The sequence below is a fragment of the Paenibacillus xerothermodurans genome (assembly GCF_002220865.2).
Classification (GTDB): domain Bacteria; phylum Bacillota; class Bacilli; order Paenibacillales; family NBRC-103111; genus Paenibacillus_S; species Paenibacillus_S xerothermodurans.
The window spans coordinates 1-114,560 of record NZ_NHRJ02000003.1; the positions used below are offsets into that span (position 1 = coordinate 1).

Sequence of the window (114,560 nt, forward strand, 5' to 3'; positions counted from 1 at the left end):
AAAGCATCTAAGCGCGAAGCCCCCCTCAAGATGAGATTTCCCAGTATGTAAGACCCCTTGTAGACGACGAGGTTGATAGGTTCGGGGTGGAAGCACGGTAACGTGTGCAGCTGACGAATACTAATCGGTCGAGGGCTTATCCAACTAATATACTGTCATGCCACACGCATCGACAGAGCAAGCGTTGCTCACGCTGTTGTTTCGGTTCTAGTTTTCAGGGGGCAAGCCTGGAGTACTAGAATATTCCCTGATAGCTCAGTTGGTAGAGCACTCGACTGTTAATCGAGTTGTCACAGGTTCGAGTCCTGTTCGGGGAGCCATATGGAGAGGTGTCCGAGTTGGCCGAAGGAGCACGATTGGAAATCGTGTAGGCGTCACAAGCGTCTCGAGGGTTCGAATCCCTCTCTCTCCGTAGCGTTCTTTTACACAGTGTGGCCCGTTGGTCAAGGGGTTAAGACACCTCCCTTTCACGGAGGTAACAGGGGTTCGAATCCCCTACGGGTCACCAAATATGTTATAATGGATTATGGGCGCTTAGCTCAGCTGGGAGAGCATCTGCCTTACAAGCAGAGGGTCGGCGGTTCGATCCCGTCAGCGCCCACCATAATCTTTTGATTGACGCGGGGTGGAGCAGCCCGGTAGCTCGTCGGGCTCATAACCCGAAGGCCGCAGGTTCAAATCCTGCCCCCGCAACCAATCAGCATCGAAGTAATTATACTTCGAAATTAGTGTGGAGCCGTGGTGTAGAGGCCTAACATGCCTGCCTGTCACGCAGGAGACCGCGGGTTCGAATCCCGTCGGCTCCGCCATTATTCTCAATTGCTTTGAAAGGCTCGGTAGCTCAGTCGGTAGAGCAGAGGACTGAAAATCCTCGTGTCGGCGGTTCGATTCCGTCCCGAGCCACCATTTTTATCCTAAGCCGTTGTAGCTCAATTGGTAGAGCAACTGACTTGTAATCAGTAGGTTGGGGGTTCAAGTCCTCTCGACGGCACCATGCTTTTGTTTGAACTAAATATGGAGGCTTAGTGAAGTGGCTAAACACGGCAGACTGTAAATCTGCTCTCTACGAGTTCGGTGGTTCGAATCCATCAGCCTCCACCATTATAGGGGCATAGTTTAAAGGTAGAACAAAGGTCTCCAAAACCTTTGGTGTGGGTTCGATTCCTGCTGCCCCTGCCAGCTTTAATTCTAACTGYGGCGGTCGTGGCGAAGGGGTTAACGCACTGGATTGTGGCTCCAGCAYTCGTGGGTTCAAGTCCCATCGATCGCCCCATACTCTTAATATTGGGGATTAGCCAAGCGGTAAGGCAACGGACTTTGACTCCGTCATGCCAAGGTTCGAATCCTTGATCCCCAGTGTAATCATGCGGAAGTGGCTCAGCGGTAGAGCATCGCCTTGCCAAGGCGAGGGTCGCGGGTTCGATTCCCGTCTTCCGCTCCATCATTTGTGGCGCCATAGCCAAGTGGTAAGGCAGAGCTCTGCAAAAGCTTTACCCCCAGTTCGAGTCTGGGTGGCGCCTCCAAATCTTTTACGTGCCGGAGTGGCGGAATCGGCAGACGCACAGGACTTAAAATCCTGCGGTGGGTGACCACCGTACCAGTTCAAGTCTGGTCTTCGGCACCATAATAATACGACCTGTTCCCTTAGCTCAGCTGGATAGAGCGTTTGACTACGAATCAAAAGGTCGGGAGTTCGAATCTCTCAGGGAACGCCATTCATCTTTTCATCTGATAATAATTCTGAGCGATGCATTATAACTGTTGACTCGGAACACAACAAGCCGGTGTGGCGGAATTGGCAGACGCGCGCGACTCAAAATCGTGAGGGAAACCGTGGGGGTTCGAGTCCCTTCACCGGCATTAGGAAAAACCTTGGAAAGCTTATTTTCCAAGGTTTTTTTGTATTTAATTCGACGATAAAGGCGTAGTATATGTGCCGGATGGGGTAACTTCGCGGTAATGACGACGCAAGCTTGGCCAATGGCCGGGCTTTTTTTATATGCTTGGGGCGGTTGGATTAGGGGGAGGGCGTGCCGTGTTTGTTGCCTGTCGGCTGGCACCGTCGAGTACGGCCTGCGGACAACGATTGATCGCTGAGGCTATCCGGCTGCAGTACCATGCCGGCACTCACCCACCAGCAACGCCCGCTGTGGGTCGTGGTCCTACTGAAACGGACGAGAGCCAGTTACCGACCGGATGAGGACGTATTTGAGACCAGTGTCTGTGTCGATTTGGGCTTGTCGAACCACGTGCGCGGTAGCCCCGCTCTGGAGGGTGTCCATCCTAGCTGTGACTGAGCGTGTAGGGTATGTGGAGCGACAGGCGGACTTCACACTAAATAATGCTGAGGCCACGGGCGGAGATTTGTTGTGTTCGATGGGGATAGCAGGCTAACTACCCTTCATTGTCCATTCACACAGGTGCGTGTACCATGCGGTGCATTGCGACAATCCACTTTATCTGCCAGTATGGGGTACTGTTTTCTCGTCAATCCTAAGCATCAAGGCAGACTGTCGAAGCCGAGTGTTTAAGTATCAACACTGACATATGGTCAGTGTTTGCGATATGTTTACAAAAACTAACTGATATGTGCAGAACCTATCGATTTATCACCATCATGTGAATTTATTCGACCGGCGGCGGCAAATGGAGAAGGTATAAAAACCAAAGTGATTGACACAAATGTTCGCCTATAGTGTTTCTACCGTAAGCCATATACATTCATTCTCGCGTAGAATAGATCGAGCAGGTTGATCACGTGCCAAATTAAACCTAGAAACTACCCCCACACAGTGTGCCGCTAGATGGCGAGATGCCGACGAGCGACACACAGACCGCTAGCTTCTTGGGTGGCAACGAACGGAAGCTGGAAGGAGACCCTCTCATGGTGAGACGCAGGAACAAAAATAGACTGTTAGTCCCTGAGGCGGCAGTGAGTTTGGAGTTTTTCAAAGGCAACGTAATGCGTGAACGTGGATATCAGGTCAATATGAGCCAGCCACAAAATGTGAAATATGAAGTTGCCCGCACGCTTGGCATTCCTCTCGAGCCGGGGTACAATGGCAAAATACAGGCGGAGCAAGCCGGCAAAGTCGGAGGCCACATCGGTGGCAATATGGTAAGGGAAATGATTCGGATGGCGGAGCAGAGGCTAACAGAGACACAGAAATGAAGTGGGGCCGGTTATCGCTGGTACGGAGTATGACTGACAGATAACGGACCCAGGTGAAGGCACGCCGATGGAGGTTCTGCGGGTCGAGCAGAGGCGCCGTTGGCGTCATGTGAGCGCGCAAGTAGCAGGCAAGCCTAGAGGGCGTGCTACTGAGTGAGGAAAAGGCGTTATCGGTCGTATGTGAGCGGGCAAGTGGACGGCAAGGCGAAGAGGCGGGCGAGGTGAGGAGACGGCAGCCTATTGGACGTAGACCGCGGAGTCTCCTTCTCGCACCACATGACGGCTGACAATCTTGCCCACGTTTCACACCGCTCCACACCGCTGTGTGCCGAACCCGAATGTGCTCTTGCTGCTATGCCGCGCGAATGCCTTCCCAGATCATTTTCGCGGCAACCAGCAAGAAAGTGATACGCAGCACCCACATAAGTTTTTTTGTGCTTAATGCACTGGCTATCTTGGCTCCCAGCCAGCCACCGAGCAGTGCACTCGGCGCGAGGCAGATGACCATCCACAGGTCGACTTCACCGAGGCTTAAATGTGTTATTGTGCCCATAATTGAGGCGAGAAAGATGACGAACATGGAGGTCGCCGTTGCGATATGGGGCGGGTATCGAAATAGCAGAACCATAGCCGGCACGAATAAAGAGCCACCGCCGACACCGAATAAACCGGAAATAAATCCAACAGCTAAACCAATGAACAACGCAGGCACGAAACTGTAGCCATAGTTATGGACCAGCCCTTCCGGATCTGTGTATTGTTTTTTTACACGCCACTGCACGTTCAGAGGTTTGATGTAATCGCGTAAAACGAGAAGAAGCGCCATTACCAGCATAAAAAGTCCAAAATAAAGCTGAAAAGATGCGGCGTCCACAAATTGTGTAGTGTAGGAGCCCAGCATGGCGCCAGGACCGCACGTGATGAAAAACAACCATCCACTTTTGAAGTCCACCCTGCCCTGCTTAACAAAGGTCATCGTGGATGAGAGAGCTGTAAAAATAAGAACAGCTAGGGAGGTTCCCACCGCTGTGGCTACGGAAATCTCAGCTCCAACAAACACAGGACCTAAATAAACGAGGGCAGGCACAATGATAACACCGCCCCCGAGACCCACCAGACTGCCCAAGGTCGCAGCCACCAGGCCGACCGCGGCGTAAAATAATAAACTCATGCGTTACCCTTCTTCCGACAGTAATGAACTCATGTAGTCATACTATCACATTGAGAAGGAAGGTCAATCATCCGGAGCAACACTGGGCTGCCACCGGACTACGCCACATTTGCGGAGCAGGCGCACGCCGGTGATACGAGACATGAGTGATAGTGGTCCGGGGGGAACGTCAATCCCAGCAATTCTGGTATGTACCGCCGGTCGAGAAAGATGATCAGCGAGAGGCATAAGGTCACCCGGAACACTAGGTGTGGCGGTCGGGACGAAGATGATCAGCGAGAGGCTGCGCCGTCGATGAGACCAATGTAGTTTATAGATCACATAAAGAACTACGGTCACCGGGAGCAGCGCGGATGCGTTTGGCGGAGAGACGCAGATGATCAGAGAGAGTCGCACGCCGTCGATGAGACCACTGTAGTGTATAGATCACAGTAAGGAAATACAGGTCACCCGGAGAAGTGACGATGTGTGTGACGATTGAGACAAAGATGACCAGAGAGAGTCAACCGCCCTCGATGAGACGAATGCAGCTATAGATCACACGAAAGAAGGGCAACCCGGTACAGCTTTGGTGGTTCTGTCTGCCGAGCCGCCAATGGTGTGTGTGTCGTCGCCCATGGAGAGAGCACCATCCGCGGCTACTCCGGTGGCGCATGGAGCAGCACACTCCACGGCTAAGTTCGGTCGCCCATGGAGAGAGGACTGCCGCGGCTAGTCCGGTGTGCCATAAGAGAGCACAATCCGGGGCTGGTCCGGTCGCCCGTTAAGAGAGGACACTCCACGGCTAGTCCGGTGGCCCATGGAGAGAGCACCATCCACGGCTAAGTCCGATGTGCCAATGGAGAGAGCACACTCCACGGCTAAGTCCGGTGCGCCCATGGAAGAGCGCAATCCGCCGCACTCCCGGTGCACCCTGGGAAGTAAATGCGATCCGCTGCAAACTAGATCAACAATACCGTACCGGATCAAATGGTTACACCAGATCAATGAACAAGGCGGTATGTCGGGCCTATGTGTCTGCGCTGTGTTGTTCCATAGTTACCATCTTGCCCGGTGCTGATGCAGTTTTGGCACGCGCCGCTAGGGCCTCCAAGTGGTTAAAACTTGCTGACTAAGTCATTCAGGTCGGAGGCTGACCGGCGATCCGCCGCGCCAGGTTGGACAACATTGATCAACGGTTTGTTGGGCAGGTAGTGGATGGACCGGATAAAACGGACGGTTTTGGTTTTTGCGCGCATCACGATGGAATGCGTTTCAGCGCGCTGATTGCCCAAGTACTGCACACCTGCCAGAAATTCTCCAGGCGTAATGCCGGTTGCTGCAAAAAAGACGTCCTCGGTTCCTACCATGTCCTCCATCGTAAGCAGTTTCAGGGGATCGTGAATGCCCATTTTGCGGCAGCGTATCAACTCCTCATCGCTAGAGGGCATGAGGCGGCCGAGCAGTTCACCGCCAAGGCAGCGCAGTGCCGCCGCCGCAAGCACACCTTCCGGCGCACCGCCTGAGCCGACGTACAGGTCGATACCCGACTCGGACAAGGCCGGCGCCATTGCGCCGGCCACATCGCCGTCGCTGAGCAGTTTGATGCGCACGCCGACACGGCGCAGCGTTTGAATCATACCTTGGTGCCGTTCCCGGTCTAGAATCATAACAGTCAGATTACTGAGCGGCTTATTGAGATGATGCGCGGCTTTTTTTAATGTGGCCTCTAACGGGTCGTCCAAATGAAGTTTGCCGGCCAGAGCTGGACCAACGGCTAACTTCTCCATATACATATCAGGAGCATGCAGCAGAGAGCCCTTGTTTGCCATGGCTATAACGGCCAACGCATTGTTAAGCCCCTTGGCCACTAGTTCCGTACCTTCCAGCGGGTCTACCGCGATGTCTACGTCCGGGCCTTGTCCATTGCCTACTTGTTCTCCGATATAGAGCATTGGGGCTTCATCCATCTCCCCTTCGCCTATAACCACGGTTCCTTGCACAGAAACGGAATCAAACATGGTACGCATTGCGGTAGTGGCTGCCCCGTCTGCCTGAATTTTGTCTCCACGTCCCATCCATTCCGCTGCAGATAAGGCGGCAAGCTCGGTTACTCTGACGATTTCAAGTGCTAGTTCCCTCTCCATAAGACAGTCCTCCGTTTCTTTTTTGCAGGAATTACAAAATGATTGTATCAATGAATATAGTATAATTAATACGTCATAATTATGCAATAATCAATCGAATAGGAAGTCATAATTCAAGCATATTAGGTGTTATATCACACAATAAATCGTGGGTATGCGTTTTTTCTACTAAACAACAGCCGTTTTTGATACAATATAATTGATAGTTGAGATGAAGACAGGGGGTTCCGGCCATCGAACTGACAGCCCGTCAATTACATATTGTTGAACTTGTCAAGGAACACGCACCTATCACAGGCGAGCAAATCGCAGAGATGTTGGGATTAAGCCGTCCTACGCTGCGGTCAGATCTTGCTTTGCTGGTTATGCTGGGCTATGTGGACGCCAAGCCAAAAGTAGGTTATACGCCGGGCTCGGCAATATCGCCAGGACACGAAGCGTCCCGGAAGCTGCAATCTATGAAGGTGAAAGATGTGCAATCGATGCCTGTGGTTGTGAAAGAAACAGCCTCGGTGCATGATGCTGTGGTGTCGCTTTTTATGGAAAATGTGGGAAGTTTGATTGTGGTAGATGAGGAGGGTTGTCTGTCCGGCGTAATATCAAGGAAGGATCTGCTAAAATTTACGATCGGCAATAATGCAGCGGCAGGAATGCCTGTCAGCATGGTTATGACTAGGGAGCCGAATGTCATTCATGTGCAGCAGGAGGATTTGGTGTTGGAGGCGGCCCGTAAAATGATACATCACCAGGTGGACAGCCTGCCTGTGGTGGTACCGTCGCACATCGAATCCAGCCAAGGACGGCAGCGGTGGGAGGTCGTGGGACGGGTTAGTAAGACAATGATGACTCAAATATTGCTTGATCTGGCGACAGAGCCTTAGACCGGCATGGCAGCATTAGGCCAATTGGCATTATACGCATTCCTGACGTAAGACACGGTGCCGGATGGGGTAACTTCGCCGGTGCATAATCACGGCGATCTGCGTGAACATGTCCAGCTTGCATTGCGAAGATTTAGACAAATGCGGCGTTCAGAGCTAGGCTCGGGAGAAGCTGCACCGGTTGCGTAAGTTAATAGCCTAGCAGTATCATCAGTTTTTTGGGGACCGATTTTTATCAAAGCATTCGTTATCAACCACCGTGGGAGCAAAAGGAGAAGAACCGGATGAAGGATGATCAGCGTTATGAGATTACCATCTGCTCGGATTCCGTCGGGGAGACGGCGGAAGCGGTGGTAAAAGCAACGATACGGCAGTTTGAAGCCCATCAGGTAACCACCAAACGTATTGGCCATATCAAACATGAAGAAGAAGTTCGTGCGATTATGGAGGCGGCCGCAAAGCGGGGCGGTTTTGTGGCGTATACGCTTGTGCAGCCCGAGTTGCGGGAGATGATGCGCGAGGAAGCGATTCGGCTGGGCGTGCGGGCGGTAGACATTATGGGCCCGATGATGCAGGCATTTATCGATACGTTCAATGATTCCCCCAAAAGAAAGCCCGGATTGCAGCATGAAATGGACGACGATTATTTCCGGCGGGTGGATGCCGTTGAATTTACGGTGCGGTGTGACGACGGACGTGACACGAGCGCTATGGTAAAGGCGGATATTGTGTTGATTGGCGTATCACGCACGTCTAAGACACCGCTCAGTATCTTTTTGGCACACAAAGGGTTTAAGGTCGCGAATCTGCCGCTCGTACCCGAGGCAAAGCCTCCTAAAGAGCTGTTCTTGGTCGACGCCGGCAAGATTATCGGTTTGACTATGGATCCGGAAAAGCTGCTCAAAATCAGAACGGAGCGTCTAAAGTCGGTGGGTTTGCCGAACGGGGCAAAATATGCGGCCATCGACCGGATCGTGGAAGAGTTGAATTACGCGCAAAACCTGATGCACGAGGTAGGCTGTCCGATCATTAATGTGACAGATAGGGCGATAGAAGAGACGGCAGGCATTATTATGGGTTACTTATAGATGTTGGAGATAAACTGCATGTGCTGACTCACGCGGGTGAGAGGTGCATGCTTTTTTGGCTGGCGCAGGGCAGTGCGTAGGCTGGCACTCGCTGCTTTTTCGTTTGAAGGAAGGCGGGCTGGCGATCCGTCAATGTTATTTGGTGCGGAGGCCACCGGCTGTCGAGACCCGCTTGAGGTGCGCGAGCGGACAAGCTTTTCATTTGATATGAAAAGGTTTAGTATAAATTGTGTAATTTGATGAGTCGCACATTGGTCCGAAGATAGATAAAGGAAGGTTCATGCCCTATGCAGCTTCTTTCAATTAACGTGAGCAAGCCGCTGCCGGTAAATTATCAGGGGAGAACGCTGAACACCGGAATTTTTAAGCTCCCGGTGGCCGGGAAGGTATGGCTGTCCGAGCTGAATTTAGCAGACGACGGTCAGGCGGATCTAATCCATCACGGTGGAGCAGACAAAGCTGTTTGTGTCTATTCGGTGGAGCATTATCCTTTTTGGGAGGAGAAGCTGCAGCGAAAGCTGGTTTACGGGGCGTTCGGTGAAAATTTCACGGTATCGGGGCTGGCTGAAGCGGAGATACATGTCGGAGATGTGTATGCCGTGGGCGAAGCGGTGGTGCAAGTCAGCCAACCGCGACAGCCTTGCTTTAAGCTCGGCTATAAGCACCAGGCGCCGGCTCTGCCCGAGCAGATACAGTCGACCGGATACACAGGCTTTTATTTTCGCGTGCTGAAACCAGGGTATGCCACTGCAGGTGAAATCATTCGTCTGGTCGAGCGTCATCCCGGCGGAGTCACAATTGCTGACGCGCATCGGCTTAGGAATACAGACGTGAGAGATATAAAGGCAATACGTGAGCTGCTGAGTGTCGACGCCTTGTCCGATAGCTGGCGTAAGTCTTTTGAAAGAAAGCTAAATGCTGAGTTGAATTCATAGTTTTGGATTGCGCCGGAGATAGTAGCGTTGACAACGGAGATGGAATTTTGACGGAAGATGGAGGAAATAACGTTGACTAGCGTAAGCCGGCAGCAGATAACAGGCGTTGTGTTGGCTGGGGGTTTGAATCGGCGCATGGGGGGAAGGCTGAAGGCCCTGTTGGAGCTCAATGGACAAGCATTCATCCATCGGCAGCTGGACGAGATGAGTAAACTGTGCGGGGAAGTTGTTATTGTGACAAATCAGCCTGAGTTATTCGCGCTGGAGTGCCGTCAGCTGAAAGAGCGACGGTTGGACGCGCGTTTTGTGCGTGATCTGCACCCTGGCAAAGGGCCTTTGGCCGGGCTGCAGGCAGCAATGGCGGCAGCTGACCACGATAACCTGTGGGTGGTGGCATGCGACATGCCCTACATTTCGGCTGCGGCTGCGGCTTTGCTGCACGAGGTGCGGAGTGCTCACGACCATGATGCGGCAGTGCCTGTGCTGCGCGGCCGGCTGCAGCCGCTGCATGCCATGTACCATCGCCGAAGCCGCGGTATCATTGATAAGCTGCTTGATCAGGGACAGTACAAGATGACTGGGCTGCTTGAGCAGTTGGATTATGCTAGGGTGGAGGATCGTGTATTGGAACAGCGCGGCATCCGCACGGGATTCGCAGAAAACGTGAATACGCCTGAGGATTTGGAATTGTTACAAAATCACAAGGGGTGCGGTGGATCGCTGTGAGGCGGCGCGCTGTCAATGAAATGCCGGCGCAATAAAACCGTACACCGGATGTACTGGTCTGTCCAATGTTGAAAATGACGTTGACTGACGTTCATGATCTGTCCAGCATGAGAAATATATGAAAAACTACGCAGAATGTCACAGATCGGAGGATAACATCATGTCGGGTTTCAGATTTCAGCGCAAGCTGGTGCAGGTGGAGGAGGCGCAGCAGGCGGTGCTGCGATACGCCCGTCTGCAGGCGGCGGAGCGGGTACCGCTCGCCGAAAGCTTCGGGCGAAGGCTGGCGGAGCCGGTTGCGGCAAGCCATCCGGTGCCGCATTTTCGCCGGTCTGGCGTGGATGGGTACGCAGTGTACGCCGCAGATAGCGTCGACGCGTCGCCGGATCGTTCGGTTAGCCTGCAGGTGACCGAAATGATCCCGGCGGGATCGATGCCCTCGCAGCGCGTCGAGAGGGGGCAGGCGGCGCGCATTATGACGGGCGCTGCGGTGCCGGACGGCGCCGATGCCGTCATTATGCTGGAAATGACCGAGAGCTCGGACGATGAGGTGCGAATCCGCAAGCGCATGTCGGCGGGGGAGAATATCACACCGATCGGACAAGAGGTGCTTGAAGGTGAACCCCTTCTGCAGCCCGGCAGGACGTTAGGAGCCGGTGAAGCAGCTGTTCTGGCCACCTTCGGGTATGAGCACGTCAATGTGTATCGTAAGCCTCGCGTGGCCATCTTTTCGACCGGCTCGGAGTTATTGGAGGTTGGCAGTCAGCTGCAGCCGAGCAAAATCCGCAACAGCAACAGCTATATGATCGCTAGTCTTGTGCATAACGCTGGAGCAGTTCCGCTTATTATGCCTATATTGCCTGATGAACCGGAACAGGTGGAGCAAGCGCTGTTGGATGTGTTGGAAGAAGTGGATTGCATCGTCACAACCGGCGGCGTCTCGGTTGGTGATAAGGATGTGCTGGTCGATTTGTTTGAACGTTGGGACGGTTTGTTGTTGTTTAACAAAGTGGCAATGAGACCTGGCAGCCCGACCTCGGTGGGTGTATGGCGAGATAAGCTGATTTTCGCCTTATCAGGCAATCCTGGAGCGAGTTTTGTTGGTTTTCAGCTATTTGTTCGTCCATTTCTGCGCAGCGCAATGGGGCATCCGCGGGCGATTGCCTCGCCTATCAGCGGCTTTATAGGAACGGACTATTCGAAGGGCTCAGCGTATCCGCGTTACGTGAGAGGTGTGATGAAGTTCGATAATGGGCAGGTGAACGTGAAGCCGGCAGGAGAAGACAAGTCGAGCATAATGGTTTCGATCAAGGATGCCGACTGTTTGATTTACATTCCCGCAGGCGGCCGAGGAGCCGCAGCGGGAGACCAGGTTCGTATTTTTCCGATCAACGATTAGCTGTGCGGACAATGATCGGGTTTGTGGACACCATCCGGTGTGCGGATGATGATCGGGCATGCATGTTACATGAGATGTGCAGAGAACATCACACGTATACAAGATGGTCGAAAATGGATAAGTAAACAGAAATCCCCGGATCAGCGCATTTGAGCTCGACCGGGGATTTTGCGCTGGCTGGCCTCACACAAAACCACGGGAAACAATAACCAGTAGGATAAACAATACCAGAATCACACCTATAGATGTGTAAAATCCGCCGACGTGGCTCATTAGAAATCCCCCTTTCACACGACATACTACAGCATATGACGGAGGGGGATCTGCGGATTGTGTGTTGGCCCGGCCAGCAGCGGCGGGCAGTGGTGGCACATGCCGGGAAGCATAATGCAGCCAAACAAAATTATCGTTCCTGGGAGCCGGTAACAACCGTAGAAATTCCTATAGACTTGGGTTACAATGACGACATAGCTTGCATGGAGCGGATGTATATCTGCTGCATGAGCATTCGACAGCAGTGATATACCGTGAATGACCACATTCTATGAGAAGATATACAATGTCGTCGCGGTGGTTTTTCTCTCTGGGAGTTGGACGAAAGGGGATTGGTGAGTGAACAAAGCTAAAACAAAACAATTTCCTACGAACCCCACCGCGGGTAGAAACCCGGCGGCATTGGAAAGGCTCTACGCCCGATTTGAGCGCCCTCTGTGTAATTTTGTGTTTCGCATAACGCAGGACGCAATCTTCACGGAGGAGGTTATGCTGGAGCTATTCGGACGGATTTGGCACCGAAAGGTGCGTTTCAGCGGACCCGAGGGCCAACTGCAAAGCTGGATGTTTGCCAACGCGCGAAACATAGCAGTGGATTTGCTTCGGCGAAAAAGAAATCGTACTCCTGCAGATGTGACGGAGCGAGAAGCAGTTGTTTCACCGCACAGAAGCGGCACGGGCAGAGAGGTTGAAGTTATCGGTGCTGCGGGTGATCAGAGCAAAGAAGTTTTCGCAGGACTCACGCAAGAGCAAAAGCAGGTCGTTGAATGGATTTATTATCAGGGATACACGTGGCAAGAGGTGGCTGCAACGCACAATGTGCCGGCGCGCGTGGTGAACGCTCTCGTTCGCTCCGCTATGAAGAGAATGGCCAGGAGCTTGGCCGACGCGGAAAGGGGGCATCCCTCGCATGTCTAGCAGATACTCTGATAAGCTGTGTGAGCTGGTTGAACTGTATGCCTTGGATGGTCTGGAGGTGCATCAGAAAGTTACGTTCGAGCACCATTTGACCGAATGTGCATTATGTCGCAATCAGCTGATCCAACTTCAACATGTGGTGGATTTGCTGCCGCTAGCGGCAGAGCCGACATATATACCTGCATCTATGCGGGAGCGTGTGCTCAGAGGTGCGCGAAATGAAGCAGCCGCCGCTGCAGCCGAGCGGGCTGGTGGGGCGGCTTGGCAGCCACAGGGCCAGGCCGTGCAGCTAATTTCAGGCGAATGCCCCAATCGAAGCGCTCTGCCGGCAGCGCTCACATCTGAGGAGCAGGAAACCCCGGAACTGAGCCGACGTGCCACATACGCAGAGCGAAATGAACGAAAGGCCGGACGATGGCGATGGATCAGTGTGGGACTTGCTGCTGCGGTCTTCGGGCTGTGTCTGTGGAGCTACCAACTGCAGCGCAATGGAACACTGTTAACGGCCAACCTGGCAGAGGCTAACAATATGCTGCAAGAGTCGGAGACGAAGCTCGCTGGCGTGCAAGCGGAGTTAACCGCGGCGAAACAGCCGGCAGAGGCGCTCAAGGCCACCCAAACCGTTATTTTAACCCCAACTATTGCAGCACTTGGCTGTAAAGCCAATGCCAGTATCGCGTCGGATAAGAGGGGCACGCATCTCATACTGCAAGCGGAGGATCTCCCTCCGATCCAGCAGCAGGAGGTTTTTCAGGTGTGGTTGATCAAGGGGAATCAGCCCGTAAACGCAGGAACATTCTATCCATACAACGGCCGGGGGGCCCTGTATTACACCTTTGAACCCGCAGATTATGACATGGTATCCATCACGATAGAACCGGATGCGCTTGGCGTTCAGCCCCGGGGTACGACAATTTTGGCAGCGGGGCTGAAAGGGTAGTGTTGCAGGCCTGTGCTTCCGAGCTTAGCCAAGATGTACTTGTGTACTGCTCTCACGCTTGTGCTCTTCTGCTGATGGTACCATGCGCACCGCTGGAATTTGTATCCGCGAACACGCTGTTGAGTTGAAGAAGTGGGATGCCCCCACCGTACTTCGTTAACGTGATGTCACATATAAATCGTGGGAGGTAGTCAAATGAATGAGCCGGAGATCCGTCTGATTCCGAAAGAGCAATACCTGGAAAGCTTGTCCTTGTCAGAGTTTGCGTTCCAGATGGAGTTGGCCCCGCAGGCCCGAGAAGAAAAGATTGCCCAATGGAAGGAAGAAGAGCACTGGGGGGCTTACGTAGACGGCAGACTCGCCGCGCGCATGATGGTGCTCGGGTTACATACTTGGCTGCACGGGAAGCGTTGGGCGATGGGCGGTATCGCATCGGTCGCCACGTGGCCCGAGTACCGGCGCGGCGGCTTGGTCGCAGGTTTGCTGCGCAACGCACTGCGAGTGATGCGGGAGAACGGCCAAACACTGTCCTATCTTCATCCTTTTCAATTCGCGTTTTACAGAAAGTTTGGTTGGGAGACCTACACCGAGACCAAAAAATACGAGATTCCCACTGCCCTTTTACCGAAGCTGCCTGCTCAAGCCGGCCGTGTAATTCGGCCGGGCGAAGATGTCGAACTGTTAAACAGCATTTACCGCAGTTTTGCGGTGCGCTATAACGGCACTCTGGATCGGGATGACGTGTGGTGGAAGCAGCGTATTTTTGCCAATAAGAAAGGGCAAGCGGCGGTCTACTACGATGCAGCCAATGCGCCGTGCGGTTATGTGTATTACCAAGTAAAGGAGCGGGTATGCCAGATTCATGAGCTGGTAGCGCTGAACCGGGAGGCGCAGAAGGGATTGTGGCGGTTTATTGCGGACCACGACTCCATGATTGATAAAGTGACGCTGAGCGCGCCAAGCGATGACCGGCTCCCCTTTCTGCTGGAAAATCCACGGATTAAGCAGGAGATTATGCCCTACTTCATGGCACGCATCGTGGATCTTGAGCGATTTTTACAGCTGTTTCCGTTTGCAGCGCCGGAAGGTCAGAAGCAGCGGCAGTCCGAGATCCAACTGCATGTCACCGACGAGCACGCCGAGTGGAACAACGCCTGGTTCGCCGTGCGGATAGAATCGGATGGCAGCGTACGCACGGAAAAAATGCCGGATAGTGAAGGCGCAAACATAGCCAGCACACCGTCGATCGCTTGCGACATCGCTACATTGACCACCATGATGATGAGCTATCAAAGGCCGGCCTTTCTGTGGGAAATTGAGCGACTGCGCGGGGATGAAGCGGCGCTGGATCTGCTGGAGGCGATCATTCCCCACCGCCAAACGTATCTTCCCGATTTTTTCTGAGTTGTGTACGATTCTCCCTCGATAATATAAATTTTCAGATGTGAAAAAAGTGTCCTGATTGCCAAGAGCAGCCAGCCTGTACCCACAGAGCTAGCTGCTTTTTTGCATGCGTTAGATGGTGTAGCCTCGTACAACTGCCGGGCACAGGGAGCTCATGATTTTGCTTGCTGGCCGTTGTCGCTGCATAGCCACCGAAATGTTTTGTGATTTGTATGTCCCAGCTTCCGGCCCCTCCAGACCTTTGCAAAGGTCGACCAGGCACTGCCCGCCGTCGTCCTGCAAGCGGGATGGAGGCAGCTTGTACGAAAGTAAGATTATCAGGCTTCCTGAGCCAACAGGTAATTATCCACGTCGGTAGATTCTGCGTAGGTTCCCCTTCCCGTAGTCGCCGGTCTTGTGAAGACTTGGCCCCCAGTTTGGTATTCCGTTACCTCAGCTCCAACCTCGGTCATGGCTCCCGCCGTTTTTTTCGTGCTTGCCGTTGCGTTGGCAGTTCCACGCAGCGCATGGAGCAGAGCCGCATATAACGTCGCCTTAAGACGCGGCTGGTCCCCGTCTTTAGTCTAGGTCTAAAAACCGCCGCAGGTCCGTTTTGGAAAGCTGTGTAAAACCCTACAATAAAGACATAAAGAAACGACAACACACAACGGAAGGCGGTGATACATAAATGAGACTGAATCGACAAAGCGGATTTGCTCTGCTGCTGATCATGCTCGGAGCGCTGATCTTGCTGAATAAATTTGGCGTCCACACCGGTTACATTATGAACTATCTGTTTCCAGTCGCGTTGATTGGTTTGGGCTGGGTGGGAGTAAAAAATGGCAAATCTTTTTTCGGACTGATTTTCATGGCCATCGGCGGTTTGATTTTGTTGGCGAAGCTGTCCGGATTGATCGCGATTGCCTTTGCTATTGGGCTGATCATCTACGGATGCTGCATGCTAACAAAGAAATCCAGCGTTTACTAATCTAATCGTACGGGAGTTCGGGAAAGGATGGTTAGAGTATGAGTTTGAGCAAGCGGTTCAGAGATATTACGGTAGCAACCTTCAATGAAATGTTAGAGCAATCGGAAGATCCGGTACGTTTAATTGACAAATATTTGAGCTCTCAAGCGGAGCATATCCGCGAGTCGGAGAGGCTATTGCAACAGTGTTTATCTCATGCGGCAACGCTGCGGCAGACATACCTGACAGCCGCACAGCTGAAGGAACGCCGCGAAGAACAAGCGTTCATCGCCATGAAGGCAGGCGAAGAGGGCATGGCCCGCATTGCGCTGCAAGACAAACTGCAGCAAGAGGAGCGCAGCGAGCAGTATAGAGCGCTCTACGAGCAGAGCAAGCTCGGCATCGTTGAGTTGGAGTCGCAGCTGCAGCAAATCAAAGCGGATTTCGACGAGATTGCTGCGAAGCGCAGCTATTACATTGCCCGGCTCGAGAGCATCCGCCTGCAGCAGCGCATGAATGAACGTTTGCGCAGCATGGGGCTGGGCACGGGGGGCACTTCTCCCCGGATGTTCGACAGACTGGAAGAGCGCGTAAGCGATATGGAGTTGTCGGCTCGGACCTTGCGCGAAGTGAGAATGTATGGGCGCGGAGCGGAAGCCGCCGGCAGCGCAGCGTCTCACGAGCTTGACCAGGAGATGGCTAAGCTGAAATCGAAACTCGAGCAGGAGGGTTGGATGCGTCATGAGTAAATTATATCGTTCACGTACCGACCGTTATATATCAGGGTTGTGCGGAGGCATATCGGAAAAGCTGGGCATTGACTCCATTTGGATTCGTTTGCTGGTAGTTATAACGACATTCTTTTCCGGAGGAATAGTGATCCCGCTGTACTTCTTGGCAGTGATCGTGGTGCCGAAGGAACCGTTCATAGCAGGACCCTTTGGTCCGGCGCAGGGATTCGGTAGTCCGGGCCCAGGCGCCTGGCAGGACAATGCATCACAGTATGCGCAGCAATGGGGTCAAAACTGGGGCAAACATTGGGGCTCAAAGCAAGGTCACTCCGGCTGGAGCAGTAAACACAATACGTATGACGCGCAATACAGCCAGTCCGGCTACGGGTTTCAGGGACAGCCGGGAGCGAGCGCGCCTCAATCTGATTTCGACGAGAAAATGCAGGATATAGAAAAAAAGGCCATGTGGAAAGAAATACAAGAACTGCGGGCTAAACTCGCGGCGTATGAGAAAAACCAACAAACCAATAAAGGGGATGTGTGATCAATGGGAATCTTTTCGAGAATTAAGGATATGACGAAGGCATCAATTCATGAGGCATTGGATAAGGTGGAAGACCCGATTGTGATGCTCAATCAATATCTGCGCGATATGGAAGAGGAGATTGCCAAAGCCGAGGTGACGGTTGCACGCCAAATTGCGAACGAGCGCAAGCTAAAAACTCAGTTGGATGAGGCGGTACGTTTGACCGCGGAGCAGGAGGAGCAGGCGAAGGACGCGTTGAGAAACGGGCAGGAAGCGGCAGCCCGCCAGGCGTTGGAGCAAAAATTGTACTACGAGGGAAAAACTGCCGAGTATGCGGAAACGCATGAGCAGGCGAAAAGCCAGGCTGCGGAGCTCGTTCAGCAGCTGCACGAAATGAAGGATGCATTCTATCAGATGCGCAATAAGCGGAGCGAGTTGGTGGCCCGCACGCAGCTGGCGAAAGCGAAGCGGCAAATGGCGGAAGTTACGGCTAACAACGTAATTGAGGGTGGTCATGCCGTGAAAGGGTTCCGTCGCATGGAAGAGAAAATTATGGCATTGGAAGTAGAAGCGGAGCTTGTCACCAAGCCGCACGTCAGCGATTCATATGTGCCTGGTGCGGGTTATACAGTCGGTGGCTACCAGGAGGCAGATGCGGCCAAGCAGCAAAAAGTAGATGATCAACTACAGCTGTTAAAGGAGAAATTAGGCTCCGAGCAATCCCAATAAAAACCTATACGAGCCGCCCAACGGGAGCAAAAATCTCTTTTGTGCGCCACGTAAATTGTGATATGCTATGTAAGGTCAAAGCCATGGGGCAGTTCTCACGCCACTATGGCTTTTAGCCTATAGCGCACACGAGACATAAGAAGGGAGGCAGCACGGATGAGAGACTGGCAAAGCCGCATGAACCGAAACCGGAACCACAATCGCAATGTCGCATTAATCTTGATCGGTGTCGGCGTTCTTTTGCTGGCGAACAATCACTGGAGCATTTTCACCGTGCTGGCTCTCATATTTGTTTTTTTCGGAATCAAAAAAATCCGTTCGGCGGAGCCTCGCAAAGGCTATATATTGATTGGCCTCGGAGCGGTGATTCTGCTTGGCCGCAACGTATTGCTGTTGATTGCCGTCATACTCATATCATTAGGATTATTCTACATTCGGTCCAAGCAGCTTCACAGTCAAGCAAGCTATGTGAAAAAGAGCTTGATTGAAAGCATCCGGTGGGGCAAAGAACCGTGGATTTTGCGTAACAGTTCCATATGGAACGTGATCGCGGAGATGCAGATTGATTTGACTTACGCCATTCCTGAGCAAAGGGAGACCACACTGGTGCTGCAAGGAGTTGTCGCGGATGTGGACATCATTGTACCGGAGGATATGGGCGTGTCCGTTGTGTTATCCGTGCTGTTCGGGCAATCGGACGTAGGTCCGCATAAGGAATCTGGCATTTTAAACAAAACGGTATGGCAGTCAGCCAACTATGAAACGGCGGACCACCAAGTGAAACTGATAATCTCATATATCGCAGCAGATATAGACATTAAGATAGTATGACCGCCATGCAACGGTGATGCGCGGTTTGGAGGTACGGTAGCATATGGAGCGGCACGAAAAACGTCTGACCAGTATGATTTGGCGCAGCATGGGTGAGTCAATGGGGCTCAGCCTTGTTTTGTTTGGCGTGATTCTGTACTTTCTCAGCTCCAACGGGTACATAAAGGCGTTCACAACCTGGCAGGAGGGTGTCCGGGTGAGTCTGACGCTGATCGTCATCGTAGCCTTCATCGGCGGCGTCTACGGTCTGTGGCACAGCAGCAAAATGAAGCGCCGGCTGGAGCTGCTGCGCGAGGTGATGCTCACTCTGGAAAAAGGGAATTTGAGCCGCACGGTACCTCCGATCGGTGAGGACGAAATTGGCCAACTGGGAGAACAGTTGAATTTTATCACAAAAAAGTGGGAGGACCAGGTAACCTCCCTGCAACGACTGTCGAGCAACAACGCGCAGCTCGCGCAAAAAGCAAAATATTCCGCCATCGTGGAGGAACGGCAGAGGCTGGCTAGGGAACTGCACGACGCGGTCAGCCAGCAGCTGTTCGCCATCTCAATGACCGCCACCGCAGTTGGACGGACGCTTGACAAAGATTTTGACAAAGCGCAGAGGCAGATACAACTAATTGAGGAGATGGCCTCGGTGGCACAATCGGAAATGAGGGCTTTGCTGCTCCATTTGCGTCCGGTGCATCTGGAGGGTAAACGGCTGTCCGAGGGCTTGGTCGAGCTCTTGCAGGAGCTGACCGCGAAGGTCCCTATGGCAATCGATTGGGAACTCATTGAGGATGTGCAACTGCCAAAGGGGATTGAAGATCACCTGTTCCGCATCGTGCAAGAAGCGATGTCGAATGCGCTGCGCCACTCCAAAGCAACGAAGCTCGAGGTGAGATTAACTCAGCCGTCGGAGGATGCTGTCAGGCTGCTCATTCGCGACAACGGGGTGGGCTTTGATTTAGATGACAAAAAGCACGCTTCGTACGGCATAGTCACCATGCGGGAGCGTGTAAACGAAATCGGAGGTTCCATCAACCTGATCACCGCGCCAGGCAAAGGAACCCGGATCGATATTCGAGTGCCGATCATGGCGAAAGGAGGAGACGGTGATGGAGAGCGTAACCCCGATCAAGGTGCTGCTTGTGGATGACCATGAGATGGTGAGAATCGGTTTAGCTGCAGTACTGAGCACTGAGGAGGATATCGAAGTGGTGGGTGAGGCCAGCAACGGTGCGGATGGCATCCGGCTGGCCCAGGAATATAAGCCGCAAGTCGTGTTGATGGATCTGGTGATGGAAGGCATGGATGGGATTGAGACGACGCTCCGGCTGCTGCAGCTATATCCGGAATGCAAGGTAATTGTGCTCACGAGTTTTTTGGATGATGAGAAAATGTATCCTGTCATCGAAGCGGGGGCGTTCAGCTACTTGCTGAAGACCTCCAGAGCTGCGGAAATAGCTCAGGCCATCCGGGCGGCGGCCAATGGACAGTCCATCCTTGAATCGCAGGTGGCTTCGAAGATCATGAACCGGTTTCGGCAGCCGAAAACGGTGGCAGCTGCGCATGAGCAGCTAACTGAGCGCGAAATGGAAGTGCTGCGGCTCATTGCTTCCGGCAAATCAAATCAGGATGTCGCCGACGAGCTGTTTATCGGTGTGAAAACGGTCAAGTATCACGTCACCAACATCTTGGCAAAGCTGGGCGTGGAGGATCGCACACAGGCGGCAATTTACGCTTTTAAAAACGGTCTGGTGGATTGATAACGGCAGATTACGAAGTCAAGACCCTGCGCCACTGATGGTGCAACAAGACCGAAAGAGAGGTATATGGATGACCGTTAGCGTCGCAGAGGTGAGAGACGAGGTTGTTTCTCCATGGGGGCATCGCGAGAAGGTGGCTTTGCTCCGGCAATATGAAAGCAGCTGTTATCAAAGCACATTATATATGCTAAAAGACGGCAGGTACGCGATGGAGGCGGCAAAACAGGCGTTTATCTGCCTGTATCGAACGGATGAATGGTTTGAACTAGGTGAAAAAGAACGAATGAATCAGTTGAAGCGGCAAGCAATCAAGCAAGCGTTAGAATACAGCAAGCAATTGCATTCACAGGGGAGCAAATGCGCAGTTGGAACGGACTGAGGGACTGCATCCGCTGGCAAGCAGCAGACGGACGATAAGACGCCGCCGACTAGGGTACGGCCGATGGGGCGTCTTTTTTGTTCGTTGGCGTCGGTAGGTGGGACATGTACGGAACCGAGCGACGCATAATGTGCTTGACACGAAGCAGACCGGTTTGTATCATAATCAATTAACGCAATCACAAGGAGAACGAAACATGAATGGGGCTCATATGACCGTTATCGTGATAGTGGTCGTTATTTCTATAATGTTTATGGGTTTTGTCGGCAAAAAATATTTGAAATAAATAGCAGAGCTTGCTAGCCCTTCATAAGATAAAGAACATCTTTCTCTTTGGAGGCGATTGACGTTGATCCGCAAGCGCATTCCCCAGCACGACGATAAGGTGATTTGGGGGCTCGTGGTTAAGCTGCTGCTCCCGTATGCGCGTAAAAGCCAGCCTGATGTGCGCGTACGGCTTACGGATATTCGGAAGCGGCTGCGCCCCTGTCTTACGCTTGTCTCCGTGGGCGGCGGGCAAAGGTCCACGGGCTTTATCTCCTTAAGGCAGAACCGGCAAAGCATGCACATCGACATGCTGGCGGTGGATCCGAAATATCAGGGAAAGGGAGTGGGATCGCAGTTGATGGAGGCTGCGGAACGGTCCGCGGTGCGCGCTGGATGCAACAAGATCTATGTCTGGGTCGATGAAGCCAATGTGCCGGCACAACGGTTTTATCAACAAAAACAATTTGAGCCCATTCAGTATCACGCAGTGATCCGTTGTTACTTGTTGATGAAACGGATGTAATACCTGCCTACCGGGGCCTCCGTGTCAACACTGAAGAGCTTAACCGACCGCTGCACACAATTTCGGAAACACAGTAACTATCGGGACAGCGAGATGCACTCGGAGTCTCGTTTTTGCTTTCAAGATATTGCTCATAAGAAGTTAACCCGTGCCACATATTGCGTGTGGGCAGACTGGTGGGGGCGGGATGGCCGCCTCCCACTGCTGCTGCACAAGACAGAGGCGCATTAACTTAGCACGAATAACCGGGCTATCATGGACGATTCTAGACTTAATTTGCGTGAGAACGGAGTGACAGGCGCAAACAAAGAGGGCGTCTCATAGGCACTAAGAGACACGTGCGCTTTCTTTTTCTTGGGAGTTTTTTTTCTTGTAGATGAAATACTGCTGTCAGCTGCGCCGCTCTCGCCATTGATTATAATTTTACCTTTGTCGTATCCGGTTAAAGTGCCTGCCAATTCTGTACCGTCCGATAGAATGACAAGCGCCGGCTTGCCGTAATGCGGACTGCATGTTCGTGCGGAAATCGGATGAATGGGCGTCATCCTGCTCACCTCCAATGGGTATTTATTAATTCAGACTATGCGTGTGCGTTTGTCGCGACTGGTTATTCGCCCACTCCACTGGCGCCTATTTTTTAGGTGAATTTTTGTCGTCAAATGTTGAATCTGTCCAGGGATTTCGTTATGCTTAATAAAGTTTGCTGAGTGCACTAATGTAGGTTTATACAAAAATACATAATGAAAGATGATGATACGATGACTAATACCGTATTTCTCCTGTTCGGCGCGACCGGGGATTTAGCCCGCCGCAAATTGTATCCGGCTATTTACAGTTTGTATCGCGAGCGCAAGCTCGGAGACCGTTTTGCCGTCATTGGCTTGGCGAGAAGGCCACGTACCAACGACCAGTTTCGTGAAGATGTGCTTGAGTCCATCAAAGAGTTTGCCCGCTATAACGTAACCAGAGACGAACAATGGGAATCGTTCGCAGAGCATTTCGAGTATATGTCGCTGGACATCAACGATGTGGAGGGGTTCAAGGAGCTCAGCCGGGCCACGCAAAGACTCGACAAGAAGTTCGATGTCGGGGGGAACAGGTTGTTTTATCTTGCGCTCGCTCCTGAGCTGTTCGGAAATGTATCGCATAATCTGAAGGCCGGAGGCCTGCTTGAAACATCGGGCTGGACGCGCCTGGTGATCGAGAAGCCTTTCGGCTATGATCTGCCGTCCGCTGAGAAGCTGAATGCCGAGATTCGTGAGGTGTTTGAGGAGCAAGATGTGTACCGCATCGACCATTACCTTGGTAAAGAAATGGTGCAGAACATCAATGTGCTTCGATTTGCAAATGCGATTTTCGAGCCGTTATGGAATAACAAGTACATTTCCAATATCCAAATTACCCTCAGCGAAACTGTCGGCGTAGAGGAACGCGGAGGGTACTACGACCATTCCGGGGCACTGCGGGACATGGGGCAGAACCATATGCTGCAAATGCTGGCCATGATGGCGATGGAACCGCCGAGCCGGCTGTCTCCGGAAGATATCCGCGATGAGAAGGTCAAGGTGTTCCGCTCGCTGCGCTGGTTCCAGGATTCCGCTGAGGTACGAGCGAATACGGTGCGGGGACAGTATACCGCCGGCAATATGAAGGGGAAGCAGGTACCGGGTTACCGCCAGGAAGAATCTGTTGATCAGCAATCAACGACCGAGACGTATTTCGCAGCCCGTGTGTTCGTCGATAACTTCCGTTGGGCAGGGGTACCTTTTTATATTCGCACAGGCAAACGTCTGCCGGTAAAAACAACGGAAGTAGTTGTCGAGTTCAAGAATGTTCCGAATAACGTGTATCTGTCGAAAAAACATAAGCTGGAGCCTAACCTGCTCGTGTTCCGCGTGAATCCGATGGAGGGCATCTACTTCAAAATGAACGCGAAGCAGCCCGGCTCCGATGGCGCGATCGTGCCGGTAGCGATGGATTTCTGCCAGAGCTGCCAGGTCGGGTTGAATACGCCTGAGGCATACGAACGCCTGCTGCATGATGCAGCACGCGGCGATTCAACCTACTTCACCCGTTGGGATGAAGTTGCCCTCGCTTGGCAGTATGTCGATAAGATCGCTGCCGCTTGGCGAGAAGATTCGGACAACCTGCATTCTTATCCGGCGGGCACATGGGGACCGGAGGCGGCGCAGCAGCTGCTGGCCGAGGACGGATTCCGTTGGTGGCCGGTGAATGGACAGGATGAAGGGGAAGTGACGTGGGAGTTCACCCAACGGTGACAATTAACCGCGCCGGCGGCAGCCAGCTGAACAAGGGCCCGTACTATCAAGGTACGTGCCCTTTTTTTATTGTTACAGACCCGGCGGGGGCGTTGATAGGTTGCAGTGGCGGCTGCGCTACGTTTGCCAGCCGCCGCCGGGTCTATTTGACTGGAGCCAGAGCCGGGCCCACCAGAATTTTTTCCCCGGGGCGCCAGAAAGTACATAGGAATATATACACAGAACGGTGCTACCTTGCAGGCTTTAATTACGTATTGTTGTATGCAACAAGTGTACAGAAGCAGGTGTAACAAGATATAATGTAAGGACACGTGTGTGTCCGATATATAATTATGTGAGTTTGCCCGATGTGGACGTCCTGCCGGAGCGGTCTGACAGCGCGCAGTCCGCGGTGACGAAAGCGCTACGTACAATGGGGTATGAACTCAAAAAAGCAGGAGGTACCTTGTCATGTCAAGACGGGCTTTCGTCCGATGGATTCTGGGTTTGCTCATTTTAATTGGCGCCGCCGCGACCGGCTTATATAAACTGCTGCTGCGCGCGGTGGATGCACAGAATGTGTCGCAGCCGAATGCGGACTCCGACCTGTCGCAGCCCAAGCAGGAGCAGGCGAAGACTGAGCGCGCGGCAGTAGACGAAAACGCTGCGTTATTTTCCTTCATGATACTAAGTGACCTCCACATCTCAGGCTATGATCCGAACACGACTAAACATTTAAAAGAAGCGTTAGACGATATTACCAAGTTCGAGCCGCCCGTCGATGCGCTTATTCTGACTGGGGATTTGACTGATTTTGGCGGCGAGGACGGCTATCGCGAGCTGAAAAAGCTGCTGTCCGGTTTCAAGCTGCCTCCGATTTACGCGAATATGGGGAACCATGACTACTATGATATTTGGGTTGATAAGAACGGCGCTTTTAACAAAGACACGATGCCTAATGGCAAGACCGACGCCATGGCACGTGAGCGGTTTATGAAGTTTTTTAATCAGGAAAAGATTTATAGCTCTGCCGTGGTGAACGGCTACCCAGTGATCATGCTCTCGCAAGAGACTTATGTGCAAGAAAAGCCTGAATATGGAGAAGGCGCATGGTACTCGGATGAGCAAATGAACTGGTTCAAAGAAGAGCTCAACAAACATTATACAGGTAAACCGATGTTCGTGATGACACATCAGCCGCTGCCTCCCATCGGCTCGGATGGACGCACGCATCAACTAATACGGGCCAAGCAGTTCCGTGAAATACTGAAGCCCTTCAAAAATGTGTTCGTTTTTTGCGGACATCGCCATCAAGACTTTCAGAACGGCGCTGAGCATTATGTTAAGGAATCATTTCATTATTTCCACAATTCGTCTGTAGGGAGGGTGCTTAACCGCAGCTTCCAGAATGCTGGAAAGGATAAATCGCAAGGGCTGTATGTGCAGGTGTTTAAAGACCGGGTGACTGTACGCGGACGTGAATTCAGCAAACGCAGCTGGCTGCCCGAAGCGGATTGGGACATCAAGATCACTTAAAAGAAAGGAACAATCAATCAAATGAGTATCGACACGGCACAAAAAAAGATGCAGGAAGAGGTAGAAAAACGCCGTACCTTCGCCATTATTTCTCACCCGGATGCCGGGAAAACAACATTGACGGAGAAGCTGCTCCTATTCGGAGGGGCGATACGTCTGGCAGGTACGGTCAAGGGCCGCAAGGCGAGCAAACATGCGACATCGGACTGGATGGAAATCGAGAAGCAGAGAGGTATTTCGGTTACTTCCAGCGTGATGCAGTTTGATTATGAAGGACACCGCGTGAACATTTTGGATACGCCGGGCCACCAAGACTTTTCCGAGGACACCTATCGCACATTGACTGCCGCGGACAGCGCGGTCATGTTGATCGACTCCGCAAAAGGGGTCGAAGAGCAAACAAAGAAGCTTTTTCAAGTATGCCGTAAACGGGGTATTCCGATTTTTACGTTTATCAATAAACTGGATCGCGAAGGTCGAAACCCGTTCGATCTGCTGGAAGAGTTGGAACAGGTGCTCGGCATTCGTTCGTATCCGATGAACTGGCCGATCGGCTCAGGCAAACAGTTCCGGGGCGTGTATGATCGCGCGCAGACGCAAGTCGAGCTGTTCCAGGGCGATGATCACAAGGAAATTCAAGTGCAAAAGGTAAGCGGCTATCAGGATGATCTGGTGAAAGAAATTGCGGGCGAATATTATTATGATCAGCTGATCCAGGATTTGGAGCTGCTCGATGTTGCCGGAGATGCATTCGATTTTGACAAAGTGCGCGGCGGTGAGCTGACGCCGGTATTCTTCGGCAGTGCGGTCAATAGTTTCGGCGTACAGACGTTTCTCGAAAACTTTCTCAAGCTGGCTCCGGCCCCGACTCCACGGCGCAGCAGTGAAGGTGAGATCGATCCGTCCAATCAGAAGTTTTCAGGTTATATTTTTAAAATCCAGGCGAATATGAACCCGGCGCACCGCGACAGGATCGCGTTCCTGCGTATTTGCTCCGGCAAGTTCGAGCGCGGGATGTCAGTCAAGCATGTGCGTGTGGGCAAGGATATCAAGCTGGCGCAGCCGCAGCAGTTTCTTGCTCAGGACCGGGACATTGTCGAAGAGGCTTATCCGGGCGATATCATCGGACTGTTCGATCCAGGTATCTTCCGGATTGGCGACTCCTTAAGCCAAGGCGGTAAAGTGGAATTCGATGAACTGCCTACCTTCTCGCCGGAGTTATTTTCCAAGGTTACGGTCAAAAATGCGCTGAAGCATAAGCAGTTTCAAAAAGGCGTCGACCAGCTCACGGAGGAAGGCACGATTCAGGTGTTTAAAACGGTCGGCTTCGAAGATATGATACTCGGTGTTGTCGGTCAGCTTCAATTCGAAGTATTTGAACACCGCATGAGAGCGGAATATGGCGTGGAAGTCCAACTGCAGCGGATGAACTATCAATTTGCACGCTGGCTGGTGGAAGACAAGGAAAAAATAGATCCCGGCAAGTTCCGCATTAACTCGCAGTTGGTGAAGGATAAGAAAGACAATTATGTCGTGTTATTCGAAAGTGAATATGCGATGCGCTCCGCCATAGAGAAGAATCCAACTGCGAAGTTTTTGGAGACGGCACCCTAATGCTTTGAACTGTATGTTCTTGCACCGCCAAAAGCCCGAGGCCTTGAAAGGTCTCCGGGCTTTTTTTCTGTCGCGAGGTTAGACGAACGTCTCTGACGGGCTGTCGCATAGAGAGCATATAATGTGAGGGCAAGGTTGAATGAAGGCGGACGCAGGCGTGCTGCGAATCTGGTTTGCAGCGGCCGGCACAGGAAGCAAACGGTGGCACAGCGGTTTTGCTTTATTTTCCTCCGTGGATTCTAAGTCATCATAGCCAGTGCCGGTTATGCCGGTATTTTAGTTGAGTGATAGATAACCAGAACTGTAGATCAATGTAATGCCGGAACGGACGGCGAGAGCTGATGTGCGGTATGTCTGATTAAGCAGATCCGGAAAGGTGGTTACCATGAAAGGCAGATTGAGTAGGCATATTCTTAGCAAATGGAAAAAAACAGAAGTGCTGCTAAAGGAGGCTGGGCTGCGCGATCATATTCCCGACACGAAGCCCATGGATCGTGAAACACTAAAAGAGATGTTGAAGCGGTATGGCATGGTCTATATTAAACCGGACTGTGGGAGATTTGGCAATGGGGTGATGCGGGTTGAAATGGACACCAATTCTAACGAACGCCCGTACAGCTACCAGTTCGGATTCGACATTAGCAGATTCGCCCGCTTCGAGCAAATGTTTCGTTCCATTCTGAAGATTACGGGACGACGACGTTATTTGGTGCAAAAAGGGATACAACTAAGAACCTACCAGAACCGGCATTTCGATATCAGGGTGATGGTCCAACAACTGCCATGCAGCAAATGGGTCACCACTGGAGTGATTGGGCGGGTAGCGCATCCGAAAAAGGTCGTCACGAACTTCCACAATGGCGGGGCAATCAAACCGGTCGAAACGTTGTTAGCGGCGTATGTGCCGACAGAAAAGACGCGGAAATACATCAGGAAGCTGCGTCGACTTGGTGTGAAGACCGCGCGCCAGCTGCAATCCAGGTATCAGGGGCTGAGGGAGATCGGATTGGACGTTGCGTTGGACGATAAGCTTCACCCTTGGCTGCTTGAAGTAAATACGTCCCCGGATCCATTCATATTCAAACGGCTGAAGGATAAAAGTATTTTTAAAAGAATTTACAGCAATTCATGGGCCCGCGCCCGAAAATGACAGTTCTCCGCCGCCTGTCTAAGCCAACCCGCCTGTATCTGATTGCATAAAACACCGGCGGGCCGCCCGGTTTGCGCAAGAAGCGGGGCATAATGGTGAAAGCTTGGCAGCAGGCGGAGCAGGTGGTATTTTGACACCCCAGGCTGAATCCCCATTGACAACCAGATACTGCCATGAGAAAATGTACGCGTGTACATAGTGTGATTTCCGAAAGGCGGGGAGGGATGGACTTATCGTAACAAGAAAGGAAGTGGCCCAGTTAGCCGGAGTATCCGAGGCCACCGTTTCCCGCGTGTTTAACGGCATCGGGCCGATGAAAGAAGACACAAGGCAGCGGGTGCTGGCGGCAGCCAATGCTTTGAACTATCATCCGAATGCGATTGCACAAAGCTTTGCCCGGCGCAGGAGCGGAAATCTGGGAGTAGTTCTGCCTTATGTTCCGAAAGTACACCTGTTCTCGACTTATTACTTTTCGGAGGTGTTAAGCGGAATCGGGTCGGCCGTGAGAGAAAAAGGGTATGATCTGCTGTTAATCTTTCGTGAGCAGAATGATTCCGGCGATTACAATGATATTTTTCGTTCGCAGAAGGTGGATGGCTGCGTTATATTAGGTGCCACGGATACGCCGCGCGACAGGCGGCAGTTAAAACAGTTGGAGGAAGCGGGCCACCCTTTTTGTCTGGTCAATCAGCATTTTGCCGGGGAACGCTTCAATGAAGTTGATGCAGATCACGCAGGCGGCAGCTATCAGGCGGTGAAGCATTTGCTGAAAAAGGGGTACACCAGGATTGCTTTTCTGAACGGCTCGCCGGAGTTTTCGAACAGTGCCGACCGCAAGCGTGGTTACACGCAGGCCATGAGTGAAGTAGGCATCGATCCACAGCGGCTGCAGCAGCTTTACTATGAAGGCAACTACAGCAGAACCAGCGGACAACGCGCCGCGGCGGCAATGCATCGGCAGCTGAGCGAGATTGACGCTGTGTTTGCCGCTAACGACCGTATGGCAATCGGGCTGATGCAGGGTCTGCGCGAGCTCGGGTTCATCGCAGGGAGGGATCTGGCCATCGTAGGTTATGACGACTCCGACGCGGCCCGCGTCACCGACCCGCCGCTTACTACTGTGGCGGTGCCGTTTTACGAGATGGGCCGTCTCGCGGCGGAACATCTGCTGAACCAAATCATCGACGACGCGGAGCCGGGAGGTTTTCGAATCAAGCTGGATACGCAGCTTGTCATCCGCGACTCTTGCCGCACGGCGGGATGATGCGTGCGTAAGTGGAGCTGCGGCGATCGGTGGGACGTTGCGCACGACAAGCACAGGTGCGGCGACTCTGCGCCGCTTGGTTTGAAGGAATCCGGTATAGGTTGTACCGTCCTATCATAGTTGCGCTAATGCAGCGTGAAGGTGCCGACGTGTGTATTTTGAAAGCGCTTATCTTCTGTATTCTGATATAAGCTGCATAAAATATTTTTGTGGGAGGTTCATTTGGATGAAGCAGCATGTTGGTGTGGGTATGGTCGGCTATAAATTTATGGGTAAAGCGCACAGCCACGCTTACCGAGATCTGCCGATGTTTTTCCCCAAGTCGCTGCGGCCGGCGATGAAGCTGATCTGCGGCCGCGACGCGGCTGGTGTGGCCCAAGCCGCAGACCAATTCGGATGGGAAGGCTATGTCACGGATTGGCGAGAGCTGCTGGCACGGGATGATATCGATGTGCTCGATATTAATGCACCCAGCGATGTGCACAAGGAGATCGCCCTGGCCGGCGCAAGTGCGGGGAAGCACCTGTTTTGCGAGAAGCCGCTTGCGCTCACGCTTGACGATGCACGTGAAATGCTGCAAGCGGCCGAGGCGGCAGGTGTGAAGCACATGGTTGGCTTCAATTACCGCTTCGCGCCTGCGGTGCGGTTGGCGAAGAAGCTGGTGGAAGAAGGCCGGTTGGGCCAGATCTACCACTTCCGTGCCTTTTTTTTGCAGGATTGGATCGTTGATCCGGAATTCCCGCTTGTGTGGCGGCTGCAGAAAGAGATAGCAGGCTCCGGTGCACATGGTGACCTGGGGGCGCACCTGGTCGACTTAGCGCATTACTTGATAGGCGGCATGACGGAAGTGATCGGTATGAGCGAAACGTTCATCAAGGAGCGGCCGCTGCCGAGCGAAATGGCTGGACTAAGTGCCAAGGGCAGCAAAGACGCGCCCAAGGGATCCGTCACGGTCGACGATGCGACGCTGTTTATGAGCAGGTTTGCAAACGGAGCGTTGGGCAGTTTTGAGGCCACACGGTATGCATCCGGACACCGCTGCACCAATTCATTCGAAATCAACGGAAGTAAGGGCAGCGTCAAATTCGATTTTGAGCGCATGAATGAGCTCCAGGTATTTTTCACTGAGGATGCGGATGACGTGCAAGGATTCCGGCGCGTGTTGGCTACAGATCCTGCACACGCTTACATGGATGCCTGGTGGCCTGCGGGGCACACCATCGGCTATGAGCATACCATTATCCATGAAGTCGTAGAGCTCATGCAGGCATTGGAAGAAAACCGTCAGCCGGTTCCGAATTTCGAGGACGGCGTAAGATGCCAAGAAGTGTTGGAAGCAGTTGAGCGTTCGGTTGCGGAGCGGCGTTGGGTCCGGGTAGATGAAGTGTAAAGGGGTGAGGGAAATGAAAAAAGCTTTAATCGTACAAGGGGGTTGGCAAGGCCATCAACCACAAGAGGTAGCAAGCATTTTTGAACGCTTGTTGGAGGAGGACGGCTTTGAAGTGGAAGTTTCGGGCACCTTGGAATCTTTCGCGGACGCGGATAAGCTGCTGTCCCTTGATTTAATCGTTCCGGCGTGGACGATGGGCGAAATCGATAAGCAATGGGTGAACAACGTGTCATCGGCAGTGCAGAGCGGCGTCGGCTTGGCGGGCTGCCATGGAGGGATGTGTGATGCGTTCCGTCAGAATGTAGACTGGCAATTCATGACAGGCGGGCAATGGGTGGCACACCCGGGTAATGACGGAGTCGAGTACGTGGTTCAGATTAAGCAATCATCCAGCCCACTTTTGGAGGGGATACAGGATTTTACAGTAAAAAGCGAGCAGTACTATTTACATATTGACCCGGCGGTGGAGGTGCTGGCCACGACTCGGTTTCCCGTGATCGAAGGACCGCATTCCACGAACGGCGCCGTAGATATGCCTGTCGTGTGGACTAAGCGTTGGGGCGCAGGGCGAGTGTATTACTGTTCCCTCGGCCATCTGGCCAATATCGTGGAGATGCCTGAGGTCACACTGATGATGCGTCGGGGATTTCTATGGGCGGCCGAAGGCAAGAAAGCCGCTGCAGCGCGGCATGGTGTTACCAGCGATGCCAGGTACAGCGGCATGGGCGACAGTAATTAACCAGCCGAACATTCGCGGGGAGGAGCGACCTAATGTTGGATAAGCTGAGAGTAGGAATTATAGGGTGCGGCAAGATCAGCGGGATTTACTTCACCAATTGTAAAACATTTTCCGTGCTCGAAGTGGTGGCTTGCGCCGATTTAAATGTGTCTCGTGCAAAAGCGAGCGCGGAGGAGCACGGTATTCCGAGGGCCTGCTCTGTAGCCGAACTGCTGGCTGATCCCGGGATCGATGTGGTCATCAACTTGACTATTCCCGCGGCGCACGCGCAAATATGCGTTCAGGCGCTGGAAGCGGGGAAGCATGTCTACGTGGAGAAACCGCTGGCGGTCACTCGCGAGGAGGGTCAGCACATTCTGGCCGTAGCAGAGCGGAACGGACTGCTGGTGGGCAGCGCCCCAGACACGTTTCTAGGAGGCGGCATTCAAACCTGCGTCAAGCTGATCCAAGATGGATGGATCGGCACGCCGGTGGCTGCTTCCGCCTTTATGATCGGCCGCGGGCATGAGCATTGGCATCCCGATCCGGAATTTTATTATGCGCCGGGCGGCGGACCGATGTTTGATATGGGCCCGTACTACTTGACCGCGTTGGTAGCCTTACTGGGGCCGATTCAGCGTGTCACGGGTTCAGCGAAAATTTCTTATCCCGAGCGCACGATCACGAGCACTCCGAAGTTCGGAAATAAGATCACGGTGGAGACGCCGACTCACATCGCGGGGGTTATGGACTTCCATAGTGGAGCGATCGGGACCATCATTACAAGCTTCGACGCGTTCGGCGGCACACTGCTCCCGCGCATTGAGATCTATGGCAGCGAAGGTACTTTAATTGTTCCCGATCCGAACACATTTGGCGGGCCTGTGCTGGTTCGACGGCATGATGCAAAAGAATTCAGTGAGATTCCGTTGACGCATGGCTATACGGAAAACAGCCGGGGGTTGGGCGTGCTGGATATGGCCTTCGCCATCCACAGCGGGCGCCGCAACAGGGCGAGCGGTGAGCTGGCATATCATGTTTTGGAAGCGATGCACGGGTTTCATGACGCATCGCAGGAGGGCAAGCACTACATTATGCAAAGCACTTGCGAGACGCCGCAGCCGATGCCGGGTGGCTTGGTCAAGGGCATGCTGGATTAGCAGAAGTAGCACCTGCCGGCCTTGGCGTACCTTGGCGGACTGTGACAGAGGTGCTGTGCACGGTAATGCATCGCCCGCCACAGACATGTGGTGAAGATCTGGCCAGTTACTTGAAGCCAGCGTCAAAAAAGCCGCGGCCTTGTCCACGCTTTCTTACGAGTGAGCGTGGGCCCGATCACGGCTTTGTTTTGATTCAGCCTGCTGTGTGCTGCGCCAGATGTTCCTGCAAAGATGAAACCATCTGGTTCTGTAATTCCGATGCGCTATGCTGCCAGATGATTTCGAACAACACGCCCAGTCCGGGCAGTACTTGCTCCTGTCCGCCGATGGAACCCTGGATCACGTCGAACAGTTCCTCGTTGTTTTTGTCCGCAACACGCTGCACCACTGCTTGTCTGAGGTCTAGGTTCATATGGATTCCTCACTTTTCATAACTTGGTGTACTTTGATTAATATGCGCCAGTTCTTGTCAATTCATGCCCGTGCCATCCCTCGCCGCTTTTATGGTATAATAGTGAAACTATTTGCAGCACAGTCATGAATTGCGGCGGTAAAAGGGGCTGATTTGATGAAAAAACAATTCGCGGTTATCGGCATGGGCAGATTCGGAACCAGCGTTGCGAAAACCTTGTCAGGTCTTGGATTTGAAGTGTTGGCGATAGATAGCAGCGAGCAGCGCACCCAAGAGGTGGCGAGCATAGTCACCCATGTAGTACAGGCCGATTCCACCGATGAGGATGCTCTGCGGGCGCTAGGTCTGCGAAATTTTGACGTGGTCGTGGTTGCAATTGGGGAAGATATTCAAGCTAGCATATTAACTACCATTATATTAAAAGAGATCGGCGCGCCCAAAGTCGTCGTAAAAGCCCAAGATGAGCTGCACGGCAAAGTTGTGAGAAAAGTTGGCGCGGATAAAGTGATTTATCCGGAACGGGACATGGGGCAGCGTGTGGCGCACCATTTGATTTCATCCAATATTATTGATTATATTGAACTGTCCGACGACCACAGCATTGTGGAGATCAAAGCCACCCGGTCAATGGTCGGCAAAAGTTTACGGCAGCTGGACATCCGTGCGAAATACGGCTGCAACGTGATGGGAATTAAATCGGGGGCCCACATAGATATCGCTCCGCACGCGGAGGATCTAATCCAAGCAAACGATGTGCTGATTGTGGTGGGCAAGAATGATGATTTGACTAATTTTGAGAAAACATTCGCGGAGTAGTGGGGTCAATGATGAATAAGCAGCACACGGAAGTCATCAGCTCGGTGCAAAACCCGCGCGTGAAAGCATGGACACAGCTGCTTGACAAAAAAGGCCGGGATAAACAAGGCCAGTTTATCATAGAAGGCGTGCATCTGGTGCAGGAGGCCTTATCGTCAGGTGCAAATCTGCATACCATAGTATACGCTCACGACCGCCGTGAGGAACTGCCGGGCGGCCTGCTGCGGCAGGCGGTCGATCTTGGTATCGATTGTGTAGCGGTGAGTCAGGCCGTACTCGGTAAGTGCACGGATACATTGGCGCCGCAGGCGGTGTTCGCCGTTCTGCCCAAGCTGGGCTGGGGGCCGGAGGAGCTGCTGGCCCCGACGGGACCGGCGCTTGTAGTCGCGATTGACGGGATCCAGGATCCGGGCAATCTCGGCACCATCATCCGCAGTGCAGACGCTGTTGGCGCGACGGGCGTGCTGCTTGGCAAGGGTACTGTAGATCTGTACAACCCAAAGACAGTGCGATCCACGATGGGCTCGATGTTCCATCTGCCGATTACCCAAGGTGACCTGCTCCAGCTGCTGCCCCGCGCAGCGGAGGCGGGCATTGCAGTGGTCACCACCAGTCTTCAAGGTACTACGGATTGCTATTCGTTTGATTTCCGCCGCCCTGTCTGGTTCGTCATAGGCAACGAAGGACAAGGCGTGTCTGCGGGTGTGTCTGATCTGACAACGGAACATATCCGCATCCCGATGCGGGGACTGGCGGAATCTCTGAACGCGGCTATGGCTGCCACGGTAGTGTTATTTGAGGCGATGCGGCAGCGGATGTCGTGAGATATGCAAGGCGGCCGGGATTTACACCCACATTGAGACGGCTGCAGCCAGCGTGCTAGTCGCCCAGCTGTTGTCCGATGCGCGAGTCGCTGTAATAATGATACGTCGGTTCCGACTGGAGCGATACGCCATGGCGTAGGGGCACGAGTTCTGCAAAAATGTTCAACTATATGAAAACATAATCTCGATCACTTCAACCGCAAAAAAGCCTTAATAACCGGGCTTTTTTTTGTTTGCCCATTTTTTTGTCGCTTGCCGAGCTTCACAGACCATACGCGCGAGCCACGTGGCGCTGTTTGCATATGCCCGAATAAATCATGGAGCTCCGTCAGTACTGACGGTCTCCAGATTCTTGAGGTTTTTCTGTAGTCGCAGTCCAAAGGAGATTTCGTGTCATTTCAACAAAATGAATAGACTACGCTGCTTAAATCCACGCGGATCACTTGTGTTCATTGACATCCGGTGAAGAAATACGTACGATAACTTATAAACAATGTTGTACTACAAGATTGTATAAACAAAAATAAACCCTAGGAGAACAAACGATGAGCAGTCAAACTGAGTATGCCTATCAGTATATTCGTGAACGGATATTGGATGGTACCTTCAAACCCATGCAAAAATTGATCGAAAGTCAGCTGTCGGAGTTGATTAGTGTAAGCCGAAACACTGTGAAGAAAGCTCTGTTGAAGCTGGAACAGGAGAATTTGGTCCAAATTGAAAACAATAAAGGGGCGACCATTAAGTCGTTTACCTTGGAAGAAGTTAAAAATTATCTAGCAATAAGAGAAGCTTTGGAGGGGTTAATCGCAAGATCGGCAGCAGAGCATATTACGGATGGAGAAATTGGCGAGCTGGAACAGCTGTTATTGAGAATGGAAGGTTTCCTGAAGCAAAACCAATTTGACGAATACTCTAAACTGAATAAGGAATTTCACGGTATCATTTACAACGCATCGAGAAATATCCACGCCACCGGGATGGTGAATATGATAAAAACGCAATTAATGCGGTTCCATTTCAGAACATTGCTCATTCCGGGCAGAAATGAAAATTCATTTAATGAACATAAAATGATTTTAACATCCTTGAAAAGCCATAATGCAGCTGAGGCAGAGGCAGCTATTAAACTCCACATTGCGAACGTCCGAAAAACAATAGAAGACAATTATCAGTATCTGTTGTAACCAGTGTCTTACTGTCCTAATTTTCGACAGCAGTTATTGACACTATTTTGCAGATACGGTATAGTTTTGATAGAGAACATAATTGTAGATCAATTTAGAATGCCAAAGTATTATTCAATCTCTCTTAATTAGTGCTGTGTATGCGAAAGGAGGTCAGCAGTTTGAAACAACCAAGCATTGGCTTCATCGGATTTGGTGAAGCCGCTTTTCATATTGCCAACGGCTTAGCGTCCAAGGGAGCATCAGCCATCTTCGCATTTGACGTCATGTCTGCAGACCCAGTGGTTGGAGCCATCATAAAAGAGCGGGCTGATTTGGCTACGGTGACTTGAATTCAGCATCTCCGACACTGAAGCAACAAATCTTTGAGCTTATACATAACACACAGATGCATTGTTCGTTGATGGGGCGGCAATGGAGGCGGTTGCGCCTCACCCGCATAAGGTTCCATTTCGGTCAGCGGATTAGGGGCGCGCAAGTTTTCGGAAGTCATGAGCACATACGGCATGAATATTACCTATATCAACGATGAAGCCGGAAGCGCATCAGCGATCAAGATGGTACGAGAGAAGAGTCGTAGAGATGGGAGAAGTCATCAGTACATTGCAGGATCTCGGTTTGGATTCGACTCTTTATGATGGCAATTCGGCAGGTTAATAGCAGTTAGTTATTACTAAAGGATGTGCTTAATTTGCGAAATTTAAGCGTGTACATGGCGGCTTTTTTTCTCCTCTTTAGCGGGATTATGCTATGGGAGTCTTCCTCAATGGATTATTACGGGGAATACGGACCTGGTCCGGGGATGCTGCCGCTGTGGGTGAGCGGACTCATTTTCGTATGTTCCATAGTCTATCTTTGCATTGCATTAAAAAAGGAGATCGTTCCGGTTTCCAAAATTCTACCCAGAGGAGAAGGACTCATTAATGTTTTGGTATGCATAGGTTCACTGATCCTGTTTATGATCATCGCACCTTTATGGGGATTTTTAATTGGTAGCACCTTATCCTTATTCCTACTATTTTCGCGGGGTTATAAATGGTATTGGAGCTTGGGACTCTCTGCATCGACAGCTTCTATCGTATTCTGGATGTTCGGCATTGTTTTACAGGTGCCGTTGCCTGTAAATGACTTCGGCTGGTAGGAGGACAAACTAGTGGAATCATTAGGTTACTTACTGCACGGCTTCGAGACCGCTCTTACGTGGCAAAACCTGCTGTATTGTCTCGTAGGGGTGACATTCGGTATGTTCATTGGCGTATTGCCCGGATTGGGTCCCACAGCAGGAACGGCACTCCTTTTGCCATTAACCTTCGCACTTGAACCGGTGTCCGCGATAATCATGCTCGCTGGAATCTACTATGGATCCATGTACGGCGGGACCATCACATCCATATTAATCAACACCCCCGGAGAGGCCGCTTCATTAATTACCTGCCTGGATGGACACCCGTTGGCCAAGCAGGGGAGAGCGGGGGCAGCACTCGGTATAGCGGGCATCGGGTCCTTCCTTGGCGGAACTGTTTCCGTTGTCGGATTGGTTGTGATCGGTCCCTATCTCGCAAAGCAGGCTCTAAATTTTGGTCCGCCTGAATTTTTTGCTTTGGTCGTTTTAGGACTCTCCCTGCTTCTTGGATTAATGGGAAAATCTTTGCTAAAGGGGGCTATTGCAGCGTTGTTCGGCTTGTCCTTGGCGTTTATCGGGCAGGATTCAAATTCGGGAATCATTCGATTTACTTTCGGCCAAACGGAATTGATGAAAGGGATAGACTTCATAACGATAGCGATGGGAATGTTCGGGCTGTCCGAGCTGCTTATCAACGCCGAACAGAGCTTGAAGGGGAAGGCAGGGCCGCCTCCGAAGGTCACGGGACTGCTTCCTAAAAAAGACGAGTGGGGACCTTCAATGAAAGCTATCGGCCGGGGCAGTATACTGGGTTTCCTGATCGGACTGATTCCGGGAACCAACTCTGTCATTCCTACGCTTCTCAGCTATTCAATGGAAAAGAAGCTGTCCAAAGATCCTTCCCGCTTTGGTAAAGGTGCATTGGAAGGAGTTGCGGGACCTGAGACGGCTAACAATTCCTATAGCGGCGGTGCACTAATTCCGCTGCTCACACTAGGGATTCCGAGTTCTCCTACCGTCGCGGTGCTGCTAGGTGCTTTTATCATGCATGGTGCTGCTCCGGGGCCGACTTTATTCCAGCGAAACCCTGACCTGGTGTGGGGAATCATAGCCAGTATGTTTATTGGAAACGCAATTCTGTTAATTATGAACCTGCCGATGGCAAATTTGTGGGCAAAAATCACAATGGTTCCTTTTAAGCTGCTGTATCCGATTATTATCATTATTACGATTGTCGGTACTTACAGTCTGAATAACAGCATGTTTGATGTAGGGGCTATGCTGGTGTTCGGCATTTTAGGCTATTTATTTAAAAAGGCGGAATTTCCGTTAACTCCTATTATTTTGACCTATGTTTTGGGAGTTCTTCTGGAGAAGACACTATTGCAATCTTTAACCATGTTCAAAGGGGATATATTCGGGTTTTTCACGCGTCCACTCTCCGGGACCATATTGTCGATCGCTATACTCGCCATGCTCTTAAGCATCATCACCTCAGTCAGAAGTAGACGGCTCATCACAGAAGATGTGGAAATGTAAAAAACAATAATTGTGAAAGGGTGGCTTACTATGAAGAAGGCTTTAGTTGTTTTAGCAATTTTTGTTTTTTCTTTTGGGGCAATGCTTGGATGTGCGACGAAGTCCTCTACCAGCGCTTCGGATGCACCTGCTAGAGGAGCGGCCAGTGCTCAGCCGCTGGATTGGCCCATGAAGCCTATTAAACTTATCGTGCCCTTCGCAGCAAGCGGCGGAACGGACCTGGGAGCCCGTCTTTTAGCCTCGTATCTTGAGAAGGATTTGGGAAAACCAGTGGTGGTTGAAAATAAGGTGGGCGGTGCAGGCTGGGTCGCTTATGCTGACTTATTGAATGCCAAGCCTGACGGCTACACGTTTGGGGTCATTGTCAATCCCGCCTTAATTACAGGCTATATCAATCCTACTGCCAATAGAACAGAGAACTTAGACAGCTTTGACCATATTATCAATCACGCTGTCGATGAAGGACTCATTGCCGTTCGTCCGGATGATACGCGGTTTGCCAACATTAACGAATTTGTGGAGTACGCGAAGAAGAACGAGGTATCAGTTACTAGTAATGGCGTGGGTTCGAGTAATCATTTGATTGCATTATCAATGAACAAGCATCTGGGAACGAAATTTAGGTTCGTTCAATTTACCGGTACAGGTGAAGCTGTGTCCAGTGTGCTGGGCAATCATGTAGACGTACTCATCGGAGAAATTGGCGGAGCTGTAGAGCAGGTCAAAGGCGGACAGTTCAAGGCTCTAGCTGTTTTTGGACCGGAGCGCTATCCTCATCTGCCGGATGTACCAACTATGAAAGAGGCGGTTGGTTTTGAGAATACGGTTACATATGCATCCAGAGGTATAGCAGGCCCTAAAGGCATAGATCCGCAAATCGTTGCAAAGCTCCAGGCTGCTGTTGAGAAAGCAGAAAAAGATCCGGAGTTCATAAAAAAAGCGAGCGAACTGGGGATGACGGTTGATCTGACTAAAGGAGATGCCTATGAGCAGCTGTTGAAGAAGCAAGAAGCAGCGATCATAGAGCTGAAGCCCGTCCTTGGTTGGTGAGGTGGATATCAAGCAGTCAATTATATTTACCAACATAGTAATTGATGAACACATTTTCCTACCAACTGCAGAAAGTGAGGAAACTATATGTATTTAGAGCTACTCGAAGGGGCTTATGATCTCCATGTCCACACAGGACCGGATGTGATGCCCAGAAAGCTGGACGACCTTGAAATGGCGGAACGAATCCAAAAGGTGGGGATGAAAGGCTACGGCATCAAATCGCACTATTTCTGTACAGCGGAACGAGCGAAATTAGTCAATAAAGTTTATCCAAATGTCAGCCTGATTGGAGCGATAAGCTTAAACAATTCAGTGGGTGGGCTGAACCCGCTGGCAGTGGAAATGGCAGCGCGCGACGGAGCGAAAATTGTTTGGATGCCTACATTTGACGCCACGAACGAGCAAGAATTTTTTAGACGAGGAGCTCATACGAAATTACCTTTTTGGGCTAAATTGCAGATGGAGTTAATTCAACAAGGCAAAACCCAATCAAGCATCTCCATTTTTGAGGGTTCAAATATTAAAAAAGAAGTATTCGATATCTTGGATATTATCTCGAATTACAATCTTATCCTGGCGACGGGGCATCTGGGGAAAGCGGAGACATTCGCATTAGTGGAAGCAGCCGTTGAATTCAAAGTCAAGAAAATTGTAGTCACTCATCCGAATTTTCCTTCTATCGACTTTACAAAGGAGGAACAAAAAGAGCTGGCCGAGCAAGGAGCCTATATGGAACACTGCTTCACCACCCCTCATTCTAATAAGATAAGCTGGGAAACCGTATTCGAGCAGATCCGTTTCGTAGGCCCTCAACACTGTATTTTGTCAACGGATTTGGGGCAACCGACGGGTCCGTACCCGGACGAAGGCTTGGGCATTTTTGCTACTAATCTATTAAATAATGGTTTCACAAAAGCAGAACTGAAACAAATGTTGGTGGAAAATACCAGCTTTTTGGCAGAAGAGTAAAATAACTGTTAGCAAAATGTGCGGTAGCAAAATTATTCTGAATATAGAGGGAGAAACGATATGCAAAACACCAATTTACTTGTTGTTTCTGCTCATGCGGCAGATTTCGTATGGCGGGCCGGCGGAACTATGGCTAAATATGCGAAAGGCGGCGCCAATGTGTCGCTGGTCATACTTAGCTACGGAGTGAGGGGAGAATCTAACGATCTGTGGAATGTCGAGGGACAAACCAGCGACAACGTCAAGCGCATCCGCAGAGCGGAGATCGAAGAAGCGGCCGGTCATCTCGGTGTTGAGCAGATGGAGATATGGGATTTTGATGATTACCATATGCAGATTACGGAGGAGCGATTGAATCGACTCACGGCTCATATTCGAAAAGTCAAACCGCACCATATTATCAGTCATGGGCCGAAGGACGCCTTTAATCCCGATCATGAGACCGTGTCAAAATATGTTTTCGATGCCAGCGTGTTGTCGACTTCTAACGGAGTGCGGATCGAAGGGACAACAACAGCAAAGCAGGCCCGATTGTTCGGTTTCGAGCCGCATCAATCGGAAATTAGTAATTTTAAACCCGATGTCATTATCGACATTACCGATGTATACGACCGTAAGCAGGCGGCGATGAACTGCTTCAAAGCACAAGGGCATTTAATCGAATATTACGGGGGCAAGGCGATGCTGCGAGGAAATCACGCCCGCCGTTGTTCTGGGAACGGTGCCTATAAATACGCCGAGGCGTTCAGCCGCTTCTTCCCTTACGTAGGAGGGGAGCTTGTCTGATGCAAAAATATATAGTAACTAACATTCGCCGACCCGAGCAGGAGACCGTTGCCCGCTTTAAGGAGCATGACACGTCCACCGTTTATGAGGCACAAGGGAAGATCGGCCTGCTCAGCGCTCAACTTAAACCGATCTCAGCTAACAGCAAAATTTGCGGGCCGGCGGTAACGGTAATATGCCCGGCGGGAGACAATTTGATGATTCATGCTGCCATTGAGGTGTGTAAGCCCGGGGACGTCCTCGTCATCACGACCCTCGGTGAAAGCATTTCCGGGATGATTGGCGAATTAATTGTGTTGGCTCTCATGAAGAAAGGCGTGCAGGGCGTAGTGATCGACGCAGGCGTCCGCGATGTTGCAAGGTTGAGAGGAATGGGCTTTCCGGTATGGTCTAAGGCGGTATACCCAGAGGGGACGACGAAAAGCAGAGGAGGCTGGGTGAACGCGCCGGCTATTTGCGGTGGTGTTCAGGTTATGCCCGGCGACCTTATTGTCGCCGATGATGATGGCGTGGTGGTGGTCGCCCAAGAAGACATCTCAACTACCTTAGAATCGGCGGTGCAGAGGGTGCGCAAGGAAAAACAGACGAAGGAGAAGATCGGCAGAGGCGAGATCAGCTTAGACTTTTACGGATTACGCAGCGTGCTCCAACAAGAGAATATAGTGTATTTCGATGAAATCCCCCTATCCGAGGGATCGTCAAGAGGTCTTTGATCTCAGCGATATCGGAGAAAGAAAAGGCAGCAAATTCCTCGCAGCGCAAGAGGGTTTGCTGCCTTCTTGTTTGACGGTCATATTTGGTCGTGCAAGCGCCAGCCTGCGTCAAATATGGAATCTCGCACGTCAAAATTCATTTTTTCACTGTCCGGCCGCGTTCACGCTGCACATCACCGTCTTTTAGGTTGCCGGAATATTTAAAGCGGTCTGGGCGTTCTGCATATCCAGCTGGATCTGCTCATTCATGTTGTAGGGATGGTAAAGACCTCTGGAGATCATGTAAGCCGACATTCTTTCATGCGATTCAATGGATTCGTCGAGATGTCTGCGCAATACCTGTTTGACTTCGGGTGTCGCCGACTCTGTCGCAGCGATTGCGTACATCTTGATGCCCGATTTCGCTGACATAAGCATGTCCATCGCGACGACCTGATCTGTCATCTTATTTAACCCTGTGAAATATTCCACGATCGTATTCATGCTTCTCCCTCCTATGGAATCGCTTTGGACAACAATCCGTTGAGTTCTTGGAGCTGTCTGGTCGTAACCGCAGCATCCATTTCCATCAGTCTCCGCAGCTCCGGATCATCCACCAGCGCTTGCATCGTTCTGGCCTTCGTCAGACAGAGCGATTTGAACGCGGTGACCTCATGAAGATCCATCGTTTCGTGTGCCATATACTGTGTGTCAAGATCCGATTTCACCATGTAGTGTCCTGCCTCCCCGTTATGGTTTTAGAACAACTTTAATACATCCGTCCAATCTGGCATCAAACAGCTCATATCCTTTTTTTGCTTCCGATAGCGGCATGACATGTGTGACAACGTCACCCGGATGAACTTTACCTTCTGCCACAAGATTATATACATGCGACATATACGGTCGGACCGGCGCTTGTCCAGCTCGGATGTTGATATTGCGCTGGAACACGTCGCCGAGCGGGAAGGCGTTGTATCGTCCGCCATACGCTCCGGTAACCTGAACGGTACCGCCTTTTCTCACCGCTTGAAGTGCCATCACCAGAGGATCGAGCGAGCCGCCTTGCAGTTTCAGCCCCGTGGCCAGAAATTCCATGGGAGTCATTTTTCCATCCATGCCCACAGCGTCGATAACAATATCTGCGCCGCCTTTGGTCATTTCTTTCAAGTGAGTGCCGATATTTTTTTCCTGTTCAAAATTCACTGTTTCAACGTTATTCGTTTTTCTGGCGTGGTCCAGCCGGTAGTTGACAAAATCAACGGCAATCACTCGCTTAGCGCCCTTCAACCAGCTAAACTTTTGCGTGAACAGGCCGACCGGTCCGCAGCCGAACACAATGACCGTATCCCCGTCTTTTACGCCGGCATTCTCAACCGTCCAATACGCGGTCGTCATCGAGTCAGCGATAAGACACAATTGCTCGTCGTCGACCTCACAGTCATCCGGGATTTTGAATGGCGTGAAATTCCCGTAGGGCACCCGCAAATACTCTGCCTGCGCGCCCTGATAGCCGCCGAACGTTTCGGTATATCCGAAATAACCACCGACGTCTCCATGAGGGTTCGAGTTGTCACATTGGCTGGTGAGGTTATGTTCGCAATACCAGCAATGTCCGCAGGCGACGTTGAACGGAATGATCACGCGGTCTCCCTTTTTCAACTTAGTAGCTTCGGGCCCTACTTCCTCCACGATCCCCATCGGCTCATGTCCGATAATATAGTCCTGAGGAAAATTTGGCACCAGGCCGTGAATCAAATGTAAGTCCGAGGCGCAAATCGCCGAACTTGTGATCCGCACGATGACATCATCCGGCTTTTGTATGCTGGGGTCCTTGACTTCCTTGACTTGCACATTTTTAATGCCTTGATACGTAACGGCTTTCATCGGACTTCCTCCAGTCTCATTTGTCGGGCGTAGCGAACATGCCGAGGCGTGTCGTGTGGTCCGGGTACAGCTTCAAATTAGAGAGCTTAATAATCTCATCTGCAGACAGAACGTCGAGCTTGTACTGCTCGCTGAGATGGTGCGGGTGGAGCCAGTGTTTCTCGATCATGAGCTGCGCGATCTCCTCATGCATGTCGAGATTTTCCTGCAGCTGCCGGCGCAGCAGTGTTCTAGCCTCCGGAGTGGCGGTTTCGGCCACCGCGTAGGCACAATTTCTAACACCGTTCTTCGCCCGGATTAAGCAATCCATGGCAAAGAGCGCATCTGCGCGATCCGGCAGGTTTTCGGAATTCGTCGGGTCCAAATAATCGTTATTCATATCTGTTCACCCTCTGTCAATGGATTGGCACGTTCGTATTCACGTCAATGCTGAACGGTGCTTTTTTGTAGATCGTCTGTAGTTCAGTGAGCTGCCTCTGTGACAGTTCTACGTCCTTCTGCATGAATTCTTTGAGATCCTTATCAAACACTAGCCCTTGCATCAATTTCGACTTCGCTAAACACACAGTTTTAAAGTTCACCATTTCGTGAATCTCCATGGATTCATGCGGACCTAAACGCTGTTGTTCGTCCATTTTGGCCACCTCCATCTCTTGGTAACGGGATTATTTTCCCCTTCTGCTACTGCCTTATGCAGACGTCGTCACTCGGCGGCTTGAGCGCCCCGTAGTTGAGGAGAGTGCGATGTCTTAGTGGTGGGCTGATTCTGCAGAACGGCCGCTCAGGAGACCATGATGGCATTTAGTACAAATAACTTTTTCTCAGTCCGCTAGTACTAACGCACTTACGCTTGGAGTGAAACTCGCATTTCTATAAAGTATCCTGTTGAATGCGAGGTGATCAGTTATGACAGATGTGGTGGTACTTCGATTGCGCAGAAACGCAGCGCACCGCAAAATCATCAGTGCCTTTCGTGCGATTGGCAGCACCGCTCCGTGCCAACACGCCTTGGGTCTGGGTAAGCCGCTGCTTCCCGCTGTTCGATGCTTAACCAATAGTGGATTCCGCGTTGCGTTCGCGGAACGGGATGTTCTGGTTTTCATCCGCAGACGTTAGTCAACACTGGCGTGGCGGCCGACACGGGCCACCGACGCTCGTACTATGCAGCGAAATCAAATCATTTTGCCGGAATGGGGAGCATGAATATGAAACATAGATTCGTCAGGAGCAAATATAAAAAGGGAAAGCCGCTGATGGCAGATAGGCAGCTGGGCCGGCATGTACCTAAAACGAGCCGGTTCGCCCCAGCCAACCTGCGAAGGATGCTCAGAGCGTTTCCCGTATTATATGTGAAGCCAGATGGGGGCACGGGAGGGGCAGGCATCATCCGGGTGAGACGCGTCAACCGTTCGCACAGTTTGATTGCATTTGATAACATACGCAAAAAGAGTGTGACCCGGAAGGTAAGTGTGGAGCTAAGAAGGTTCATGTATCCCCGACAAAAATATATCATTCAGCAAGGAATTCCCTTGGCCACCTGTAACGGCAGACCGTTCGATATACGTGTAGTACTTCAAAGGCCCCGCAAAAAGTGGCGGCTCACCTGGATCAGTGCAAAGGTGGCGCCCAAGCGCAGTTCGATTGTGACGAATGTGGCAAGAGGCGCAAAGGATGCAAAAATACTTGAGACGCTGCGGGCAGCCGATCAGCCGTTACCGGTGCCCAAGATTCTGAAAGAGCTGCGGCATGTCTCCCATCAGATTGCACAAAAATTAGGTTCCCGTTTCCCCATCAGAATTGTCGGTTTGGATATGGCTGTCGATAGAAAAGGTAAAATATGGTTTATCGAGGCTAACACCCAACCGAATATGCACGGGTTGCAGCAGCTGGATCCAAAACAGTACCGCAGATATTTGAGAGCCAAAAGGTTCATGCAAAAACGACTCTGATGCGCCGTCTATTGGCAACAATCCAGCTGTGTTGTGTATAATTGAAGCTAGCGGTGCGATTCTTCCGTGCTGCGAGAAAACGCATCAGTCGGAGCCCTGCCCGCCGCCGGAGGGCGGCACCGTGCATGGGTGTCGGTGTGCGGCTCCACTAATCAGATAGGAGCACGATATGATTACTATCACAGAGCAAGCGCAGCAAAAAATAAAAGAGATGCAGACAGATATGCCTCAGGCACCCTTTTTAAGAGTTGGTGTTACTAGTGCGTGCTGTAACGAATTAAGATACGCATTAAGCTTATCTTCTGATAAGGCGGAATCTGATGTTACTGTCGAGTTTGGGGATGTGATAGTGCTGGTCAATCCGGCGGACGTTCGGTTTGTAAAAAATATCGAAATCGACTATCAAGACGATGGTTTTATAATCCATAATCCTAACCCACTCGTAAGTGTGTGCTAAACAACACAGCCGCAGCCGCTTTTTGGCTTTTTTCAATGAGTGATTTTGGTATAGAGTTATGCGAGCCGACGAGGCAGGCAGTTGTAGCGGGAGGGGGCACTTTGACTTGATTGACGCCCATATTCATGCGGACCGGTATGCTTCATATCGGATAGAAGCCTACATTGATACTTGGAGAAAGGCCGGCGTAGAGGGGATCATTGCAGTTGCAACCGACCTGGCGTCATCGTATCGTACGTTGGAGCTGCAGCAGCGCTTTCCGGACTTCGTTTTCGCGGCGCTCGGCCACCATCCGGAACAGCTTCCACCTGCCGGGCGGGACGCGGCCGAATTGTTCCAGCTGATTGAAAAAGAAGCGAAATCCGGCAGCATCGCAGCCATAGGGGAAGTGGGGCTGCCGCATTACTCGTTGCCCCAGAATCCGGATTCGCTTGCCCGGCACCGTGAGCTGTTGGACGAGTTTGTGCGATTAGCCGTCCGGCTGGATATGCCATTGGCTTTGCATGCCGTGCATGACAAGGCCGTGGACGCCCTGCAAATACTGCGCCGACACAATGCCGTGAAAGCCCATTTCCATTGGTTCAAAGGGCACGACCAGGATGTGCTCGCCATCGTGCGCGAAGGCTATTTCATATCGGTAACGCCTGAAGTGTGCTACCGCCAGCGGGATCAAAGGCTGCTCAGCTTGGTGCCCATTGGTCAGCTATTGGTGGAAACCGATGGGCCTTGGCCGTTCGGAGGCCCATTTGTCGGGATCGAGACGACCCCGCTGCTGTTGGAAAACACGGTTTCCTGTGCAGCGGTACATAAAAAGCTCAGCACGCGTGAGTTGAAGACGATTACGAGAGATAACACGCTCAGACTGTATAAAAGGACTAAAGTCGACTGAGGCACCGGAGAGCACGTGCCGGAACGGTGTCATATGGAAGCAAACACTGACTGCCCACCGCGGGGCAGAGCAACAACGTGCCGTTTTACGTGCGTCCTTTGACGAACTGTATGATATGGTCCAACCGATTCGCGTACTTATGCTTCTCCGTAGTAACGGCGCGGAATAAGTCTCCCAGCCGTTCCACCCGCTCAGGCACGGTTAAGATGGTAAAGTCGCCAGGCTGTATACCTCGCTCCACCTCTTCCCACGACACCGGGGTCGCTACCGTTGCCGCTTGCCGGGCTCGCACGGCATAGGGAGCCGGCATGGTGCGCCCCCGCCACAGCTGAAGATAATCTACATACAGTTTGTTACCTCGCCGACGGACAACCCGCTCCAATGTGACTTTGGCGGGAAGCTGCTGCTGCAGATATTCCGCCAGAAACCGATTCACGGCGCGTGCTTCTTCGAACCGATATGCAGGCTCGATGGGCACATAAATCTGCATCCCGGTGGCACCCGACGTTCTCGGGACACTGGTGAGCGATAGAGAGTCAAGTACCGCTTTTGCACGCAGCGCGACCTCTGCAGCCAAGTCGAAGCTGTGCTCGTCCGGCGGGTCCAAGTCTAGAACCAGATCGGTCGGATAATCCTTGCGATAATATGTGTCGAACGGCACGTGCAGCTCCACCGCGCCCCAATTGGCCAGCCACACTAAGGTAGCGGTGTCGTTGAGCAAAATGCGCTGCTTGTCGTTGTACATTACACGCGGTACCCAATCGGGAGGCGCACCATGCACGGATCTCTCCTCGATCCGCCGGCCTCCGATGCCCTCCGGGTACCGCCATATCATGAGCATCCGGTCTTTCGCATGCTCAAGAAGATACGGTGCAACGGTCGTTAAGTAGCCGATATAGTCCCACTTGGTAATGCCCAGCTCAGGCCAGATCACCCGGTCGGGATGCGTGATCGCCACTTCTTTTCCTTCCACTTTCGCCGTAAACTCTTTCATATCAAACTCCTGCTAACAAATTTAGATTTCATATTTTGCGCTGATTGGTAAAAACTATGTGCATCATAATGAATTCTGCTGGAGGCGCACACTGTGAAACCGATCGTTCCTTTCGAACCCGTAAGAGAGGCCGCAGTACCGGCTGGCGAGCAATGGATATACCAGATCAAATGGGATGGGGTGAGAATTCTTACTTACTGCGATGAAAGCGGAGTTTCCTTATATAACAGGCGGCTGAACGAAAGAACGAAGCAGTATCCCGAGCTGCACGACACAGAGTCGTATTGCCGAGCCAAGTCGTTTATTCTGGACGGGGAAGTGATCGCTTTGGCGGCAGACGGCAAGCCGTCCTTTCCGCAAGTGATGCGCAGGGACGGGGTGCGCCGAACAGACCGCGTCAAGCAAGCGCAGAAAGAAGTGCCGATTTACTATATGGTGTTTGACATTTTGTATCACAACGGCAATTGGGTACATCAGCTCCCCTTGCAGCAGCGTCTGGATTTATTGAGCGGCAGCTTGACGCCCACCGCGACGGTTCAGCAGGTGACCTCTCATCCGAACGGGCATGTTTTGTTTGATTTGATGAAGCAGCAGGGTATGGAAGGCATCGTTAGCAAAAGACTTGACAGCACGTATGTCATCGGCGGAAAAAACGACAGCTGGATCAAGGTGAAAAATTACGGTGACATTATTGCCGTAATCGGCGGTTTTACGTTGAGCGGGGACACGGTGAACGCTGTCCTATTTGGGTTGTATGACGCGCAAGGGCAGTTTTGGTATATAGGCCATACCGGCACGGGACGTATGTCAAAGGCGGATTGGCGGGCGCTGACGGATCGGCTCACACCGCACGTGGTGAAGGAGCGGCCTTTTGTCAACAAGCCGGAACGGCACAATGACGCCATATGGGTGCGCCCGTTGATAACGGCGAAGGTGATGTATACGGACTGGAGGCAGCAGGAGGGCCACATGCTCAGACAGCCGAGCATCCAGGCTTTCGTCGATGTACCGCCGGAGGAATGTGTGTTTCCGCGCAATTAGACGGAATAAGACGTCATGCGTCTGGTGACGACGATTTTGTATACGTTTTATATATCTTCAAGCATCGTGATCCGGGAGGAGTGCAGCGCGGCAATAAGGAAGCATTGCATCAGGCAGCGCTGAATATGGATGATTTGGTCGAACACATTCTGAAAGCGTCCAATCTGACGTTGGAATAATTAGCCGGATTTATGCAAATAATGTCCACAGGCTGATTTCGAAAGGCAGGTGCACAAGTTGGCTGAGTGGATTAGACGAATCAACTTGCTATGGGTGTTCATCATTTTGCTTGCGTTTCACGGATTAATGTACTATGCGATGGAAAACGACGACTGGCTGTCGCTCACACTTATCGCTTCTTTGGTGGATACCGTAATTCTAGCTGGGATCAAGTATGTCGCGATGGGCATGCGAAAGCAAAAAAGACGGTAGATCCAGAAGACAAGGGGCATGAGGGGGCAGCGGCTCAAGCTGTTATTCTGCGTTTACCCGTTAGTGCCTACACACAAGACGATCTCGCATCCCGTATCCGGACATCGGATGTGGGATTTTTGTCGTTTCGTCAATCTTAGACCATTGGCCTCGCATGTGGTCTCAGCGTCCGCCGCGGGAGAGGTCATAATGCCACTTGTTGTTACGCTTTACTCAATATCCACGTGGGGTTGACCTGTGATTTACAAAAAAGGAATATAAATGGACATGTTTGTAGTGTCACTACATGCATGGGAGGCGTAAATGTTGAAAAAGGTAAAAAAAACTTTCGGGTTATTAACGGTGATGGCGTTGTTCGCGGCCGTGGCAGGATGTGGAGGTGCCAACAGTCAAGCATCGAATGATGTTGCAGCCGCTTCGGGCTCACAGGCTAAGCTCGCCAAAATTTCTCTCTTTTCAGCGAAGGTCCTTGATGATGCCTCTGATGCAGGTCATGGACTGGATCCGCAGTCATCTGCATATTCCGATGTTGAACACGCATGAGGGCTCGACTGCCGGTGCCTGTATGAGTTGGGAAAGGCATGACAATGGTTGATAACATTTGTCATGCCTTGCAAATTCCTATGACTGACATACATGCTCACGTCGAATACTTAAACTTAAAGCAGCCTGGGTTATTCGTCGAGCCGAATCTGGTTCATTCCATATTGCAGGGATGGTAAAAGCCTTTGGACATCATGTAAGCGGTGTTCGCCGGATGATCAATGTATGTCTCGCTTTTTGAATCGGCCGCCTCTGACTTCATGGATGTTGCCGATCGCCAGAAAAGCTCCGCTGTCCCATTCGTCCACGATCTCTTTTAACTTGGCTTCCTCCATGCGAGTGATGACGGCGAAAATCACGTTTTTGCGGTCGCCGGTGTATGCACCTTCTCCACGCAGATAAGTCACACCGCGGCCAAGCCGGTCATTCAACGCTTGTCCTATTCCTTCGGCTTCATCGCTAATAATCCAAACCGCTTTGGACCGGTCGATCCCTTCTATCGTTATATCGATGAGCTGTACCGCTATATAATAAGCGATCAGCGAATACATGGCATGGTCCCAGCCGAACACAAAGCCCGCGCTTGCCAGTATGAACACATTAATAAACATAACGACTTCGCCAACGGAGAATGCCGTTCTTCGGCTGACGAGAATCGATACGATTTCCGCGCCGTCGAGTGAGCCCCCGGCTCTAATTACAATGCCGACCCCAACTCCGAGAATAATCCCACCGAATACAGCGGCCAGCAGTGGATCGATTGTGAGTGGTGCAACGGGATGTAATAAGGTAGTTCCTATGGACATGACGATAACCGCATATAGCGTGGAAACGGCAAACGTCTTACCAATCTGTTTGTAGCCCAAGTACAGGAAGGGCAGATTGAGCACAGTGAGCAGAATACCGAGAGCAATATCCAATTGATGCGCCAGCATGATAGAAATGCCGGTGATGCCACCATCGATAATGCGGTTGTTCACCAAGAATATCTCAAGCGCCACCGCAACCAGAGAAGCTCCCAGTGTCAGGAATACTGCCCTTCTAAAAAGCTTGAAGGCGGAGAACTTGGGCTGTCGGATATTCCTTGCGCCGGTGTCATCCATAGAACCCCTCCTGTGTTGTTTTAATGTAGTATTACCAAAAAAGTAATACCATACGGCAGATGCTAATCCCTCGACACCGATTCTTTTTCTCAGCGTAAGCCGCACGGACTCAACACAGTTGACTCAAGTAGTTGCTATGTATATAATTGCTATTACAATTAAATTGGCCGTTCCACAATTGGCCATGCCGGGGAATAGGTGGTGCGACGAGAATGTATGTTAGCGAATCGGTTGGATTTATTATCAGTAATACAGGCAGAAAGCTGAGCCAAGCGTTAACCGCGCGGTTTCAGCCCCGCGACATTACTTCGGAGCAGTGGTCAGTGCTCAAAAAGTTAGCGGAGGAGGACGGTATCACGCAAAAGGAGCTGTCCAACCGGATAGAGAAGGACCCGACCAACGTCACCAGAATATTGGATCAACTGGAGAGGAAAGGCTGGATTCGAAGAGCCGCCAATCGAGAGGATCGGCGTTCTTTTTTGACCCATATCACGGAAGCGGGCAGGGAACTGAGCAAGGAGCTGACCCCCATTGAAGCGCAGTTTGTTGAGCAGATGCTCCACGGGCTATCTGCACAGGATGTTGCCGTGCTGCGCGGCGTATTCAAACAAATAAACAAAAATATAGACATACGGCACTAGCACAGTGTGGCATGATCGGAAAGAGAGTCAGTTATGCAAAATTTATGGAGTAAAAACTTTTTATCGGTTTGCCTGAGCAACTTTTTCATCTTTATGACGTTTTATATTTTGGCTGTTACTTTGCCTGCATTTGTATTGGATGATTTGCATGGCAGCCAACAGCAGATTGGTCTTGTGACCACTGTTTTCGTTATTGCCGGGGTAATATTTCGTCCGTTGACAGGCAAATGGCTGGATGAGCTGAATCGGAGAAAGATCACCTTAGCATCCATGATTTTATTTACGCTGTGCAGCTTTTTGTACCTGGCAGTGGATGATTTTACGCAGCTGCTGATTCTTCGAGTGATTCACGGCGTTAGTTTCGGTATTGCCGCGACCGCCACGTCGGCTATCGTGATCGATATCATTCCCGAGGAACGCAAAGGCGAAGGAATAGGCTATTTTACTTTGTTTATGAGCATCGCCATGGTCATCGGACCGTTTCTGGGACTTACGCTTATATCGCGCAGCAGCTTTACATACTTGTTTGCGGCGTGCGCGGTATTCTCGCTGTTGTCGTTCTTGACCGGCTTGCTGACCCGTATTCCGGAGCGCACGGCAGTTGCCGTTCGGGAGAGCTCATGGAGTTGGAGAAGGTTTATTGAGCCAAAAGCTGTACCTATCGCAGTCGCGGGTTTTGTGTTAGCTTTTTCGTACGGAGCGATTTCCACATTCATTTCCGTCTACGCCAAGAGCTTGGGGATGGAGTCGGCCGCAAGTTACTTTTTCGTGGTATTTGCTGCGGTCATCCTGCTGTCCAGACCGTTCACCGGCAGACTGTTCGATCGAATGGGCGAGCACGTGCTGGTGTATCCCGGCATCACCCTGTTCGTTGCAGGTATGATTTGGCTTAGTCAGGCGGAGAGTGCCGCGGTGCTGCTGCTATCCGGTGCGGTGATCGGCTTGGGCTTCGGGGCACTGCTGCCCAGCTTCCAAGCGATCGCTATCAAAGCATCTCCAGTGCACCGGAGAGGCTTGGCTACGGGAACGTATTTTGTTTTCTTTGACACCGGCTACGGGGTCGGCTCTTATTTACTGGGTATGCTTGCCGCCTACACAGACTATCATTTCATGTACCTCATCGGCGGAGTGATCGTGGCCACTACTGCCGTGATTTACTATGGTCTGCACCACAGAGCGCAGCGAGTCAAACAGGCGGTTGAGGTGTAATAACCACTGTTGAACTGTTGCTCAAACCCTAGCTGCAGCACGATGATCATTAATGTCCGCCCAGCGGGAATAGGCATGTTTTTACCTACTTGACGTAATTAGCTTACTTATGATAAGTTTGTGGTTATCTTGCCATCAGCGATAGAAAGGAATTTTAAAAATCATGTCTTTGCAAACTGGCCGAAATACCCCTTTAGTGATGCTCATGATCAATATGTTTATCGCAATGCTGGGGTTCGGTTTGATTATCCCCACGTTGCCCGATTTTTTGAAGGAGTTTAACGCCGGAGGCGGAGTTGCCGGATATTTGGTGGCGGCTTTCGGATTAACGCAGTTTATTTTCTCGCCTATCGCCGGAGAATGGTCGGATAAATATGGCCGTAAGGTTATGATAGTGGCGGGCTTGGCATTGTTCACGCTCGGCAACCTGATTTTTGCGCTGGCCGACTCGATTTGGTTACTTTATGTATCCAGATTGGTGGGAGGCGTTGGCGCTGCGGCGATGATCCCTTCCATGATGGCTTACGTAGCTGATATTACGACGGAAGAAAAGCGCGGTAAAGGGATGGGGCTGTTGGGCGCGGCGATGTCGCTGGGCTTCGTGGTCGGTCCGGGAATCGGAGGATTTCTCTCCGAGTTCGGGCTTCGTGTGCCATTTTACATTTCGGCAGCCGTTGGCGCGGTGGCTATGATCGGGTCATTACTGGTGCTTCCTGAATCCCGTTCGTCGGAGGAGCGGTTGGCAGCGAGAACATCGCAGGTGAAGCGGGAGAGCATTTTCAAACAATTTGCCAAGTCCTTCAGAGCGCCGTACTTTATTTTGCTGCTGCTCATTTTCGCCTTAACGTTCGGTCTCGCCAACTTTGAGGCTATTTTCCCTTTGTTTGTCAGCGAGATGTATGGCTTCGGCGTAAGGGATATCTCGATATTGATCACTGTGGGGGCGTTGATCGGCACCATTACACAAGGTCTTTTGATCGGGAAACTGATTGCCTTGTTCGGTGAAAAGACGCTAATCAACGCGACGTTCTTGTTGTCCGCGGTGTCGCTCATTTTGATGCTGCTGTCCGGTAACTTCTGGTACGTTCTAGTATTGACCTCGTTGTTTTTCTCATTTACTTCGATTATGCGTCCCGCCATTAACACTTTGCTGTCTAAAATGGCAGGCAACGAACAAGGCTTTGTCGCTGGTATGAACAATGCCTACATGAGCGTTGGAAACATTTTCGGGCCGGCGATCGCCGGAATCCTGTTTGATGTGAACTTGAGCTTTCCTTACTTGCTTGGGGCCGCGGTGCTGCTGGTCAGCTTGTTCATATCGGTCACCAAGGGCAGAAAGCTGCAAGCGGTAAGCGTAGATCTGCAGCCATAAATAAAACGGATTAGATGCTTATGCGTTCTCTTACAATCGAATGCTTCACCGCAGCGGGGTCACAGGTGTGGCCCCGTTTTCTTGTGTTGGAGGCGGAATGATAAATTATTCCACCAAACATACTAAGTAACACATGAGGCAAAAAAATCTACAGGAACCATTCGCATTTTCGTTTATAATGTATATTTAGTATCCAAGTCTCAGTTTGTTTACAAGAGGAGGGGGAGACGATGCGAAAACGTTTTGTGGTAGAGGCTGTTATGCTGGCCGTATATGGAGAAATGCTCGTGCCGAGCCTTCCCGTCGAGTACATCATTCCGTATACCACAGTTAGCGAATTATATGAGCTCAGGGACAGCCAAGAGCCGATCATGCCGAATGCGGACGAGGAAGCCCATGTGCGCAGAAAAATAAACGAATTGATCGCCTTATTTGAAGAGCCTTTTATGAGAAAAAAGATACAGCGGGCGCTAACCGTACCGTGGACACACACCCAGCCCTTTCCGTTGAATGCCGAGGTGTCCCTTACAATGATATATGCGATTGAAAATGCGGAGTATGGGGAAGAGTTCGATCCCATCGAAACGGAGCTGATCTTGACCTGTCTGCGCCAAAAAACACCGCTGCTCACAGATCAGATCGACTTGGTCGACCGATTGATTCAAGCGGAAATTCCAGTTCAGGTTTACGATGTGGATGATTTCGAATACGCTTTGGAGGAAGAAACGGTCTAGGTTACAATAGTAGCTGAAACTTTACTAGGATGGAGATGGGAGTATGGGAAATTCACAGTATAACGTGTATTTCGGTTCTTATGCAGACAAACAGTCGCCGGGGATCTATGTTTACCGCTTCGATGAAGATTCGGAAGAGTTAGTGTTCACAGAGTTTGTTTCCGGATTAAAGCAGCCTTCATTTATTAAAATCAGTGAAAAACACCGGATGCTCTATTCTTTTTCGCAAGGTGACGCTGAGCAGGAGAAAGCGGCGGCAGTGGCTTACCGAATTGAACCTGGTACCGGGAAGCTGGCGTATGCGGGGCAGCAGCCGGCTGCGGACAAATCGGCGACACATATCAACACGGATGTGGATGACCGCTATCTGCTGCTGGTGAGCTACGCCGGAGGCAGTGTTTCTATACTTCCCATCGGAGAGGATGGTATGATCCAAGGCCTGACCGACGAGGCGCATCACGAAGGCAGCAGCATCAATACGGAACGACAGCAAAGCGCTCATCCGCATTCGGTTTATCCCGACCCCACCAATCGCTTTGTAGTTGTACCTGATCTTGGTATGGATAAACTCATGGTGTACCGTTTGGATCGAGAGCACGGCAAGCTGCAGCTTCACGATGACGTCAAGCTCGCTCCAGGATCCGGTCCCCGTCACCTGGCGTTCCATCCGAACCGGGACTTCGCCTATGTAATTCAGGAGCTTAGTTCCTCCATCACGGCAATGTCATACGACCCGCAGGCAGGCAAATTGGAGCCGACTCAAATGGTGAACACACTGCCTGAGCAGTATGACGGACCGGCCAACATCTGTGCAGAGATTCAGATTTCGCCTTGCGGCAAGTACTTGTACGGGTCGAACCGCGGCCATGACAGCATAGTGGTGTTTGCCATAGATACGGACACCGGAATGCTGACGGAGGTCGAGCATGTGTCTACGCTGGGCGCGCACCCTAGACATTTCAGCCTGACGCCGAGCGGCCGCTATCTGTTCGCCGCGAACAAGGATTCGGATGAAGTGCAGCTGTTCCGCGTGGACAGAAATACTGGCAGGCTCACCTCGACCGGGCAAGCCGTCGCCATCGCCCAGCCCACTTGTGTCAGGTTTAGCACGGTGTGACGTTCCGTGAGGGTTTTTGCCACTGAAAAGTTGATCCGCGTAATCTCATCCGGCGACTTGGACACGCACCGCCCGTATGCTTCGCTATCCCTTAGCATAAGGCACTCTGCCGATAAGCTCAGTCCACCCTCGGGTGGACTTTTTCAGTCGGAGCCTGCGCGCACGTCCATAGCATAAAAACCTGCCCCTACGCTGCTGTATTCGCACTGCACCCCGCTCGGCGCTTACACAGCCGGAATGTATGCTCTGTGTTTTTACGCTGTTTACACTGCCTGAAACGGTACTGTATAATGGGCTCAGTGCTGCGGCTAGAAAGCATTCCCAAGGTTATCGGGATCAACGGCACTGACACAGCGAGGAGGAATTTGCCCGGTGCCGAAATTTTTGTTGCGGCTGTTTAGTTTCACCTTTCTTCTCGCGGCTGTTCCGGTCATTTCCATTGGTGTTATTTCCTATTTGATCTCATCGGATGACATTGAGGACAAGGTGAAGGATGGGAATATGCAGGTTTTGCTGCAGAATCAGATGCGGGTGGAACAAGTGTTGAAAACATTAGAGTTGACCGCCCTGCAGTACATAAACTCACCGCTCGTTACGAGCTCCCTAGATCAAAAATTGGGGCCTGACGAGTTCGTTTTAGTGCGAGATTTGTCCAAAGGGCTGTATAATCTGCAAACGTTTGCAAGTATCAATGACGCGTATTTTATAAATTTGCACCAAGACTGGATGGTCAGCTTTTCGTCGTTTGGGAAATTGAGTGATCATCCGAGCCGTGAATTGTTCGTGGAGTACACCACGCAGCCAAACAGTTTATTCTGGACCACCGGCGAGCCCGATCGCCCGGTCAGTCAGGGTGAGCCCGCCAGCAGCAGCGGACAGCAGCCGAGCGTGAACTCCGTCCGGATGGTTTATAAGGTCCCGGTGGTGCCTCCGGTGGCGCAGCCGAAAGCGCTTTTAGTAGTGGAAATTCTGGATAGTCAAATCAGAGGGCTGCTTACGATGGCAGCGGAGAAAGCGCAATCAACCGCGGAATCGAGCGGGTTTTTCAATGCCGTGCTGGATGAACAAGAGCTCGGGGTGACCTACCGTTCGTCGCCGCATAACGGCTGGATTTACGTGTCTGTCGTATCGATCGATAATATCACCCGACAGTCGCAAAAAATCGCTTGGATAACTTTCGCCGTGTGTACGCTCCTTTTCCTGTTGATCCTGCTGTTTGCTTACTACGGCAGTCGGCGCATGTATTCGCCCATCAAACGGCTCGCCGAGTTCACGCAGCGAATCCAGGTGGACGGCGCGGTGCATAAGGACGAGCTCCTATCCATCGAGGCGCGCTTTCACTCTCTCTTCAGCACGGAGCAGGAATTGCAGCAGCAGCTGCGCGGGCAGTTCACCCAGTTGAAAGAGCTGTTCGTACTGAAGCTGTTTACAGGCCAGTTATCCGCCAGCGACTTTGCCGACCGGTCCAGGAAGTACGGGTTACCGCTGGAATGGACAAGCCTCGCAGTGCTGACACTGCAGATCGACTCGTTGTCGGAAACACGGTACAGCGAGCATGACAGAGAGCTGCTTATGTTTGCAATCAACAACATGGTTGGGGAACTGCTGCCACAGAACGAGCGGTTCAGTCCAATTTTACTCGACCATTCTCAAGTGACGCTTATCGTCAGCAGTTTGTCAGATGATGCGCAATTAAGAACTCATACGTACGAGACAGCCGAGATGATCAAGCGCAAGATTGGGGAGTTTTTGCAGCTTCCGGTGAGCATAGGGATCAGCCGGCCGTTCGACGCGGTGACGGGTGCTGCGAACGCATACGCGGAAGGTCTTGAAGCGCTGAAATGCCGCATGAATCTGGGAAATCAAATTATCGTGCATTACGAAGATATTGATTCCGGCCAAAAAGCGATGGAAGTCACGGTGTACACCCAATTAAAGCTGATCGAGGATCAACTGGTGAATGCGTTGAAGCTGGGCGATATAAAGCGCGTGGATGAGGTGTTGGCGAGATACATCTCAGCGATTGTAGACAAGGATATTCATTTCAATGAGTATCCGGTTCTGATGATGCAGCTGATCTCTAAGGCCTATCAGTTGGTGCAGGAGCAGGGCGGGACCATCAACAAGGTGCTGGCTGACACGGCCACGGTCGAGCAGTTTTTGAAGCTCAACACGATTGAAGAGATCCACAGATGGTTTAGATCTACTCTATTCGAGCCGATCATTGCGTTCCTGAATCAACAGGCGGAATCACAGTACCTTAACATCGCAAACCAAATGGTGAAGCTGGTGCACGAGCGCTACGACCAAGACATTTCTCTCGAGGCCTGTGCGTCGATGCTCAATTTCCATCCCGTCTATTTGAGCCGGGTGTTCAAGCGGGAAATGGGCATCAATTTCAGTGAATATTTGGCGGAATACCGTATGAGCATGGCGAAAAATTGGCTGGAGAACACGACTTGGAAAATATCCGAGATCGGCGAAAAGTTGAACTATACCAATACGACAGCATTCATACGCAGCTTCCGCAAAATAATTGGCATGACGCCCGGACAATACCGGGAGCAGCACCAGAACACACACTAAGAACAGATAAACGCTGGGTGGATACGAGTCCGCTCAGCGCTTTTTTTGCATTACGCCAATCGCTCACGCCCCGGTGGGATCATGTCGCAAAACACCGAAGCACCAAGGTTAAATTAAGACTATTTCAGGTTAAATCGCGTATATCAATAGGTCAAAATGCACTGAAACGGTCAGATTGCATAAGCCTGCCGAACAAGTTGAAATCATACGATAGCATGTTTCAATTGTACGTATGATAATTAGGGAAACAACACCACACAATGAAAAATGTTAGGAGGACAGCTTATGAGTTTACTCACCAACGCTCCAAACAAGAACGCCTCCGTGGCGCAAAAGAAAGCGCTTCAAAGAAGTCCGCTGATGAAAGATTTTATCCGGGACAAATGGTTATATTTAATGCTGCTGCCCGGAGTGCTGTACTTTCTCATTTTCAAGTACGTACCGATGTACGGGCTCATCATCACTTTCATGGATTACAAGCCGTTTCTCGGAATCATGGAAAGCAGTTGGGTTGGGCTAAAGCATTTCGAGCGGTTTTTCAGCGAACCACAGTTCTGGCAGTTGTTCCGGAATACCACGCTGCTTGCGGTCTATAACATCATTTTCTTTTTCCCGCTGCCGATCATTCTTGCTTTAATGCTCAATGAGGTACGCAGACAGAAGTTCAAGGGTATAATTCAGACGATGATTTATGTTCCGCACTTTGTTTCCTGGGTTGTTGTAGTCGGGGTATTCTACTTGCTGTTCACCACGGAGGGCGGCTTATTCAACGAGCTGCTGTTTGCTATCACCGGTGAGAAAATCGCCTTTTTGCTGGAGCCGGAATGGTTCCGAACGATGATCATCACACAGTCGATTTGGAAAGAGGTAGGCTGGGGCACGATCATTTTCTTAGCCGCTTTATCCGGCGTCGACCTGCAGCTGTATGAAGCCGCCCGTATGGACGGCGCAAACCGCTGGAGACAGCTGTGGCATATCACGCTGCCCGCTATCAGCAGTACCATCGTGATTCTGTTGATTCTGCGTTTGGGCTCGTTTTTGGACAGCGGATTTGAACATATCTTCTTAATGCTGACGCCGACAAACCGCGAGGTGGGTGAAGTGTTCGACACCTATGTCTACATGAAAGGTTTGACTCAATCACAGTACAGTTACAGTGCTGCGGTCGGTTTGTTTAAGTCGGTAGTCGGGCTGGTCTTGGTTCTTGGTTCGAACTGGCTGGCAAAAAAATTCGGCCAAGAGGGCATCTATTAATTTTACGAGATTGGAGGGCTTACCTATATGAATCACGATAACACATTAGGAAATAAGATATTCGACAGCGTCAACTACACGCTGTTGGCTATCGTTGGGCTCGCAACAATCCTCCCGTTCATTTATATCATTGCAGTATCGTTTACAAGTCCACATGAGGTGGCGAAGGGCGGGTTCATCCTGTTTCCAAAAGAGTGGTCCTTATCGGCCTACAAATACATTTTCTCGACCAACACTTTGATTCGCTCGCTGGGTGTATCGATTATGATTACGGCCGTGGGCACGTTCATCAATTTACTCTTAACCTCACTTATGGCGTACCCCCTGGCTCGTACAACTCTGCGGGGCCGCAAAACCATCCTGCTGGGCGTGCTGTTCACCATGTTATTCAGCGGCGGCATGATCCCCACGTATTTCGTGGTGCAAGCGCTGGGCATGATCGACACCTATTGGTCCCTGCTAATTCCCACGGCCATCAGTGCGTTTAACCTGATCGTGTTGAAAAACTTTTTTCAGGCGATACCGGACGGTTTGGAGGATTCGGCTCGCATCGACGGGTGCAACGATATCGGCGTGTTGTTCCGGATCGTGCTTCCATTGTCCATGCCGGCTATGGCGACTTTCGGGATGTTTTATGCGGTATCCCACTGGAACTCATTCTTCAACGCAATACTGTATATCAACGATAACACCATGTGGCCGGTGCAAGTGCTGCTCCGTGAGATCGTCATCCTGGCGCAAAGCCGGATTGGAGACACAGGCTTCGAGGAGACAGAAATTCAGCCGTTGACCATTCGAATGGCGGTAATCGTATTCGCGACGGTTCCGATTTTGGCGGTATATCCGTTCTTGCAAAAGCATTTTGCGAAAGGTGTATTGTTGGGCTCTGTTAAAGGCTAATTTTATACTGAGATAAAAGGCGGAAGATGAAAATGAGAAAAAGATATGCGATCTGCGGAGTAAGCAACCGGGCGATAGGTATGTTTATCGGCCCTATGTTGAAAACGTTCTCTGAGCAAACGGAAGTAGTTGCACTGCTGGACATCGATCCGAAAAGACATCTCGTGTGCAAGGAGAAGTATCCGCAGCTGGCTGGTGTGGGCGAATATGGGCCGCAAGAATTCGATCGCATGGTGCAAGAAACGCAACCGGATGTGGTGATTGTCACAGGGCGGGACGATACTCACGTGACGTACATTGTTCAGGCGCTGGAAAAGGATCTGGACGTCATCACCGAGAAGCCGATGGCTACCACCGGCGCAGACTGCCGCAAAATTATAGATGCAGAGGCGAAAAGCAAAGGGAACGTGACAGTAACGTTTAATTATCGTTATGCTCCGATCCACACGAAGATCAAAGAAATGGTTCTGTCCGGAAAAATAGGCCGGGTGACCTCCATCGACCTGAATTGGTATATCGATACGTATCATGGTTCAAGCTACTTCAAGCGTTGGAATCGCATCCGTGAAATTTCCGGGGGCTTGTCCATTCACAAGAGCTCGCACCATTTTGATCTGGTGAATTGGTGGATCGGGCAGAAGCCGGTTGAAGCGTTTGCATATGGCGCCTTGAATTACTACGGTCCCGAGGGCGAATTGAACCCGAAAAAGGAAGACGGCCGCCACTGCGGCACCTGTGACGTGCGACAAGACTGCGCTTATTATACTCGTTGGTCGACGCGCAGCCAGGATCTCCACATCAAGGACGATCATCTGGGCACGGTCAACTCGGTTCGGCCTACGGAAGCTTACACGGCATACCGGCCTGACGCCTGTATCTATGATTCGGAGATTAATATCGAAGATACGTACGCCGCTACGGTGCGCTACGATCAAGGTGCGCTGCTGACATATTCCGTGAACTTCTCACTGCCGTATGAAGGATACCGTCTTGCTATTAACGGTACGCACGGTAGATTGGAGACGATGGAGTATCACGCTCCTTCCAGGGTGCCGTTCCCAACCGAAGTACAGACCATCGATTACTATCCGCTGTTCGGCGCGAAAGAAACGATCCATGTAGTGCAGCGTGAAGGCGGGCACGGCGGCGGAGACCCGGTGTTGTTGGAGGATCTGTTCCTCGGTCCTGATCCGCGAAGAGCGTATGATATCCTCTCCGGCAGCTTGGACGGCGCGTATTCCATCGGCACAGGCGAAGCGGTGTGGCGTTCTGTGAAGGAAGGAAAACCGGTACGTATAGACGACGTGCTGTCCAGTCCCCTGGTTACGCTGTAAAAATAACAAATCGGAGGAGAGGGGGCTGTGCGCCTTCTCCTTTTCTGCAGTGGCATAAGCCAACCTGGACGAACTGAGAGGGGATGAAAAAGGATATGACAGTCGGTTTATTAGCTCACCTGGTTGGCAAACTGCCCTACGAGCAGTTGGCGGCCAAAGTCGCCTCGTATGGCTTTGATTACGTGCAGCTCGCGTTATCCAAAGCCGTCGCGGATGTGGACTGCAGCTTCGGTAAGCTGAGTCCCGGCCTTGGCAATACCATCGGCGGCGCATTCCACTCGCGTGGCGTGAAAGTGGCTGTGCTGGGCTGCTATGTGAGCCTGGTTGAACTTGATGATGAGGTGTACCGCCGTAACGTCGATCAATTCAAGGAACATTTGCGTAATGCCCGGCATTTTGGCGCGTCGATTGTAGCTACGGAAGTGGGAGTGCCGAAAACGGATCAGAGGGAGCTGCATTGGCAGAGGCTGCGGGCAGCGGTCGCGGAATTGGCGGAGGAGGCGGAGAAGTGGGGAGTGTACGTCGGCTTGGAGGCCGCAGCCCGGCACTTGATCGGCACCGCCTCGGAGCTGGCACAGATCCTACAAGAGGTGCCGTCGGCCAATATTGGAGTGGTCCTGGACCCTTGCAACTTGCTCACGCAGAGCAACTACAAGCAGCAGGACGAAATTATAGAAGAGGCCTTTCGTTTGCTGGGCACCCGCATTGTGAGTGCCCATGCGAAAGATTTTGTCATAGATCCTGCTGCCGGTGAACTGCAGATGATTGCCGCCGGCAGAGGCATGCTGAACTACGATAAGTTTATGGGGCTGATGAATCACTATAAGCCGCATAGTTTCATTACGTTGGAGCGTGTGCCTGAGCAGCACATGTTTGAATCGAGCGCGTTCATCCGGCGCAAACGTGTGGATTGCTCAGTGTGATCAAATTGATCCTGAAGCTGTGGATTTTCGAATCCGCAGTTTTTTTGTTCGGCGCATACAGCGCTATGTCACGTAGATCAAGCGCAGCTAACATTCAGGTGACTAGCATTCGTCCAGGAAACGATCTTTTATTTTTTAGTGGAAAGGCGTACCATGTATTGAAACAATAGCCTTACGGAGGAGTGTACCATGGAACCGTGGAAACGCACGATGTGGATTTTATGGGGCGGCGTAGTGCTGTGCAGTTCCAGCTACACGATGTCGGTACCGTTCCTCCCTTTATTTTTGCTCGAGTTGGGTGTGGATGACACGACCGTCAATCTGTGGGCCGGTGCGGTGTATTCATCTGCATTCTTGATCGGGGCGATCATGGCGCCGTTCTGGGGAGGGCTGGCCGACCGATACGGCAAACGCAAAATGGTTATCCGTGCCGGCATCAGTCTAGCGGTGATTTACGCCCTGTTCGCGTTTGTTCAAACCCCGTGGCAGCTGATCGGAGCGCGCTTGCTGCATGGCTTCGTCGGCGGCTTCGTGCCTGCGTCCATGGCCATAGTTGCGTCCACGGCGCCTGAAAAGCAGATGGGCTGGAGTCTCGGCATGATGCAGGCCGGTACGATGTCGGGAGGCATCCTCGGGCCTTTATTCGGCGGGTTATTGTCGGAGTGGTTCGGCTTTCGCATGTCATTCATCGTGGCGGCGGTTCTAATTTTCGTTGCGGCAGTGGCGGTTATTATTTGGGTGCATGATGGCAAGGGAGGAAGCAATCCGTCCGCTGTACGCAGCAGCATCCTTCAAACATGGAAGGAAGCCGCCGCCAATCGTACTTTGGTGCTAATGCTGCTTCTGTTATTTGTTTTTCAGCTTTCCGTCAACATGATTCAACCGCTGCTCACACTGCACGTGGCTGGCTTACAGGGCGACCTCGCAGGCGCGGTGCTGACGTCCGGGATTATTTTTTCCATCATCGGTATAGCAGGCATTGTAGCGTCGCCTTTTTGGGGCAGAATTGGGCAAAAGCTCAGCTGCAGCTTCATACTCAGCGTCTGTTTACTGGCGTCGGGAGGCGTGGTGTCGATGCAATTTTTTGTCCAGCAGCTGTGGCTGTTTACGGTGGTGCAGTTTGTTTACGGTTTTTTCATGGCTGGTATAACGCCGGCTATCAACGCTATGGTGATTCGCAATACCGATGCAGGATTCCGGGGCCGTTCGTTCGGGTTGACGGCCAGTGCCAATCAGTTCGGTGCCATGGCGGGGCCATTGCTCGGCGGAGCACTTGGGCTGGGTCTGAACATACACTGGGTGTTTGTGGTTACAGGTGTAATTTTGATCGCCACCGGGGCTGTTGTGTACTCAGGCTTTCGGCAGGGGGGAGCCGGGCAGAGTACGCACGAGGCAAAGAGCATCTGATGGAGCTTGAGACGTGCTGTTGAAAACTGCAGGATGGCAGCCGAGCTCATTCGTTACAGCGCCTATGCTCTGCATGCATTTGGTGCTCACTGTGAGACATTGCCCGGGCTATGGCATGCGCCAACTCTCTTCTTTTTTCAAGGTGCTTTGCATACGCTGGTATAGTACATGCCGACGATGTCTGTGCAATCGGCTCCAAGTTCGCAGTTACAGCAGTGATGATGCCGTTTGCCAGCTCCAAGGGGGGAGCATACATGCTTGTGCTTAGACGTAGATGGAAGAGAAAAATCGGTGGGCCGGGAAAAATCAAACGGAACGTGATCTTGGTTATGCTCATCGTGTTCCTGTTTACCACGCAGTTGTTCATTTATATCGAAAAAAATTTGAAACCGCCGCTCACTAACCTTGCAAAAATCCGCGTGAAACAGATCGCAGTGCAGTCGATTAACAGCGCAATTTCCGACCGAATTGGGCAAAACACCAGTTTTGACCGGCTCATCGATTGGCGCACAGACCGCGATGGGAAGGTAACCGCTTTTATGCTGAATTACGCCGAGCACATGAGAATAACGGCAGAAACGATCAAAACCGTCAATAACAAGCTGGCTGAGCTGCAGAGTATGCCGGAGCATATTCCTCTTGGGCAAGCGATGAACAGCCCGATAATGGCTTCTTTCGGACCGCATATTCCAATTCGTCTTGTGCCCGCGGCCGCAGCGAAGGTCGAGTTGAACACACGCCATCGCAACGCGGGGATCAACATGATTCTGGTTGAAGTATACATACGGATAACCGCTGAGGTATCGGTCATCATCCCGTTGGACACCGTACCGGAAGTAGTGGAAACAGAGGTGCCGATCTCCTACGCACTGGTCGTTGGGGATGTGCCGACTTATTATTTCGATGGAAAAGGCCAGCCCGCTGGCAACAGTCCCCCGATGCCGCCCGGCATATCGATTCCGCAGCTCCAGACGCCCTCGTCGAAGGAGACCACGTTTGATGCCGGCACGCCGGCTTCGGCTGAGTCGGCTGACTGACCGCCGGCCGACCGACAGCAGATGTGGACCGCTGCGGCAGAGTCAGCGTTCACCGATAAAAGGTGCTTGAGCACCGCGCATTGTCTTGAACGCAGATCATCACGGGTTGGTCTGTTGGTCGGGAGTGGACAGAAGCGGGTAGGCTGCTGGGCGCCGCCTTTGGTCACCAGGGTGTGTGCACATCATCGGGCATGTTGTTGGCGCAGCCGGCTTTAAACGCGGGCGTTTTGCGTGCAACAAGACACTTATCAATGGTACAGCTGCTTGCTGCTGCCGACTGGAGTGACGACCGGAGCTGACCCATAAACACCAATCAGTGGTACAGCTGCTTGCTGCTGCCCACTGCAGCGACGTCGGAGCTGACCGATAAACACCAATGAGTGGTACAGCTGCTTGCTGCTGCCCACTGCAGCGACGTCGGAGCTGACTGATAAACACCACAGCCGGCTTACCTACACAAGAACTGCCGCACCTACTTTTTGATCCGCAATCGTTCCTCACGCTCCCATTTCCGCAAGTGAGGGTAAGGATCGAACGACCAATCCGTCACTCCGTTATCACGGTAGAGGCCATAGTGCAGGTGCGGCGGGAATTTGCCCGACGTTCCCGGCTTGCCGTAGCCTGAACTTCCGACCCAGCCTACGACCTGTCCAGGCGTAACGACATCCCCTACTTTCACTTTCTTGTTGAATCCGGACAGGTGGGCGTAATAATGGTAAACGTTGTTTAAGTCGCGGATCCCGACTCGCCATCCGCCGTAAGGATTCCAGCCCATAATTTCTATAATGCCATACGTTGCGCTGCGGACGGGTACGCCATATCCGGCAAACAGATCCGTTCCCTCATGGATCCGGAAACCGCCCCAGCCCCGGCTCGCTCCCCATGTGCTGTGATAGGTGTAATGCGAGCGCAGCGGCATAACAAACGTGTGCTCATGCAAATCCAGTGTATCGAACTTAGCGTATATTTTCGCAAATTGGTGAACCCGGTCAACGCTGCGCGGATGTTGATAATATTCCCACAGCCCGATGAGCACATCGTCCTCTGCAGACCCGTGCTTAAGCAGGAACGTTGCCATCGAACACAGACGGTCGAGACTATCTCCGCGGTCGGCCCGGCCATCTCCGGAACCGTCCCGCCCGAGCCCATCGAAGAATGCGATACTTGCCGGATGAGTATCCTCATGGTCGGGGTTTAGCATTCCGCACCACTGCAGCTCCGAAAAGTAAATTGCAATCAGACCGTCCCGTCCCGGCCGCTTTCGCGCAATGCTGATAGTGCGCTCATATTGATCGACTGCCGCCAGGTAATACCAAGGGATTCCCGTCAAGGTGCTTACTTTATCAAACAGTTCCTTGCGCTCGGCGAACACTGCTTTCACGCTGTCCCGCTCCGCGTTCACCGGTTGGGCTGAAACGACAGGGGCACTGGCCGCGGCGGGCGGAACTGCACTCAAAAAAACACTAAAGCATAACATAAATATAACGCTGTTCCGCCAGTTCACAGCCATAAATCAGCTACCTCCAAAGTTAGGATCAAAAAAGCTTTTTACCGTGTTTATCTGCTACAGCTAGGATGTGACACGGTATGTATTTTTATCCTCACCACCTGTCAAACCGTTCGTTTGCAGGGGGGGTGTTTTTTTGGTATGATGCGAACAGGGAGGGATCGCGCATGGGATTTCAACACCGGGAAGAGCACGTGGACGAAGGGATGCTGCTGGTGCAGGCAAATATCGATGACATGAACCCTGAGTTGTGTTCTTACGTAGGGGATTTGTTGTTTGAAGCGGGGGCCAACGACGTGTATTGGGTGCCGATCATCATGAAAAAGGGACGTCCGGGCATCATGTTGAATGTGCTTGTGGGTGACTGTGAGCTATCAAGTATTGAGGAGGTCATTTTTCGGGAAACCACAACAATCGGCTTGCGTTATATGCGTGCAGTGTGCCACCGCTTGGCGCGGCAGTTCGAGAGTGTGGCCACCCCGTGGGGTGAGATCAATGTGAAAGTCGGTTACCACAGAGGAGATATGGTGCAGTTCGCCCCTGAGTTCAAAGATTGTGAGCAAGCGGCGAAACAGCATGGAGTACCGCTGAAACGTGTGTATGATGAGGTGCGGCGGCTTTTTCTGTCGAGGATCAGCTGAGATACGGCCAAGCGGGGGTCTAATTTCAGTCGTGCTTCAAAAACGATGCTGAGGTCCTTGCCATTAGAGGCCGCGGAGACTGGTTGCCTATGGCACGCGGTGCCGGGTCCAGTCGGGGGTCGAACCGGGACAAACAACAACATCCCGGTGCTGGTGTGAGCCGATCACGAGAGAAGGCTCATCACCGCCTTAGCGGCGGGCAAAGCTGGCACTAGGCTCATGTCCTAGCTGTGCGGATGCACGCAGCGGTGTCCAAGCTATTGTGTGCTTGCGATCGCAAGCAACGGGCATCCGCCATGAGCGCGGGTCAGAGCGCAATCACCACATTCAATGCCCGCGGTTGCTCGGATGCTGCATGGGTGCGCCCTGCCCGGCCTTGTAAGTTACCACGTGCAATGCCCGCGGGCTGTCCGCGCTTGTACGATGCGTGCAGCTGTGTCACCACCCATTAGCACGGGGATACCGCAGTTTACCACGTGCAATGCCCGCGGCTGTCCGGGCTTGTACGATGCGTGCGGCCGTGTCACCACCATGAGCACGGGGAGACCGCAGTTACCACGTGCAATGCCCGCGGCTGTCCGGGCTTGTACGATGCGTGCGGCTGTTGTCACCACCCATTAGCACGGGCCACGTTCAATGCCCGTGGCTGTGCGGATGAACATGGCTATGGCCATGGCCGGGCTTGTTATGGTCCGTGTGGCGATGCTCATGCTCATGCCCGTCATTATGGCCATGCTCGTGTGAATGATCGTGCGAATGTTCATGCGTATGGCTTTGGTGAGTATGGTGGTCATCGCCGTGGCCGTGCGCATGAGTATGGCTATGGTGGTGCGCAGGACTATGGTGATGCTCATGCGAATGCTCATGTCCAGACGCGATGTGAACTTCCTCGTAATGCACCTGATATTTATGGTTAAACGAATCAGCCTTGCCTATCACGACACGCAGTACGTTGGGTTGGTTTGGCAGATCTCGCGTACCCGCGCCATATCCTACCGTTTCTACCACCATCGACGGATAACCTTTCGCAAACTCGTCGACCAGACCGGCAATAATGCCTGCGCCCGTGGGCGTGGTCATCTCCACCGCGTATCTGGATGGCGAGATGGGTAGTCCGCGCATCATTTCCAATGTGGCCGGAGCGGGAACCGGATAAATGCCGTGGTCACACCTGACGGTTCCGGCGCCCAGCACTACCGGAGAAGAGAACACCTTTTCCACGTCCAAGGAATCTAAAGCTAACGCAACCCCGATCACATCCACGATCGAATCGATCGCCCCGACTTCATGAAAATGCACCTTTTCAACAGGCATGTTGTGAATTTTTGCCTCGGCTATGGCTATTTTGTCGAAAATGGCCAAGCTCAGCTTAACAACCCTTGCCTTAAAGCCCGCCTCTTGGATGATTTTCACAATTTCCGAATAATGTCTATGATGTGTGGGCGGCGTGTTTGGATCCACCATAACATCCAGTTTTAAAGCGGAAATTCCATTTTTGTTGGCACGTTTCCACTCGAGAGAGAACGGCTCGATCTTGATTTTATGAAGCTCTTCTTCAATATAATCCCGGTCCGCACCCGCGTCGACCAACGCCGCGAGAGTCATGTCGCCGCTGATTCCTGAGAAACAATCCAAATAGGCGATTTTCATAGCTCAGTCCCTCTTCATGGTAATTTTATGTATTAATGCAGCGTTATAGCCGGCACCAAAGCCGTTATCGATATTCACTACAGATACGCCGGGCGCACAAGAGTTCAGCATCGCGAGCAGTGCGGCCATGCCGTGGAAGCTGGCTCCATAGCCTACGCTTGTGGGCACGGCGAACACAGGTTTTGCTACAAGCCCGCCGACCACGCTGGTCAACGCGCCCTCCATGCCTGCTGCGACCACGATAGCTGTGGCAGCCCGAATCAGTTCCAGCCTGCGGAACAGGCGGTGAATCCCCGCCACGCCTACATCATACACGCGCTCGACACGGCAGCCCATGAATTCGGCCGTTAACGCGGCTTCTTCGGCCACCGGCAGATCGGAAGTTCCGGCGCACACGACAGCGACGTAGTTTCCATCCTTCGGAGGCATGGCTTCGGCGTTTCTATACCATACAAGCACCCTGGCGTCCGGATGGTACACGGCGGCCGGGATGGCTGTTACGAGCTCGGCAGCCTTGTCTTGGCTGACGCGTGTAGCGAGCACCTTGTCGGAATGCAGCATTAGCCTTTGGAAGATGGCGGCAATTTGGTCCGCTGTTTTGCTTTCCCCATAAATGACCTCAGGGAATCCGGTGCGCTGCTCTCTGTCTATATCCAGCTGGGCGAAGCCAAGGTCGTCTATCCGGTTGCCCGGCTCGTTGTTGCGGTTGAGCAGCTGCCCAAGATAATTCTGTGCCTCGGATATATCCAAGTCACCCGATCTGACGAGCTTTAAGACAGATTCTAGATTCATCATAGAAAGCGTTTTCCTCCGGCATAAGTATATGATGGTGCGACACTTTTTAGTCCTACCTAGTTTATCATAAAAGAAAAGGAAAGTGGATTGTTATGCCTTTCGTTGATATAATAGCTTCAAGAGTATGGACAAAGAACCGCAGAAAGCAGGGACAAAACATATGTCTACTCCGATAGAACGCAAGCCGGATTGGCTTAAAATCAAATTGACAACAGGTGAAAATTACAAAGAGTTAAAAAATATGATGCGTGACAAAACGCTGCATACCGTATGCGAAGAAGCCAAATGCCCGAACATCCATGAATGCTGGGCAAACCGTACCGCAACGTTCATGATTCTCGGGGATATATGCACACGGGCTTGCCGCTTCTGCGCGGTAACGTCGGGTCTGCCGACGGAATTGGATCTTCAGGAGCCAGAGCGTGTGGCCGAAGCGTCAGAGCAGATGGGACTTCAGCATGTCGTCGTGACCTCGGTAGCCCGGGATGATCTGGCCGATGGCGGCGCCTCGATTTTTGCCGCGACAGTATTGGCTATACGTCAACGTATGCCGTTTTGCAGCGTGGAAGTGCTGATTCCTGATTTTATGGGCAGCGAGTCTTCACTGCGCACGGTGCTGGATGCGAAGCCGGATATACTGAACCACAATGTGGAAACGGTGGAGCGCTTGTCGGACAAGGTCCGCAGCAAAGCCAAATACCGCCGTTCCCTGGAGCTGCTTGCCCGATCGAAGCAAATCGCTCCTGGCATCCCGACCAAATCAAGCATTATGCTCGGCGTCGGGGAAGAGTGGTCCGAAATCATACAGACCATGGACGACTTGCGCCAGGTGGACTGCAACATCATGACGATCGGACAGTATCTGCAGCCGACAACAAAGCATTTGACAGTCAAAAAATATTATACGCCAGAGCAGTTTGCGCAGCTGAAGGCTGAGGGCATGAAGCGCGGTTTCAGTCACGTCGAATCCGGACCGCTGGTTCGCAGCTCCTATCATGCGCATGAACAGGTGAAATCTTCGCAGCGGGCGTAAAGTTACTCTACTACTTGCGTTATCTGGGAGGGAAACCATGACGTGATCCACATCTCGAACAAAACCTATGAGGTGGTCGCAGACCATAAAAACGGCTGGAAGCCGGATGCATTCAAGGAACGCTACAGCGAGGTGCTTGAGCGCTATGATTATATCGTTGGGGACTGGGGATACAACCAGCTGCGGCTGCGCGGTTTTTTTAAGGAGGATCATCCGAAAGCAACGAAGGAATCCTCAATCGCTACACTGCAGGATTATTTGAATGAGTACTGCAACTTTGGCTGTGCTTACTTCATCCTCGAGAAAATCGCGGTTCGGCCTGAAGCAAGCGCGGAACAGCCGGTGCCAGCCGAAGGTGTCACATTGGATCAGGCTGGGGCGCAGGTACCGCTCGAGCCCGCATATCACATAGAACCGCCAACGCACCTGCCACGGCATCAGCCGCAGGCGCACAGAGCACCGGATCAGCCCGAGCGCAGTGAGCGGCAGGAAAAACCGGAACGTCAAGCACGGCCGGAGCGACCGGAGCGTCACGACCGGCAGGACAGACAGGAACGGCAGTCGGGCCGCTCGCATCAGGCACAGCGCAATCATTCACGGAAACATTATCCAAATCATAATCAACATAGGCAAAACCAGTCGAACGAGCGTAACCAACCGCCATCTAGGCGGCAAAATCAAGGCACGTCGAGTCCAGCGCAGCAGAACCAATCGCAATAGCGCTTTACTGCGGTCACGCAGCCTAGGATGCGAACGCTAAGCCAGCAGCGCAACGCCGAAAGCTGTCGAGCACGCAGGGCACGCCGGGATGGTCACAGCAATAGCTGCAAGTGCAGACTGGCGTCGCTGCCGAGGCGGGAACACAACATACCACTGCCCGGCGCTGAGATACGCGGCAAATTGGAACTACGTGCGGTTCGTTGGCCACAACATGCCCCCAGACCGCTCGAACGGTGAGCCTGCCGGGATGGCACATAAGCGCAAAAAAAAGCCCTGACCTATTGCCGACGGTCAGGGCTTCTTCTCCATAATCGGCTCGTAGCCGATGAATGCTTCACGCACGCGGCTCCAAAACGGGAATGGGCGGAAACGGGCGAATTTCACCTTTTTGCCGGCTGCCACCATACCTCGGATGGAGACGATATCGTTGCGTTGCACGTACACATGATCCAAAGAGAGCAAAATATTCTGATTGGCTCGCGGATAAATATCACAATGATGGTGTCGTGGCAGAATGACCGGCGAGCCCAGCGTGCGAAATACACGATTGTTGATGGACGCGATCTCGGTTATCTGTATGGCGTCCAACGATGGATGGACGATCGCGCCGCCCAAGCTTTTATTGTAAGCTGTGCTGCCCGCCGGCGTCGAAATACATATGCCGTCCCCCCGGAATGTCTCCAGCAATTCATCATTGATATGAAGCTGTGCCATCAGAGTCGCGTCGACCCCTTTTAACGTAAATTCATTCAGCGCCAGCTGTGTCTCAATGCCTTGTGGAGTCGTAATCTGGATTTCTACCAAGGGATATTTAACGACGCGCAGATCGTTATTTCGGGCGCTGTCTCCCATTAAGTCAGCCAGCGTCTCGACTTCATCGGGCTTCCAATCAGCAAAAAAGCCAAGCCGCCCGGTGTGGATACCGACAAAGGCTGTGCTTTCCAACTGCTCTTTATATCGATGAAAGGCATGCAATAAAGTTCCGTCTCCGCCGATGGATAGCACAATGTCCGGCTGTTCCTCCTCATGGATCAGCCCATGCTGCTGAACCAAACGGTGGAAGGTATGCATTAACTGTATGGAGATCTCATCACCGCGGTGTATAACGTTATATTTCAAAGGTTTTCCTCCTAACAGTGCGCCTGCACGGGCGGGTTGTACAACACAATCCCATCTTCACCGCGTCTAGCCGATAGAACGCGTACAGTATCCGTCTATTGTATGAGTCAAGCTTTCAGGGACATTGCGGAATTCCACTGCGACCCGGTAGACCCCGGTGTCTAATTGCGACACACGCACAACCTCAGCGTGCACCATAAATGTATGCGGATGACCCGGCAAAACAAAGCTTAGCTCCAGATACAGCGGATAAAAAATGCGGCTTAGTGTGGTAAACGACAGACCTCCGGCCGAAATATCTTTTATCTCTCCGGAAAACGTAATGCCTTCACCAGCCGCTGCACTGCCTACGCCGGAGATTCGGCAGGAGAGCGGTGCCGGCGAAGGCAGTTGAATCCGGTTGAATCTGCGATTTTGGAACATCTTCAGCTGCTGCGGCGGAGCAAGTGTCAGCCAGCAGACGTTATCTTCGATCTCCGTATGAAGCAGGTCGACAAATCCATAGTATAAAAAGCCGCGTTCCCGGAATGACACTTCGATAAAGCAAACATGCTGCAAGCCCTCAAAAGGAGAAGCGGCGGGAAATTCCAGCGAAACCACCATCTGATTTTCGTCAACGGTTTGCAGGACGAAATTGTCTTCATAACAAAATGGAAGGCCGCCTTTGGTTTCCCCCACTATAATAAGACTGCAATTCATCCGGGGAACCACCATATCCATAGCTAACGCTTGGGTCCAATTCATATAATCACCATACTGGTTTGATAGTAAACATCGAGCCTGCGATGATAACTCAATAATAATCAAAAAAATGCAATATTACAATGTTTGCACGACTTCATAAGGAAATCGCCTCCGGCGGCCAATTTCGGTTCGAGCGGAGGGCGATCAGGTTTAACTCTTCACAAACGGTCTGATTGTGCGATGAATCACGCACAGCAGTATTAACAGCAGTATGCTACCGGTAAACACTACGCCGGACCATGGCACCAAATGAGTCCAGACACCTGTGACAGGCGCGGTCATATCCAACATGGGGACATAGGCCGCCAACGTGCTGCGCGATGCTTGCATGGGCTCCCAGAGGATGTACACCGCTGCGGCAGCCAGAAAAGCATGCAGCAGACGGGCCGCGAGGAAAGGCAGGTACCGCAGATTGGTATGATGCAGCAGGCTCACTATCTGTGCGTGCACGGATAAACCGGCCCAAGAAAGTACGAACGCTGCGATCGCCGTTTTGTGCACGAGGTCGATCTGTGCGCCGGCGCTGCCGGCCGATTTGGCGCCCAATGTAACCTCGAAGAAGCCGTTCACAACGGCCTGGGAAAGCGGGATAGGCACATTGAATAACTGAAGCACAGAGTTTACCCCCTGATAAAATACCGTCATAATATGGGCAGAAGTCATTACTTCCATAATCACGGAGAAAAACACCACCAGCCCGCCCACGACAAAAATCAATTGCAGACCGGACTTGACCGCCTGCGGTATGATCTCCCCGAGCGTACGTCCGTCGGCCATTCTTGCCTTATGCATTGCTTCGAACGCCCGGGCCCAGATGTTGCCCGTCTGCTGTTCAGATGGGTCCGGCAGTAGAACCGCGCTGCGGCTCGCTCGCAAGCCATGAAACCGCATGAGTAAACCAAGCAGAACCGCGCTGCCATAGTGGGCCGCCGCCAAAATTCCAGCCAGTCCCGGGTCGTGAAAAAAGCCCACAGATACCGCCCCAATGAGAAAGATAGGGTCGGACGACGTGGTGAACGATATGAGCCGTTCACCTTCTTCGCGGTTAATAAGCCTCTGCTCCCAGAGTTGGGCGGTGAGGCGGGCGCCCACGGGATAGCCGGCCGCGAATCCCATTGCCATCACAAACCCGCCGATGCCGGGAATGCGGAAGACCGGCCGCATCATCGGATCCAGCAGGGTACCAAAGAAGTGGACAATGCCTACGCAGAGCATCATCTCCGAAATAACAAAAAATGGAAATAAGGCCGGGAAAAGCACGTCCCACCATATGGACAATCCTTTGAGCGATGCCCGGATTGCGTCATGCGGAAACAGGAGCATCAAGCCCATCAGGCCGAGCGAGAAAAGAGCGATAAAATGCAGCAGCGAAAACCGTTTTAACAGCATGGGCAGCCTCCCGTAAAATGCAGCATCAATCAGCTGGCTTGCCAGCGGACATACACATATACCAGATAGTGCTCGTCTGTTTACATATATGTTTCAGCTGGAACAGACATGCTTCAATTCGCCGGCTCTTACGGTAAGAAAATTAATACAGACCGCCTCGAAATAGCTGAAATTGCATAGGATGTATGGTACAATTGGACCAATATGAGACTAGGAGTTGATCCTTATGATGGGTATAATCACTGGCATTCTCGTATGTGCTTTTGTATTTGTCATCAGGGAAACGTTAATGGCCTCCAGCGAGGAAGATTTGGAGAGCTGACATGGGTTTTATCAAGTTGATTTTCTCAGGTTACGGATGCTAAGCGCGCATTAGCGTCCTTTTTTGCATAAACGAAGAAATCCATACAGAACAGGTGATGACAAATTATGTCCGAGCAGAGCAGTCCAAGGGAAGAAAACACACTGTTTGACGCGATAGGCGGTGAGGCTGTGATTCGCCGCATCGTAGCGGCTTTTTACCCGAAGGTACAGGCAGACCCGCTGATTGGGCCGCTTTTCCCGGAAAACATTGATCCGGTTATGGAAAAGCAGGCTTTGTTTTTGACGCAATTTTTCGGGGGGCCGCCACTGTATTCAGCGAAGTACGGCCATCCCATGATGCGTGCCAGACATCTGCCGTTTGAAATAACACCGGAGCGTGCACAGGCTTGGCTCGGCTGTATGGAGCGGGCGCTGGAGGAAGTTGGCGTAGAACCTGAACTGAAAAAGTTCATGTTGGAACGTCTTCAAGGTCCGGCTCATCATTTTATCAATAAAAGTAAATAAAAAGTGATATACATGTTCAACTGCAGAGAGGAAGTGGCTGTTTGCTCGCGCCGCTTTTCAAGTGAAGGCAGAATGCAAATAATTGTAAAACGAACATCCAAACATCCAGGGACGTCGATGCTGCACGGCTCATGTATTTAATAGGCGAGCTGAACAGACATTTGAAAAAGTATAAAGGCGCGGTCTATGGTTTGGGCGCGTGATTAACGAGCAGCGCCAGCATGGACGACGCCAGGATCCGTGCTGCGCGTGAGCAGTGCTCGGCCCTACGTGATCATATGCTGGCGGACAACATGGAGCTGCCTGAGGAAATGCTCGGAGAAAGCGGGTAAGGCGGACGAAAACCTAGCTGATAAAAAAACGCTTGGCGTCACACCCAGTTTAAATAAGGGTCGGCGACAAGCGTTTTTTGCTGTGGCATGCGGGCCCGCGCGGACGACAGAGGCGCATGCGGGGCCTCCGGTGTAATGTGTGGGGCCTGTGTGGGGCCTCATGTAAGCCGCGGACGGCAGAGGCTCAATGCCCGCAGACGCCGGCTAGGTGCACGCTGCAGCAAATCTGTGGCGGCGGATCATTGCCGCTGCCGCAAAGGTTCATTTGCGAGCAGATAGTCGGTGTCGACGTCCACCAATGTAGTTTTATTGTGGCAGCAAGGAAAGACGAGCAGCTTTTTCACGCCGCGGGCAATTTCGGGCAAGTCCTTTCGTTTCAGCGGTAAAAGGACGTTGTCTGTATGGCAAAACGGACATTCCGGTACATACACATCCTGTTGAATTAAGTCGTAGGGGCACGTGTTTTCAAAAGGAATCATGGTCAAGACTCCCGTTTCGCCGAGTCCGGGGTGTTCTGACCGGGTGAGTTGGCGCTGTTTTTGCTCAGTTCGGCAAGCTTTTGCAGTAATATGTGTTGTGGCATATGCATCAGATGTTCCAATGGGACATTTAATTGTTTAGCGAGCTTTTGAGCTGTTTCAGGCGAAATTTGCAATGGTTTCATTCGTACTCACTCCTGTCCGCACAAGTTATAGTCAACATTTAAACATAGCGTCAGCAACATTTCAACAGACTCGGTGCCGGTCATTTTGGGCAATGTTGTAAAGTATGGTTTAATGAGAGTGTATCTAATTTCCCTGAAAGGGTGCGATGCTGAATGAAAACACCATTGACTCAGACGTGGAATTTATCAACTTTTTTTGAGGGTGGAAGCGCCTCGGATGAGTTTCGAACGTTTTTGCAGCAGACCGGTTCGGACATAAAAGAATTTAGACGGATTGTTGACGAGTTGTCTTCTGCGAACATTACGCACGCCGATGAGCTTATGCAGTCGGTGGAGCTGCTTCAATCCATCGCCAAAAAGCTGAGGGAAGCAGACTCGTTTGTGTCATGTCTTGCGGCTGAAAATCAGACTGACAAACATGCAATTTTTCTCGCCGGCCGGGTCAAAGAGCTCGCGGCGGCATACGCCTCGGCTCAGACTACATTTGATCAGCTGCTCACGCAGATTGACGATGCAACATGGAGATCGATGCTGAACAGTCCTCAGCTGGATGAAATAGCGTTTCCGCTGCAGGAGCGCCGTGAGCTCGCGGCGGAGAAGCTGCCCCCGGAGCAGGAGACGCTGGCCCATGAGCTGGCCATCGACGGTTACCACGGCTGGGGGGAAGCTTACAACACCACAGTGAGCAAATTCCGGGTTAAGTTCGAAGAGGACGGCAGGACGTTAGAGCTGTCGGCGGGCCAGGCGGCGAATAAGATGCACCATCCCAACCGGGCTGTGCGGCAGCAGCTGTTTAAGCTGTGGGAGAAGGAGTGGTCGGAGCATGCCGATTACTGTGCCGATGCGTTAAACCACCTGGCAGGCTTCAGGCTGAGGCTGTATGAGCGGCGTGGGTGGAAAGATACACTTAAGGAGCCGCTTGCGATCAACCGCATGTCCAAGGAGACGTTGGACACCATGTGGGACGTGATTGACCGTGGGAAGGACATTTTCGTGCAGTATTTGCAGCGCAAGGCGAAGCTGCTCGGATTAGAACGGTTGAGCTGGTATGACGTGGAGGCTCCCGTAGGGCAGGGCAGCCAGCATTTTAGTTACGATGAAGGCGCGAAGTTGATCGTGGAGCAATTCCGGGAATTTAGTCCGAACATGGCCGACTTTGCTGAGCACGCGTTTGAGTCCCGTTGGATTGAGGCAGAGGACCGGCCGGGCAAAAGGCCCGGCGGTTTTTGTACTTCTTTTCCGATCGCGGAGGAGACTCGCATTTTCATGACTTACGCGGGCACAGCCTCCAATGTTGCGACTCTCGCCCATGAGTTGGGGCACGGCTACCATCAACATGTGATGAATGATCTGCCCGCATTGGCACAGGAATATGCGATGAATGTCGCGGAAACGGCGTCCACGTTTGCTGAGATGGTGGTGTCAGACGCGGCGATCAAGAGTGCCTCCAGTGAGGAGGAGCGGCTCACGCTGCTTGAGGATAGGATTCAGCGGTCGGTTGCGTTTTACATGAACATTCATGCCCGGTTTTTGTTCGAGACCCGGTTTTATGAGGAACGCGGCAAAGGGCTGGTCAGCGTAGACAAGCTCAACGAAATGATGGAGCAAGCGCAGCGCGAGGCGTTCCGCGATTCCTTAGCTGAGTATCACCCGCATTTCTGGGCGTCAAAGCTGCATTTCTACATAACGGACGTACCGTTTTACAACTTTCCTTACACGTTTGGATATATGTTCAGCTCCGGCATCTACGCTGAGGCAGTGCGCCAAGGGGGCGAATTTGAGGATAAATATGTGGCTCTTTTGCGAGATACCGGCCGAATGACGGTTGAGCAGCTGGCCGAGAAGCATCTTGGGGTAAATCTGCGCAAACCGGACTTCTGGCAGCGCGCCCTGGATTTAACTGCGGAGGATGTTCGGGAATTTCTGCAGGCTACCCAATAGCGGAAAAGGCCCTTGGCCGATGCTCGGCTGCTGTACGGTTGGACTTGCGCCCACCAACCTACATAGAAAAATGCACTGCGTGGGGGGGCCGGCATGGCCCCTCCGTTTTTTTTGCAATGTCACCTTAACATCAACGACAGCTCTCTTCGAATTAGTCGACCTGACAACCATGTGAGGGGAAAGTGCCATTATAAATGCCCATCCGGGGGTCCATAGAACTAATTAATTTTATCCCAAAATTAGATTCGTGTAATGGTTTCGTATCTGTGGGAGAAAGGCGGACGGGCAGCACGCTGATATGAGGAACAGGGCGGACTATCCCTACAAAAAAGGCACTTCTACGCAACAAGGAGGGTAAAAACATGTCTGCTATTGTAACAAAATGTAGAAAAATCAGAATTATTCTAAAAATTGTAAATACATGTTGATTCTTGCATATTAAGTAAATATAATAGGACTACAGCCCTATAGGCTGTGAACAAATATTATGTGCCACGAGAGAGGAGGGAAATAATGATTTTAGACCACGTGCCGTTGGCAAGACAACTGGATATTGTGTTCCGGGAGATCAAAGAAGAGCTGGCACAACTGACATCAGGAACGGTATTCGTACAAATTCGCAACAATGTGGTAGGCAAGTTCGGAGTAAGAGCGTTTCCGCTCGAGAGCAAAGGGAACGAAATGCAGAAGATGGACTCAGGATTATCCGAGACACAGCTCCAAAGCTTTTACAGAACGGCTGTCGAATCGCTCAAGCTGAAGCGGTGGACCCATGGCGAAATCTTATTTGAGTTCGCGATGCGCAAGAACACGCTGTGTACGAGCGTCGCCTTCGAATCGAATTATAACATGGCGAGCCTGTTGGGAGAGAACGAACAGAAACAGAGAAGACTTTAAGAGCAATTAGCACTCATTTTAGTTCATGCCTGCAATACTTCATATTTTATCGGTCGTGGTCCCCGCCAGCTGCTGCAGCAGGCGGGGATTTCGGTTCAGCCCCCTCGCCCTTATCCTCCTTTACTTATGCATGAGTTCCAAAGTGACGTCCAATTCCAATGAGGTGCCGGGTTCAATGGTTCGAAATCCGGTCACGTCAGCCGGTGCACTGATATTGGGTGCATTGGTTACCCAAGTGTAGGGTTCCAGGCATATGAAATCATGTACATCACCCTTGGTGTATACCACCCACTGTTTGAATAAATTTGAGCCCTCGTAACGGATCTCCACATCCTTGCTTGCCAAAACCGCGGAACATGGGTTGCCGCCAATCTGAAACACTGTATCCATGTTGTGTCCCTTGAGTGTGTCGCCGTGTGGCAGCTTGTCATACTGGCCGAGCGGGGTAATGTGACCTAACGGCACGTTGGCATCATCCAGCTCCCAGATGCCGTCGACCGGCAGCGTTAGCTGCCAATTGTCCGGCTTACCGTCAAGCTGGAACCAGGTGTGCAGACCGTATCCGAACGGCGCACTATTGTGCCCATGGTTCGTTGCCAGCAAGCTGTGGGTTAATTTCGAGCCGTCCAGCACATAGGTCACCGTTAAAGTTAGCTGGTGCGGGTACTGCCGCTGCACCTCCGGATCTTTCCCCAATTCCAGGACAGACGTGATGAACAACTGTCCATCCTCCCGTTCGCCGGCTTCTGTCACCGTCCACGGCTGGTCTTTGACAAGCCCATGGATATGGTTGCCCGTCGCCGGTTGATTCACGTCAAATTGATACGTCCGCCCTTCGAATTCGAAGCGTCCGTCGCGAATACGGTTGGGCGGCATCAGGATGGGGGTGCCGTATTGCACATGTTCTTTTCCTAACGTGGCGGGACTGCCCGGGCAGCGCAGCGTTTCCCGCTGCAGCTTTTTGTCCCACACGCTGTACACGTTATTTCCGATTGCGGGACAGATGGAAACAGTGAGGTGGTCGTTTTCCAATACATAAGCCGGAGTTCCCTGCCAGTCGATTTGTTTTAACATGAGATCAGGCTCCTTTGTGTATCGTTTTTCCGCGTGTAGGTTGCGCTTACATTGTACCAGAATAAGGTTAGACTACCATGCAAAATGCCATTCCGGGTGATTGGCTGCGGGTCACGTACCGAACTTGGGATTAGGGTAAACATATTGGGTTTTAGCAGGCTCGGCTGTGGCGATTTTTTCTGCCTGCAGCATGAGGATGTCCATTTCGTTGAATTTGGTTTTGCGGATCGTCCCGGTCACGGTCACCCATTCGTCTGCATTGAAATTTTGCGCTCTGTCATACGCCACCAGCAGTCCGATAGGCGCTGCATCGGCGGAGCAGCATTGTATCGAGAAGCGGCCAAGCACGAACTGGTTATCTTTCATATCCTCCGGGCGATAGACGAAGCCTGTCAGTTCCAGCTTTTTGCCCGTGAATTGATCCTGATACAAATCAAGTGTCGTCAATGTTTCAATATACATTTCATCTTTTACACGAACGATATCAGACTGGTACAGCTGCTTTGCATATTTCGCATAGTGTTCTGTAAATTTATCCGATGGAAATAATGCATCCAACTCAGCTGCGGACGCCACTGTCTCGCTCTGATTTGTTTGTCCGGACTGGCCGGATGAGCTGTTCGGGTCCGGGGAGGGCGCGGAGGCGGCGGGCGCCGGCTTCACGGGCGGCGACTGCGCTGTCGTGCCTTCCTTTTTCACTAAGCCTGCACTGCTCAAGTTCATGCCCTTTTTATCGGCCACACTGCTTCCTAGCGAGGTCTCGGGGAGCGCGAAGCCAAGAACCAGCGGAAAGCAGAACAACCCGTAGATGGCTCCGTTCTTCCACAGTGAGCTTGAAGGGGCATGATCATGCCCACAGTCACACGCCTCGGAAGAGCCAGAAAAAGCACGGAACCCCCGATAGACTTGATATACGGCGATAAGGTAAAATCCAAACGCGGACCACTTCACATAATCCGTCATACGAGGGGCAATATAATACACAATGTTATCCGTCTTCACGAGGTAGACGATATACATAGCGAAGCTGAACAGGATGGCTGCTTTGATACAATGGTGCAAGCTGGCCAGACGCGAATTCATAATAAGACGCTCCTTTCCCGAGTAAAGGTGACTGCCACAGCCATGGGTGAAACAGTATTGAGCAAAGAGAGTCCGGCTGCATATGCGGCAGTGTTGCTTGGCAACAGACTCCCGGCCTATATACGAGCAGCACTGTGCTACAGCGCTAGCCGTGGGAGGTAAGGTTATAAATCAGACGAAGGATAACTGCTCAAACAACAAAGAGCAGGTGAACACCACCACCGCTATCAGGACACAGAGTGTTATTACGAGCCGGGTGCGAAACGCCGACAGCATCATCAGCACGCTTTTGATATCCAACATCGGACCGAATACGAGGAACGTCAGCAGTGAGCCGGCAGCAAACGTTGTGCCGAATGAAGCCGCCACGAATGCATCTGATGTGGAGCACAGCGACAATATGAACGCAAATGCCATCATAAACAGATGTGACGCAACCTCGCCTTGGGCGATAGAGACGAGATCTTCCCGTGAAATGAGCGTTTGGATCACAGCTGTAATCAGCGCGCCGAGCATAAGATATTTGCCCATGTCAAAAAATTCGTCCGATGCATGACTGAGGACTCCAGACAGCCTCCCCGCTAAACCGCTGCGGCTGGAGTGGTCGTGACCGTGGTGGTCGCGCTCGTGGTGGTCGTGGCCGTGGTGATCGTGACTGCTGCGGTCGTGCCCGCGCTGGTAGTGGCCGTGGTGGTCGTGACCGCGGTGCTCGTGACTGCGATGCTCGCGCGTGTTGAGCACGCGATGATGATGGCCCTGCTCGTTCACATGAGTACGGCCGTGGAGCTTCTCATCGAGGTAACTGGCCTGCTCGAACGGCTGACGCTCATCATGCCAGTGCGGAGCCGTATGATGTATGTGACTGTGAGAGCCGATTGCATGCGCATGAAAGGTGTATGTATGCGAGGACGAGCGCGCCTCACGCAGCGGATTGATTTTTACAAAGCGGTAGACGATCAGCCCGATGATCAGCGAGACTAGAAACGCGAGTCCCATGCGTGAATACGCGATCTCAGGCCGGGAGGGAAAAGCCATGAAGGTTGATACGTACACCACCGGATTAATGATCGGACCGGCCAAAATCAACACCGCCGCGACGTGAACGGGCATGCCTTTTAACATCAATCGGCGAATCACTGGGATCATCCCGCACTCGCATAACGGAAAAATGAGTCCAACAGAACAAGCAAACAAAATGCCAAGCACGGGATTTTTGGGCACAAGCCTGCGGATGGTTTGCTCAGAGACAAAGATTTGCAGCACGGCGGAAACCAGCACCCCAAGCAGTATAAAAGGAAATGCTTCCAGGATAATGCTCAGAAAAAGTGTTTTGAAGCTTTGCACGTCGGGACTGTTGAAAAAGCTGAGATCCGGAGGCTGTTTTTGCGTAAAAATCATAAATAACAACACCAGGCAAATTACGGCAAGCAGGTTTGTACTGACGCGTTCAACGGTTTGTCGCAAAGCTCATTTCTCCCTTTCTACATCGTAATTATTATTAATGTCTATGTCGTATGGCCGATATGTAGGACATGCGCAGGCAGATATAGGACATTGCGAGCGGAGAAACATGCGGATCCGCGTGCCCGCAAGAAATCCGCCATATCGCCCACGGGAACAGCTGTTTGACAGAACATCAACCATTGTTTATGATGAAACAAAGGTTTTTCCAAAGCCAATGCAGTGCAAATAACACAACAAGCGATGATAGGAACAAGTAGACGACTTCGATTCTTTCAGAGAGCCGGTGGCCGCTGTGAACCGGTAGATAGTCGGCGTTGAATGGGTCCTGGAGCTGACAGTTGAACGATGCGGGCACACCTCGGCTGTACGGCCGTGCAGGCAGGCTCGGTCTAAGGCTGTTTCCGGCACTCCTCCGTTACGGGAGCAATGAGGTTTTTCACCGGACGTTACACGGTGGATTACGAATTAGGGTGGCACCACGGTCCTTCGTCCCTTGCGAAGGGCTTTTTTGCGTTGTAACAATGTAGCTTGCGGGCGTAGCGAACAATGAGTATTAAGCCAGCTAGCGCACAAACCAATAGGAGGGAAACACAACGATGAAAAGAGTATTGTCGGGCATGCAGCCCAGCGGACAGTTGACGCTGGGAAATTATATCGGAGCGTTAAAGAACTTCACTGCACTGCAGCATACACACGATTGTTACTTCATGGTCGTCGACCTGCACGCGGTCACCGTACCCCAGGAGCCCAAGGCTCTAAAGGAGCAGACTGAAGCGGTCGCAGCGCTATATATAGCTGCTGGCATTGATCCGGCCAAATCTACCGTGTTCCTGCAATCGCATGTTCACCAGCATGCTGAGCTCGGATGGTTGCTGACAACGCTGACCTACATGGGCGAGTTGGAGCGGATGACGCAATTCAAGGATAAATCCGCAGGCAAAGAGTCGGTGGGCGCCGGTCTATTTACGTATCCTTCCCTGATGGCTGCGGACATATTATTGTATAACGCCGACCTGGTACCGGTGGGAGACGACCAGAAGCAGCATTTGGAGCTGACCCGAGATCTCGCTCAGCGGTTCAATCAGCGCTTCGGAGACACCTTTACCATTCCCGAGCCTTACATTCCGAAGCTGGGTGCGCGGATTATGTCTTTGGACGACGCCTCTAAGAAAATGAGCAAAAGCAACCCCAATCAGGGCAGCTTCATCGCCCTGCTTGATCCGCCGGATGTAATTCGTAAGAAGATCAGCCGTGCTGTTACCGACTCCGGCCGTGAAGTCAAATTCGACCCGCAAAACAAACCCGAAGTGAGCAACTTAATTAGCATTTACGCTCAATGTGCTAATAAGTCAATCGCAGAAGTTGAGGCGCTGTACGAGGGACAGGGATATGGCCCATTTAAAAAGGACCTGGCAGAGCAAGTTGTCGCCCTGCTGCAGCCGCTGCAAGAGCGATACCGCGATATACGCGCCTCCGGAGAGCTGCACAACATCCTGCGTGAAGGGGCGCAGCGTGCGTCGGAGCAGGCGGAGCTCATGCTTCGCCGAACGAAAGAGAAAATGGGATTTTTGGTACTCTGAAATAAACCAAAAATAAGAGTCTGTCGGCAGTCCGCCACCGGTTCGGTAGGCTCGGTCACCGCACAGACTCTTATGTTGTTCTGGAGAAGCTCAGCGTTCGCTCCGTTTTCGCAGCTTGGCTTTGATGATAAATCCGAAACCGATAAACGTGACAGACAGTACCGCGAACAGCAGCACAAGCCACACGCTGCCCAGAGCGATGGCATAGCTAACGCCAGCCAGCAGCAGGGTGCCGAGCACGGCAAACAAGAGGGCTAGTCCTTTGTTCATCCAGGTGTTTCCGCCTTTCTGATATGATAGTTTGACAACCAAAACATCTGCACTTGTGCGTATACTTTTTGCTCCGCACCACATAATAAGTTTGCAAGCTTGCAAATACATCACAGATCTTCATTCAAAAATGAAAGGAGCTCACCACTATGGGAGGACAAGGTGGCGGCGGCGGCGGAGGCGGCGGCGGCGGCGGTAACAACATTCTGGTTGTACCCCAAGCCAGCCAAGCGCTGAACCAATTGAAGTACGAGGTTGCACAAGAACTAGGAATTGCAATGCCTCCAGACGGCTATTATGGTTACATGGCAACTCGCGATACAGGAGCGATCGGTGGACACATGGTTCGCCGTATGGTCCAAATGGCTGAGATGCAGCTTGCTAGCTCGCAGCAGGCTCAAATGGCACAAATGGGGCAAATGCGCTAGCCGATGTAATGGGTTCATTATAGAAAGCTCAAGGGCCCGCCCTTGGGCTTTTCACTCAGAATAACATATGTTTAGCGTGAAGTCATAAAGAAAGGGCTGCTTCAGCAGCCCGTGCAATCTAAGTTACGCCTCACGATTTAACTGTCGGCTCCGTTCACCGCACATGTCCGCGCAGCTGGCCACCGTATTGAATGCGCTGCCTTTGTTATTACGTATTGGCCCGAAGTTTTTTGCCAAGCCTCGTTTCACTCACCCAGCCAACGTATGAATCTATCGGCTGAAGTTCCTGGTCGAGCAATACAACAGCCACAAAGGGGTATTGCTTGCGATGGCGATAGCGCACGTCCGCCCAACGAACCTCGTATCCCCACTCATGACTGCGCAATTCGGCGCACGCGAACGAACTGAAATACAAGAACGCTGCGACGTTTTTGTGCAGTTTCGAAGCCTCAACCGCCGGATGCACCGCGCAGGCCACTTCGTCCACCCACTGTATCCGCCTGTTACGGTATTCTCCCAGGATAAAATGGCCGTCCGAGCGCCGTTTAACAATTTGCCAGGCTTGCAGGTTGAATGTCGGAATCAAGAAGTAACGGTCGCCGTCCGCGTATTGCGGGTCCTGCTGATACAAGCGAGATTCCAATCGGTAATGGTGCCATGACCTCCAAACATAATAGACCGCCAAAAATGCGTACAGCAACGGGAATATAATTTGAGGCCGTGCAAGATGGACAGACCACGTGAAAATCGCTACGATATGGGAAAGAAAGATGACGGGATCGAAAATGTGAATGATATTCCACGACACCCATTTGTGTGAAAACGGCCTGAGGGCCTGGGTCCCGTATGTATTAAACAGATCGGTAAACACATGGAACGCCACGGCGACAAATACCCATAACGCGATATGTCCGACGGGCAGCCCTTGAAACACCAGCATGAGCGCCAAAGTAATAAGTCCCGTCCAAATTACGACAGCGGGCAGTGAATGAGACAGCCCACGATGGTTTTTGATATACGATGCGTTGCTTTTAAACCGAAGCAGGGTGTCAAAGTCGGGTGCCTGCGATCCAACGACGGTGCCCACAAGCACGGCTGTCGCCACTGCGGGGTTCGATGCGACGATGGGATCGATGTAGGCCAAACCGGCCAAGCCGAAGCCAATGACTAGATGCGTACCGCTGTCCATGGATTGTCACTCCTAACTGGTAGCTGCTCTTTATTTTATCATTTTACGATTGAAAATAAAGTGAAGGAAGTGAAAAAATTGCCTATCGTGTTTGTTGAATATCAAATATTACCCCAACACACACCAGCTTATTCAGAGTGGCTGGCAGAGGTGCGGGCGAAGCATGCTGAGTTGGAGGTGTACGAAGGAGCCGATCAGCCGGGGCTGTTCGTGGAAATATGGCATGGGCTTTCGCGGGACGAGTATGACCGGCTGAAACAAGAGAGACTTACCGAAGCAGCCGGTTCGGCGGGGCTTGGATTGCCCAGCGCAAGTTTTAGCTGGCGGGAACTGCACCAGTGGGTATCGGGCGGTGCCCAAAAGATTCATATTTGGTATTTCGAAAAAGTAAAATAGTCCATAATTTGAGATAAGTAAATCCATGGCATGTTGAATTTAATCGCGGTAATCTTAAGTAGCTTTGGCAGTGTGATGGACGGAAACAACAAAAAATAGCTTTGTTCAACCAGAAAGCATGGGGGGATCGGATGGAGACAAGCAATATTTTTTGGAACCATGTGAAGCGGAACCGGTGGGCATATCTGATGGGGTTTGCATTATTGTCCATATCCAGCCTTCTTCAGCTGCTTATACCGTGGTTATTAGGGCAATTCACCGACAAACTACAAAGCTCGAATTTAGCATACGGCGAGACGGTTTCTTTTGCTCTGTGGATGACTGCGGCAGGTTTTGGAATCGCTTTTTTTCGGTCGACGAGCCGCATTTATTTGTTTCGCTTGGCCCGGACACTGGAAATGCGGGTAAGAGGGGAGCTGTTTCGGCACTGGGAGAAGCTTTCCGCGCAGTACTTCAACAATCAACGGATAGGCGATTTAATGTCGCACGCGATAAGCGACGTCAACGTGATTCGGGAAGTAACCATGCAGGGCTATTTTAACATCATGGAGGCAGTGCTGCTCATCGTCATATCGGTGATCGCGATGGTCACGTCGGTCAATCCGCTGCTCACGCTGCTCACGATGCTGCCTTTGCCGCTGCTGAGCATTTTGGCGTACCGTTTTAACAAACGGATTCAGCAGCAATCTGCGGATGTGCAGGCCGCCGTATCGGATTTAACAAGCCGGGTGCAGGAGTTTACCGCAGGCATTCGAGTGGTGAAGGCGTTCGTTCAGGAGCAGGAGGAGCGCGGCCTGTTTGCCCGGGATAATCAGCATGCTGTCGATATGAACAGAAGATACGTGCGGTCCAACTCTTTGTTCACCTCGCTGAGCGCCGGCATTATTGGGTTCAGCTTCATGATGTCTGTTGTGCTTGGCGGTATTATGGTATTGCAAAACGTGATCACGCTCGGCGAGTTCGTCGCTTTTAACACTTATTTGTCCCTGCTCATGGGACCGATTGAAAATTTGGGCAAGGTCGTTAACCTGCTGCAGCGGGGAACGGCGTCGGAAAACAGGTTGTTACAGATTTTCCGGACACAGCCGGAAGTAGTGGATGATATCGCGGCCGATCAGGCGATAAATCACATCGACGGGGAGATCGAAATACGCAACCTGACGTTTGCTTATCCTGAAGCGGATCGCCCGACATTAAAGGATATTTCCTTAAAAGTCGCGAAGGGCAGCAGCCTGGCGATAGTGGGCCGGGTCGGCAGCGGGAAAAGCACGCTGGTGCACCTGTTGGTGCGGTTGTATAACCCGCCGCGAGGCACTGTGTTCATTGACGGGCACGATATTCATGAAGTTCCGTTGCGTACACTGCGCGGTCAAATCGGCATCGTACCGCAGGATCAATTCTTATTCTCTTCCACCATTAGAGATAATATCGGATTTGATCCGCATCCTTATACAGATGAACAGGTGATTGAAGCTTCCAAAGTGGCGCAGGTATATGAAAATATCGTTGAATTTCCCGATCAATTCGATACCGCGCTCGGCGAGAGAGGAATTTCATTGTCTGGCGGGCAGCGCCAGCGTGTCAGTATCGCGAGAGCCATTATCAAGCGGCCGTCGATCCTGATTTTCGATGACAGCTTGTCGGCTGTCGATACGATCACGGAAGATCTGATATTGGAAGGCTTGAAGTCGGTTATGAACAAGCGAACCACAATTATTATCGGCCATCGGATTTCCTCCGTGCAGGCTGCGGATCAAATTTTGGTGATGGATGAAGGACAGATCGTCGAGCGAGGAACGCACGAGCAGCTGCTGCGCCGCAACGGACTATACGCCGACATGTACCATAAGCAGCTGCTGGATCAGGAAGCGGAGCGGCAGGACGGACGAGATGAAGAGCAGCTGGGTCGCGCGAAGCTGCTGCAGGGGGGAGCGGGAGCATGAATATCCACTCAGAGCAGGACATCAAGAAATTTAAGGACTCTCAGCTGTTAACCCGCCTGCTTGCGTACGCACTGCCCTATTGGAAAATGGTGCTGCTGTGCATTGTGCTGGCGTTTGTTATCGTTGTCGCGGATTTGGCGCGGCCTTACTTAATTAAGGTGGCGATTGACGGTCACATCAACGGTTTGCATAAACCCATGCTTGCTGCAGACGGCAGCCAGGCAGCGCAGCTCGAGGCGTACGGTCCTGTCACACTTATGGAAAGCCGGGCATACGTGCGACTAGAAGCGAAGGACGCAAACGTGGCCGCATTGCCTTCAGGCATGGAACGGCGGCAGATTGTGCTCATCGATGGACGGCATTACATGATCTCCGGCTGGCTGCCGTCCCAGCAATCCGTGCCGGCGCTTGCAACGGAAGCTGGAGCCGCCCGCGTTGTGGCGGACGGGGAGACCTTCGCGGCGGTGCCGCTTGAGGATGGCGCCGTGCAGTTGTTTCGGGAGCAGGATTACCAAGGGTTCATCCCACTGGGTATCTTGTTTTTGTTGACAGTGGCCACGGCGTCGATACTGAGCTATTTGCAAAGCAATTTGCTGCAGTACACGGGCCAAACGATCATATATAACATAAGAGATCAGCTGTTTACCCATCTTAGCCGAATGTCGATGTCGTATTTCGACCGCAACCCGGTAGGACGACTGGTGGTGCGCGTGACACAGGATACGGAGGCTCTCAATCAGCTGTACTCTCAGGTTGTCGTTAACCTCGTGAAGGATATTATCATTTTGGCCGGCATTGTCGTCATCATGCTGCAGTTGAGTCTGAAGCTGGCGCTGCTCTCCTTCGCCGTCATACCCTTTCTTGCTGTGCTTACATTCTGGTATCGCAGAGTCATACGGCAAGCCCAGCGCAACTCACGAGTTATTTTGTCGAGGTTGAATTCTTTTTTGGCTGAAAATTTGTCCGGCATACGCATCACGCAGTTGTTCATACGTGAGGAGCGGCAGTGGCAGCAGTTTGATCATCATAACTCCGAGTATTACCGGGCAGGGATGCGGGGCACAGTGATTAACTCGATCTTTCAGCCGGCGATTGGCTTTCTCGGTAATTTGGCTATAGCGCTGCTTCTCTGGTATGGCGGGGCTAACGTGATTGACGGAGCTATCACTTTTGGCGTGGTCTATGCGTTTACCCATTATGTCAGGCAGTTTTTCCAGCCGCTCATGAGCTTGGCGGAAAAATATAATCAAATCCAGACCGCGATGGTCGGCGCGGAACGGATCTTTGACATGCTGGATGAACGGCCGACTATCACCGATTCCGCAGCCCCAATCAAACTGCCAAAGCAGGTGCGCGGCGAAATCACATTCGAGCACGTGTGGTTCGCGTACAACAACGAAGATTGGGTGTTAAAGGATGTCAGCTTCACCATTCAGCCTGGTCAAACCATTGCTTTCGTCGGCGCGACGGGAGCAGGCAAAAGCTCGATCATTCAACTCATCAACCGGTTCTATGACATACAGAAAGGCAGTATTAAACTGGATGGCGTCGACATCCGAGAGATTCCGCTGGATGAACTGCGGCGCTGCATTAGTATCGTACAGCAGGATGTATTCCTGTTCACAGGTGACATTTGCTCCAATATTCGGCTGAACAACCGCGACATCACCGATGATCAGGTAGTTGAGGCTGCGAAGATGGTGCATATGGATGAATTCGTGCGACATCTGCCGCAGGGTTACGAGACGCGATTAGGGGAGAGAGGCGTCAATCTGTCTCTTGGTCAGCGCCAACTGCTCTCCTTCGCCCGTGCAATCGCCTTCCGGCCACAAATTCTTATTTTGGATGAGGCGACCTCGAACATTGATACGGAAACTGAATTAATTGTTCAGGATGCGCTACACAGCATTTCGGAAGGACGCACCACTCTGATCGTAGCCCATCGCCTGTCGACGATACAGCATGCTGATCAAATCATCGTTATGCATAAAGGGAAAGTGCGCGAGATCGGCAACCATTATCAGCTGCTCGCACAGCGGGGCTATTATTACCGGCTCTACGAATTGCAATACAAGGAGCAGAAGCCTATGTCTACGGCAAAGTAGGCAGCGCGGGCGAAGTTTGAACCAAAGCCTGATCCCGTCAGGCTTTTTTTGCCTGATCAAGGCAGAGCACTTACATTTAGTGGTGAGGGCTGTGCTACATTATCGGAGACAACAATCTCATAACCGCGGCCATAGATTTAGAAAAGGGAGAACGGCGCACGTGGTCAGCAGCTGTTTGTTCGTAACAATGGATTAAGTCATGAAGGAAGAGTTGATGCAATCGCCCGGCGGTGGGCGGATCGTAAATAAAGGCGTTCACTTCAAAATTCAGCTGAAAGCTGCGGATATCAAAGTTGGATGTGCCGACGGAAGCAATCTTACGGTCCACAACAATCGTTTTGGCGTGGAGACATCCCCTTTGATAAAAATAACACCGCACGCCTGCAGCCATTAATTCGCTCAAATATGACTGAGCAGCCCATTGTACCATTTTTTGCATTGAGTCGGCCGGAACCATAAGTTTAACGTCAATACCGGATAAAGCCGCAGTTTTCAATGCGTTTAGAGTGCTTTCGTCCGGAATAAAATAAGGCGTTTGAATATAGACGCTCTCTCGCGCGGCATGGATCATCCTGATAAAAGCATTCTGGATGTGATGCCATTTGGCATCGGGACCGCTGGATACGATTTGTATCGCTGCGTTTCCGGGCTGGTTCGGCATTGGATAGTATTTTGGCGCAAATGCGATACACTTGTTCGCTGAAAGGCTCCAGTCCCGAAAAAAGTTCGCCTGCAGGCTATGTACCGCAGTGCCGGTGAGTTTTAGATGGGTATCGCGCCAATGCCCACATTTACGACCGCGGCCAACGTACTCATTGCCGATATTGAAGCCGCCGATAAAGCCGGTTTCGCCATCGATGACGACGATTTTCCGGTGGTTTCTATTGTTGATGGCCGGGTGAACATAGGGCACTTTCGTTGCTCCGTAAGGCCGGGCTTCCCCGCCCGCTTTTCGTAATTCAGCAAAAAATCGCCGGGACAGGCCGGGGGAGCCAATTTTATCATACAAAAATCTGACCTCGACGCCCTCTTGGGCTTTCTTGGTCAGGGCCCGCATGACTTTGCCGCCTAGTTCGTCCTTTCGTACTTTATAATACAGGACATGAATGTGATCCTTCGCTTTCTCGATACATCGCAGCAGCTCGTCGAACTTGTCCTCGCCATGTGTAAAAATCTCCACGCGATTATCCTGTGTCAAGGGGGCATCGCTATTCAGGTTCATATAAATGATATCCTGATATTTCGATATGGACGGGTCCTGATAGCCTATCTGGTGCTGCTTACCTATTTGGTTCTGCTTAATTAAGCGAATCTGCTTTTGCACCAGTTGATGCAGTGCGGGATCGGCCTCTTGTTTCGTCTGAAACCATTTTTCTTTACCGAAATTATTCCCAAAAACGAAATACAGCAAAAAGCCCACGACAGGAAACACCATCAGAAGGAAAACCCACGACCAGGTCGAGGCCACATTGCGTTGATCAGCAAAAATGATTGCAAGACAGAGAAAGATATTGATAATTAGAAATATGGTGTTGATGAGTAAGTAAAGTTGCATCAGAGACAAACACCTCAGACCAGCATTTGGATGAAGCAAGGCAGGGAAGAGTCAGTGCCTTGACATGACCCGCCCCTGCTTCCACTCCACATGACCGCCTCGTTACATACTTTCCAGTTCCCTTTTTATTGACCGGGAAAAAGCTTGCTTGAAAAATCTCGGGAGGCCGTACACCGCATTTGCTGCCGAACAAGCCACCACATGCCGGCTAACGCGAAGCGGCTTGCTCAATTTTGAACCTTTAGCCGCTGCACGTAATTGTTCGACAGTCAAACGTTTTTTCATCAGCGCTTCGTCAAACTCTTTTTGCGCCGCCTGCTTTGCCTTGAACATCATCATTTGTATCCTGCTGTAAACATTGATCGCACCGTCGCCGGTCGTTTCAATGGGCAGAAAGATAGCTTCCGGGTATCTCTCGGTGATCAACGATTGCACCCCATCCGATACGCCCGAAGATGGCATGCATCCGAAGGGCTTCACGGAGATGGTCATATTGACTTTGCGCTTTTTCACGTTGAGGATGAGTTTGCCCACTTCCATATGGCCCTCTCCGCCGCGCAGTTGATTGTCGTAGTGCTCCTGTGCGATGTTCGCAATCTCGTCCATATCCGGCAGGTGATAGTGATACAGACCCATAGCCTTTGCATAGGTTTGGAATATGGCGCGCAGACCGCGGTCGGCAAGCCATAGCATGCGCAGCATAGCACGCGGATTTTTCCCCTTTAAACCAGCTCCGCCGCCGTCGGTTGAGCGGAGGCTCATACGCTTCAGCGTATCATAGCGGCTGCACCAGATAAGGTAGAGAATCCAAGCCGTCACTGACTGCACATCGACCTCCGCGCCTTCCTGTTCCAAAAACCGTTGAAGCTGATAGTTTCCGTCTCCCTCCGTCGTCATCGCCCAGAACTCCCCGATAATGCTTACTTTAGGTTTAACCTGCAGCTTATCGACGTTTATGGCGCGCATCTCCTGCCGGCATTTCCGCAGTACGGGTTTCAGACGTTTTCGCTGGCTCAGTGCGTCGTACAAATACTGCTTACAGCGCTCAACCGCTGCATCAGTAGCGCCGGGCTCCACTTCGTAAGGACGGATACGGTATGCGAGCGCGTTTAAAATGTCCCCCAAAACGATGGTTTTCACGAAGGTTATAAAAAACGATGTATCCAATTTTAAGGCGGATTCCCCGCCGGTAGCCTGTTTTAAGCCGTCGGTTTGCTGGAACAAGAGAACCCGAAAACCGTCAAATCCCGCGTCACGCAGTGCTTTACGATACTCCGTCACATACGTGCCGAAGCGGCAAGGGCCGCACGAGCCGGCTGTCATGAACAGGTAGTTCCGTACAATTTCGTCCTTCGATTTGCCTTCCACATCCCGAAGATGCTGGAGATGTTTGATTAAGTTTCCGACGGTGAAGTACGTCGGATTGCACTGTCCGCGATTGCCAAACTCTTTGCCGAAGCGCAGAGCGTCATTGTCCGGGCAATCCAGATGCTGCACCCGGTAACCGAGGCCGCGCATAGCCCCTTCCACCAAATAATCGTGAGCCATTGTCAGCCCGCCGAGAAGAATGGTCGTCTCGGCTTTATCCTTGGCCAAAAACTGCCGGGGCACGGGGTCGAACCATTGGCTCTTTTCGAGCTGGATGCCTAACACTCGCTCCTGCTCGGTCTGAAACCGCAGCAGCTCATCCTCGAGGGCAGATGTTTTCCGGGAGTCATCCTGTTGTTTGTTAATCGCCACGTTCATTCACTCCTTGGTTGAATTCGAAGTCTAGCGCTTATATTGCGCCGGCTTGTTCTTGCTGCCTGTTCATGAGCTCGGCCCGCTTTTGTTCCAAACGCTGCTGAAGTTCCGCCTTTTTCGCGGCTAAATCCTGCAGACGTTCCTCCTGCAAGCCTAAGCTGTGAGCGTACGTCTTGACACGTATTTTAATCGAGCCGCTCGGCTTGTTCGCGTCGATATCATGCAAGGCGGAATATGGAGTACCTGCGGTCGAGATAACCGAATCGATTAACCCGTAAGTCGGGGCGTCATGACCACACTTGAAGCTGGACAGATCCAACACCGCCACATTCGGATGGCGCGCAGCAAATTTTGCGGCCCAAACCTTTTGCACACTGTTTGAACTGAAGTTTTCCGGCCACACATCGCTGACCTCCAAGGCGTATTCAACACGCCCGCTCTGCAAATCAGCTTCGAAGAAACGGCGCAGCCAAGCTTCATCTTTCGGAATAGAGCGCATCGAGAGGATGGGATACCCAAGCACCTGGAATTCTTCCAGCACTCCATGATTCAATCCCGGATCGGAATGGTACGGCCGGCCAATGAGAAGAATAGCCAGACGATTTTCCTGCTCAACCTGCTCGAGGATCATGCGTCCCTTCTCCTGCATTTCCGATTCAAACCGGTTTAGAGCCTCCCAAGATTGGTCGACGGCAAAGTTGCTTTCATCTTCCGTGATCTGCAAATGCTCGCGGAAAGCCTCAAACAGCTGCTTTTTCATAAAATTAGGCTCCGTGAAGGTAACAGCCGGATCCAGATACGCGACCCCTCTGGTCTCGAAGAAATTGACTTCTTTCGTGAAGGCCGCCTTGATTACATTCGGAGCGCCGGCCACGATAGGGCAGCTGGTAGAATCCATCACATTTTGCACATGGGTTGGAATATGGGTAATGCACGGGAAAAAGATGTAATCGAGCGCCTTTTTCTCGTGATGTTTAAACAGCAAATTGTGCACATGGGCCTGGGTAACCTTTGACGGATAGCAAGGATCGATTGACCCGTATTTACCGCCGGCCTGCCACATTTCCTCACTCGTATAATCGCTGAACACGATATTCCGTTGGTCGATGCCGAGCGTTTCGAAATACGTACGCCAAAATGGGGCGGTCGACCATATGTTAAGCACACGAGGAATGCCGATCCGGATGCGGCTTCGTCTTTCGGCAGCATCTGCGGCCGAGAGCTCGAACTCGCGTGTCCGAGGTATTTTGCGCACTCCGCCAAGACCAAACCAGCCTCGCTTCACATCGGCGTCCTCCGCCTCCGTGACCGACTCGGGAAACGGTGCCGGAGTGTAAAAACGCTGATACATTCGGCGTGCCTCGTATTCCACCAGATTCGGATAATGCTTTTTCAACTCCTGCCGCTCCCGTGTCAACTTGACAACTGCCTCCTCGTCCTCCACAGTGCCCTTTTCACAGCTGAATCCGGAGATGTAGCGGGCTGTGTTTCCATCCGGCGTCCGGGAATCGATAAAGGTCCGGCTGCAGTGGTTGGGACAAAAGTTACAGCGGGTGGACTCATCATTGCGCGTGAAATAGTGCAGGTTGATCGCGGCATCTATGCCTAAGAACGTGGAATACCCCCGCCTTTTCACGACCCGGAGAGTTTCCATCGCAGCTCCGATCGCACCCGCCTCGCCCGGATGAGGGTGAACATACACTTCAGCATCGGGCACACGCTGTTTGATGTAATCGATCTGTGCTTTCACCGCGGCCAGATTATATTGCGTTCCTCCTTGCAGCACGAATTTCCGCCCGAGTTCGGCCATACGTGGAATCTGCACCACATACTGCCAGACGTTCTTCGGCAGCACCAAAGCCAGGCCGGCTAGCAGCTCTTCTTTGGAGTAGCCTTCTTTCTGGAAATTCACCCTGTCCGCGTCCAGAAATACGGCACAACCATACGAATACTTGGGTGAAAGATCCGCAGCAAAGGCTGCATCCGCATACTCCTGAATCGGGATGCCGAACTGATCCGCCATAGCCTGCAGCAGCATGCCGTTGCCCGCTGAACACTGATTGGACAACCTGAAGTTTCGAATATCCCCGTTTTTCAAAAAGAGGACCTTGATGTCCTGACCGCCGATGTCACAGATGACATCAATGTCGCCAAACTGATGCACGGCACTCATCATATGAGCTACGGTCTCAACAATATTAACGTCCGCCTTTAATGTTTTTTCCAGCACATCCGCAGCATATCCTGTGGCCCCAAAGCCAATGATCTCCAGTTCGGCGCCCTGCTTCCGGACTTTGTCCTGGAGACGCTTCAGCATTTCTTTCGTGTCCTCAAGCGGGTTGCCCTTGGAAAGCTGATATTCCTTTAGCAGAATCGTTCCTTGCTCATCGACCAGAACCGCTTTGGATGAAGTAGACCCGCCGTCAAGGCCGACCACCGCTCGAACCTGCTGTCCCGAGGTGAACTCCACAGGCTTGAACTTAGGAATGCGGTATGCATTCTGGAATTCTTGTAATTCCTGTTTGCTTGCCACTAGCGCCGGTCCGGCGTTTTCGCCCAGTTTGGCTTTGCGGCCATGTGCGATAAATTCCTTCAAATCATCCAGCCCCGCAAAGGCGCCCACACCGGCAGGTTCATGCATGCCGTACATTACAGCACCGTATGCGGCATAATACTGCGAATTGTCTGGCACGAAAATCAGGTCGTCAACCGGCATGTCCTTGGGATAATCGTAGCCGCGTTCTTCCCACGTCTTCGGGATACGTTTGCGCCAGCACTCCTGCAGGAACGGCAGGTACGTGTTGGGACCGCCCAGTAAGAGCACCCGATGCCGCAGCGTGTTACCGCGGGTCAATACTGAGAGGTTTTGCATCACGATCGCATCCGCCAAAGAGCACATGATCTCTGGGGACGGGATACCGCTTTTAACCAGATTCACGATGTCGGTCTCTGCAAATACGCCGCACTTGGCCGCCACATGGTGCAATTTGCTGTCATCAAAGTGCAGCTTGCCTACTTCTTCCATCGGCATGCCGACTTTAATCATGCATTTGTCGATGGTAGCGCCCGTTCCTGAGGCACACTTGTCATTCATGGAGGTTAGTGCTTGCTTGCTGCCTGTTTCTTCGTTTTCTTTGAAAATGATTATTTTGGCGTCCTGCCCCCCGAGTTCGATCACACTTCCTACATCGGGATGCAGATGCTCTACCGCCATCGTGACGGCATTCACTTCTTGGACGAACTTCGCCCCGATGTGAGGGGCAATCGGACCACTGCCGGAACCTGTTGCAAATACGCGGATATTTTCTTGCTTGATGTCAGGGAACGCCGTGCCGATCGCAATCAGCAATTCCAACACCTTTTCCGCCTGCTTCGTATGGTGCCGTTGGTAGTCCGACCAAAGAATTTGCTTCGTCTTCGGATCAACCACGGTCGCTTTGACGGTCGTCGAACCGACGTCTACTCCGATAATGATATGTTCCGCTGTTTCGTGTCTGTCGGTCATAACAAATTACACCTCATTTAATGAACGTCATAACGGTATAATTCACAACTTCAGTGGAATTATGCACATGAGCTGGCGTGATTCCCTTCTGCGCGCTTACGCATAAAGGAATATGTCAACCTAACCTCCTATCGTGTAAATAAATTCACAGTTATACGTACAAATTATTAGTAAAAGGAGGCTAACAAATGGCTGAGCAGCGGAATGCAAAAAACAAAAACGACACATCTGCCGCATGGCTGGGGTGGCTTGGTGTAATCGCGGCGATCATCGCCTTCTTCTACGCGCCGCTATTGTTTGGTGGTGCTGCCGTAGTACTAGGCTTGATTACGATATTTAGCCGGGCGAGCACTCTTGGATGGTGGGCCATTGCATTAGGGTTCGTGGCTGCAATTACGAATTGGCTGTTTTATTAACCATGCAGCCCAGTCTTGCCATTCAGATGAGGAAAAACCACCGGGGCGAATTCGCTCTGGTGGGCTACAAAGGTAAGATAGTTCATGATTTTTAGCAAGGTTGTCCATGGCTGCTTCCCTCATTTTCCGTTACTCTAGAGAGGTCTGTGCATCAGGATGAGCGCTGCTCGGCGCCGCGGTCGCCCAGTATGATATGAGGTTTTGTAAGCGGTTAAATGCACAGCTTGACAGACTATACATATAATTGTGAGGGGTTATTATTATGAAAATCTCCGATGTACGATTGACGGTAGTAGGTATACCGAGACACACCGGTTTCGTCAGCAAGCACGCTATCGTGGAATTGTTCACGGACGAAGGGATCACGGGCATCGGTGAGATGTCGGATTTCTCGCACCTGCCTCAATTTTCGCTGGATGTGAACGACTTAACCGCGGTTTTAAAGACCATTCTGTTAGGAAAAAATCCATTCGATATATCGCTGATCAACAAGCAGCTTCTAAGCAATTTCCCAGAGATGATGTTCTATTATGAAAAGGGCAACTTCATACGCAACGGCGTGGACGCAGCGCTTCACGATGTGTGCGGCAAGGCGTGGAACACATCGGTTGCAGATTTTATCGGAGGGCGAATCAAGGACAAAATTAAGGTCTGCTATCCTATCTTTCGTCACCGTTTCATGGAGGAAGTGCAAGAAAATCTCGCAGTGGTTCGCACACGTTTTGCGCAAGGCTTTGATACATTCCGTCTGTATGTGGGCAAAAATCTGGATGCGGACGAAGCGTTCCTGGATGCTGTGCGGCAGGAATTTGGCTCTAAGGTCACTATCAAGTCTCTAGATTTCAGCCATCTCCTCGACTGGAAAGAAGCATGGCGGGCAACGAAACGTTTGTCACAGTACGACTTTGAGCTGATTGAAAGCCCCGCCATCCAGAACGATTTCGACGGACTCCGCCATTTCCGCTTGAAGGTCGATCATCCGGTGAGCGAACACGTGTGGAGTTTTCGTCAGCAGTACGAAATGATCCGGCATGACTCGGTAGACATTTTCAACATATCGCCTATCTTCATCGGAGGTCTGACCGCTGCCAGAAAAGTGGCGGCTGCTGCCGAGGTGGCTGGCAAAGGCTGCCTGCTCGGCACGACGCAAGAACTGTCTATCGGCACAGCGGCGATGGCACATCTGGGGGCGTCGCTCAGCAACCTGAATTTTACCTCCGATCCTACCGGCCCTGAGCTGTATGTGAGTGATGTTGTGAAAAACCCTGTAAACTATGAGAACGGTTATCTGTTGGTACCGGGACGTGAGACGCCGGGCTTGGGCATGGAACTAGACTGGGAATCTATCGAAAAATATCGGGTGCCGGATTTAAGCTGGGGGAATATTTCAGTGCATCGGCTCCAGGATCGTACCGCGCAAACGAAGGCTTAAACAACAATGTAAGAGTGCTTCCGCGCGCCAACTATCTGCTGTCTCATAGTCCGAATGAAAGCCGGTTGTCGGGCATGCGTATAGCCGCGAGTCAATGTGTTCACAATAATTTTACAAAAGTTGCGGGTTGCCCGACAGGCTGCCCGCTTTTTGTTTAATATGCTATAAAGACTTTTTTTGCCGATTGCGGTCGGCCGGCGAACATGCACAGCAGGGGGAAAACCATGATGCACAATCCACGCATTATAATTCTGACTGCAAGCTACGGGGAAGGCCATATTCAGGCCGCCTCCGCTATCCAACAAAGTTTGCAGCGCAAGGGGATAGACCAAGTACAGGTCGTGGATCTGATAAAACTAGCGCACCCGCTGTTTCATACCGTTTCATCCTTTCTCTACACCAAAAGCACCACATTCGCCCAGCTCGGAATCGACTATTACGGATGGCTCTACCATGCCACACGCGGAATCAAGCCGGATGGGCTGTGCCACCGGTATTTCGGCAGGCTCGGCCGCTTTGCGCTGAGCCGCGAGATAGAACGGCAGCGCCCTGACGCAGTGATCAGCACATTTCCATACGGAGCGGCGACAGCAGTGTGCAGACACTTGGACATTCCCAACTTCACGGTGGTGACGGATTATACGCTGCATGGGATCTGGCTGCATCGAGGGGTGGACAAATACTACGTGGCATGCCCGGAATTAAAGGAAGAGCTGGTGTTTCATGGTTTTCCACGCGGGCGCATTGAAGTCAGCGGGATACCCATTCGCAGCGCGTTTGAAGACCTGTCCCGTACCGATCTGGCTCTTAACGGAAACGGCATGAACAATGACACTCATACACTCCTGATTCTGGCAGGCTCCTACATGCGCAAAACACTGCATCAACTGATTCGAACCCTGACACAACTGACAAACGTCCAGTTAGTGGTGGTATGCGGGCGCAACAAGAAAGCGGAACATGAGCTAAGGTTGGCCTATGCAAACCAGCCGCGTCTGTCTATTTTTGGCTACGTGGAAAATATGGATGAGCTGATGGCTGATGCGTCCTGCATCGTCACGAAGGCCGGCGGACTCACGTTATCGGAAGCAATTGCCCTCAAAAAACCAATCTTTATTTTTCAACCGTATTCGGGACAAGAGTATGAAAATGCCAAATTTCTCGTGCGCCAAAAGGCTGCCTTCTGCGCAGGAAATGTCAGGGAGCTGGCTTTACAAGTTAGCCGGGTGCTGTCGGACGAGTCTTTAACACGTGAGATGAAACGAACTATGGCGGGCTTGAGAAAGAAAGCAGCTTCAGATTACATCGTGCACAACATCATAGAAGCAATCGGTGCCACACCGGAGCGAGCTAAGACCGAGTAAAACAGTGCTTGCATAATGCGTCCTCCGAATGCAAAAAGTATCATTGTTGGGAGGTGAAGCAACGATGGATAATACAGCTACAACTGCGACAACGACCGGTGCAGCGGCACAAGACCAGTTGGGAGTACATGAAATTCTGGAAATGCATGAGATCCTGAATTTTAGAACGGTGTGTGCTACCAAGTCGACCACAATGCAAGCACTGGTGACAGACGATAAATTGAGGGACCTTCTGCAGCAGGATGTTGCAGTCAACAAGCAAGCGATCCAGGGACTGCAATCCGTGCTGTCTCGAGTGTGAACACCATAATCCAGGAGGATTGACACACAAATGAATTCCATTGTAGAGAATTTAACAGGAACGAAGTCGTTAACCGACCAGGTAGTGGCGTATGATCTGCTGCATTCTACCAAAACCGGGATTAAAGGCACTGCGATCGCCATCTCGGAATCCGCAACCCCTGAGGTGCGCCAAATGCTGTTGACGCAGTTCAATCAATCCGTTTCCTTACACGCTCAGGTGTCCGAGTATTTGATCAGCAAAGGCTGGTACCACCCGGTGAAAGTAAAGGAACAGATCAATCTTGACTTGAAAAATGCGAAAACAGCATTAAACCTAGGATAGAGGTTGGCAGAGCAAATCAGTTCCTTGCGTGCAACATGACCGGGAAGTTCGTCGCATCAGCATCTCTTGGTGGCAGGCAGGGTGCCCGCAGCCAAGGGATGTTTCGCGTTGCCACGCATGTAATATCTCTTGACAAGCGGAAATATAATTTCATACAGTTATTACAAGCTGTTTTTGCAAGCGCTTATATAAATCAACGGGACGGGGGGAATCGTGGTTGACGACAAAAGTATACATAACGAGAAAGTTTCCGGATGAAGCGTTGGCTAAGATCAGGGAGCACTGCCACGTGCGGATCTGGGACGAGGAGGACATACCGGTGCCGCGAGAGGTGTTGATGCAAGAGGTTGCGGACGCCGATGGTCTTCTATGTATGTTGACGGAGCAGGTGGATGAGGCAGTTCTTGCGTCCGCTCCGCGACTAAGAGTGGTGAGCAATCTGGCCGTGGGCTACAACAACATCAATGTGGCAGCCGCAACCAGCCTTGGTATTGCCGTGACCAATACGCCGGGGGTGCTGACCGAAACTACGGCGGATCTGGCATTTGCCCTCCTGCTCGCTACTTCGCGCAGATTAGTCGAGGCTTCCGATTATCTCCGGGCGGGCAAATGGAAAGCTTGGTCGCCGATGCAGATGACCGGGCAGGACGTGTACGGGGCCACGCTTGGCATTATCGGTATGGGCCGTATTGGAGAGGCGGTCGCACGCAGAGCTCTGGGCTTCGGCATGAAGGTGCTGTATTTCAATAGGTCGAGGAAGCTTGACTCGGAGCGGGAGTATGGCGTGACATATTGCGAATTGAGCACGCTGCTGACAGAGTCGGATTTTGTAGTGACTCTAACCCCGCATACGCCTGAAACGGCGAATTTGATTGACCGGGAGCAGTTGGCCCTTATGAAGAGTACTGCCGTTCTTATCAATCCGGGACGAGGCGGGATTGTGAATGAAGCCGCGTTGTACGAAGCGTTGGCAGGCGGGCAGATCTGGGCGGCAGGGTTGGATGTGTTCGAGCATGAACCGGTGTCGCCGGACCATCCTCTGCTCACGCTCCCGAATGTCGTCGCACTGCCGCACATCGGCAGTGCGAGTGTGCAGACCCGCAAGAAAATGGCAATGATGGCCGCCCAAAACGTAATTCTAGGCGTCACAGGCCGCATGCCAAATGAACTTGTGAATCCAGAGGTTGAAGCGGCCTTTCTCGCACGCTGGAGTGTGTGATATCGGGCAGCGTTTGCCATTCATATCCCGGGAAATGGACTTTACCTAGTAGTGTTTCCGATTTATCGCGCCAGACAAAAAGGTACTTCACGGAGATGGCGTCGCACAGGCGACGCGGTAAGTCCATGGAGCACCTTTTTGTGTTTTGCGGTGAGGCTGTATGTGCGCATCCATTAAGTGATTTTCACGTATTGCTTGCGTTGTGGCAGCATCGGCTAGAAGGGTTTGCAACGTTTCTCGGCACGCTCCCAAATTTCATTGGACCGTCAGCACACTGTGGCCCGCATCATTAAGGCCTCAGTGTGTGCCGCGGCGGGCCGCTGCCGGCTATCTGCTTGCTGTCGGTCCTCCCAGCGGCGGAGCTTCCAGTGACGGGGGGCCGTATGGATAGAAATAATTTAACGGTTCTTCAAAGGTGACGTAGTCGAGATTCACCATCAGAAGCAAATACCGCATGCCGTTGGCCGGATCGCTGATAATGATGTGGTCCCGGCCAGCGGCCTCCAACTGTCCTCTAAATATTTTGGCATTCCACTCGGCATTGTTTTCGAATGTCATGTAGATGGTGGCCATTTTGCCTAAGTTCAAACGTAGAATGTTCTCTATATAGGATTGCTCAAGCGGCAGTTGATTTCCGCCCGGCGCGCCTAGGCCTAAAACGCCGACAGGCGGCCCCATTGGTGCGGAAGGTAAGATCATTCCTCCCGCTGGCGCTCCCGAAGGAGGTCCAACGGGCGGACCTGACGGCGGACCGCCAGACGGCCAGGAAGGCTTACCTGCCTCGGCTCCGGCAGGCGGCCAGAAAGGCTTACCCGCGTCGGGTCCGGCAGGCGGCCAGGAAGGCTTACCTGCCACGGCTCCGGCAGGCGGCCAGGAAGGCACGCCCGCGGGTGCACCGGCAGGCGGCCAAGAAGGCTTACCTGCCGCGGCACCGGCAGGTGGCCAGGCAGGCACGCCCGCGGGTGCACCGGCAGGCGGCCAAGAAGGCTTACCTGCCGCGGCTCCGGCAGGTGGCCAGGCAGGCACGCCCGCGGGTGCACCGACAGGCGGCCAAGAAGGCTTACCTGCCGCGGCACCGGCAGGCGGCCAGAAAGGCTTACCTGCCTCGGGTGCGGCAGGCGGCCAAGAAGGCATGCCCGCCTCGGGCTCGTCAGGCGCACCGGCTGGTGGGCCGGCAGGCCCCCCGGCAGGTGCCCCGAGAGGCGGCCCGCCCGGCGCACCGGCAGGTGGCCCCGCAGGGGGTCCAACAGGCGGCAGCTGGGCAGCCGGGGCAAGAATCGCACCGGGATAGCCTCCCTGCAGCGCAGACGGATAACCGCCCGACTGAGGCGCGTAGCCCGGGTAGCTGCCGTATGGCGCCCCTCCCCCTCCCGCGTTGTAAGGGTTATTCATCATTGTTTGTATTCCTCCTCAACATAAAAGTAATGCCTCCACAATTAATAAGTATTATGAACGCTTGGACAATTAGCACTTATTGGCGAAAAGTTTTCCCATGGTGTGCCGTATGTCTCCAATCATCGCGCAATCATGAAGAATATGCAGGTGTAGCAATTTTACAGGAGAATTTTGTGAGGTTGATGTCGCCAAGCTGTCTTGAGGCAGGCTGGGCCGCCGGTGAACCATGGAGTTGGGAGAAGGAACTGAATTTACTTATTTTTCTGGGGTGAGTCACTTCATGGGGGCGCAGAAGGGAGGTGACAGGGGCGGGAGTATCAGGGTGCATCGGCCATTTACCTTCAGCTAGTTGCTAGCATATCAGACGGAAGTTATCGAGGGTAAAAATCGGCGCCAGCCAACCACAATCGTTGCAGCAGCGAATCTTGTATAAAAAAGGAGGGCCGTGCGCTGAGCTTCAGCTGCATCGGCCCTCCCCGATCTAAGAGCATATCCGCTTGCGCGAGATGTGAGGCAGGCCCGCACATTTGTGCAGTTACTTTTCCTGCCCGCGAGCTTAAAAATTAAAATTATCCGGATCCGCGCCGTACCGGTGATTTTTATTTAGGCTGTTAATACTCTCGACATCGTCCTCGGCCAAGGTGAAGTCAAAGATGTCAGCATTTTCCCGAATACGGTTTTCGTTGACAGATTTTGGGATGGTAACCACGCCGTTCTGCAGATCCCATCGCAGAACAATCTGCGCGGGCGTTTTAGCGTATTTGGCTGCTAACGCAGTGAGAAGGGGCTGGTCAAGATTCCCCTGCATCAACGGGCTCCATGCTTCCATTTGAATTTGATTGGCTTGGCAGAAAGCACGCACCTCCTGCTGAGTGAGCAGCGGATGGTATTCAACTTGATTCACCATAGGCACGACTTCGCTGTCGGACATCAAATCCTTCAAATGATGCACTTGGAAGTTACTCACTCCGATCGCACGTACCGCACCGTCTTTGTAGAGTTTTTCCAGCGCTCGCCAAGTTTCTTTATATTTGCCTTTCACCGGCCAATGCACCAGATAGAGGTCGAGGACTTCCAAGCCGAGCCGTTTGCGGCTCTCTTCGAAGGCGCGCAGGGTAGAATCATAGCCCTGATCCGCGTTCCACACCTTACTGGTGATAAACAGCTGCTCGCGAGGCACTCCGCTTTCCTTGATGCCGGTGCCGACCCCTTCCTCATTGCCATACACGGCCGCCGTATCAATGCTGCGGTATCCCGATTGGATGGCACTCTTCACGGCGTGGATAACTTCTTCGCCGTCCTTCGTCTTCCATACGCCTAAACCTAACCAAGGCATTTTGACTCCGTTATGTAACGTCGTGCTGTCAGCGATGTGTTGAATCATCTTTCGTTCCTCCTCCTGAGCTTGGGAATTAGTGTGCTGCCACCAGGATAATCATACCATGCCGCTTCAGCAAAAAAAATGTTCCGTCACGGTGAGACGCCCAACGTGACTATCACGCTAAGCGTGCAATGTTCCGCCACGTAAGACCCAACGCGTCCGAACCATCGCGCTAAGCGTGATCCAGCACAACTGGGATGCAAATATCGCTGAAATCACCGTTGGCATACGGCTGATCGTGCAGGCGAACGCCCGGCGATGATAGCAGCACGCGTTCTGAACAAATCGACAATATTTTGAACTCCCGGATCGGTTTGTTGTCAAATGCGGCGGGGGTTGCTATGATAGAGGAGATGCAAAAGCGGACATGTCCGATGGCGGCGTGCCCGCGAAGTAACCTTTCGTTACGCGAACGTAACTTTAAGTTACGGCGGGAAACTCAATTCAGTTTTCCAGTGAAAACTCTTAGGAGGTACACAAGGTGGAAGAACAAATGAGGCTTGACCTCACCGTAGACGCTCCAGTAGAAGCTTCTCCGGATACAGTGCGACAAGAACCCGTGACTTGGAGAGATTTCGTGCAGCTCGCCAAGCCGGGTATTATATTTTCCAATTTAATCACGGCCTTCGGCGGCTTTTGGCTGGCGTCCGGCTGGCACATTGACTGGCTGCAAATGCTGTATACGATGGTGGGGACGGCTTTGGTGATCGCGTCCGGCTGTGTGCTCAACAATTACCTGGACCGGGATATGGATACCAAGATGGCACGGACGCGGGAAAGAGTGCTGGCAAGCGGGAAAATCGCGCCAAGTATAGTGCTGGCATACGGTATCGTGCTCGGTCTTATCGGCGTGTCGGGCCTCGCATTGCTGGTTAACCCGGTGGCTGCGGTACTGGGATTGATCGGATTCTTCGTTTATGTGTGGATTTACACCGCATGGTTTAAGCGCACGTCGGTATGGAGCACGGTGGTGGGCAGCTTTTCAGGAGCTATGCCTCCGATGATCGGCTATTGTGCGGTTCGTCCGGAAATCGATCATGGGGCTTTGATCCTGTTCGCCATTTTGTTTCTTTGGCAGCCGCCGCATTTTTGGGCTCTCGGCATCCGCAGGATGGAGGAGTACCGTGCTGCCGGGTTTCCGCTGCTGCCGGTTGTAAAAGGCTCATTCACAACTAAAATCAGCATGATCCGGTATGTGGTTCTGCTAGTGCCGGTATCACTTTTACTGTACGTGTATGAGTATGTGAATGTGTTTTATTTTTACGCTGCGACGGCTATGGGATTGTACTGGGCGTTCTTATGCATCAAAGGGTTTACAGCGCAGGATGAGCAGCTCTGGGCCAAAAAAACTTTTATCTACTCCATCAACTATATCATGGTGCTATTCATCGTGATGATTCTTACAACAAAGGTCTCTTCTTAACGGCAGCTAACTGAGATGCAACAATCATGAAAAGTCCCATGGATCATGGGATATTTTTTTTGACAAAGGATGGGATCGTATTGAACGAGGGTTTGCAGAAGAATTGGTACAAGATTGTTGTCTCTGTAGTGCTGCTGGCGATGATTGGAACGTTCGTTTACATGTTGTTTTTCAAGGATAAGGGCCGAGAGATCGGTATAATTAAGAAAGCACCGGAGTTTCAATTGCAGAACATCGACGGACGGCAGATTGGATCCGAAGATTTGGCGGGGAAGGTTAAGCTGGTATATTTTTTCTTTTCTACATGTCCTGATGTTTGCCCGCCAACCACTTACACGCTGTCCAAGATACAAGATGCACTGATCGAGAAGGGCGGATTCGGCGAAAAGACTGCAATTGCCTCCATCACCTTTGATCCGACCAAGGACACAACGGAGCAGCTGCAGGAATTCGCAGGGCGATACCATGTTGATCCGAAGGGCTGGTACTTTTTGCGAGGCGAAGAGGCGGCGACCATGGACCTTGCGAAACAATTCGGCGTAATGGTGGTGAAGGACCCGAAGGCCGATACGTTCACCCATAACAATGTCATACTGCTTGTCGATAAAAAAGGAGATTTACGCACGTATTATAATGGCAGCGATCCAAACCTTGATGTTGAGCAGGTCGCGCAGGATATGATCCAACTGTCCAAGGAGTAAAATATAATAATCAGATGGCACACCTTAAAAAGTCGGGCATGCAGGCGGGTACACTATGTATTCTGCCAGCCCGGCTTTTTCTAATTGCTGGATTAGGTATTCGTCGGGCGTGCCTTCGACACCGGCGTACCCTTTTCGTGTGTATATTTGTTCGGCATCCGGGAACGTATCCCGCAGAATAGCTCTGATTTTTTTGCCCGACGGGTCATTATCGGTGAACAAATAGATGTCGCAATCCCGTGTCTTTCTCTTCAATGCTTCCAGCCGTTCCGTGCTGAGCGATCCGTAGGTGCAATAGATGGCAATCTGCTCGTGCAATAGACGGCGGAGCCTGCTTTTGTCGTTCTTTCCTTCAACTATTATCGCAATGGACATTCGAAACACCCCACATATAAGCAGCGTAACCTCTTGTCTGATTATACTTGCTTTTTGTATGACCTTCCAAATTGCAGGCTGTGTATTTCCCAGGAAATGTCGGAATTTCGGACCGATACAGATGTTGGTTAAATTGGAACGTAATGCTTGACGTGACAGCCTAATTTACTTTAGTATAAAATATATAGACTAAATAAAAGTAAGTGAATTGGAGACCGCCGGTCGCGGAGATCAGCCGCAGACGGTAGTGCCGTGGCGCTTGGGAATTGGCTACAATCCTTTGATGGAAAGAGGCGAACAGAAATGGCAGTAACAGTGTACCAACCTGCAAATCAAGCCGTCGGCGAGTTCGATGGGGGTAAAATCACGGAACTAAAACCAATCGGCTTCCCGGGAGAGGGGTCCGCCGTGAAGGGGATCGGCCCTTTATTTTACTGGTCATGGGCATACGCCAAGCAAGAGGGGTATATCCCGATGCACCCTCATCAGGCATTCGAAATTATCACGTACATGGTCAACGGGCAAGCCGAGCATGCGGATACACTTGGCACGCGCAGTGTGGTCCAGGCGGGCGGAGCCCAAGTGATGCAGACAGGCTCAGGTGTGTCTCACAGCGAGCGATTTATCGGACCGGATTCAGAAGGGTTTCAAATTTGGTTTGAACCGCATATTAGGGAAGCACTGCAGCGTAAGCCGACCTATAATCAGTACGAGCATGCCGCTTTTCCAGTCATTTCCTTGGAGGGCGTGAGTGTGAAAACCATCATCGGGCCAGGGGCACCTGTCGAACTCGTGGCTGATGCGAATATGTTTGATGTAGAGATTCCCGGCGGTAAACACCATGGGTACTCGTTAGCTGCAGGGCGCGTGCTGGCGGCTCTTGCGATTAGAGGCGGCGGTGAGTGGTCGGAGGACTGCGGCCGTGCTAACGGAACTACGCCCTTTAGGCATAAGGACTTCACCGTAATTGAAGCACCTGATACAGTCGGAATGGACGTGGTATTGAGTTCAACTGAGGGCGCGCGGATCATTTTAATTGATGTTCCCGCACATGTGGATTATCCCTTGTACCAAAAAAGCCGGTAAGCGATAGACTACTCGTCCAACGTCGTTAGACAGCCAGGCCCGCTATCGCATAATTAGTACTCAGCCCAGCGAAAAATGCACAATTTCGTCTGTTATACACAGAAAAACCGATCTGACTGGTCAGATCGGTTTTTCTGTTATCGATAGCAATAATCAGTTGTTGATAAAGTTTGCTTTCAGCAGTAACCGGTTCAGCATCGCCGCCGATTGAGCACGAGTGGCTTGCAGTCTAGGTCCGATAGTCGTATCGGTCATACCGTCTACGATGCCTGATGAAACTGCTGCGGCCAATTCTTCCTGTGCCCATACAATGTCGTCACTATCCGTGAATTTAGTCAACGCTGCGGAGGAACCGTCGGCTTCAACGCCGGCATATTCCAGTGCACGGATTACCATCGCAGCAAGCTCTTCACGTTTGATAGCGTCGTTCGGTCTGAACGTGTTATCTTCATAGCCGTCTATGATTTCCGCATATACGGCTGAGCTCACGTCGCTGCCGTACCAGTCGCTGGAAGACACATCGCTGAATCTGCTGCTTGCGGTTCGCTGATCAATCCCGAGCGCGCGAACCACCAATGCGGCAAATTCAGCACGGGTAACGTTGCGCTCCGGTTCGAATGTAGTGTCCGTCATGCCGTCGATAACAAGCTTGTTGCCAAGCAAGTCAATGTAGCCTTCAGCCCAGTGACCGTTCGCGTCAGCAAACTCTTTGTTCCGTTCGATGGCAGCGTAGACGCTGTTGCTGTTGCGTTTGATCAATACCTCGCCGTTCTCGCCTGTGGAGGAGATGAGGGAAGGCACAAAATTGAGCTGCTTAGCAGCCGGATCGTACACGACTCCAGTGGCGTTCGCAGCGGACGCTGTCTTTGTCAGAGGAATCGAACGGCTCACGTAATTGTTCCCGAGATCCACTTCCGCTGTGTCACCGTCGTTATCGATACCAACCAATCCGAAATCCACGGCGTTTGCAATGACAGTAGCTCCCAGGCCCAATGCAGTGGAGCTGATGCCGCTAATGTCAGCAGCACTTGCAGCTGCGATCGTCACCTTGATCTTCAGATCGTCCACTGTGGTGGACAACTGGTCCTGCAGGGCGGTCAAATTGAGAACACTCAGAGGAAGATTATAAGTGCCTTTATCATTGTAAATCTTCAGCATTTTGCTTGTGTTACCCACGAAATCAACCAACGCTTTCGCCGGAATGAGAGCAACGTCCCCGGTCAGCTTCAATTCAACGGTATCATAGTTGGTTAGCAGGTTCATCAGAGTGTTGGCATCAATGGAGCCATCGGACGGCACGGTAAGTATAGATCCGGACACACCGCCGGTATACCCGCCGCCACCTCCGCCGCCGCCTCGACGACGGTTGCTCGACGAATCGTACACATCGTGGTACGTGCTTGTCGTTACTTCGTGAAGTCTCAGGTAAGTTTGACGAGCTACCGTAGATGCGCCTTCGAATCTGTACGTGTACACGCCGTTGGATACACTCTCATATGTAGTCTTGGCTACACCGGCGGAGGTTCCGTCTGGAGCATACATATACACCTGAGCGTTCACTGGTTCGTCCGAGTAGACGTAACCGGTAACATAATTATCTCTGTAAAAAGTGTCTGCCGTTCTAAACCCTGGTGCTGCAAACGCAAACACCGGCAAAAGCACGGAGATGGTTAAGATCATAACGGTGACTTGAGCCAATTTTTTAGAAGTCGACGACTTCATGCAACGTTCACTCCTGTCTTCATCTAATATAGGGTTTCGTTTTTGTTTGCGTGCTGCGCTCAATTTAGTTCTCACCTCCTTCACTGATAATTGCACCACATCGTGCGAACTCAGCTTCTACCTTTTCGTCCGTCAAGCCCGCCATCTGCCTAAAATAATGGGAGATATGTAAGAAATGAGAAACTGGGTCGACATAACAGTGACTTACCCGGACTGAAACATGGTGAAACATGGAAAAATGTATTTTTTTAAACGTGAATCGGCTTGAAGGAACGCAGGGGAAGGAACGTTAACGCGGCCATCAGGCATAGAAAGGCTATAAAGTACGGTGAAGTATGGCTTCGCATGTGCCCGGCAACAATGGGTCCTATGAATGCTCCAATCGAGAACGAGATGGAAAGCAGCGAAAATATGCGGCCGTATCTGTTGGCACTGGTTATGCTCGCGAGCAGCGATGCTATAGCGGGAAAGATGACGCCTTTGGCCATTCCGATCAAAAACAGCGAAATATGCATGGGCAACGGCCATTCTACGGACATGCCGAAGAAGATGAGAGCTAACGCCAGGCTGCCGAACGATGTCCGCAGCAGCGGGGAGATACGGTTTAGGAACAGCATGCTCAACGTGACCAGTGCTCCCAGACTCACCAGCGAAAACAGTATGCCGGACGTCAGGATGGAGCCATGTGTTTCTTTCATTAACGGCAGCTCAAAGAATAAGATGCCTTGCGAGCAGGAAATTGCGAGAGGCACACCAAAGAACAGCCAGGGCATAGTGGCCGGCACAACGGCAGACTGTCCGCCGTCACCAAGCGATCTTGCCTCATAGCCATGTGGCAGCAACGCTGCTGCGGTGGTTACGTGCCGGCCTTCCTTTACTCCTACTATGGCCAGAGCGCCTGTTAGTACAAGCAGCCAGCCGAGCAGAGTGAACGATTGGGCAAATCCGAGCTTTGCGACGAGCAGCGCTCCGGCGGCAGGGCTCAACACCGATGCCAGCGTATGAACCAAACCATTGCCGGCCATGAGCTTGCTCTGCTGCACGGAGTCTTTAGCCAGCTTGGCCAGCAGGGACAGACAAGCCGGAGACAGAAACGCCAGTACGAATCCGCTGATCGACCGGACGATGAGCAGCTCCCAAGGATCGGTCACGCGGGATTGAATGAGCAGCATGATTCCTGCTACAATCAAACTGATGACAATAAAGTTTTTGCTCCCGTAGCGGTCCACACCATACCCCGCCAACAAATTCCCTGGCAAATGAGTGATCGAGTATACGCCGAGTATTAGCCCGATAAACGAGGGTGCCGCACCGAGGGAGATAGCGAACGGTGATAAAATAGGATATTGCGCATGCAGGTCGAAAAAGGCCACAAACATAAACAAGTAAAGCCATATTGCTGTTTTCAAATATCATCACCTCGGAATCTGATCTTATCTCTGCCTATCCGTTACCATTAGTTTTACGTGACAAGCCTGAGGGTTAGTACCACTATTTTTCGTCTATTAGAAAGGCGGCCGCGTGACGGTGCTGATTGTGATGATTGTGTTAGCGCTGATCGCCCTGGCAGCCGCAGTCCGTGTTCGTTCCACGTATCTCGGAGCGCGCCGGTTCGACCGGTCCGCTGTGATACGGAGTCAGCTTGCCCAACTGAGGAAGAAAAGGGAAGAGGACGGCGGTTCCAATGAGTAGTATAGTAGAGAAGGAAGATAGACATTTACATAGAATTTGGTTTAGGAGAGATGAACGTTGGATGTTGTAATGTCCTTTGTGCAGGAACGTTGGTTTATTATTGCAGCGGCTGTGGTATTGCTGTTTGTCGTGCTGCACATTGTCAAGACAGTGATCAAGTGGGTTATCGTGCTCGCTGTGTTGGCCGGGCTCTATTTTTATGGCGCGAGCTACACAGACCAGCTGTTAGATATCGGAACGGCGGTGTCCGCAGAGGTGAAAAATCAAGCCGTTAAAGCGTTCGCTGCTGAAATGCAGCACGCACAATACAAGCACAACGCGGACGGCACCTACACGGTTACCACCAAAAGCTTAAAGCTCGAGGGCAGTCCTGGATCGAACGAAATGAGAGTGACGTTTATGGACCAGACCTTTACAATTAAGGCGGACGCAGCCGTGCAGGCGCTGATTGAACAAGCTAAAAACAAAACAACTCTTTGATGGAATCAGCTGGAGGGTAAATCCGGAAAGATTGGAGGACGCGGGTAATGCCGGAGATAACAAATGCACTGAACACTGTGAATTGGATCACGGTTTTGATCATAGGGACTTTACTCATATCTGTCATACAAGGCTTTCTCCGCGGAGGTTCGTCCTCCGCCCGGCATTTGGTGCTCATGGTGGCTGAAGGGCTCACAGCGTTGGTTGGAGTTATCATCGCATGGCAGCTGGCTGCCTGGCTGTCGCCTGTCGTACAAGTCTGGCTCACATCACTGCAAATCAACATTCCGGCTCGCCAGCTTGGCTTTTTTGAGCAAATCTACTATACCGCGGTAACAGGGGTGCGAGATTTCTCGCTGCTGCGCTACGGCTTATTGTTCGTTATTGGCTACAGCGCATCGAAGCAGCTTCTCTACCGTGCTATTGATCCGTTGGTAGACCTGTGCATGGCAAGGAGAGTGCGCCAGCAGCCGGATTCGCATTCCGCCCGCCTGTCCAGCGGGCTGAGCAGTCTGCTGGGCGGGCTGATCGGCACGGTCACCGGTACTGTGCGCGCGCTTCTCGTTATTGCGGCGCTGTTTATCTTTTCCAGCTTGTTTCCACACATGGCCGCGACCAATTATATAGAAGCATCAGGG

The 114,560-nt window shown here is 51.9% G+C and carries 109 protein-coding genes, 17 tRNA genes, 1 rRNA gene, 1 pseudogene and 1 other annotated feature (1 of these 129 running past the window's edge); of the genes and pseudogenes, 95 read left to right on the forward strand and 33 right to left on the reverse strand.

Translation table 11 applies throughout. From position 1 onward, the window contains the following. From CBW46_RS07255 to CBW46_RS07345, 19 genes are all read left to right on the forward strand, one after another. Positions 1–144, forward strand: a 23S ribosomal RNA gene (locus tag CBW46_RS07255); the annotation flags it as partial. A gap of 100 nt (positions 145–244) precedes the next feature. Next, positions 245–320: transfer RNA gene (locus CBW46_RS07260), tRNA-Asn, on the forward strand. A 3-nt stretch (positions 321–323) separates the two neighbouring features. Beyond that, positions 324–412: transfer RNA gene (locus CBW46_RS07265), tRNA-Ser, on the forward strand. Between the two features lie 21 nt (positions 413–433). Continuing rightward, positions 434–508: transfer RNA gene (locus CBW46_RS07270), tRNA-Glu, on the forward strand. A gap of 20 nt (positions 509–528) precedes the next feature. After that, a tRNA-Val gene (locus tag CBW46_RS07275) sits at positions 529–604 on the forward strand. A 15-nt stretch (positions 605–619) separates the two neighbouring features. Further along, a tRNA-Met gene (locus CBW46_RS07280) sits at positions 620–696 on the forward strand. 36 nt (positions 697–732) lie between these two features. Continuing rightward, positions 733–809: transfer RNA gene (locus CBW46_RS07285), tRNA-Asp, on the forward strand. A 21-nt stretch (positions 810–830) separates the two neighbouring features. Then, positions 831–906, forward strand: a tRNA-Phe gene (locus tag CBW46_RS07290). Positions 907–918: 12 nt separating this feature from the next. Continuing rightward, positions 919–994 (forward strand) — tRNA-Thr (locus tag CBW46_RS07295). Between the two features lie 22 nt (positions 995–1,016). Further along, positions 1,017–1,101 (forward strand) — tRNA-Tyr (locus CBW46_RS07300). 4 nt (positions 1,102–1,105) lie between these two features. Further along, positions 1,106–1,179, forward strand: a tRNA-Trp gene (locus CBW46_RS07305). Between the two features lie 18 nt (positions 1,180–1,197). Continuing rightward, positions 1,198–1,273, forward strand: a tRNA-His gene (locus CBW46_RS07310). A 12-nt stretch (positions 1,274–1,285) separates the two neighbouring features. Continuing rightward, a tRNA-Gln gene (locus tag CBW46_RS07315) sits at positions 1,286–1,357 on the forward strand. 9 nt (positions 1,358–1,366) lie between these two features. Further along, positions 1,367–1,441, forward strand: a tRNA-Gly gene (locus tag CBW46_RS07320). Between the two features lie 8 nt (positions 1,442–1,449). Further along, positions 1,450–1,523 (forward strand) — tRNA-Cys (locus tag CBW46_RS07325). Positions 1,524–1,535: 12 nt separating this feature from the next. Then, positions 1,536–1,624: transfer RNA gene (locus CBW46_RS07330), tRNA-Leu, on the forward strand. 14 nt (positions 1,625–1,638) lie between these two features. Further along, a tRNA-Arg gene (locus CBW46_RS07335) sits at positions 1,639–1,715 on the forward strand. 65 nt (positions 1,716–1,780) lie between these two features. Beyond that, positions 1,781–1,860, forward strand: a tRNA-Leu gene (locus CBW46_RS07340). Between the two features lie 1,024 nt (positions 1,861–2,884). Beyond that, on the forward strand, positions 2,885–3,172 hold the full coding sequence (locus CBW46_RS07345) for an alpha/beta-type small acid-soluble spore protein (protein WP_089199375.1): 288 nt from the start codon (positions 2,885–2,887) through the stop codon (positions 3,170–3,172). A gap of 352 nt (positions 3,173–3,524) precedes the next feature. Here CBW46_RS07345 and CBW46_RS07350 read toward each other — a convergent pair whose 3' ends face one another. Beyond that, positions 3,525–4,343, reverse strand: coding sequence for a sulfite exporter TauE/SafE family protein (locus tag CBW46_RS07350; RefSeq protein ID WP_089199376.1), 819 nt, complete (start codon positions 4,341–4,343; stop codon positions 3,525–3,527). Positions 4,344–5,440: 1,097 nt separating this feature from the next. Then, positions 5,441–6,469 carry a class II fructose-bisphosphatase gene (gene glpX / locus CBW46_RS07355; protein WP_089199377.1) on the reverse strand — a complete coding sequence of 343 codons (1,029 nt, stop codon included), beginning with the start codon at positions 6,467–6,469 and terminating at the stop codon, positions 5,441–5,443. A 233-nt stretch (positions 6,470–6,702) separates the two neighbouring features. On the opposite strand from glpX, the gene CBW46_RS07360 reads away from it, so the two are divergent. The 5 genes from CBW46_RS07360 to CBW46_RS07380 all read left to right on the forward strand — a co-directional run bounded on the left by CBW46_RS07360 (position 6,703) and on the right by CBW46_RS07380 (position 11,498). Beyond that, entirely contained in the window at positions 6,703–7,350 is a 648-nt protein-coding gene (locus CBW46_RS07360) for a helix-turn-helix transcriptional regulator (protein ID WP_089199378.1), read from the forward strand. A 284-nt stretch (positions 7,351–7,634) separates the two neighbouring features. Further along, positions 7,635–8,438, forward strand: a complete 804-nt coding sequence (locus CBW46_RS07365; protein ID WP_089199379.1) for a pyruvate, water dikinase regulatory protein — start codon at positions 7,635–7,637, stop codon at positions 8,436–8,438. A 287-nt stretch (positions 8,439–8,725) separates the two neighbouring features. Next, positions 8,726–9,373: an MOSC domain-containing protein gene (locus CBW46_RS07370; protein WP_089199380.1), complete on the forward strand. Its 648-nt coding sequence runs from the start codon at positions 8,726–8,728 to the stop codon at positions 9,371–9,373. A 72-nt stretch (positions 9,374–9,445) separates the two neighbouring features. Continuing rightward, a complete protein-coding gene (gene mobA / locus CBW46_RS07375; RefSeq protein ID WP_165842223.1) occupies positions 9,446–10,099 on the forward strand; it encodes a molybdenum cofactor guanylyltransferase in 654 nt (217 codons plus the stop codon). A gap of 160 nt (positions 10,100–10,259) precedes the next feature. Then, positions 10,260–11,498, forward strand: coding sequence for a molybdopterin molybdotransferase MoeA (locus CBW46_RS07380; protein ID WP_089199382.1), 1,239 nt, complete (start codon positions 10,260–10,262; stop codon positions 11,496–11,498). Between the two features lie 183 nt (positions 11,499–11,681). Here the strand turns inward: CBW46_RS07380 and CBW46_RS21710 are convergent, their stop codons facing one another. Then, positions 11,682–11,771, reverse strand: coding sequence for a sporulation protein YjcZ (locus CBW46_RS21710; protein ID WP_089199383.1), 90 nt, complete (start codon positions 11,769–11,771; stop codon positions 11,682–11,684). A 339-nt stretch (positions 11,772–12,110) separates the two neighbouring features. Here CBW46_RS21710 and CBW46_RS07395 point away from each other — a divergent pair, with 339 nt between their 5' ends. The 12 genes from CBW46_RS07395 to CBW46_RS07450 all read left to right on the forward strand — a co-directional run bounded on the left by CBW46_RS07395 (position 12,111) and on the right by CBW46_RS07450 (position 21,716). Then, positions 12,111–12,689 (forward strand): RNA polymerase sigma factor, encoded by a 579-nt coding sequence (locus CBW46_RS07395; RefSeq protein WP_089199385.1) that lies wholly within the window; start codon positions 12,111–12,113, stop codon positions 12,687–12,689. Beyond that, positions 12,682–13,629, forward strand: a complete 948-nt coding sequence (locus CBW46_RS07400) for an anti-sigma factor (protein WP_089199386.1) — start codon at positions 12,682–12,684, stop codon at positions 13,627–13,629. The genes CBW46_RS07395 and CBW46_RS07400 overlap by 8 nt, the downstream gene beginning before the upstream one ends. A gap of 195 nt (positions 13,630–13,824) precedes the next feature. After that, the gene (locus tag CBW46_RS07405; RefSeq protein WP_089199387.1) at positions 13,825–15,033 is read left to right on the forward strand and encodes a GNAT family N-acetyltransferase; all 1,209 of its coding nucleotides are present in this window, start codon (positions 13,825–13,827) and stop codon (positions 15,031–15,033) included. Between the two features lie 667 nt (positions 15,034–15,700). Next, positions 15,701–16,000 carry a LiaF transmembrane domain-containing protein gene (locus CBW46_RS07410; RefSeq protein WP_089199388.1) on the forward strand — a complete coding sequence of 100 codons (300 nt, stop codon included), beginning with the start codon at positions 15,701–15,703 and terminating at the stop codon, positions 15,998–16,000. A gap of 38 nt (positions 16,001–16,038) precedes the next feature. Beyond that, complete coding sequence (locus CBW46_RS07415; RefSeq protein ID WP_089199389.1) at positions 16,039–16,728, forward strand: PspA/IM30 family protein; 690 nt, start codon at positions 16,039–16,041, stop codon at positions 16,726–16,728. Continuing rightward, a complete protein-coding gene (locus CBW46_RS07420; protein WP_089199390.1) occupies positions 16,721–17,254 on the forward strand; it encodes a PspC domain-containing protein in 534 nt (177 codons plus the stop codon). The genes CBW46_RS07415 and CBW46_RS07420 overlap by 8 nt, the downstream gene beginning before the upstream one ends. Positions 17,255–17,257: 3 nt before the next feature. After that, positions 17,258–17,965: a PspA/IM30 family protein gene (locus CBW46_RS07425; RefSeq protein WP_089199391.1), complete on the forward strand. Its 708-nt coding sequence runs from the start codon at positions 17,258–17,260 to the stop codon at positions 17,963–17,965. A gap of 156 nt (positions 17,966–18,121) precedes the next feature. Continuing rightward, positions 18,122–18,796, forward strand: coding sequence for a cell wall-active antibiotics response protein LiaF (gene liaF / locus CBW46_RS07430; RefSeq protein ID WP_165842224.1), 675 nt, complete (start codon positions 18,122–18,124; stop codon positions 18,794–18,796). 43 nt (positions 18,797–18,839) lie between these two features. Further along, positions 18,840–19,937: a sensor histidine kinase gene (locus CBW46_RS07435; RefSeq protein ID WP_089199392.1), complete on the forward strand. Its 1,098-nt coding sequence runs from the start codon at positions 18,840–18,842 to the stop codon at positions 19,935–19,937. Then, positions 19,897–20,547, forward strand: a complete 651-nt coding sequence (locus CBW46_RS07440; protein ID WP_089199393.1) for a response regulator transcription factor — start codon at positions 19,897–19,899, stop codon at positions 20,545–20,547. The genes CBW46_RS07435 and CBW46_RS07440 overlap by 41 nt, the downstream gene beginning before the upstream one ends. 70 nt (positions 20,548–20,617) lie before the next feature. Beyond that, the gene (locus CBW46_RS07445; RefSeq protein ID WP_089199394.1) at positions 20,618–20,926 is read left to right on the forward strand and encodes a hypothetical protein; all 309 of its coding nucleotides are present in this window, start codon (positions 20,618–20,620) and stop codon (positions 20,924–20,926) included. 349 nt (positions 20,927–21,275) lie between these two features. Next, on the forward strand, positions 21,276–21,716 hold the full coding sequence (locus tag CBW46_RS07450; protein ID WP_089199395.1) for a GNAT family N-acetyltransferase: 441 nt from the start codon (positions 21,276–21,278) through the stop codon (positions 21,714–21,716). A gap of 227 nt (positions 21,717–21,943) precedes the next feature. Here the strand turns inward: CBW46_RS07450 and CBW46_RS07455 are convergent, their stop codons facing one another. Further along, on the reverse strand, positions 21,944–22,261 hold the full coding sequence (locus tag CBW46_RS07455) for a hypothetical protein (protein WP_089199396.1): 318 nt from the start codon (positions 22,259–22,261) through the stop codon (positions 21,944–21,946). A 213-nt stretch (positions 22,262–22,474) separates the two neighbouring features. Between CBW46_RS07455 and zwf the strand changes: the two genes are divergently transcribed. From zwf to CBW46_RS07500, 8 genes are all read left to right on the forward strand, one after another. Continuing rightward, complete coding sequence (gene zwf / locus CBW46_RS07460) at positions 22,475–23,995, forward strand: glucose-6-phosphate dehydrogenase (protein ID WP_089199397.1); 1,521 nt, start codon at positions 22,475–22,477, stop codon at positions 23,993–23,995. A gap of 450 nt (positions 23,996–24,445) precedes the next feature. After that, a complete protein-coding gene (locus tag CBW46_RS07470; protein ID WP_089199399.1) occupies positions 24,446–25,510 on the forward strand; it encodes a metallophosphoesterase family protein in 1,065 nt (354 codons plus the stop codon). A gap of 21 nt (positions 25,511–25,531) precedes the next feature. Beyond that, entirely contained in the window at positions 25,532–27,124 is a 1,593-nt protein-coding gene (locus CBW46_RS07475) for a peptide chain release factor 3 (protein ID WP_089199400.1), read from the forward strand. A gap of 385 nt (positions 27,125–27,509) precedes the next feature. Next, entirely contained in the window at positions 27,510–28,274 is a 765-nt protein-coding gene (locus CBW46_RS07480) for a YheC/YheD family protein (RefSeq protein WP_089199401.1), read from the forward strand. A 250-nt stretch (positions 28,275–28,524) separates the two neighbouring features. Next, positions 28,525–29,538, forward strand: coding sequence for a LacI family DNA-binding transcriptional regulator (locus CBW46_RS07485; protein ID WP_243633217.1), 1,014 nt, complete (start codon positions 28,525–28,527; stop codon positions 29,536–29,538). A gap of 226 nt (positions 29,539–29,764) precedes the next feature. Continuing rightward, positions 29,765–30,928 (forward strand): Gfo/Idh/MocA family protein, encoded by a 1,164-nt coding sequence (locus CBW46_RS07490; protein WP_089199403.1) that lies wholly within the window; start codon positions 29,765–29,767, stop codon positions 30,926–30,928. 13 nt (positions 30,929–30,941) lie between these two features. Beyond that, positions 30,942–31,667: a ThuA domain-containing protein gene (locus CBW46_RS07495; protein WP_089199404.1), complete on the forward strand. Its 726-nt coding sequence runs from the start codon at positions 30,942–30,944 to the stop codon at positions 31,665–31,667. A 32-nt stretch (positions 31,668–31,699) separates the two neighbouring features. After that, positions 31,700–32,806 (forward strand): Gfo/Idh/MocA family protein, encoded by a 1,107-nt coding sequence (locus CBW46_RS07500; protein ID WP_089199405.1) that lies wholly within the window; start codon positions 31,700–31,702, stop codon positions 32,804–32,806. A 193-nt stretch (positions 32,807–32,999) separates the two neighbouring features. Here CBW46_RS07500 and sspI read toward each other — a convergent pair whose 3' ends face one another. Then, positions 33,000–33,218, reverse strand: a complete 219-nt coding sequence (gene sspI / locus CBW46_RS07505) for a small acid-soluble spore protein SspI (RefSeq protein ID WP_089199406.1) — start codon at positions 33,216–33,218, stop codon at positions 33,000–33,002. 129 nt (positions 33,219–33,347) lie between these two features. Between sspI and CBW46_RS07510 the strand changes: the two genes are divergently transcribed. From CBW46_RS07510 to CBW46_RS07550, 10 genes are all read left to right on the forward strand, one after another. Continuing rightward, positions 33,348–34,034 (forward strand): potassium channel family protein, encoded by a 687-nt coding sequence (locus tag CBW46_RS07510; RefSeq protein ID WP_279386457.1) that lies wholly within the window; start codon positions 33,348–33,350, stop codon positions 34,032–34,034. Positions 34,035–34,042: 8 nt separating this feature from the next. Beyond that, entirely contained in the window at positions 34,043–34,858 is an 816-nt protein-coding gene (locus CBW46_RS07515; RefSeq protein ID WP_089199408.1) for a TrmH family RNA methyltransferase, read from the forward strand. Between the two features lie 545 nt (positions 34,859–35,403). Continuing rightward, positions 35,404–36,045 carry a GntR family transcriptional regulator gene (locus CBW46_RS07520; RefSeq protein WP_089199409.1) on the forward strand — a complete coding sequence of 214 codons (642 nt, stop codon included), beginning with the start codon at positions 35,404–35,406 and terminating at the stop codon, positions 36,043–36,045. A 161-nt stretch (positions 36,046–36,206) separates the two neighbouring features. After that, complete coding sequence (locus CBW46_RS21225; protein WP_165842225.1) at positions 36,207–36,377, forward strand: hypothetical protein; 171 nt, start codon at positions 36,207–36,209, stop codon at positions 36,375–36,377. Between the two features lie 380 nt (positions 36,378–36,757). Continuing rightward, a complete protein-coding gene (locus tag CBW46_RS07525) occupies positions 36,758–37,186 on the forward strand; it encodes a tripartite tricarboxylate transporter TctB family protein (protein WP_279386458.1) in 429 nt (142 codons plus the stop codon). A gap of 12 nt (positions 37,187–37,198) precedes the next feature. Beyond that, positions 37,199–38,707: a tripartite tricarboxylate transporter permease gene (locus CBW46_RS07530; protein WP_089199411.1), complete on the forward strand. Its 1,509-nt coding sequence runs from the start codon at positions 37,199–37,201 to the stop codon at positions 38,705–38,707. A 30-nt stretch (positions 38,708–38,737) separates the two neighbouring features. Next, a complete protein-coding gene (locus CBW46_RS07535) occupies positions 38,738–39,757 on the forward strand; it encodes a tripartite tricarboxylate transporter substrate binding protein (protein ID WP_089199412.1) in 1,020 nt (339 codons plus the stop codon). A gap of 87 nt (positions 39,758–39,844) precedes the next feature. Then, positions 39,845–40,729, forward strand: coding sequence for a DUF6282 family protein (locus CBW46_RS07540; protein ID WP_089199413.1), 885 nt, complete (start codon positions 39,845–39,847; stop codon positions 40,727–40,729). Between the two features lie 60 nt (positions 40,730–40,789). After that, positions 40,790–41,515, forward strand: a complete 726-nt coding sequence (locus CBW46_RS07545; RefSeq protein ID WP_089199414.1) for a PIG-L deacetylase family protein — start codon at positions 40,790–40,792, stop codon at positions 41,513–41,515. After that, positions 41,515–42,228 (forward strand): 4-carboxy-4-hydroxy-2-oxoadipate aldolase/oxaloacetate decarboxylase, encoded by a 714-nt coding sequence (locus tag CBW46_RS07550; RefSeq protein ID WP_089199415.1) that lies wholly within the window; start codon positions 41,515–41,517, stop codon positions 42,226–42,228. Before CBW46_RS07545 ends, CBW46_RS07550 begins: the two co-directional genes overlap by 1 nt. Positions 42,229–42,411: 183 nt before the next feature. Here CBW46_RS07550 and CBW46_RS07555 read toward each other — a convergent pair whose 3' ends face one another. Genes CBW46_RS07555 through CBW46_RS07575 form a run of 5 tightly spaced genes read right to left on the reverse strand, consistent with a single transcriptional unit; the run spans position 42,412 to position 44,729 of the window. Beyond that, positions 42,412–42,711 (reverse strand): spore coat protein, encoded by a 300-nt coding sequence (locus CBW46_RS07555; RefSeq protein WP_089199416.1) that lies wholly within the window; start codon positions 42,709–42,711, stop codon positions 42,412–42,414. Positions 42,712–42,722: 11 nt separating this feature from the next. After that, entirely contained in the window at positions 42,723–42,938 is a 216-nt protein-coding gene (locus CBW46_RS07560) for a hypothetical protein (protein ID WP_165842226.1), read from the reverse strand. A gap of 19 nt (positions 42,939–42,957) precedes the next feature. After that, positions 42,958–44,094, reverse strand: a complete 1,137-nt coding sequence (locus CBW46_RS07565; protein WP_089199417.1) for a zinc-dependent alcohol dehydrogenase — start codon at positions 44,092–44,094, stop codon at positions 42,958–42,960. Between the two features lie 16 nt (positions 44,095–44,110). Next, the gene (locus CBW46_RS07570; RefSeq protein WP_089199418.1) at positions 44,111–44,473 is read right to left on the reverse strand and encodes a spore coat protein; all 363 of its coding nucleotides are present in this window, start codon (positions 44,471–44,473) and stop codon (positions 44,111–44,113) included. Positions 44,474–44,489: 16 nt separating this feature from the next. Next, on the reverse strand, positions 44,490–44,729 hold the full coding sequence (locus tag CBW46_RS07575) for a spore gernimation protein GerQ (protein WP_089199419.1): 240 nt from the start codon (positions 44,727–44,729) through the stop codon (positions 44,490–44,492). A gap of 570 nt (positions 44,730–45,299) precedes the next feature. Between CBW46_RS07575 and CBW46_RS07585 the strand changes: the two genes are divergently transcribed. The 3 genes from CBW46_RS07585 to CBW46_RS07595 all read left to right on the forward strand — a co-directional run bounded on the left by CBW46_RS07585 (position 45,300) and on the right by CBW46_RS07595 (position 47,389). After that, positions 45,300–46,043 carry a YheC/YheD family protein gene (locus tag CBW46_RS07585; protein ID WP_165842227.1) on the forward strand — a complete coding sequence of 248 codons (744 nt, stop codon included), beginning with the start codon at positions 45,300–45,302 and terminating at the stop codon, positions 46,041–46,043. Between the two features lie 169 nt (positions 46,044–46,212). Further along, positions 46,213–46,500 (forward strand): HesB/IscA family protein, encoded by a 288-nt coding sequence (locus tag CBW46_RS07590; RefSeq protein WP_089199422.1) that lies wholly within the window; start codon positions 46,213–46,215, stop codon positions 46,498–46,500. A gap of 106 nt (positions 46,501–46,606) precedes the next feature. Next, positions 46,607–47,389 carry a TatD family hydrolase gene (locus CBW46_RS07595; RefSeq protein ID WP_089199423.1) on the forward strand — a complete coding sequence of 261 codons (783 nt, stop codon included), beginning with the start codon at positions 46,607–46,609 and terminating at the stop codon, positions 47,387–47,389. 85 nt (positions 47,390–47,474) lie between these two features. On the opposite strand, the gene ligD is transcribed toward CBW46_RS07595, so the two are convergent. Next, positions 47,475–48,383 carry a non-homologous end-joining DNA ligase gene (ligD, locus tag CBW46_RS07600; protein WP_089199424.1) on the reverse strand — a complete coding sequence of 303 codons (909 nt, stop codon included), beginning with the start codon at positions 48,381–48,383 and terminating at the stop codon, positions 47,475–47,477. Between the two features lie 93 nt (positions 48,384–48,476). Between ligD and CBW46_RS07605 the strand changes: the two genes are divergently transcribed. The 3 genes and pseudogenes from CBW46_RS07605 to CBW46_RS22265 form a co-directional block, all read left to right on the forward strand. Beyond that, positions 48,477–49,424: an ATP-dependent DNA ligase gene (locus CBW46_RS07605; protein WP_089199425.1), complete on the forward strand. Its 948-nt coding sequence runs from the start codon at positions 48,477–48,479 to the stop codon at positions 49,422–49,424. Positions 49,425–49,661: 237 nt separating this feature from the next. Further along, positions 49,662–49,856 carry a hypothetical protein gene (locus tag CBW46_RS07615; RefSeq protein ID WP_089199427.1) on the forward strand — a complete coding sequence of 65 codons (195 nt, stop codon included), beginning with the start codon at positions 49,662–49,664 and terminating at the stop codon, positions 49,854–49,856. Between the two features lie 463 nt (positions 49,857–50,319). Continuing rightward, positions 50,320–50,403, forward strand: a pseudogene (locus tag CBW46_RS22265) (carbohydrate ABC transporter permease); the annotation flags it as partial. Positions 50,404–50,617: 214 nt separating this feature from the next. Here CBW46_RS22265 and CBW46_RS07625 read toward each other — a convergent pair. After that, complete coding sequence (locus CBW46_RS07625) at positions 50,618–51,502, reverse strand: YitT family protein (RefSeq protein WP_089199429.1); 885 nt, start codon at positions 51,500–51,502, stop codon at positions 50,618–50,620. Positions 51,503–51,714: 212 nt separating this feature from the next. On the opposite strand from CBW46_RS07625, the gene CBW46_RS07630 reads away from it, so the two are divergent. The 12 genes from CBW46_RS07630 to yunB all read left to right on the forward strand — a co-directional run bounded on the left by CBW46_RS07630 (position 51,715) and on the right by yunB (position 66,016). After that, positions 51,715–52,143 carry a MarR family winged helix-turn-helix transcriptional regulator gene (locus CBW46_RS07630; protein ID WP_089199430.1) on the forward strand — a complete coding sequence of 143 codons (429 nt, stop codon included), beginning with the start codon at positions 51,715–51,717 and terminating at the stop codon, positions 52,141–52,143. Positions 52,144–52,176: 33 nt separating this feature from the next. Further along, on the forward strand, positions 52,177–53,352 hold the full coding sequence (locus tag CBW46_RS07635) for an MFS transporter (protein WP_089199431.1): 1,176 nt from the start codon (positions 52,177–52,179) through the stop codon (positions 53,350–53,352). Between the two features lie 163 nt (positions 53,353–53,515). Continuing rightward, positions 53,516–54,724, forward strand: coding sequence for an MFS transporter (locus CBW46_RS07640; protein WP_089199432.1), 1,209 nt, complete (start codon positions 53,516–53,518; stop codon positions 54,722–54,724). A 230-nt stretch (positions 54,725–54,954) separates the two neighbouring features. Next, positions 54,955–55,458, forward strand: a complete 504-nt coding sequence (locus CBW46_RS07645; protein WP_089199433.1) for an ADP-heptose synthase — start codon at positions 54,955–54,957, stop codon at positions 55,456–55,458. A gap of 43 nt (positions 55,459–55,501) precedes the next feature. Further along, a complete protein-coding gene (locus tag CBW46_RS07650; protein WP_089199434.1) occupies positions 55,502–56,575 on the forward strand; it encodes a lactonase family protein in 1,074 nt (357 codons plus the stop codon). A 372-nt stretch (positions 56,576–56,947) separates the two neighbouring features. Further along, positions 56,948–59,161: a helix-turn-helix domain-containing protein gene (locus CBW46_RS07655; RefSeq protein ID WP_089199435.1), complete on the forward strand. Its 2,214-nt coding sequence runs from the start codon at positions 56,948–56,950 to the stop codon at positions 59,159–59,161. A 360-nt stretch (positions 59,162–59,521) separates the two neighbouring features. After that, positions 59,522–60,415 (forward strand): ABC transporter permease, encoded by an 894-nt coding sequence (locus tag CBW46_RS07660; protein WP_279386459.1) that lies wholly within the window; start codon positions 59,522–59,524, stop codon positions 60,413–60,415. A gap of 27 nt (positions 60,416–60,442) precedes the next feature. Further along, entirely contained in the window at positions 60,443–61,315 is an 873-nt protein-coding gene (locus CBW46_RS07665; protein WP_089199437.1) for a carbohydrate ABC transporter permease, read from the forward strand. Positions 61,316–61,347: 32 nt separating this feature from the next. Continuing rightward, entirely contained in the window at positions 61,348–62,649 is a 1,302-nt protein-coding gene (locus CBW46_RS07670; RefSeq protein ID WP_089199438.1) for a Gfo/Idh/MocA family protein, read from the forward strand. A 95-nt stretch (positions 62,650–62,744) separates the two neighbouring features. After that, the gene (locus CBW46_RS07675) at positions 62,745–63,572 is read left to right on the forward strand and encodes a sugar phosphate isomerase/epimerase family protein (protein WP_089199439.1); all 828 of its coding nucleotides are present in this window, start codon (positions 62,745–62,747) and stop codon (positions 63,570–63,572) included. Between the two features lie 189 nt (positions 63,573–63,761). Next, positions 63,762–64,979 carry an MFS transporter gene (locus tag CBW46_RS07680; RefSeq protein ID WP_089199440.1) on the forward strand — a complete coding sequence of 406 codons (1,218 nt, stop codon included), beginning with the start codon at positions 63,762–63,764 and terminating at the stop codon, positions 64,977–64,979. A gap of 254 nt (positions 64,980–65,233) precedes the next feature. Then, on the forward strand, positions 65,234–66,016 hold the full coding sequence (yunB, locus tag CBW46_RS07685; protein ID WP_341538175.1) for a sporulation protein YunB: 783 nt from the start codon (positions 65,234–65,236) through the stop codon (positions 66,014–66,016). Between the two features lie 472 nt (positions 66,017–66,488). Here yunB and CBW46_RS07690 read toward each other — a convergent pair whose 3' ends face one another. Beyond that, positions 66,489–67,493 (reverse strand): M23 family metallopeptidase, encoded by a 1,005-nt coding sequence (locus CBW46_RS07690; protein WP_089199713.1) that lies wholly within the window; start codon positions 67,491–67,493, stop codon positions 66,489–66,491. Positions 67,494–67,690: 197 nt separating this feature from the next. Here CBW46_RS07690 and larC2 point away from each other — a divergent pair, with 197 nt between their 5' ends. Next, positions 67,691–68,164: a nickel pincer cofactor biosynthesis protein LarC2 gene (gene larC2 / locus CBW46_RS07695; protein WP_089199441.1), complete on the forward strand. Its 474-nt coding sequence runs from the start codon at positions 67,691–67,693 to the stop codon at positions 68,162–68,164. A 633-nt stretch (positions 68,165–68,797) separates the two neighbouring features. Here the strand turns inward: larC2 and larC are convergent. Then, on the reverse strand, positions 68,798–69,814 hold the full coding sequence (gene larC, locus CBW46_RS07700; protein ID WP_089199442.1) for a nickel pincer cofactor biosynthesis protein LarC: 1,017 nt from the start codon (positions 69,812–69,814) through the stop codon (positions 68,798–68,800). A 3-nt stretch (positions 69,815–69,817) separates the two neighbouring features. Further along, positions 69,818–70,609 carry a nickel pincer cofactor biosynthesis protein LarB gene (gene larB / locus CBW46_RS07705; RefSeq protein WP_089199443.1) on the reverse strand — a complete coding sequence of 264 codons (792 nt, stop codon included), beginning with the start codon at positions 70,607–70,609 and terminating at the stop codon, positions 69,818–69,820. A gap of 124 nt (positions 70,610–70,733) precedes the next feature. Between larB and lipA the strand changes: the two genes are divergently transcribed. Beyond that, positions 70,734–71,642 carry a lipoyl synthase gene (lipA, locus tag CBW46_RS07710; RefSeq protein ID WP_089199444.1) on the forward strand — a complete coding sequence of 303 codons (909 nt, stop codon included), beginning with the start codon at positions 70,734–70,736 and terminating at the stop codon, positions 71,640–71,642. 42 nt (positions 71,643–71,684) lie between these two features. Continuing rightward, positions 71,685–72,362, forward strand: a complete 678-nt coding sequence (locus tag CBW46_RS07715) for a YutD family protein (protein ID WP_089199445.1) — start codon at positions 71,685–71,687, stop codon at positions 72,360–72,362. Positions 72,363–72,653: 291 nt separating this feature from the next. On the opposite strand, the gene CBW46_RS07720 is transcribed toward CBW46_RS07715, so the two are convergent. The 3 genes from CBW46_RS07720 to ylbJ form a co-directional block, all read right to left on the reverse strand. After that, positions 72,654–73,481, reverse strand: a complete 828-nt coding sequence (locus CBW46_RS07720; protein ID WP_089199446.1) for an NAD kinase — start codon at positions 73,479–73,481, stop codon at positions 72,654–72,656. A gap of 66 nt (positions 73,482–73,547) precedes the next feature. After that, the gene (locus CBW46_RS07725; protein WP_243633221.1) at positions 73,548–74,180 is read right to left on the reverse strand and encodes a flagellar brake protein; all 633 of its coding nucleotides are present in this window, start codon (positions 74,178–74,180) and stop codon (positions 73,548–73,550) included. A gap of 195 nt (positions 74,181–74,375) precedes the next feature. Then, on the reverse strand, positions 74,376–75,614 hold the full coding sequence (ylbJ, locus tag CBW46_RS07730; RefSeq protein ID WP_089199448.1) for a sporulation integral membrane protein YlbJ: 1,239 nt from the start codon (positions 75,612–75,614) through the stop codon (positions 74,376–74,378). A gap of 429 nt (positions 75,615–76,043) precedes the next feature. On the opposite strand from ylbJ, the gene CBW46_RS07735 reads away from it, so the two are divergent. Next, complete coding sequence (locus CBW46_RS07735) at positions 76,044–76,442, forward strand: globin domain-containing protein (protein WP_089199449.1); 399 nt, start codon at positions 76,044–76,046, stop codon at positions 76,440–76,442. A gap of 571 nt (positions 76,443–77,013) precedes the next feature. On the opposite strand, the gene CBW46_RS07740 is transcribed toward CBW46_RS07735, so the two are convergent. Together CBW46_RS07740 and CBW46_RS07745 are read right to left on the reverse strand one after the other, a co-directional pair. Continuing rightward, positions 77,014–77,253 carry a hypothetical protein gene (locus tag CBW46_RS07740; protein ID WP_089199450.1) on the reverse strand — a complete coding sequence of 80 codons (240 nt, stop codon included), beginning with the start codon at positions 77,251–77,253 and terminating at the stop codon, positions 77,014–77,016. A 2-nt stretch (positions 77,254–77,255) separates the two neighbouring features. Beyond that, entirely contained in the window at positions 77,256–77,438 is a 183-nt protein-coding gene (locus tag CBW46_RS07745) for a YycC family protein (protein ID WP_089199451.1), read from the reverse strand. A 153-nt stretch (positions 77,439–77,591) separates the two neighbouring features. Between CBW46_RS07745 and CBW46_RS07750 the strand changes: the two genes are divergently transcribed. Further along, a complete protein-coding gene (locus tag CBW46_RS07750; RefSeq protein ID WP_089199452.1) occupies positions 77,592–79,379 on the forward strand; it encodes a M3 family oligoendopeptidase in 1,788 nt (595 codons plus the stop codon). Between the two features lie 513 nt (positions 79,380–79,892). Then, positions 79,893–80,276: an O-methyltransferase gene (locus CBW46_RS07755; protein ID WP_089199453.1), complete on the forward strand. Its 384-nt coding sequence runs from the start codon at positions 79,893–79,895 to the stop codon at positions 80,274–80,276. Between the two features lie 120 nt (positions 80,277–80,396). Here CBW46_RS07755 and CBW46_RS07760 read toward each other — a convergent pair whose 3' ends face one another. From CBW46_RS07760 to CBW46_RS07770, 3 genes are all read right to left on the reverse strand, one after another. Next, positions 80,397–81,350 (reverse strand): aldose 1-epimerase, encoded by a 954-nt coding sequence (locus CBW46_RS07760; RefSeq protein ID WP_089199454.1) that lies wholly within the window; start codon positions 81,348–81,350, stop codon positions 80,397–80,399. Positions 81,351–81,461: 111 nt separating this feature from the next. Then, on the reverse strand, positions 81,462–82,433 hold the full coding sequence (locus tag CBW46_RS07765; RefSeq protein WP_089199455.1) for a TIGR03943 family putative permease subunit: 972 nt from the start codon (positions 82,431–82,433) through the stop codon (positions 81,462–81,464). Between the two features lie 171 nt (positions 82,434–82,604). Then, the gene (locus CBW46_RS07770) at positions 82,605–83,831 is read right to left on the reverse strand and encodes a permease (protein WP_165842228.1); all 1,227 of its coding nucleotides are present in this window, start codon (positions 83,829–83,831) and stop codon (positions 82,605–82,607) included. A 297-nt stretch (positions 83,832–84,128) separates the two neighbouring features. Next, positions 84,129–84,394 (forward strand) — a binding site (T-box leader). Positions 84,395–84,493: 99 nt separating this feature from the next. Here CBW46_RS07770 and trpS point away from each other — a divergent pair. Further along, positions 84,494–85,477 carry a tryptophan--tRNA ligase gene (gene trpS, locus CBW46_RS07775; RefSeq protein ID WP_089199457.1) on the forward strand — a complete coding sequence of 328 codons (984 nt, stop codon included), beginning with the start codon at positions 84,494–84,496 and terminating at the stop codon, positions 85,475–85,477. Between the two features lie 90 nt (positions 85,478–85,567). On the opposite strand, the gene CBW46_RS07780 is transcribed toward trpS, so the two are convergent. Next, positions 85,568–85,747, reverse strand: coding sequence for a DUF5325 family protein (locus CBW46_RS07780; RefSeq protein WP_089199714.1), 180 nt, complete (start codon positions 85,745–85,747; stop codon positions 85,568–85,570). A 149-nt stretch (positions 85,748–85,896) separates the two neighbouring features. On the opposite strand from CBW46_RS07780, the gene CBW46_RS07785 reads away from it, so the two are divergent. Continuing rightward, positions 85,897–86,175 (forward strand): alpha/beta-type small acid-soluble spore protein, encoded by a 279-nt coding sequence (locus CBW46_RS07785; RefSeq protein ID WP_089199458.1) that lies wholly within the window; start codon positions 85,897–85,899, stop codon positions 86,173–86,175. A gap of 208 nt (positions 86,176–86,383) precedes the next feature. On the opposite strand, the gene CBW46_RS07790 is transcribed toward CBW46_RS07785, so the two are convergent. Continuing rightward, positions 86,384–87,364, reverse strand: coding sequence for a metal-dependent hydrolase (locus CBW46_RS07790; RefSeq protein WP_089199459.1), 981 nt, complete (start codon positions 87,362–87,364; stop codon positions 86,384–86,386). A gap of 60 nt (positions 87,365–87,424) precedes the next feature. Between CBW46_RS07790 and CBW46_RS07795 the strand changes: the two genes are divergently transcribed. The 3 genes from CBW46_RS07795 to CBW46_RS07805 all read left to right on the forward strand — a co-directional run bounded on the left by CBW46_RS07795 (position 87,425) and on the right by CBW46_RS07805 (position 91,808). Then, the gene (locus CBW46_RS07795; protein WP_133253941.1) at positions 87,425–87,760 is read left to right on the forward strand and encodes a hypothetical protein; all 336 of its coding nucleotides are present in this window, start codon (positions 87,425–87,427) and stop codon (positions 87,758–87,760) included. Between the two features lie 131 nt (positions 87,761–87,891). Continuing rightward, the gene (locus CBW46_RS07800; protein WP_089199461.1) at positions 87,892–89,703 is read left to right on the forward strand and encodes an ABC transporter ATP-binding protein; all 1,812 of its coding nucleotides are present in this window, start codon (positions 87,892–87,894) and stop codon (positions 89,701–89,703) included. Continuing rightward, positions 89,700–91,808, forward strand: coding sequence for an ABC transporter ATP-binding protein (locus CBW46_RS07805; protein ID WP_089199462.1), 2,109 nt, complete (start codon positions 89,700–89,702; stop codon positions 91,806–91,808). The genes CBW46_RS07800 and CBW46_RS07805 overlap by 4 nt, the downstream gene beginning before the upstream one ends. Positions 91,809–91,902: 94 nt before the next feature. Here CBW46_RS07805 and cls read toward each other — a convergent pair whose 3' ends face one another. From cls to CBW46_RS07820, 3 genes are all read right to left on the reverse strand, one after another. Continuing rightward, positions 91,903–93,363 (reverse strand): cardiolipin synthase, encoded by a 1,461-nt coding sequence (gene cls, locus CBW46_RS07810; RefSeq protein ID WP_089199463.1) that lies wholly within the window; start codon positions 93,361–93,363, stop codon positions 91,903–91,905. 102 nt (positions 93,364–93,465) lie between these two features. Next, the gene (locus CBW46_RS07815; RefSeq protein ID WP_089199464.1) at positions 93,466–95,109 is read right to left on the reverse strand and encodes a 2-hydroxyglutaryl-CoA dehydratase; all 1,644 of its coding nucleotides are present in this window, start codon (positions 95,107–95,109) and stop codon (positions 93,466–93,468) included. A 31-nt stretch (positions 95,110–95,140) separates the two neighbouring features. Next, complete coding sequence (locus CBW46_RS07820; RefSeq protein WP_089199465.1) at positions 95,141–98,611, reverse strand: BadF/BadG/BcrA/BcrD ATPase family protein; 3,471 nt, start codon at positions 98,609–98,611, stop codon at positions 95,141–95,143. 188 nt (positions 98,612–98,799) lie between these two features. Here CBW46_RS07820 and CBW46_RS07825 point away from each other — a divergent pair, with 188 nt between their 5' ends. From CBW46_RS07825 to CBW46_RS07850, 6 genes are all read left to right on the forward strand, one after another. After that, complete coding sequence (locus tag CBW46_RS07825) at positions 98,800–99,027, forward strand: hypothetical protein (RefSeq protein WP_089199466.1); 228 nt, start codon at positions 98,800–98,802, stop codon at positions 99,025–99,027. Between the two features lie 262 nt (positions 99,028–99,289). After that, positions 99,290–100,459, forward strand: a complete 1,170-nt coding sequence (locus CBW46_RS07830) for a mandelate racemase/muconate lactonizing enzyme family protein (protein WP_089199467.1) — start codon at positions 99,290–99,292, stop codon at positions 100,457–100,459. Positions 100,460–100,683: 224 nt separating this feature from the next. After that, entirely contained in the window at positions 100,684–101,823 is a 1,140-nt protein-coding gene (locus CBW46_RS07835) for an MGDG synthase family glycosyltransferase (protein ID WP_165842229.1), read from the forward strand. Between the two features lie 64 nt (positions 101,824–101,887). Continuing rightward, on the forward strand, positions 101,888–102,124 hold the full coding sequence (locus CBW46_RS07840) for a hypothetical protein (protein WP_089199469.1): 237 nt from the start codon (positions 101,888–101,890) through the stop codon (positions 102,122–102,124). 30 nt (positions 102,125–102,154) lie between these two features. Further along, positions 102,155–102,448, forward strand: coding sequence for a spore coat protein (locus tag CBW46_RS07845; protein ID WP_089199470.1), 294 nt, complete (start codon positions 102,155–102,157; stop codon positions 102,446–102,448). Between the two features lie 217 nt (positions 102,449–102,665). Further along, positions 102,666–103,667 carry a 2-hydroxyacid dehydrogenase gene (locus CBW46_RS07850; RefSeq protein ID WP_089199471.1) on the forward strand — a complete coding sequence of 334 codons (1,002 nt, stop codon included), beginning with the start codon at positions 102,666–102,668 and terminating at the stop codon, positions 103,665–103,667. Between the two features lie 327 nt (positions 103,668–103,994). Here CBW46_RS07850 and gerQ read toward each other — a convergent pair whose 3' ends face one another. Further along, positions 103,995–104,549 (reverse strand): spore coat protein GerQ, encoded by a 555-nt coding sequence (gene gerQ / locus CBW46_RS22270; protein WP_424446190.1) that lies wholly within the window; start codon positions 104,547–104,549, stop codon positions 103,995–103,997. 1,069 nt (positions 104,550–105,618) lie between these two features. Continuing rightward, a complete protein-coding gene (locus tag CBW46_RS07860; RefSeq protein ID WP_089199472.1) occupies positions 105,619–106,446 on the reverse strand; it encodes an aldo/keto reductase in 828 nt (275 codons plus the stop codon). A 478-nt stretch (positions 106,447–106,924) separates the two neighbouring features. On the opposite strand from CBW46_RS07860, the gene cyoE reads away from it, so the two are divergent. Further along, positions 106,925–107,866, forward strand: coding sequence for a heme o synthase (gene cyoE, locus CBW46_RS07865; RefSeq protein ID WP_424446108.1), 942 nt, complete (start codon positions 106,925–106,927; stop codon positions 107,864–107,866). An 80-nt stretch (positions 107,867–107,946) separates the two neighbouring features. Continuing rightward, positions 107,947–108,567 carry an SCO family protein gene (locus CBW46_RS07870; protein ID WP_243633222.1) on the forward strand — a complete coding sequence of 207 codons (621 nt, stop codon included), beginning with the start codon at positions 107,947–107,949 and terminating at the stop codon, positions 108,565–108,567. 24 nt (positions 108,568–108,591) lie between these two features. Here CBW46_RS07870 and CBW46_RS07875 read toward each other — a convergent pair whose 3' ends face one another. After that, positions 108,592–108,942, reverse strand: a complete 351-nt coding sequence (locus CBW46_RS07875; RefSeq protein ID WP_089199473.1) for a ribonuclease M5 — start codon at positions 108,940–108,942, stop codon at positions 108,592–108,594. Between the two features lie 303 nt (positions 108,943–109,245). Between CBW46_RS07875 and CBW46_RS07880 the strand changes: the two genes are divergently transcribed. Beyond that, positions 109,246–110,028, forward strand: coding sequence for a pirin family protein (locus tag CBW46_RS07880; RefSeq protein ID WP_089199474.1), 783 nt, complete (start codon positions 109,246–109,248; stop codon positions 110,026–110,028). A 153-nt stretch (positions 110,029–110,181) separates the two neighbouring features. On the opposite strand, the gene CBW46_RS07885 is transcribed toward CBW46_RS07880, so the two are convergent. Further along, positions 110,182–111,750, reverse strand: coding sequence for an S-layer homology domain-containing protein (locus CBW46_RS07885; RefSeq protein WP_089199475.1), 1,569 nt, complete (start codon positions 111,748–111,750; stop codon positions 110,182–110,184). A gap of 248 nt (positions 111,751–111,998) precedes the next feature. After that, on the reverse strand, positions 111,999–113,159 hold the full coding sequence (locus tag CBW46_RS07890; protein WP_089199476.1) for an MFS transporter: 1,161 nt from the start codon (positions 113,157–113,159) through the stop codon (positions 111,999–112,001). 118 nt (positions 113,160–113,277) lie between these two features. Between CBW46_RS07890 and CBW46_RS21235 the strand changes: the two genes are divergently transcribed. The 3 genes in view from CBW46_RS21235 to CBW46_RS07900 are tightly spaced (at most 57 nt apart) and all read left to right on the forward strand, a layout consistent with a single transcriptional unit that may run on beyond the window. Next, positions 113,278–113,442 (forward strand): hypothetical protein, encoded by a 165-nt coding sequence (locus CBW46_RS21235; protein WP_165842230.1) that lies wholly within the window; start codon positions 113,278–113,280, stop codon positions 113,440–113,442. 57 nt (positions 113,443–113,499) lie between these two features. Next, positions 113,500–113,922, forward strand: coding sequence for a hypothetical protein (locus CBW46_RS07895; RefSeq protein WP_089199477.1), 423 nt, complete (start codon positions 113,500–113,502; stop codon positions 113,920–113,922). A 47-nt stretch (positions 113,923–113,969) separates the two neighbouring features. Continuing rightward, positions 113,970–114,560: the 5' portion of a transglutaminase domain-containing protein gene (locus CBW46_RS07900; protein ID WP_089199478.1), read on the forward strand. The gene runs 570 nt beyond the window's last position; 591 of the gene's 1,161 nt are visible here — the first part of the coding sequence; the start codon lies at positions 113,970–113,972; its stop codon lies off the right edge, out of view.

What these genes read in the sequence shown, in the direction of transcription:
- CBW46_RS07525 (WP_279386458.1), top strand. Translation starts at nt 36,758, where the DNA reads ATGGCGGCTTTTTTTCTCCTCTTTAGCGGGATTATGCTATGGGAGTCT.
- CBW46_RS07495 (WP_089199404.1), top strand. Translation starts at nt 30,942, where the DNA reads ATGAAAAAAGCTTTAATCGTACAAGGGGGTTGGCAAGGCCATCAACCA.
- CBW46_RS07445 (WP_089199394.1), top strand. Translation starts at nt 20,618, where the DNA reads ATGACCGTTAGCGTCGCAGAGGTGAGAGACGAGGTTGTTTCTCCATGG.
- CBW46_RS07540 (WP_089199413.1), top strand. Translation starts at nt 39,845, where the DNA reads ATGTATTTAGAGCTACTCGAAGGGGCTTATGATCTCCATGTCCACACA.
- CBW46_RS07830 (WP_089199467.1), top strand. Translation starts at nt 99,290, where the DNA reads ATGAAAATCTCCGATGTACGATTGACGGTAGTAGGTATACCGAGACAC.
- CBW46_RS07815 (WP_089199464.1), bottom strand. Translation starts at nt 95,109, where the DNA reads ATGAACGTGGCGATTAACAAACAACAGGATGACTCCCGGAAAACATCT.
- CBW46_RS07345 (WP_089199375.1), top strand. Translation starts at nt 2,885, where the DNA reads ATGGTGAGACGCAGGAACAAAAATAGACTGTTAGTCCCTGAGGCGGCA.
- CBW46_RS07760 (WP_089199454.1), bottom strand. Translation starts at nt 81,350, where the DNA reads ATGTTAAAACAAATCGACTGGCAGGGAACTCCGGCTTATGTATTGGAA.
- CBW46_RS07405 (WP_089199387.1), top strand. Translation starts at nt 13,825, where the DNA reads ATGAATGAGCCGGAGATCCGTCTGATTCCGAAAGAGCAATACCTGGAA.
- CBW46_RS07455 (WP_089199396.1), bottom strand. Translation starts at nt 22,261, where the DNA reads ATGACGCCCATTCATCCGATTTCCGCACGAACATGCAGTCCGCATTAC.
- CBW46_RS07440 (WP_089199393.1), top strand. Translation starts at nt 19,897, where the DNA reads ATGGAGAGCGTAACCCCGATCAAGGTGCTGCTTGTGGATGACCATGAG.
- CBW46_RS07625 (WP_089199429.1), bottom strand. Translation starts at nt 51,502, where the DNA reads ATGGATGACACCGGCGCAAGGAATATCCGACAGCCCAAGTTCTCCGCC.
- CBW46_RS07745 (WP_089199451.1), bottom strand. Translation starts at nt 77,438, where the DNA reads ATGAAACCATTGCAAATTTCGCCTGAAACAGCTCAAAAGCTCGCTAAA.
- CBW46_RS07350 (WP_089199376.1), bottom strand. Translation starts at nt 4,343, where the DNA reads ATGAGTTTATTATTTTACGCCGCGGTCGGCCTGGTGGCTGCGACCTTG.
- CBW46_RS07410 (WP_089199388.1), top strand. Translation starts at nt 15,701, where the DNA reads ATGAGACTGAATCGACAAAGCGGATTTGCTCTGCTGCTGATCATGCTC.
- CBW46_RS07475 (WP_089199400.1), top strand. Translation starts at nt 25,532, where the DNA reads ATGAGTATCGACACGGCACAAAAAAAGATGCAGGAAGAGGTAGAAAAA.
- CBW46_RS07770 (WP_165842228.1), bottom strand. Translation starts at nt 83,831, where the DNA reads ATGATTTTTACGCAAAAACAGCCTCCGGATCTCAGCTTTTTCAACAGT.
- glpX (WP_089199377.1), bottom strand. Translation starts at nt 6,469, where the DNA reads ATGGAGAGGGAACTAGCACTTGAAATCGTCAGAGTAACCGAGCTTGCC.
- CBW46_RS07370 (WP_089199380.1), top strand. Translation starts at nt 8,726, where the DNA reads ATGCAGCTTCTTTCAATTAACGTGAGCAAGCCGCTGCCGGTAAATTAT.
- CBW46_RS07750 (WP_089199452.1), top strand. Translation starts at nt 77,592, where the DNA reads ATGAAAACACCATTGACTCAGACGTGGAATTTATCAACTTTTTTTGAG.
- CBW46_RS07805 (WP_089199462.1), top strand. Translation starts at nt 89,700, where the DNA reads ATGAATATCCACTCAGAGCAGGACATCAAGAAATTTAAGGACTCTCAG.
- CBW46_RS07650 (WP_089199434.1), top strand. Translation starts at nt 55,502, where the DNA reads ATGGGAAATTCACAGTATAACGTGTATTTCGGTTCTTATGCAGACAAA.
- CBW46_RS07845 (WP_089199470.1), top strand. Translation starts at nt 102,155, where the DNA reads ATGAATTCCATTGTAGAGAATTTAACAGGAACGAAGTCGTTAACCGAC.
- CBW46_RS07575 (WP_089199419.1), bottom strand. Translation starts at nt 44,729, where the DNA reads ATGGACGAACAACAGCGTTTAGGTCCGCATGAATCCATGGAGATTCAC.
- CBW46_RS07820 (WP_089199465.1), bottom strand. Translation starts at nt 98,611, where the DNA reads ATGACCGACAGACACGAAACAGCGGAACATATCATTATCGGAGTAGAC.
- CBW46_RS07425 (WP_089199391.1), top strand. Translation starts at nt 17,258, where the DNA reads ATGGGAATCTTTTCGAGAATTAAGGATATGACGAAGGCATCAATTCAT.
- larB (WP_089199443.1), bottom strand. Translation starts at nt 70,609, where the DNA reads ATGATGAATCTAGAATCTGTCTTAAAGCTCGTCAGATCGGGTGACTTG.
- CBW46_RS07380 (WP_089199382.1), top strand. Translation starts at nt 10,260, where the DNA reads ATGTCGGGTTTCAGATTTCAGCGCAAGCTGGTGCAGGTGGAGGAGGCG.
- CBW46_RS07670 (WP_089199438.1), top strand. Translation starts at nt 61,348, where the DNA reads ATGAGAAAAAGATATGCGATCTGCGGAGTAAGCAACCGGGCGATAGGT.
- CBW46_RS07550 (WP_089199415.1), top strand. Translation starts at nt 41,515, where the DNA reads ATGCAAAAATATATAGTAACTAACATTCGCCGACCCGAGCAGGAGACC.
- CBW46_RS07535 (WP_089199412.1), top strand. Translation starts at nt 38,738, where the DNA reads ATGAAGAAGGCTTTAGTTGTTTTAGCAATTTTTGTTTTTTCTTTTGGG.
- CBW46_RS07490 (WP_089199403.1), top strand. Translation starts at nt 29,765, where the DNA reads ATGAAGCAGCATGTTGGTGTGGGTATGGTCGGCTATAAATTTATGGGT.
- CBW46_RS07640 (WP_089199432.1), top strand. Translation starts at nt 53,516, where the DNA reads ATGTCTTTGCAAACTGGCCGAAATACCCCTTTAGTGATGCTCATGATC.
- CBW46_RS07520 (WP_089199409.1), top strand. Translation starts at nt 35,404, where the DNA reads ATGAGCAGTCAAACTGAGTATGCCTATCAGTATATTCGTGAACGGATA.
- CBW46_RS07665 (WP_089199437.1), top strand. Translation starts at nt 60,443, where the DNA reads ATGAATCACGATAACACATTAGGAAATAAGATATTCGACAGCGTCAAC.
- CBW46_RS07365 (WP_089199379.1), top strand. Translation starts at nt 7,635, where the DNA reads ATGAAGGATGATCAGCGTTATGAGATTACCATCTGCTCGGATTCCGTC.
- CBW46_RS07585 (WP_165842227.1), top strand. Translation starts at nt 45,300, where the DNA reads ATGAAACATAGATTCGTCAGGAGCAAATATAAAAAGGGAAAGCCGCTG.
- CBW46_RS07680 (WP_089199440.1), top strand. Translation starts at nt 63,762, where the DNA reads ATGGAACCGTGGAAACGCACGATGTGGATTTTATGGGGCGGCGTAGTG.
- larC2 (WP_089199441.1), top strand. Translation starts at nt 67,691, where the DNA reads ATGGGATTTCAACACCGGGAAGAGCACGTGGACGAAGGGATGCTGCTG.
- larC (WP_089199442.1), bottom strand. Translation starts at nt 69,814, where the DNA reads ATGAAAATCGCCTATTTGGATTGTTTCTCAGGAATCAGCGGCGACATG.
- CBW46_RS07630 (WP_089199430.1), top strand. Translation starts at nt 51,715, where the DNA reads ATGTATGTTAGCGAATCGGTTGGATTTATTATCAGTAATACAGGCAGA.
- CBW46_RS07590 (WP_089199422.1), top strand. Translation starts at nt 46,213, where the DNA reads ATGATTACTATCACAGAGCAAGCGCAGCAAAAAATAAAAGAGATGCAG.
- yunB (WP_341538175.1), top strand. Translation starts at nt 65,234, where the DNA reads ATGCTTGTGCTTAGACGTAGATGGAAGAGAAAAATCGGTGGGCCGGGA.
- CBW46_RS07835 (WP_165842229.1), top strand. Translation starts at nt 100,684, where the DNA reads ATGATGCACAATCCACGCATTATAATTCTGACTGCAAGCTACGGGGAA.
- CBW46_RS07565 (WP_089199417.1), bottom strand. Translation starts at nt 44,094, where the DNA reads ATGAAAGCCGTTACGTATCAAGGCATTAAAAATGTGCAAGTCAAGGAA.
- CBW46_RS07840 (WP_089199469.1), top strand. Translation starts at nt 101,888, where the DNA reads ATGGATAATACAGCTACAACTGCGACAACGACCGGTGCAGCGGCACAA.
- CBW46_RS07780 (WP_089199714.1), bottom strand. Translation starts at nt 85,747, where the DNA reads ATGAACAAAGGACTAGCCCTCTTGTTTGCCGTGCTCGGCACCCTGCTG.
- zwf (WP_089199397.1), top strand. Translation starts at nt 22,475, where the DNA reads ATGACTAATACCGTATTTCTCCTGTTCGGCGCGACCGGGGATTTAGCC.
- trpS (WP_089199457.1), top strand. Translation starts at nt 84,494, where the DNA reads ATGAAAAGAGTATTGTCGGGCATGCAGCCCAGCGGACAGTTGACGCTG.
- CBW46_RS07880 (WP_089199474.1), top strand. Translation starts at nt 109,246, where the DNA reads ATGGCAGTAACAGTGTACCAACCTGCAAATCAAGCCGTCGGCGAGTTC.
- CBW46_RS07800 (WP_089199461.1), top strand. Translation starts at nt 87,892, where the DNA reads ATGGAGACAAGCAATATTTTTTGGAACCATGTGAAGCGGAACCGGTGG.
- CBW46_RS07470 (WP_089199399.1), top strand. Translation starts at nt 24,446, where the DNA reads ATGTCAAGACGGGCTTTCGTCCGATGGATTCTGGGTTTGCTCATTTTA.
- CBW46_RS07545 (WP_089199414.1), top strand. Translation starts at nt 40,790, where the DNA reads ATGCAAAACACCAATTTACTTGTTGTTTCTGCTCATGCGGCAGATTTC.
- CBW46_RS07875 (WP_089199473.1), bottom strand. Translation starts at nt 108,942, where the DNA reads ATGTCCATTGCGATAATAGTTGAAGGAAAGAACGACAAAAGCAGGCTC.
- CBW46_RS07500 (WP_089199405.1), top strand. Translation starts at nt 31,700, where the DNA reads ATGTTGGATAAGCTGAGAGTAGGAATTATAGGGTGCGGCAAGATCAGC.
- sspI (WP_089199406.1), bottom strand. Translation starts at nt 33,218, where the DNA reads ATGAACCTAGACCTCAGACAAGCAGTGGTGCAGCGTGTTGCGGACAAA.
- liaF (WP_165842224.1), top strand. Translation starts at nt 18,122, where the DNA reads ATGAGAGACTGGCAAAGCCGCATGAACCGAAACCGGAACCACAATCGC.
- ylbJ (WP_089199448.1), bottom strand. Translation starts at nt 75,614, where the DNA reads ATGCTGTTAAAACGGTTTTCGCTGCTGCATTTTATCGCTCTTTTCTCG.
- CBW46_RS07825 (WP_089199466.1), top strand. Translation starts at nt 98,800, where the DNA reads ATGGCTGAGCAGCGGAATGCAAAAAACAAAAACGACACATCTGCCGCA.
- CBW46_RS07735 (WP_089199449.1), top strand. Translation starts at nt 76,044, where the DNA reads ATGTCCGAGCAGAGCAGTCCAAGGGAAGAAAACACACTGTTTGACGCG.
- CBW46_RS07515 (WP_089199408.1), top strand. Translation starts at nt 34,043, where the DNA reads ATGATGAATAAGCAGCACACGGAAGTCATCAGCTCGGTGCAAAACCCG.
- CBW46_RS07765 (WP_089199455.1), bottom strand. Translation starts at nt 82,433, where the DNA reads ATGAATTCGCGTCTGGCCAGCTTGCACCATTGTATCAAAGCAGCCATC.
- CBW46_RS07740 (WP_089199450.1), bottom strand. Translation starts at nt 77,253, where the DNA reads ATGATTCCTTTTGAAAACACGTGCCCCTACGACTTAATTCAACAGGAT.
- CBW46_RS07560 (WP_165842226.1), bottom strand. Translation starts at nt 42,938, where the DNA reads ATGGTGAAATCGGATCTTGACACACAGTATATGGCACACGAAACGATG.
- CBW46_RS07790 (WP_089199459.1), bottom strand. Translation starts at nt 87,364, where the DNA reads ATGGACAGCGGTACGCATCTAGTCATTGGCTTCGGCTTGGCCGGTTTG.
- CBW46_RS07635 (WP_089199431.1), top strand. Translation starts at nt 52,177, where the DNA reads ATGCAAAATTTATGGAGTAAAAACTTTTTATCGGTTTGCCTGAGCAAC.
- CBW46_RS07400 (WP_089199386.1), top strand. Translation starts at nt 12,682, where the DNA reads ATGTCTAGCAGATACTCTGATAAGCTGTGTGAGCTGGTTGAACTGTAT.
- CBW46_RS07420 (WP_089199390.1), top strand. Translation starts at nt 16,721, where the DNA reads ATGAGTAAATTATATCGTTCACGTACCGACCGTTATATATCAGGGTTG.
- CBW46_RS07725 (WP_243633221.1), bottom strand. Translation starts at nt 74,180, where the DNA reads ATGAATTGCAGTCTTATTATAGTGGGGGAAACCAAAGGCGGCCTTCCA.
- CBW46_RS07690 (WP_089199713.1), bottom strand. Translation starts at nt 67,493, where the DNA reads ATGTTATGCTTTAGTGTTTTTTTGAGTGCAGTTCCGCCCGCCGCGGCC.
- CBW46_RS07660 (WP_279386459.1), top strand. Translation starts at nt 59,522, where the DNA reads ATGAAAGATTTTATCCGGGACAAATGGTTATATTTAATGCTGCTGCCC.
- CBW46_RS21710 (WP_089199383.1), bottom strand. Translation starts at nt 11,771, where the DNA reads ATGAGCCACGTCGGCGGATTTTACACATCTATAGGTGTGATTCTGGTA.
- CBW46_RS07555 (WP_089199416.1), bottom strand. Translation starts at nt 42,711, where the DNA reads ATGAATACGATCGTGGAATATTTCACAGGGTTAAATAAGATGACAGAT.
- CBW46_RS07435 (WP_089199392.1), top strand. Translation starts at nt 18,840, where the DNA reads ATGGAGCGGCACGAAAAACGTCTGACCAGTATGATTTGGCGCAGCATG.
- CBW46_RS07785 (WP_089199458.1), top strand. Translation starts at nt 85,897, where the DNA reads ATGGGAGGACAAGGTGGCGGCGGCGGCGGAGGCGGCGGCGGCGGCGGT.
- CBW46_RS07480 (WP_089199401.1), top strand. Translation starts at nt 27,510, where the DNA reads ATGAAAGGCAGATTGAGTAGGCATATTCTTAGCAAATGGAAAAAAACA.
- ligD (WP_089199424.1), bottom strand. Translation starts at nt 48,383, where the DNA reads ATGAAAGAGTTTACGGCGAAAGTGGAAGGAAAAGAAGTGGCGATCACG.
- cls (WP_089199463.1), bottom strand. Translation starts at nt 93,363, where the DNA reads ATGCAACTTTACTTACTCATCAACACCATATTTCTAATTATCAATATC.
- CBW46_RS07860 (WP_089199472.1), bottom strand. Translation starts at nt 106,446, where the DNA reads ATGATTCAACACATCGCTGACAGCACGACGTTACATAACGGAGTCAAA.
- CBW46_RS07645 (WP_089199433.1), top strand. Translation starts at nt 54,955, where the DNA reads ATGCGAAAACGTTTTGTGGTAGAGGCTGTTATGCTGGCCGTATATGGA.
- lipA (WP_089199444.1), top strand. Translation starts at nt 70,734, where the DNA reads ATGGACAAAGAACCGCAGAAAGCAGGGACAAAACATATGTCTACTCCG.
- CBW46_RS07675 (WP_089199439.1), top strand. Translation starts at nt 62,745, where the DNA reads ATGACAGTCGGTTTATTAGCTCACCTGGTTGGCAAACTGCCCTACGAG.
- CBW46_RS07570 (WP_089199418.1), bottom strand. Translation starts at nt 44,473, where the DNA reads ATGAATAACGATTATTTGGACCCGACGAATTCCGAAAACCTGCCGGAT.
- CBW46_RS07415 (WP_089199389.1), top strand. Translation starts at nt 16,039, where the DNA reads ATGAGTTTGAGCAAGCGGTTCAGAGATATTACGGTAGCAACCTTCAAT.
- CBW46_RS07755 (WP_089199453.1), top strand. Translation starts at nt 79,893, where the DNA reads ATGATTTTAGACCACGTGCCGTTGGCAAGACAACTGGATATTGTGTTC.
- CBW46_RS07885 (WP_089199475.1), bottom strand. Translation starts at nt 111,750, where the DNA reads ATGAAGTCGTCGACTTCTAAAAAATTGGCTCAAGTCACCGTTATGATC.